Here is a 113028-nt window from a genome sequence, read left to right as displayed (position 1 = left end):
TCCACGTGCGACCGGACGTCCGCGGTGAACCTGTGGAGGAACGCGGTGCCGAGAACGGCGACGCCGAGGGTGCCGCCGAACTGCTGGACGGCGTTGAGCAGGCCCGCTGCGGAACCCGTCTCGTGCGCCCGCACCCGTGACAGGGCCGTGGTGAAGAACGGGACGGTGAACAGGCCGTTTCCCGCTCCGCTGAGCGACAGCGCCGCGAGCAGGGGCCAGGGGTAGCCGTCGGCGGATGCGGTCAGGTAGACGGCGACGGCGCAGATCAGCCCGGCGAACAGGGCGGCGAGCCCGACGAACATGATCTTCGCTCCGTGGCGGGGAACCAGACGGGTGCCGGCGTACCAGGAGGCGACGGCCATGCCGGCCGACCACGGGAGCAGGGTGAGCCCGGCGGTCAGGACGTCACTGCCCAGCCCCAGTTGCACCTGCAGGACGATCACCACCATCAGTCCGTTCATCACCGAGAAGAACAGCGTGGAGGTCGCCAGCGCGGCCGGGAAGGCCCGGTCGCGGAACAGGCTCGGCTCGATCAGCGGGCTGCGGCCCCGCCGGGCGCGCTGACGCTGATGCCGGCTGAGAACCGCGAGGACGACGACGCCCGCGGCGAGGGCGATCCAGACCCAGGCGGGCCGGCCGGCGGCGTCGCCCTGGATGAGGGGATACACGATCAGGCCGGTCCCGAGCACGGCCAGCCCCGTGCCGGGCAGGTCGATGCCGGGAGGGTGCGGCAATCTGCTCTCCCGCAGCGCGGGCAGGAAGGCCAGGACGAGCGCGGCGAGGGGAACGTTGACGAGGAACGCCGCCCGCCACGACGCGCCGAACAGGTCGACCCGGGTGAGAACGGCGCCGAGCACGGGCCCGCAGACGGCGGCCAGGCCCATCACCGGTCCGATGGATCCCATGGCCTTGGCCAGTTCGTCCCCCTCGAACATGCTCCGGATCAGCCCGATGGTCTGCGGAATGATCAGCGCGGCCGCCACTCCCTGGACGGCACGTGTGGCGATGAGCATTCCCGAACCGGTCGCGCAGGCGCAGATCGCCGATGCCAGTGCGAAGAGGGCGACCCCGGCCGCGAACACCCGCTTCCGACCGGCGAGATCACCCAGGCGGCCCCCGGGCACCAGCAGCACGGCGAAGGGCAGGGTGTAGGCGGCGCTGAACCACTGGATGTCGGACTCCGCGCCGCCGAAATCGCGGTGGATCACCGGCGCGACCACCGTCGTGATCGTGGCGTCGAGCAGGTTCATCGCCTCGGCGACCAGCAGCGCGAGCAGGGCCGCCCACCGCCGTCGATGTCCCGTCGCGGTGGCGGTCTCCTCCAGTACGGGCATGCGTCGTCCTTCCGGGTCGCGTCGTGATCACGCAGCAGCCTGAGGCGTACGGGTGGGACGTTCCAGCCGGGAAGCCGAATTCGCGGATTTCTTCCACAGAAGGCGGATCGGCGAGAGAATCCGACGATGCTGGATGAACTGGACCGGGGTCTCGTCCATGCCCTGCACGTCGACGGGCGAGCGCCGTTCAGCCGGATCGCCGAGGTCCTCGGCGTGTCCACCCAGACCGTGACGCGCCGTTACCGGCGGCTGCGCGCTGGGGCCGGGCTGCGCGTCGTCGGCCTGCCCGAGCAGGACCGCACCGGCCAGGCCCAGTGGGTGGTCAGACTCACCACGACCCCCACCGCCTCTCAGGCTCTGGGGCACGCGCTGGCCCGGCGACCCGACACCTCGTGGGTCAAGCTGGCCTCCGGAGGCACCGAGATCTTCGCGATCGTCCACACGGAGGACGACAGCCGCCTGTCACGGTCGCTGCTGCTGCACGACATCCCCCGCACCTCCGGGATCACGGCCGTCTCGGCGCACCTGCTGCTCCACACCTACCTGGGCGGTCCGACCGCCTGGCGTGGACGGCTGCGCACGCTCAGCGACGAGCAGCAGCAGGCACTCATGCGGCCGGCCCCCTCGCCCGGCACTCGCGACCAGATGAGCCTGACGGACGGCGACCGCGCCCTGATCGACGCCCTGCGCCACGACGGCCGAGCAGGCTACGCCGAACTCGCCGCGGCCACCGGCTGGTCCCCCGCCACCGTGGCACGACGCCTGGCCGACCTACGCGCGAGCGGGACGATTTTCTTCGACGTGGAGGTCGACGTGGCCGCTTACGGCGTCACCGCCCAGGCCCTGCTGTGGATGGCCGTCACTCCCGCACATCTGGACGAGGTCGCGACCACCCTGGCCACCCACGACGAGCTCGCCGTCGTCGCGGCCACCACCGGCGCCACCAATTTGCTCGCCCACGCGCTCTGTGCCGGCCCCGCCGACCTGCACCGCTACCTCACCCGGCGGCTCGGCACGCTCGACCAGATCCGCACCCTGGAGACGGCCCCCGTCCTGCACACGCTCAAGGCGGCCGGGCATCTCACTCCCGTGGCCGCCCGGCCGGGGTTCCGCGCGCCACGCGCCTGAACGGCGCTCAGGCCGTGGACCGGCCCTGCGCGGGGCCCGATAGGGCCCGCTCGATCAGGCCGGTCAGCTCCCGGTGCACCAGCTCGGGGCGTTCGAAGCCGATCATGTGCCCGGCGCCGGGGATCCGTACGAACCGGGCGTCGGGCAGCGCCTCGGCGATCCGGCGGCTATGGGCGAGTGGGGTGAGCCGGTCTCGCTCTCCCACCATGACCAGCGTCCGCGTCCGCTGGAGCGCCTTCAGCGCGGCGAACTTGTCGTGCACCCGGAAGTCCCGGAAGAACCCGACCATGACCTCCGTCGGCGTCGCCGCGGCCATCGCGTTGACCAGCCGGACGTGCCGCCGGCTCGCTCCCCTGCCGAAGGCGACGTACCGGGTCACCGGCAGGTTCGTCAAGCCCTTCACGCGGGGCCGCGCGTCGATGACCGCGGCACGGGCCAGCATGCTCTCGAACAGCACGGGCGTGACGCGGGGAGCCAGCCGCCCGAGCGGCCCGGGAAGGCCGAAGGTGCTGGCGTCGAGCCCGCCGGACGAGGTGCTGAGCAGCGCCACGCCGGCCACTCGAGACTCGACCAGGGTGGGGTGCCGGTCCGCGAGCGCCATGACCGTCATGCCGCCCATGGAGTGGCCGACGAGGACGACGGGCAGTCCCTCCGGCACGGCGGCGCGGATGACGGCGGCCAGGTCGTCGCCCAGCCGGTCGATCGTGCACGCCTCCAGCGCCCCGGCCGAGGAGTCGCCGTGCCCGCGCTGGTCGTAGAAGACGAGCGTGCCCAGGCCCGCCAGGGCCTCGCGCTGAAGCTGCCAGCAGTGCCGGTTCATCAGCCAGCCGTGCGCGAAGACGACGGCGCACCGGGGATCGGGATGGTCGTCGATCTCCACGGCCAGGCGGACCCTGTCGTCGGTCGTGACCGTCGTCCGGCGCCCGGACGCGCCGTTCGGAGTCCGTGCGGCCTTCGCCCGCCTGACCTGGATGCGTCGCGCGGTGCCGATCGCCAGGCCGAGGGCGAGCCCGGCGAGGGCGGCGTTCCGCCCCTTGTTCATGTGCTCCTCCGGGGTGAGGGTGAGCACACCATACCGACCAGTAGGTCTCTTTGTTAGACCTGGCCCCCAATAATTCTCAGACGCCCTTGCGATACAAGGTGGCGGTCGCGCTGTAGGCCATCTCGTCCCCGGAACCGTTCGGGAAGTAGGTCAGCAGGAGCTTGCCGTCGCCGGGGCGCATCGTCAGGCGGCCCTGCCGGGTGCACTTGGTTCCCTTGACAATGGTCTCGCGGAGGACGAACTGCCCGTCGGCGTCCCGGCGGACGACGGTCAGCAGGCCGGCGCAGCCCAGGGACGGGTAGCTGACCAAGGTCCGCGCGTTCGGCCTGATCACCACGGTCATGGGCCGGTTCGTGCCGTTGCTCTGCGCCAGCACCCCCTCCCACACCCCGGTGAGCGTACGGGGCAGGCGGGACGGCGTGGAGACCTGCGGCGAGGAGGTCGTCCGGGCGACCGTGGTCGCCCGGCCCGCGGTCGTGCCGCCCCCGGTCTCCTTCGCCGCGGAGCCGGCGCCGTTCGTCAGCCACAGGGCCGCTCCCCCGGCCAGGGCCAGCACGGCGGCGCCGGCCACCGCCGCGTACAGCGTCCTCCTGGAACGACGGCGCGCGGCGACGGCGTGGGACCTCGGCCCGGTCTCCCGGTCCGGGGAGTCCGCCGAGCCGAGCAGCCACATGAGAACCTCGCGCATGGTGGGCCGCTCCGCGGGCTCCTTCGCGAGGCACCGCGCGACCAGCGCGCGCAACGGGTCCGGCACCCCGGCGATGTCGGGCTCGCCGCCGATGACCCGGTAGAGCACGGCGTGCGTGCTGTCCGCGGCGAACGGCGAGCGGCCGGTGGCGGCGAAGGCGACCACCGCCCCCCAGGCGAACACGTCGGCGGCCGGGCCGATCTCCGCGCCCTTGATCTGCTCCGGGGCCATGTACGCGGGGGTGCCGACGACCTGGCTGCTGACCGTGGCCGTCGCGTCGAGCGCGCGGGCGATGCCGAAATCGATCACGCGGGGACCGTCGGCGCCGAGCAGCACGTTGCCAGGCTTGAAGTCCCGGTGCACCAGCCCCGCCTCGTGGATCGCGGTCAACGCCGTGGCCGTCCCGACCGCGAGGCGGTGCAGGGCCGCCCCCGTACGCGGCCCGTTGCGGGCCACCTCCTCCTGCAGCGACGGCCCGTCGACATACTCCGTCACGATGTACGGAGGGTCGGACCACAGGTCGGCGGCGAGGAACTGGGCGGTGCAGAACGAGGCGACCCGCTGGGCGATGGCCACCTCGCGGGCGAACCGGCTCCTGGTCGTCTCGTCGGCGGCGATCTCCGGACGCAGGACCTTGACGGCCACCTGGGTCCCCGCGTCGTCCGTGCCCAGATAGACGATGCCCTGCCCGCCTGCACCGAGCCGCCGGACGATCCGGTAAGGACCGATGAACGCGGGATCGCTGCCGCGAAGGGCGGATGATGCCGTCACTCGAACGCCCCCGTTTGAATGGCGGTTGCGGGCCCACTCGTCCCGATCTACGCCACTAAAGCAGCAGGAGCCCCGGTTGTCACATCACGATCGGGGGAAACGCCGGGCCCCGGCGCAGCCGCAGGGCGTCGAGCTGCCGTTGCATGGTCTCCCGGATGTGGTCGGTCAGGTCGAAGACCAGCATGGGGTCGTCGGCCTCCTCCGGGGCGTACTCGTCGGTCCGGATCGGCTCGCCGAACTCGATCAGCCACTTGGACGGCAGCGGAAGCAGGCCGAGCGGCCCGAGCCAGGGGAACAGCGGCGTGATCGGCAGGTAGGGCAGGCCGAGCAGCCGGGCGAGCGACGGAATGTCGCCGATCTTGGGGTAGATCTCCTCCGCCCCCACGATGGCGCACGGGACGATCGGCACGCCGGCTCTGATCGCCGACGCGACGAACCCGCCCCGGCCGAACCGCTGGAGCCGGTAGCGCTCGGAGAACGGCTTGCCGATGCCCTTGAAGCCCTCGGGGAAGACGCCGACGACCTCGCCCTTGCGCAGCAGCCGGTCGGCGTCCTCAGGGCAGGCGAGCGTGTGCCCGGACTTGCGGGCCAGATGCCCGAGCACGGGGAGCTGGTAGACCAGGTGCGCTCCGAGCAGGCGCAGCGGCCTGCCCAGCTCGTCGTGCACCGCCACCTGCAGCATCAGGGCGTCCACGGGCAGCGTGCCGGAGTGGTTGGCCACGATAAGCGCACCGCTGCCGGCCGGCACGTTGCCGAGCCCGAGGGTCTCGGTCCTGAACCAGTGCCGGTAGAGCGGGCGCAGCGCCTCCAGCAGCACCTTCTCGTTGAGCTCGGGGTCGAAGCCGAACTCGTCGATCTCGTACTCGCCGGTGACCCTGCGCCGCAGGAACGCGAACAGCTCGGCGAGCCGCTGGTCGGCCGTGCTCCCGTCCGTACGCCGGCCCTGGAAGTCGTCCATCAGCGTCCTGTCACGAAGTCGGCCAGCCAGTCGACCACCGCGCGCGGCAGCTCGCCGGGTCCGCCGCGCGACCGGAGGAAGTCGTCGAACGCCGCCGCCGTGCTGTACTTTGGCCGCCAGCCGAGCTCGGCGGCGAGCCTGGTGGTGTCCACCGCCCGGCCGTGGCTCAGGAGCGCGAGCTGCTCGGGCGAGAAGTCCACCAGCCGCGCGCCCCGGGCGAGCCCGCTGACGAGGCGGAAGGCGGGGGACGGCATCGGGATCACCGGCCGGCCCGTGCGCCGCACGCACTGCGAAAGCAGCAGGACGCCGTCGCCCGCGACGTTGAACACGCCCGGGTGGTCGGCCCGCGCCGTACGGCACAGCACCTCGACGGCGTCGTCCTCGTGGACGAACTGCAGCCGGGGGTCGAAGCCGAGCACGGTGGGCAGCACCGGCTGGGAGAAGTACCTCGTCAGCGGTGAGTCGACGCCCGGCCCCATCAGGTTGGCGAACCGCAGCGTCGTCGTCGTCACGTCGGGACGGCGCCGGGCGAAGCCCCGCACGTACGTCTCGACCTCGGTGGCGTCCCGCGCGTACCCGGAGTGCGACACCTCGACGGGCTCGGTGTCCTCCGTGAACACGGCGGGAGCGTGCGGCGAGGAGCCGTAGACGGCCGTGGTCGACCGCACGACCACCCGGCGCACCGTGGCGGAGCGCTGACACGCCGCGAGCAGTTGCATCGTCCCGATGACGTTGTGCTCCTTCATGGCCGACCGGCCACCGCCGGACCCGCTGCCACCGGATCCACTGCCACCGGGGCCGCTGACCAGGCTGAGGTGCACGACGGTGTCGACGTCGGCGTCCCTGATGACCTTGACCAGGTCGGGACTGCGCAACGCGACCCGGGCGAACTCGGTGCGACCGAGCACCGCGCCGTCCTCCCCGGCAGGGGATGGCGGCGGCGCCGTGTCCACGCCGATGACCCGGTCGATCTCCGGGTCGGCCGCGAGCGCGATCGCCACACGAGCGCCGATGTGACCGGAGACACCGGTGACCAGCACAGTACGAGTCATCGACGCCTCGCCGGGGGTGTGCGTGTTCACGGTCGCCCGGTCCCTGAGGACCGGTGCGCGCTCCGTCTCGGCTACTTCTTGTTACGCCGCTGGATGCGGGTCTTCTTCAGCAGCTTGCGGTGCTTCTTCTTGGCCATGCGCTTGCGGCGCTTCTTGATCACAGAGCCCACGGGACCCCCAGGTGAAGGTGTGACTGTCAAACCGGCGCGCGAGCGCACACCGGCTCAACAGACTACCGGCGATCCGTGGTAGATCGCTCCCCCGGGGGACCCCGCGTCGACCGGGAGTCGGCCACGCTGCCGTCAAGCGTGGTCGCCCGCGTGATTCATCCTGCTTCGATGAACGCGTCCCGCAAGTAGTCGTGGACCGCCTGCTCGGGCACTCTGAAGGACCGGCCGACACGGATGGCCGGTAACTCCCCGGAGTGCACGAGCCGGTACACGGTCATCTTGGACACCCGCATGACGGTCGCCACCTCGGCCACCGTCAAGAACTTCACCTCGCTGAGAGGTCTTTCGCCTGCACCCATCGGACGCCTCTTCCGCACGTGTTTCCGGGTTATCCCCACTGGTGCCATTGCTCACGCACGTGTACTGCTGTCAGCGTAAGTCCGGACTCCGAGTAGGCAAACCCCTCATTCCATCAGTCAACGGAGCCGTGTGCCGTCAAAATCGGGAAAGTCGCTGGCAGCAGCCGGGCCGTGCCCCTCGCCTCAATCTTGGAACGGACCAACTTCTCTCACATTAGAGTCGCCCAGGCACACGAAAAAGTTGGCAAACGGTCGACACAGAGGCGCAAAAGCGGGCGCGAAATGCCCGGTTTGGGAGGTCCGGAAGGGGAGTCAGAGGCTGCGGGCGACCCGGGCGAGCAGGTACGCCGTCAACGGAGCGTAGAAGCGCGGCAGCACGTTGTCGTCCAGGGGGACGGTGACGGCGATCTTGCCCTCGGCCTCGCCCACGAACAGCGCGGGGTCGTTGCTGTCGGCGAAGCCCACGGTCTCGACCCCGGCCTCGCCCGCGGCCCCCGCCCAGCCGTGGTCGGCGATCACGAAGTCGGGCCGCTCCTCGGCCAGCATCGCCTCCATCGGCGCCGCCTCGTGGGTGTGCACGAACGTGCCCCGGTCCTCCAGCATCGCCACGCCGTCGAGGTAGCGGATCCGCCTGCGGCGGCCGAGACCGCCGATGTACGTCCACCCCTCGGCCGGGAAGAGGAGGGTCGCCCCGTTCTCCGCGAGGAACCGCGCCAGCGCGAGGTGGATGGTGAGCAGGCCGGTCGGGTGCCCGGTGGCGAGCACGATCCTGGGCGCGCCGCGATGCAGCACCTTGGCGATCCGCTCGCCCATCTCCTCGACGGCGTCGATGGTCCGATCGGGGTCGATGGTGTCGGGGCCCTCGCGATGACCGGGATCGGCCGCCACTCCCGCCTTGTCGGCCATGAGCGCCAGCACCTCGTGGTAGGACCACTCGCCCTCGAAGGTGAGTCCGAAGAGGTAGTGCGGGTCGCGCAGCGCGAGCGACCGGTAGTGGTCGAGGTTGTTCTCGCGGCTGGTCGCCACGTCACCCGCGATGGCGGTCCGGACGAGGTGTTCGCGCAGTTCGGCTCGGGTGGGAGGGGTCACGACAGGTACAGCGCTCCTCGGCTCGGCATGATTCCGTACTTCTCAGGGCATGGGGTCCAGGCCGTAGAAGGGGAACACCGCCTTCCTGGTCGCGATGACGGCCCGGTCGACGGCGTCGGCAGGATCGTACCCTTCCGAAATGTCCCGCCACTGCGGGTGACGTCCGTCCGTCATGGTCAGGGGTGGTATCTCCCCGGTGCGCTCCTCCACGTACGTCCGCCAGCTGTCCGGTGTGGCGGTCGACGGCTCGACGGGGCGTCCCAGCGCCTCGGCGATCAGATGCGTCCACGCCCGCGGCACGACCTGGACCAGCTCGTATCCCCCGCCGCCCACCGCGATCCACCGGCCGCCTGCGGTCTCGTGGGCCAGCCGGTGCAGCGCGGCGTACGCCGTGCGCTGCCCGTCCAGGCTGAGCATGAGATGGGCCAGCGGGTCGAGGGCGTGGCTGTCACAGCCCTGCTGGGTGACCAGGATCTGCGGCGCGAAGGCGCGCAGCAGCGGCGGGACCACCGCGTGGAAGGCGCGCAGCCATCCCGTGTCGCCGCACCCGGCCGGCAGCGCCACGTTGACCGCGGTGCCCTCCGCGCCGGTCTCCTGCGGGAAGCCGGTGCCGGGGAACAGCGTGCGCGGGCTCTCGTGCAGGCTGATCGTGAGCACCCTCGGGTCGTCGTAGAACGCCGCCTGCACGCCGTCGCCGTGGTGCACGTCCACGTCCACGTACGCGATCCTCGTCGCGCCCTGCGACAGCAGCCACGCGATGGCGACGGCCGGGTCGTTGTAGACGCAGAAGCCGCTGGCGGCGCCGGGCATGGCGTGGTGCAGCCCGCCCGCGACGTTGACCGCGTGCTCGGCCCCGCCCGTCCACACCGCCCTGGCGGCGGCCAGTGACGCGCCGGTGACCAGGGCGGACGCCTCGTGCATGCCGACGAAGGCGGGATTGTCCTCGGTGCCGAGCCCGTAGCGCAGGTCGGGGCGGCCGTCCTTGGAGACGTTCTTGACCGCCTCGATGTAGTCCCGGTTGTGCACCAGCGCGATCTCGTCCTCGGTGGCGGGGACGCAGCCGGTCGTCCCGACGCCGTCGAGCACGCCCAGGTCACGGGCGAGCGCCATGGTGAGCTCGACGCGTACGGGCGCGAGCGGATGGCCGGGCCCGAAGTCGTAGGAAACCAGAGCGTCGTCCCAGACGACCCGCACCGCCTGACTCATGCGGTGACGGTACCGCACAGGCCGTCACCGCCGTTCGCTCGGGCGTCACACACGATCAGTCCGTACGTTCAGTCCGTACGCAGGGCGACGACGGGGTCGAGCCTGGCCGCCCGCCGGGCGGGGGCGACGCCGAAGAAGACGCCGACGGCCGCGGAGACCCCGAAGGCGAGCGCGATCGACCACCAGGTGATCGACGCGGGTACCGGCGAGACCGCCTGGATCAGCAGCGCCCCGCCGACCCCGGTCAGGATGCCGATCACGCCGCCGATCGTGGTCAGCAGCACGGCCTCGATCAGGAACTGGCCGAGGATGTCGCGGCCCCGGGCGCCGAGGGCCTTGCGCAGGCCGATCTCCTTGGTGCGCTCCCTGACGCTGACCAGCATGATGTTGGACACCCCGACGCCGCCGACCAGCAGGGAGATCCCCGCGATGGCGGCCAGCACGCCGGTCAGCATGCCGAGGACCGTGCCGATCGTGCCGAGAAGCTGGGTCTGCGTGACGGCCGAGAACGTCTCGCCCGGGTAGCGGGCGTCCAGGGCGGCCACGACCCGCCGCCGCAGCGGTTCGATCTCGTCCGGACCGGAGGCGCCGACGGCGATGCCGTTGATCCTCGGCAGCCCGATCAGCCGCTGGGCGGTGGTGACCGGCAGATGCACCTCCTGGTCCCGCGCCACCCCGAACGTCGATCCGACGGTCTCGTAGACGCCGATCACCCGGAACCGCACCCCCGCGATCGTGACCTGGCGGCCGATCGGATCGACGTCCCCGAACAGCTTGGCCGCGACCTCCGAGCCGAGGATCACCACCCGCCGCCGCGTGTCCACGTCGGTCTCGCTGAGATAGCGCCCCCGGCGCAGCGGCCGGTCGAAGACATGGGGCATGTTCTCGTCGGTCCCGGTGAGCGTGGCGAACACCTCCACGCGGCCCACCCGGACCGGCTCGCCGGAGTTCACCGCGACCGTCACCTTCGACGGGTCGCCGACCACGCGCCGAACGTACGCCACGTCCGACAGGTCGAGGCGGCTCTGCGTGGGGGCCGCGCCCAGCCCCACCTGGCCGGGGACCACGAGGATGATGTTGCTGCCGAGCCCCGCGATCTCCTTCTCGACGGCGTTCTTGGCTCCGGTGCCGATGGCGACGAGGATCACGACCGAGAGCACGCCGATGATCACGCCGAGCATGGTCAGCATGCTGCGCAGCCGGTTGACCCGCAGCGCCTCCACGGCCATCCGCAGCGCCTCGGCCGTCCTCATGACGCGGCCCTCATGACGCGGTCCTCATGTGTCGCGCTCGATCCGGCCGTCCCGTACGTGGATCTGACGGCGGCCCCGGGCGGCGACCTCGGCGTCGTGGGTGACGAGGACGACGGCGACGCCGCCCTCGTTGAGCCGTTCGAGCAGGCCCATCACCTCCTCGCCGTTGCGGGTGTCGAGGTTGCCGGTGGGCTCGTCGGCCAGCAGCACCCGGGGATCGCCCACCAGCGCCCGGGCGATCGCCACCCGCTGCTGCTCGCCGCCGGACATCTGGGACGGCCGGTGGGTGAGCCGGTGGCCCAGCCCGACCGCCTCCAGCGCCGCCCTGGCCCGCTCCCGGCGCTCGGCCCGGGACACACCCCGATAGACCAGCGGCAGCGCCACGTTGTCGAGCGCGGACGTGCGGGCCAGCAGGTGGAAGGACTGGAACACGAAGCCGATCGTGCGGTTGCGCAGGCCGGCCAGTCCGGCGTCGTCGAGCGTCGCCACGTCCACGCCGTTCACCCGCAGGGTGCCGGAGGTCGGCCGGTCGAGGCAGCCGAGCAGGTGCATGAGCGTGGACTTGCCCGAGCCGGACGGGCCCACGATCGCCGCGAACTCCCCCTGCCCGATGCGCAGGCTCACCCCGCGCAGCGCGTCGACCAGCACCCCGCCGTCCAGCCGGTAGGAGCGGGTGAGGCCGACCGCCTCGAACGCCGGCGGTGTCCCGTATGCCGTCCCGGAAGCCGTCGCCGACGTGGCAGGACCGTCGGCACGCTCGTCGCGGCTCACGACAGCGACTGGCCGGGGCGTACGGCGTCGGCGCCCTTGACGACCACCCGCTCGCCGGGGGACACCCCGCTGAGGATCTCCACGAACGCGTCGCCCTGCGCGCCCAGCCGGACGACCCGCCGCTCGGCCTTGCCGTCGCGCACCGCCCACACGATCGTGTCCCGGCCGCTCGTCACGATCGCCGACGCAGGCACGGCGGTGGCGTTCTCCGACCGGCGTACGGCCAGCCGCACCACGGCGCTCATCCCCGGCTTGGGCGCGGGGGCCGCGCCGCCGTCGTCGTAGGCGCCCCGGCCCAGGCGCAGCCATACGGGATAGCTGACCCCGCCGGTCGCGCCCTCCTTGGGGGTGACCCCCACGCCCGTCACGGCGGCGGTGTACGTCGCGCCGGTCACGGCGTCGAACTCCACCTCGGCCGGCGTGCCCCTGCGCACCAGCAGCACGTCGGTCTCGTCCACGTCGGCGGACAACGTGAGCACGGACACGTCGGTCACCGTGACCAGCGGGTCCCCGGCCGCCACCGGGACGCCGGTGGCGATGGTCCCGCCGGAACGGCCCGCGGGAGCGGCCGCCGCGGCTCCCGCCTGGCTCGCCCCCGCCTGGCCGAGCAACCCGGCCGGCAGTTGCGAGACCAGCGCGCCGAGACCGGCCGCGCCCGCGCCGGAGGACGCGCCGCCGAGCGTGACCACGCCGCCGAACGGCGCCCTGACGACCAGGGCGTCCACGGTCTGCTCGGCCGCGCGCACGGCCGCCCTGGTCTGCGACCTCGACGCCGCCCGCAGGGACGCCATGGACGCGCTCAGCCCGCTCATCCCCGCGCTCACCTGGCCGCTCACCTGCGACAGCGCCTGGTCGAGCGAGCGGGTCAGCCCGTCGAGCACCTCACCGAGCGCCCGCCGCTGGGCCCGCTGACGCTTGTCCGCGGCGTCGATGGCGGCCAGCAGCCGGGTCCTGGCCGCGCGGTCGCCGATCGACCTGGCCGCCTTCCTGGCCTGGGCGAACGACCGGTCGACGTGCGCGTCCAGCGAGTTCGGCAGCCGCAGGCGCGGCAGCCGTACGCTCACCGGCGCGCCGCCGAACGACACGGGCCGGGCGGCCTGCCGGTCGGCCTTCCGGGCGGCGGAAAGCTGCTGCCTGGCCTGGGGAGAGCTGATCCTGGCGAGGATCTGGCCCTTCTTCACCGTGTCGCCGTCCTGGACGTACAGGCGGGCGACCGTGCCGGAGGCGGGGGCGGTCAGAGTGGCCGTCGCACGCGCGCCCACCGTCGCCGGGGCCTCGACGACCTCGCTGACGGTGGTTCTGGTGACCACGGCCACCGGGGCCTTCTGCGGTTCCGATGACGTGCACCCGGCGGCGAGCAGGACGGCGAGAAACGGGACGATCCCGCGACGAGACGTCACCCGCCAATGGTAAAGCGGTGGTCATCTTCCGTCCCGGGAACGCCGGTCGGCGCACCGTCCGTGCACCGGGGCAGTGCCGGAAGGGAGCGCCGTAGGTCAGCCGGCGGCGAGACGGCGGCTGCGCTCGCAGGCCGCCTCGATCGCGTCGAGGAACGCGGCCCGCACCTTGTGGCGCTCCAGCTCCGCGATGGCGGAGATCGTGGTGCCTCCCGGCGAGGTCACGGCCTCGCGGAGGATCACCGGATGCTCCCCCGAGTCGCGCAGCATGATCGCGGCGCCGACGATCGACTGGGTGACCATGTCGAGAGCGGCGGCGCGCGGCATGCCCAGCAGGATCCCAGCGTCGACCATGGCCTCGACCAGATAGAAGAAGTACGCCGGGCCGCTGCCGGACAGGGCGGTGGCGGCGTCCTGCTGCGACTCGGGGATGCGCAGCACCTTGCCCACCGGGCTGAGCAGCTCCTCGGTGCGCTTGAGGTGCTCCTCGGAGGCGTGCGCCCCGGCCGAGATGACGCTCATGGCCTCGTCCACCAGGACGGGAGTGTTGGACATGACACGGACGACCGCCACGCCGTCTCCGAGCCTCGCCTCCACGAACGCGGTCGTGATGCCGGCGGCCACCGAGATGACCAGCCGGTCGGCGGCCACATGCGGGGAGATCTCGGTCAGCAGTGCGGCCATGTCCTGCGGCTTGACCGCGAGGATCAGCGTGTCGGCCAGCTTGGCGGCCTCGGCGTTGCTCGCGACCCGCACGCCGTAGCGCTCGCGCAGCGCCTCGGCCCGCTCGGGCCTGCGGGCCGTCGCCACGATCTCGTCCGGCCGCAGACCGGCGCGTACCAGCCCGGAGAGCAGGGCCTCGCCCATCTTTCCGGTCCCGAGAATCGCGATCATTCCTGCACCTCTTCTGGGCTTCGCCGGGATCTCCCCGCAGCTTACCGACCCTGCCGGACGGGAGCAGAACGCGCTGCGCCATGCGTGGCCGGAAGGGTCAGTTCCAGTGGCCCGCGGCGGCGGTCTCGGCGACGTAGTCCTCGAACCGCCCGGGCAGCCGGCCGAGGGCCTGTTCCACCCCGTCCGAGGGAGCCGCGCCCCGCCCGTCGCGGATGTTCACGAGGAGGCCGGTGAGCAGCCGCGCGACGTCGGACGGGACGCCGTTCGCGACCTGGCGCTCCACGAAGACCTCGGGGTCGACGTCGACATGCCGGATCGTGCGCCCGGTGGCCCTGCCGATGAGGTCGGCCGCCTCGCCGAAGGCGATGGCCCGTGGGCCGGTCAGATAGTAGATCCGGCCGCTGTGGCGCTCTTCGGTCAGCGCCGCCGCGGCGACCTCGGCGATGTCCTCGGCGTCCACGAACGGCGTGCGCCCGTCGCCGGTGGGCAGGGCCAGGGTCCCGGCGAGGATCCCCTGCCGCCAGAAGGCCTCGCTGAAGTTCTGCGAGAACCAGTCCGGCCGCAGGATGGTCCAGCCGACGCCCGATTCACGTACGGCCTGCTCGGCGGACTTCAGGGGGTGATCGTCGCCGGCCTCGCCCACGCCGTGGGCGGACAGCAGCACCAGCCGCCGCACGCCCGCGGCCACCGCCTCGGCCACGAGAGCGGGGACGCGCGCCCGGCGGTCGAGGCCCGGCCGCAGGTCGGGCTCGACGACGTAGACGGCGGCGGCCCCGTCGAGCGCGGGGGCCCAGGTCTCCGGTCTGCCCAGATCGAAGGGGACGTCGCCGCCGGTGCGGGACGCCGTACGCGCCTGCAGACCGGCGGCCTTCAGGCGCCGGACGACGCGGCGACCGGTCTTGCCGGTGCCGCCGAGAACGAGGATCTTCTCCATGCCTCAAGGAAACCGGCGGATGCGAAGACGATCCATGGGAGAACGTCGCCCCTTCATTTGTGATCGTCTACCGTGACGGCATGGACGTGCTGAGCGATCTGCTCCACCGCGCTCACGCCAGGAACGCGCTGGTGAGGCAGTTGATCCAGCGTCCGCCCTGGGCGCTGGCCTTCACCGGCGCCCCTCCTCTCACGGTCGTGGCCGCGCTCGGCGGCCACGCGTCGGTCCGGCTGGACGACGCCGGCGTCGCCCCGGTGCGCCTGGCCCCGGGTGACATCGCCCTCATCGGCGGCGCACACGCGCACACGATCGCCAACGATCCGTCCACCCCGCCGCAGGCGGTGATCCACGGGGACAGGAAACACGTCGCCGGCGGAGGCGGGGGGACGGCCGGGGCGCACCGGAGCCTGGGCCCGCGCACCTATGGCGACGGCCTGCCCGGGGCCACGATCATGCTCAGGGGCGCCTGCGAACTGCGCGGCGAGGCCGGCGTCCGGCTGCTGCGCATGCTGCCGCCGCTGGCGGTCGTGCCGGCCGGGCCGCGGACCCGGGCGGCGCTGGATCTGCTCGCCACCGAGGTCGCCCGCGACGAACCGGGCCAGGACGCGGTCCTCCACCGGCTGCTCGACCTCGTGCTCGTGCTGGCGTTACGGGCCTGGTGCGCCGGGCCCGAGGCTCCGCTCCCCTCCTGGCACCGGGCACTGGCCGATCCCGCGGTCGGCGAGGCGCTGCGCCTGCTGCACGACCGTCCCGCTCATCGGTGGACGGTCGCCGAACTGGCCGCCGGGGCCGGCATGTCCCGCGCCGCCTTCGCCGCGCGCTTCAGGAGCATGGTGGGCGAGCCCCCGCTCACCTACCTCACCGGCTGGCGGATGACCCTGGGAGCCGATCTGCTCACCGACACCGATGCCACCGTCGCCGCCGTGGCCCGCGAGGTCGGTTACGAGGACGCGTTCGCCTTCAGCGTGGCGTTCAAGCGCGCCCACGGGGTCAGCCCCTCGGCCTGGCGCCGCCGAACGCGCTGAGCCCATGCTCAAGGCGTACGGCGGCACTCAGCGCTCAGGGGGTTCGGCGGCGCAGCGTGGCGGCGCCGAGCAGAAGGGCCAGCACGGCCGACCCCGCCACCACGACGACGTCGCGCCAGAACTCGCCGCCCGGGTCGGCGTCCGCGACCGCGTGTGTCATCGCCTCGATCGCGTACGACATGGGCAGCACGTCCGAGATCCACTCCAGCACGGTCGCCATCTGCCCGCGCGGCACGAGGATCCCGCCGAGCAGGATCTGGGGGATCATCACGATCGGCATGAACTGCACGGCCTGGAACTCCGTACGGGCGAACGCGCTGCACAGCAGGCCGAGCGCGGTGCCGAGCAGGGCGTTGAGCAGCGCGACGAGCACCAGCGGCCACAGCGGGCCCGGCAGGTCCAGGCCCAGCCAGGTGAGGGAGACGGCCAGCGCCAGCGCCACCTGGGCGCACGCCGCCAGCCCGAACGCGAGGCCATACCCGAGGAGGAGGTCGAGCCGGCCGAGCGGCATCGCCATGAGCCGCTCCAGCGTGCCCGACGTGCGCTCGCGCAGGGTCGCGATCGAGGTGATGAGGAACATCACCAGGAAGGGGAAGACGCACAGCAGGATCGGCGCCCAGCGGCCGAACGACCGCTCGTCGTCCATCACGTAATAGAGCAGGATCATCACCAGCGTCGGCACCAGGACCATCAGCGCGACCGTCCGCCGGTCGTGGCGGAGTTGGGTCATGATCCGCCCGGCGGTGGCAAGAGTGATCGCGAAACTCATGCCACAGCCCTCTCCTCGATCAGGCGCAGGAACGCCTCCTCCAGGTCGGTCGTGCCCGTGTGCGCGCGCAGGACATCGGGGGTGTCGTCGGCGAGGATCTCCCCCTGGCGCAGCACGATCAGTCGCTCGCACCGCGCGGCCTCGTCCATGACATGGCTGGAGACCAGGATCGTGGTGCCGCCCTCGGCCAGGCGGTGGAAGAGCGTCCACAGCTCCTGCCGCAGCACGGGATCGAGCCCGACCGTGGGCTCGTCGAGCACGAGCAGTTCCGGACGGCCGAGCAGGGCCACGGCGAGCCCGGCGCGGCCGAGCTGGCCGCCCGAGAGCGTGGACCCGAGCTGGTGGGCGGCGCCGGTGAGCCCCACCTCCGCCAGCACCCGCTCGGGGTCGTCCTTCGGCACGCCGAGCACGGCGGCGAAGTAGCGCAGGTTCTCCAGCACGGTCAGGTCGCGGTAGACGGCCGGGCTCTGCGTCGAGTAGCCGATCTTGCGGCGCAGGCCCGCGCTCCCGGCCGGCTCGCCGAGCACGCTCACCTCGCCGCCGGACACGATCTGGACGCCCACGATCGCCCGCATGAGTGTCGTCTTGCCGCAGCCGCTCGGCCCGAGCAGGCCGGTGACCTGCCCTCGCGGCACCTCGAAGGTGAGGCCGTGCAGGACCTCCGCCCCGCCCCGTGACACCCGCAGATCCCGTACGGCGATCGCGGGATCCGATAAATTCATCATGCGTTGAAATTAGACCCGCGACACGGGCACGTCAACGCCCGGGTGCCCGTTCGGTGTCGGCGCGCGGCGGGTGTGAGAACCAGGTCGCGCACCTCGGCGGCATCGCCTCGGGCGGTGCTCGACGCCGAGGAGCCAAGGCCCCGATTGCGAGGAGTCCGGCTACCGCCGCGGCGCACCGGCGGATCGGGCCACAGTGCCGCGAGCGGGGTCCGCCGGATCCGGTATCTCGCACCATGCCGGAGGCCAGACGCGCACGGTCGCGGTGGTGCGCGGAAAAGTGACACCGGACAGGTCGCCGCCGCCGATGTCGGCGCCGTCGAAGTTCACAGAGCCTTCGAAGTGCGTGCCCGCCAGGTCCAGACGTTGGAGGCCGCGCGGTTCGCTTCCCCGAACCCGAACCGTGAGCGCCCTGATGCTCCGCCGGACGACCGACACGTCCTCGTGCTCCGCTTCGAATCGCACGGCGGCCGCCCCGGGGTCGGTTTTGTAGGCGATGCCGCGCGACGCCGTGCCGGCGAAGGACGCGTCGTCGAGGAACGCGCAGTGCCGGAAACCGGCCCGGCCGAAGAACGTCCCCTCGAAGGATGTCGGACCGGCGAAGTCCGAATAGCGGAAACGAACACCGCAGCGGAAGATCGCGGAGCCAAAGTTCAGGGCGCCGTCGAAGGCCACGCCCTCGAAGTGCCCCGCGAAGAACTCGCTGTTCTCGAAGCTCGTGAGGCCGCCGTCGAAGCTCGCTCCGGTGAACCTCGCCGTGCCGAAGCGGGCACCGCTGAAGTCGGCGTCCGTGAACGTCGCGCCGCTGAAGTCGGTGTCGAACCTGAATATCGCGAGCGCGAAGCTCGCCCCGCCCCGGAATCCGGCTTCCGCGAAGTCCGCTCCGAAGAACGTCGCGATGCCGAAGTCGGCGAAGCCCCGGAACTCGGCGCCGGTGAAGTCCGCCCTGCCGCGGAAGCGGCAGTCGGTGAAGTCCGTCCTGCCGGAGAAGACCGCCTGCGCGAAGCTCGCCGCCTCGACCTCGCTGCCGCTCAGGTCGAAGTCGACCAGGGATGCTCTCGTGAGGTCGACGGCGACGCCCGGCCAGTGATCACCATCGTCGCCGGACGCGCCGCCGAAGGACTTCAGATGGCGGACGACGATCCGCTGTGCGGTCAGCCGGGCCTCCAGGTCCAGCGAGTGCTCCTGGCCTGCGTCGTGGCCTCCGATGTCGCCCGCGCCCCCGGCCGGCTCGCCTGCCCGGTCCGCCGGGTCACCCGCCGCGCCTCCCGGCAGGGGGGCTCGCAGGTACGCGCAGAGCACATCCATGACGGCCTGGCGGTGCTCGGGGTTGTTCCGGCCCAGCCGCTCCAGGGCGTACATGGCCGCGATGCGCACGCCCGGGTTGCCGGAGCCGAGCTGGTCCACGGCCTTCGAGTAGAGCTCCGTGACCCGCTTCTCCGTCGCGTCGTACTCCTGGTAGACCTGCGTGCGCTCACCCAGCCACTGGCGGCGGACACCGAGGAGGAGCGCCACGCCTCCGGCGGCTCCCGCGCCCACCGTCAGGCCGCTCTTGATCGCGTCCAGCCGGAGGGCGGGATCGGCTCCCGCGATCTCCGTGAGGGCCGTTGTGGCGATCCAGGTCGAGACCGCGACGCCGATGAGGCCGCCGACGATCCACCAGACCGACAGCACCCGCATCGGGGAGGGCGACGTCCGCACGGACCTCGAGTTCGTGGCCAGCAGTACGAGTCCGGCCAGCAGCAGGACCGGCCCGCCGAGGGCGAGCACGCCGCCGAGCGGTACACGCGCGAGAAGGCCGGGAACGTCCATCCAGCGCGCCGCGAGGACGACGGCGGCCAGCCCTGCGAGCAGAGCTGCGGCCCCCGTGGCCTTGCGCATCCGCGTCCCTCCCGAGTCCGTGCCGTGGCATGCGGCCCGTCCGGCGGCTCCCCACATGATCACGTACCCGTCCCGACCGCGCAAAGGGGCCCCGGAGTGGGACCGGGGAGCAGCACCCTGGGCGGTCACGGCGGATGAACCGGGGAGCCTTTACAGCCGTGTAAGGGGCATGAGAAAGCTCTGGCTCGTGGCCCTCCTGTTCCTGGCGGTCGCCTGCGGAGGGACCTCCTCCACCTCGGCCTCACCCGAGCAGCCGGAAGGCTCCCCCTCCGGAGCCGGCGCCGATCACGGCTCCCCGGCCTCGCCGGCCGGCACGGCACCGGCCGGCCCGTCCGGCGCGCCGAGCGGCGCCCCGTCTCCCGTGACCCCGGCCGGGCCCACGCTCAACCCGCGCAAGGTGCCGTGGGAGAGCGCCACCCCCGCCGCCGACGGCCGGTCCCTCGACGTCGTGTGGTGGTCCGGAGTGGAGCCCTGCACCGTGCTCGACCGCGTCGAGGTGACCGAGACCGCGCGCCAGGTCACCGTCACCCTGTACGAGGGACAGGACCGGCGTTCGCCCGACGCCGTCTGCATCGCGATCGCGATCCTGAAGACCACGAAGGTGCACCTGAAGGCTCCGCTCGACGGGCGGAAGGTCGTGGACGGCGCGAAGTAGACCGCCGAGCCGGGGGCATTCACCGGCCCGGACGGGGCAGGCAGGACGGTCCACACAAGTTCGCGATGCGGGATGAAATCCGCGCGCTCCAGGGTTGAGCCTCATAGACTCAAGACGTTTGACAGACCCCTCGGCGGGGCTAGTATTTGAGTCTGACCGACTCAACTTTGACTACAAGGACGTACTCATGGCACGTGCGGTAGGTATCGACCTGGGGACGACCAACTCCGTCGTCTCGATCCTCGAGGGCGGCGAGCCCACGGTCATCGCGAACGCTCAGGGCTCGCGGACCACGCCGTCCGTGGTCGCGTTCGCGAAGAACGGTGAGGTTCTCGTCGGCGAGGTCGCCAAGCGGCAGGCGGTGACCAACGTCGACAGGACCATCCGCTCGGTCAAGCGCCACATGGGCACGAACTGGTCGATCGAGATCGACGGCAAGAAGTTCACGCCCCAGCAGATCAGCGCGTTCGTCCTGCAGAAGCTCAAGCAGGACGCGGAGGCCTACCTGGGCGAGAAGATCACCGATGCGGTGATCACCGTCCCGGCGTACTTCAACGACGCCCAGCGGCAGGCCACCAAGGAGGCCGGCCAGATCGCGGGCCTCAACGTGCTGCGCATCATCAACGAGCCCACCTCCGCGGCCCTGGCCTACGGCCTCGACAAGGAGAAGGACCAGACCATCCTGGTCTTCGACCTCGGCGGCGGCACCTTCGACGTGTCCCTGCTCGACGTCGGCCAGGAGGACGGGCACGGGTTCGTCGAGGTCAAGGCCACCAGCGGTGACAACCACCTCGGCGGCGACGACTGGGACCAGCGGGTCGTCGACGAGCTGGTGACCCGGTTCAAGAACGCGCACGGCGTGGACCTGTCCAAGGACAAGATGGCCCTCCAGCGCCTGCGCGAGGCGGCCGAGAAGGCCAAGATCGAGCTGTCGGCCCAGACCGAGACCACGATCAACCTGCCCTACATCACCGCCTCCTCCGAGGGCCCGCTGCACCTGGAGGAGAAGCTGACCCGGGCGGAGTTCCAGCGGATCACCGCCGACCTGCTCGAGCGCTGCAAGGGCCCGTTCCACCAGGTCATCAAGGACGCGGGGATCAAGATCTCCGACATCGCCCACGTGGTCCTGGTCGGCGGCTCCACCCGTATGCCTGCCGTTTCCGAGCTGGTCAAGGAGCTGACCGGCGGCAAGGAGCCCAACAAGGGCGTGAACCCGGACGAGGTCGTCGCCATCGGCGCCGCGCTCCAGGCCGGTGTCCTCAAGGGCGAGGTCAAGGACGTCCTGCTCCTCGACGTCACCCCGCTCAGCCTGGGCATCGAGACCAAGGGCGGGATCTTCACCAAGATCATCGAGCGCAACACGACGATCCCGACCAAGCGCTCGGAGGTCTTCACGACGGCCGAGGACAACCAGCCGTCGGTGCAGATCCAGGTCTACCAGGGCGAGCGCGAGATCGCGGCGTACAACAAGAAGCTGGCCACCTTCGAGCTGACCGGCATCGCCCCGGCCCCGCGCGGCATCCCGCAGATCGAGGTCACCTTCGACATCGACGCCAACGGCATCGTGAACGTCTCGGCGAAGGACCTCGGCACGGGCAAGGAGCAGTCGATGACCATCACCGGCGGCTCGGCCCTGGGCAAGGAGGACATCGAGCGCATGATGCGCGAGGCGGAGTCCTACGCCGAGGAAGACAAGCGGCGCCGCGAGGAGGCCGAGGTCCGCAACAACGCGGACGCGCTGGCCTACCAGACGGAGAAGTTCCTCCGCGAGAACGACGAGAAGGTCCCGGCCGACGTGAAGACCGAGGTCAACGACTCGCTCGCCGAGCTGAAGAAGACGCTGGAGGGCACCGACATCCCCGCCATCCGCACCGCCGCCGAAAAGCTCGCCACGGTCAGCCAGAAGATGGGCTCGGCCATCTACGCCCAGTCGCAGGCCGGTGCCGATGGCGCCGCGGCCGGCGCGGGCGCGGCGGGTCCGGAGGGCGCGCAGGCGAAGGCCGACGAGGACGTGGTCGAGGCCGAGATCGTCGACGACGAGCGGGAGGGCGGCCGCAAGTGAGCCCGCGTGAGAACGGTTCCGAGGAGGAGCCGGTGATCCGCGACAACCGCAAGATCGACCCGGAGACCGGCAAGGCCCGCGAGTCCGCCGGGGACGCGCCCGAGGCCGTCCCCGCGGACGAGGGCACGCAGACGGCGGCGCCCGCCGAGGGGTCCGCGACGGACCTGCTCGCCGAGCGCACCGCCGACCTGCAGCGGCTCCAGGCGGAGTTCAGCAACTACCGCAAGCGGGTCGAGCGCGACCGGATCGCCGTCAGGGAACAGGCCGTCGCGAGCGTGCTCACCGAACTGCTGCCGGTGCTCGACGACATCGGCCGCGCCCGCGACCACGGCGAGCTCACCGGCGGTTTCGCGAAGGTGAGCGAGTCGCTGGAGGCGGCCGTCGGCAAGCTGGGCCTGACCGCGTACGGCGCGAAGGGCGACCCCTTCGACCCGACCGTGCACGAGGCCCTGCTGCACAGCTACTCGGCGGAGGTGACCGAGCCGACGTGCATCGAGATCCTCCAGCCGGGCTACCGGATCAACGACAGGATCCTGCGCGCCGCTCGCGTGGCCGTCGCCGAGCCGAGCGAGGAGGCGGCGGCGCCGGAGGAGACGGCGGCCGGCTCCGGCGAGGCCGGCGGGCCGGACGAGAACTGAAACCGCGGAGGTCTCTCCCGATCGGCGAAGATCGGGAGAGACCCGCGAGTGCACCCGCGACGACAGCCGCGGGGCATCCGCGGGAACGGCCGCGGGAACACCGATTCACTCCCCTTTCGTGCGAAGGAAGCGATAGATGAGCACCAAGGACTACTTGGAAAAGGACTACTACGCCGTCCTTGGTGTGCCCAAGACCGCGAGCGCCGAGGAGATCAAGAAGGCGTATCGCAAGCTCGCCCGCAAGTACCACCCCGACGCCAACCCGGGGAACAAGGAGACCGAGGAGAAGTTCAAGGAGGTCTCCGAGGCGTACGACGTGCTCTCCGACGTCAAGCGGCGCAAGGAGTACGACGAGGCGCGCACGCTCTTCGGGTCGGGGCTCGGGGGCTACGCGGGCGCGGGCGGGACCCGGGCCGGTGGGGGCTTCAACTTCGACCTCGGCGACCTGTTCGGCGGGTCGGGGTCGGGCGAGCGGATCGGGGACCTGTTCGGGGGGTTGTTCAACCGAGGCGGAGCGGGCACGCGCACGACCACTGCCCGGCCGCGGCGCGGCCAGGACGTCGAGTCGGAGGTGACGCTCGCCTTCGGCGAGGCGGTCGACGGCACCACCGTGTCTCTCCGGCTCACCAGTTCGGCCGCCTGCACCGCCTGCGGCGGCACGGGGGCTAAGGCGGGCACGACGCCACGGGTCTGCCCGACCTGCGAGGGAACCGGGGCGGCGAGCCGCAACCTCGGCAACTTCGCCTTTTCCGAGCCGTGCCGCGACTGCCGCGGCCGGGGTCTGGTGGTCGACGACCCCTGCCCCGTCTGCGAGGGCAGCGGGCGCGGCAAGAGCACCCGTACGATCCAGGCCCGCATCCCGGCCGGAGTCGGCGACGGCCAGCGCATCAGGATCAAGGGCAAGGGCGCGCCCGGTGAGAACGGCGGCCCGGCCGGCGACCTCTACGTGCTGGTCCACGTCAAGCCGCACCCCGTGTTCGGGCGCAGCGGGGAGAACCTGACCGTCACGGTCCCCGTCACCTTCCCCGAGGCCGCGCTCGGCGCCGAGATCAAGGTGCCGACGCTCCGGGGGATGCCGGTGACCCTGCGCATCCCTGAGGGAACGCCCAACGGACGGACGTTCCGGGTGCGCGGCCGGGGGGCCTCCCGCAAGGACGGCACGAAGGGCGACCTGTTGGTCACCGTCCAGGTCACGGTGCCCCAGAACCTCGACGACAAGGCCCGCGCGGCTCTCGAGGAGTTCAGGAACGCCACGGAGGGCCAGGACCTTCGCGAAGAGCTGATCAAGCAGGCCAGAAGCGAGTGAGCCGATGGATGCCAGGTTTTTCGACATCTCCGACGACACCCCCGTCTATGTGATCTCCGTAGCCGCCCAGCTGTCCGGGCTGCACCCGCAGACGCTCCGCCAGTACGACCGGCTCGGGCTCGTCAGCCCCGGCCGTACGGCGGGGCGGGGGCGGCTGTACTCGACCAGGGACATCGTGCTTCTGCGCGAGGTCCAGCGGCTCTCCCAGGAGCACGGCATCAACCTCGCCGGCATCAAGCGCATCCTCGAACTCGAAACCGAGAACATGCGCATGCGCGAGGAGGTCACCCGGCTCAGGGGTGAGCTCACGATGTTGCGGGCACTGGTCCGCTACGAACTGCCACCTGCCTGATCGGCGAAACGAGGCATTCACATATGGACTACAAGTTCACCCAGAAGAGCCAGGAGGCCCTGTCCGCGGCCGTCCGGCGCGCCGCGGCAGACGGCAACCCCGAGGTCGCGCCCGCGCACCTGCTGACGACCCTGCTGGCGCAGAACGGCGGCATCGCCGGATCGCTGCTGCAGGCCGTCGGCGCGGACCCCCGGCAACTGCGCGCGCAGGCCGAGGAACTGCTCGACCGGCTGCCGAAGGCGCAGGGCTCCACCGTGAGCGCGCCGTCCAGCTCTCGCCAACTGCTGACCGTGCTCAACACCGCCGCGCAGCGGGCCAAGCAGCTCGAGGACGAGTACGTCTCGACCGAGCACCTGCTCGTCGGGCTCGCCACCGACGGCGGGCAGGTCGCCGACCTGCTGAAGGCCGCGGGTGCCACTCCCAATGCGCTGCTCGAGGCGTTCGAGAAGGTCCGCGGGCACGCCAGGGTCACGAGCGAGACGCCCGAGGACACCTACCAGGCGCTGGAGAAGTACGGCGTCGACCTCACCGAGCGGGCGCGTTCCGGCAAGCTCGACCCGGTGATCGGCCGCGACAGCGAGATCCGCCGGGTCGTCCAGGTGCTGTCGCGCCGCACCAAGAACAACCCCGTGCTGATCGGCGAGCCCGGCGTCGGCAAGACCGCCGTGGTCGAGGGCCTCGCCCAGCGGATCGTCGCCGGCGACGTGCCCGAGAGCCTGCGCAACAAGCGCCTGGTCGCGCTCGACCTCGGCGCGATGGTCGCGGGTGCGAAATACCGCGGCGAGTTCGAGGAACGCCTGAAGGCCGTGCTCAACGAGATCAAGGAGAGCAACGGCCAGATCGTGACGTTCATCGACGAGCTGCACACGATGGTCGGCGCGGGCGCCGCCGAGGGCGCGATGGACGCGGGCAACATGCTCAAGCCCATGCTGGCCCGCGGCGAGCTGCGCATGATCGGCGCCACCACGCTCGACGAGTATCGCGAGCGCATCGAGAAGGACCCGGCCCTGGAGCGGCGGTTCCAGCAGGTCTACGTCGGCGAGCCGACCGTCGAGGACACGATTGCGATCCTGCGCGGTCTGAAGGGCCGTTACGAGGCGCACCATCAGGTGCAGATCTCCGACAGCGCCCTGGTCGCCGCCGCGACGCTCTCCGACCGCTACATCACCGCGCGCTACCTTCCGGACAAGGCGATCGACCTGGTCGACGAGTCGATGTCGCGGCTGCGCATGGAGATCGACTCGCGGCCGGTGGAGATCGACCAGCTCCAGCGGAGCGTGGACCGGCTGAAGATGGAGGAGCTCGCGCTCGCCAAGGAGACCGACGAGGCCAGCCGGCAGCGCCTGGAGAAGCTCCGCGAGGAGCTGGCCAACCGCCAGGAGGACCTCAACGCCCTGGTCAGCCGGTGGGAGCGGGAGAAGGCCGGCCTCAACAAGGTCGGTGAGCTGAAGAAGCAGCTCGACGAGGCGCGCAGCGCCGCCGAGCGGGCCCAGCGCGACGGCGACTTCGAGGCGGCGTCCCGGCTCATGTACGGCGACGTCCCCCGGCTGGAGAAGGAGCTCGCCGAGGCTGCCAAGGCCGCCGAGACGGCGGAGGTCGAGGAGCCGATGGTGAAGGAGGAGGTCGGGCCCGACGACATCGCCGAGGTCATCTCCTCCTGGACCGGCATCCCGGCGGGCCGGCTGCTCGAGGGCGAGACCGCCAAGCTGCTGCGCATGGAGGACGAGCTGGGCAAGCGCCTGATCGGCCAGCAGCAGGCCGTCCAGGCCGTCTCCGACGCCGTACGGCGGGCCCGGGCCGGCATCTCCGACCCCGACCGGCCGACCGGCTCGTTCCTCTTCCTCGGCCCGACCGGTGTCGGCAAGACCGAGCTGGCCAAGGCGCTCGCCGAGTTCCTGTTCGACGACGAGCGGGCCATGACCCGCATCGACATGAGCGAGTACAGCGAGAAGCACAGCGTGGCCCGCCTGGTCGGCGCGCCGCCCGGATACGTCGGCTACGAGGAGGGCGGCCAGCTCACCGAGGCCGTGCGGCGCAGGCCGTACACGGTGGTGCTGCTCGACGAGATCGAGAAGGCCCATCCGGAGGTCTTCGACATCCTGCTGCAGGTGCTCGACGACGGCCGGCTGACCGACGGGCAGGGCCGCACGGTCGACTTCCGCAACACGATCCTGATCCTCACCTCGAACATCGGCTCGCAGTTCCTCGTGGACCCCACGATGGAGAGCGAGGCCAAGCGCGAGGCGGTGATGAACGCGGTGCGGGCGTCGTTCAAGCCCGAGTTCCTCAACCGGCTCGACGACATCATCGTGTTCGACGCGCTCGGCACCGAGGAGCTGTCGCAGATCGTGGACCTGCAGGTCGCCCGGCTCGCGCGGCGTCTGTCGGACCGGCGGCTGAAGCTGACCGTCACGCCCGCCGCCCGCGACTGGCTCGCGCTCACCGGCTACGACCCGCTGTACGGCGCGCGCCCGCTGCGCCGTCTGATCCAGTCGGCCATCGGCGACAAGCTCGCCAAGGAGCTGCTGTCGGGCGCCATCCGGGACGGCGACGAGGTAATCGTCGACTTTGACGCGGCAGGTGACACGCTGACGATCCGGCCCGCTCGGTAAGGTCTTCCCCACCATTGGGGCAAGCGCGCCCCGCCCTTTCCCCTCGCTGCTACGTTCGGCGTTCGTCGGACTACCGTACGCGATCAGGGGGACGTGGATGTCCAGGACATCACGAAGTATTCGAGGGCGGTGCGTCGCGCTTGCGGCGGTCACTGCCGGAGTGAGCTGGCTGACCGGAGGCCCGGCGATGGCGAAGGACGGCGCGCTGGCCGACGCCTGCCGGGCCCAAAGCCACGACGTCACGGGCCGCGACGTCACCGGCCACGAGGTCGCCGGCCGCGACCTGACGGGTGGACTGACCACCCTCGCTCCGGCGGCGAGCGTGCTGAGCATCGCCGACGCGGCCGGAGCGGCCGCCGGGCAGGGGCACAACTCGCTTCCCACCGGCTCGGCCACGGTCGCCCGCACCGTCCCGGGGCCCGCGGCCCTGCCGGCCGTGCCGGGCCCCCGTACGCTGCCGGGTTCGATGCCCGGCACGGCGACTGGCACTGCACCTGGCACTGCACCTGGCACTGCACCTGGCACGGTGTCCGGTGGCGCGGTGCCCGGCGGCGCGGCGGTTCTGCCCGCGCCGGCGGGCGCGAAGACGCTGCCCGCCGACGCCACGACCCTCTCGGCGCCCGCGAAGGCGGCCTCCGCCCCGGTGCAGAACGCCGTGGCCGGCGCCACGGCCGTCTCCGAACCGCGCCGCGCGCCCGCCGTTCCCGCCGCCGATGCCAAGACCCTGTTCCCGGCCAGGAGCACCGTGCCCCTCCTCGCCGTCGCACCCGCCAAGCCCGGCGCCGCGAACGCCTGCGCGCCGCAGGCGCTGCGGACCGCGCCGGCCGCACACGAGCGGGAGCACCCGGTCGCGCAGGGGCATCCGAAGAAGAGCCACCGGCATCCCAAGCCGGAGGACGAGTCGGCGGGCTCGGCCCAGGGCCCGGTGTCGCAGAAGCCCGGGACACAGCACGCGCAGAAGCCCGGGGCACAGAACGCGGGAGCGCAGAAGCCCGGAGCGCAGAACGCGCAGAGGCCGGAGGCGCGGAACCAGGGCACGCAGGGGGTCATCGCGCCCCAGGGCGTATCCCACAGCACCAGTTCGCAGAGCGGCGCCTCGGGCCAGGAGCAGAGCACGCAGACCTTCCCGGCGAAGGACCGCCGCCACCGCAAGGCGCACCACCCGCACAAGCAGCCCGGGGTCATAGCCCCGGCCCCGGCCGCCAACCAGAGTGCCGCTCAGGCGGCCCCGCAGGCGGGTCAGGCCGGCCGGCCCATGACCGGCACGCGGAACGCCTCCCTGCCGGAGGGTGAGCGCAAGAAGGGGGCCAAGGACAAGCGCCAGCGGCACGACGACGCGCGCGGGCGGGGGACGGCGGCGGCCGTGCAGCCCGACGCTGCGGATGGCCGGCACGTGCCGCGGCTGCAGCCGCGCGAGTACCCCAAGGCGGCCGCGCGTCAGCAGAACGGCGACATCACCACCCCGGCCGCCCTCACCAAGGCGACGGGCACGCGTGCGGTGACCGATTTCGCCACCGCGACCGGCAAGAGACTCCTGCCGTAACCCTCCGTCCGCCGTACGCCGCGGACGCGCGAGGGCGGCGCCTCGCGGCCGGCGGCTTCGTCGAAGACAGCGAAACCGAAGACAGCGAACCAGAACAACGTGACCAAGGGGCCGTGACACACGGCCCCTTTTCACATGCCCTCACACGTCCGCCCCGGAGGCCCTCAGCCGTAGCCGGGGTGGCGTCTCAGCGGGAGACGTCGAGGAGGGCGTCGAGGTCGTCCTCGGGCAGGCCGAGATCGACCCGGATGCGGTAGCGCGTGCGCAGCAGCGAGTCGCGGATGCCCGACACCGTGGCGCCGCAGGCCCGGATGCCCTCGGTGGCCCACTCGTGCGCCGCGTCGAGGTCGCCGTACGCCACGAGTGTCTCGGCGACGGTCAGCGCGGTGGCCGGGTTCCAGTCCCCTGCCCTGACCGCGGCGATCACGGCCCTGGCCTCCTCGGGCCGGTCGAGCTCGAACAGCGTGTCGGCGATGCCCGCACGCGGGTCCACCGGCACCTCCCCGCCATCCTCCAGAGCGCTCTGGTAACGGTCGAGGGCGGTCGCGGGCTGACCGGCCTGGCGCCACTCCTCCGCGGCGAGCACGAGGATCGCCGCCCTGGACATCTCTCCCGACTCGTACCCCTGGGCCAGCGCGTCGAGGCGGCGGGCGAGGGCACCGTGGTCATCGAGCAGCAGGGCCTGTTCGAGCAGTCGGTCCACCTGCTCATTTGTCACATGTGCCACAGAGCCGAGGCTACCGATCCCGGCGTGTTTTCGCAGGACAACACCAGGCATTGCCGAAGCAACAATTAGTACACGTTTGGCTACTATGCGCTTTTCTCTGCAGATAGCCGGGCATATCGCACCACGCCTGTGCCAATCGAAGCTCGGCGAGGAGCGTTACAGCATGTCCAAGCGGGTGATACTGACTCTCGCCTCCACAACGGTGCTCGCCGCGGTGGTCCCGGGTTTCGCCGGCTTCGTCACGGCCCAGTACGAGGCGCTCGACCAGGCCCGCGCCGAACTGGCCCGGCTGCAGGCCAAGCTGCAGATGATGGAGCTGAGAGTCGAGCCGGCGGCGAGTCTCGGATGCCGCGCGGGCACGGCCGGGAAGAGGCAGCCGAGCCTGACGGACGAGGACGACGCCCGGGAGCTGCCGATACCGCCGCGCACCCGCACCAGGTCGTGGCAGAACACGGCCTACGTCCAGGGCTCCGCGCCGGGACTGTGGCCCTCGATCGGCGTCCCCCGCGCCGTACCCGGCCCGCAGGCGCCGGGTGATCCCGGCCGCCCCCGCGAGTGAGGCCCCGGCGCGAACCGTCGTCATTCGCCGCCCGAGACGGCGGAGGCGAGCTGGCGGGACAGGTATCCGCAGACGAGCCGTTTGGCTTCGGCCACGATTCCGGGGTCGCCGTTGGGATCGTGCCGGAAGGCGAGCTTCAGCACCGCGTCCCCGGCCTCGACGGCGACGAGAATGGCACGGTCCAAATCCTCACTGTCGGCGAGACCGAATTCGGCGAGAAGCAACGCGCGGAGCCGCCCGGCGATCACGGTGCTGTTGTCGGACACGGAGTCGAGGAGGTCGAGATCGAAGACCTCGCCGAAGTGCAGCGAGCGGAACCCGGGCACGGTGCGGTGCATCTCGACGTACTCGTCGATGATGGCGTCGACGGCGTCCCACCAGCCGGCGTAGTCCTCGACCATGAAGCGACGCCCGACCCGCGCGACGAACAACTCGACGTTGCGCCGGGTCAGGGCCTGGCTGAGCGCCCGCTTGTCCGGGAAGAACTGGTAGACCGAGCCGATCGCCACCCCGGCCCGCTCGGCCACCCGGGTGGTCGTCAGCGCGTCATAGCCGCCCTCGTCGAGCAACTCGGCGCAGGCGTCGAGCATCCGCTCCACTCTGCGGGCGCTACGACGCTGCGAAGGACGCCGCCGCAGCGGCTCACCGGGATGCGACGAGCGCGGCGACATCCCCTCACCACCCCCACGGCCCCAACTGTCGACGGGTGAACAGTGCTCGACGGCGAAGGCGGGACCGCCTGCTTCCCTCACGTACCGGCTGGACACTCACCCATCTTGCCTGTTTCACGCGCCGTGGTCAGCGCTTATCGACCAGTCGTCTGAATTGCGGCAAGAATCCCGTAGCACCGCCGTCAGGAGTCGGCCGGTGCGGCCGACAGGCCGGTGCAGCCGCGCAGCGCGCGGTACGCGCCGAGCGCCTGCTGCTTGGCGCCGCCCGTCACGGGAATCGGCACGCCGCCGTTGATCCGGGCGGGGGTCCACTGGTCCTTGAGCACCTTCCTGCCGTTGATCGTCAGGGTGAGCACGCCGGTCGTCCCGGTGTCCGGGCCCCAGTTGTAGAAGGCGAAGTTGCCCAGGCCGTACTGCACGTACGCCTGTCCGGAGTAACCGCCGCCCAGCAGGATGTGCGCGTGGCTGCCCACGATCACGTCGGCCCCCGCGGCCACGAGCTTGTCCGCCAGGCTCCGCTGCACCGGCGTCGGGCACTTGACCAGCTCGGTGCCCCAGTGCAGGAACACAATGACGGTGTCGGAGTTCTTGCGGGCCTGCCGCACGGCACGCAGGAGCCGGGGCTCGTTCTTGGCCGAGGCGAGCCCGCCCTTGTCACCGGAGGCGGTCCACGCCTGGATGAACTGCTCGTCGAGCACCTGGGTCGCGCCGATGATCGACACCCGGTTGCCGTTGACCGTCCTGCGGTAGGGCCGGTAGGCCTCGGTCTCGTTCGCGCCGATGCCGATGACGGGGAACTTCGATGACCTGATCGCGGCGAGCGTGTCCCGCAGGCCGCTCTCCATGTAGTCCATGCCGTGGTTGTTGGCCATCGTGACGACGTCCACCCCGGCGGCCTTGAGCGCGGTGAACGCCGTGGCCGGGGCGCGGAAGGTGAACTGCTTGCCCGGGGCGGGCGTACCGGCGGTGGTGATGGCCGTCTCGAGGTTGAGCGCGGTGAGGTTGGATCTGCGCAGCACGGCGGCGATCGGGCCGAGCGCCGTACGCGGGTCGGCGTTGAGCCGGTTGCGCAGGACGCCCTCGAAGTGCACGTCGCCGGCGAAGGAGATCGTGAAGGGCCGCCGCTGCGGCTTGGGAGACGGGGTCGCGGTCTTGACCTCCGGTTGCGACGCGCCGGGGACGGGCTCGCTCTCCGCCGGGCTGCATCCCGCGACGAGAAGGGGAGCCGCGAGGAGGGCGAACAGGGACAGGGCGAGGGGCTGACGTCTCACGGCACCCGAGCATGCCATCTCCCGCCGGCATCCGGGGAGCCCGTGGGAGATCCTGGGGCAAAAAACTTGGAGAGTTCCTTTACTTGAGTCATTCAAGTTTACTGCTAACGTGAGGGCTGTGGACGACGCCGAGCGCCTTCGCGAGGCCGGACTGCGGGTGACCGCGGCCCGCCTGGCGATCCTGCAGACCGTGAGCGGGGGCGACCACCTCGACGTGGAAGCCATCCATCGCGGTGTGTGCGAACGCGTCGGCCAGGTGTCCCTGCAAGCCGTCTACGACTCGCTGAACGCGTTGCAGCGCGGCGCACTGCTCCGCCGCATCGAGCCCGCGGGCAGCCCGACACGGTACGAGACGCGGGTGGGCGACAACCACCACCACCTCGTCTGCCGCCGTTGCGGAAGAGTCACGGACGTCGACTGCGCGGTGGGGCACGCGCCCTGCCTGGAGCCGGCGTCGGACGCCGGCTACCTGGTGGACGAGGCGGACGTCATCTACTGGGGCCTGTGCCCCCCGTGCCGGGCCGAGACCGGCAGCGCCCGGTCCGGCTCCGCCCGTGCCTGAGCCTCGCGTCCCCGCTTTCCGTCGTTTCCCGCACGCATCCCATGAAGTGACCCCGGAGGACAGCCCCATGACCGACAGGCCCATCACCACCACTGACGCCGGGATTCCCGCTCCCAGCGACGAGTTCTCCCTGTCCGTCGGTCCCAACGGCCCGCTGCTGCTGCAGGACCACTACCTGATCCAGAAGATGGCCCACTTCAACCGGGAGCGGGTCCCCGAGCGCGTAGTGCACGCCAAGGGCGGCGGCGCGTACGGCGTGCTGCACATCACCGAGGACGTCAGCCAGTACACCAAGGCGAAGCTGTTCCAGAAGGGCGAGGAGACCGAGCTCCTCCTTCGATTCTCCACCGTGGCCGGCGAACTGGGCAGCGCCGACACCGCGCGCGACCCCCGCGGCTTCGCGATCAAGTTCTACACGGAGGACGGCAACTACGACATCGTCGGCAACAACACGCCGATCTTCTTCATCCGCGACCCTTCGAAGTTCTCCGACTTCATCCACACGCAGAAGCGCCGCGCCGACAACCATCTGCACGACCACAACATGCAGTGGGACTTCTGGACGCTGTCGCCCGAGTCGGCCCACCAGGTGTCGTTCCTCATGACCGACCGCGGCACCCCCCGCACGTGGCGGCACATGCACGGCTTCGGGTCGCACACCTTCCTCTGGTACAACGCCGCGGGCGAGAAGTTCTGGGTCAAGTACCACTTCAAGACCGAGCAGGGCATCGAGAACTTCACCGACGCCGAGGCCAGGGCCATGACCGCCGAGGACCCGGACTTCCACATCCGCGACCTGCACACCGCCATCAGGAACGGCGACCACCCGGCGTGGAAGGTCAACGTCCAGATCATGCCCTTCGAGGACGCGGCGGACTACCGGTTCAACCCGTTCGACCTCACGAAGGTCTGGCCGCACTCCGACTACCCGGAGATCACGATCGGCCGGTTCGTGCTGAACCGCAACCCGGAGAACTACTTCGCCGAAATCGAGCAGGCCGCTTTCGAGCCCGCCAACCTGGTGCCGGGCATCGGCGCCTCGCCGGACAAGATGCTCCAGGGCCGGCTGTTCTCCTACCCCGACACCCACCGCCACCGCATCGGCACCAACTACCTGCAGCTTCCGGTGAACCGGCCCAAGGCGCCCGTCCACAGCTACAACAAGGACGGCGCCATGACGTTCGCCAACCCGAGCGACCCGCTGTACGCGCCGAACTCCTTCGGCGGCCCCGCCGCCGACCCCTCGCTCTACGAGGGCGAGAACTACCAGGTCGCCGGTGAGATCATCCGGAGCGCGTACGTCAGGCACCGCGAGGACGACGACTACGTCCAGCCGCGCGCGCTGTGGGAGAACGTACTCTCCGACGTCGACCGCGACCACATGGTGAGCAACATCATCGGCCACGCCTCGGCTCCCGAGGTGACCGCCGACATGAAGAAGCGCGTGGTCGAGTATTGGACCAACATCCACAAGGACCTCGGCCAGCGCGTCGCGCAGGGGCTCGGCGTCGCCTGACCCCCTTCCCCTCACGTACGGCTCGCGCCCCTTCCGGGCGCGGGCCGTACGCGCGTCCGCGACCGTCGTCAGAGCGCCCCGCCGGGGCCGATTTCCGCGGTCGCGATTTCCTGCCGGACTCGTTAAAGGTCGAACTCGCCGTCCTTCACGCCGCCGATGAACGCGTCCCATTCGGCGGGAGTGAAGACGAGAGCGGGGCCGTCCTGGTTCTTGCTGTCGCGCACACCCACGTGGCCGTCAGGAAGTACGGCCACTTCCACACACTGACAGTTGTTAGAGCTCCGGCTGCTCTTCCACCAGACGGCTCCGGACAGGTCAATCGAGTTCATGGACAACGTTTCTCTCCCCCCGGAAATCATTTCGCGCGGGTTCCCGGGGCGGTCTAGAGCTGGCTAGCGCCAGTGACGGACAGTTTTCTCCAAGAACCGGCGGGAGTCGTCCACGTCGAGGGCCTTCGTCTCCAGGTAGTCGAATGCCACCTCGTACCGGTAGACGATCGTCTCGTCCTCGACCAGACGCCCGCCCAGGAGTGCCTCCAGGTACACGACGTCGTGGAACTCCGGCACCTTGAGGTGGCAGAACGCGCCGGTGTTGATCGGGTGGTCCGCGTCGAGCGGAAGGATCCGCAACTCGACGTTCGGCAGCTCTGACACCTCGATCAACCGCCTGACCTGTTCCCGCATCACCTCGTGGTCGCCGAACCGGCGCAGCAGGACCGACTCCTCCAGGACGGCGGAGATGGCCAGCGGGCTCTCCGCCCTGAGAACGGCCTGCTGGCGCGCCATCCGGACCTCGATCCGGCTGCGGACGCCGCCCGGCGCCTCAAGGGTGCTCCGTTGTCCGCTCTCCATCATGGCTCGGACGTACGCCTCGGTCTGGAACAGACCCGGCACCACCTGGGGTTCCCAGTCGCGTGCTGCCGTGGCTTCGGCCTCCAGGCCAAGGAACGTCGTGTATTCCTTGGGCAGGGAGTCGCGATAATCCTCCCACCAGCCCTTCCGGGTCGCGTCCCGGTGCAGGGCGAGCAGCTCTTGGCGTTGGCGGGAATCTACCATGTAGATCACCAGAAGTGCCTCAACATCGCTCGTGCGAGGCGAGGTGCGCGCCGTCTCGATCCTGCTGATCTTCGCCGCCGACCAGCCGAGCCGGGCGGCGACCTGGTCGCCCGTCAGATCGGCACGCTCGCGTAACCGGCGCAGTTCCTGCCCCAGCCGCCGGCGGCGGACGGTGGGACTGCCGTGCTCGGGCACCCCGGCCGACCTCCTTCATCCGGTGAATCCGGTGGTTGCGGTGGACGCACGGATGGTGGGCGCGCGCCCTGGCGGATCGGGCGCGCGGGTGAGGGGCGCCCTGTCCGAAGATTACCGCGCCCGCTCGTGCAAGTTGCACCGTAATTTGCAGCGTATCCGCACAAGATTCTTGCGGATTTCTTTTCGCCAAGTATTGCAGGGCAATGCGTCCTGAGTCACGATCGATGCGGGAAGGGTCTTCCGGAGTGTGGGGGCGCCGGCGTCGCCGGCGAAATACTCCGCGGCCCGTTTCCCCATCCGGGGCACGCGCCCGGCGAGGGGCGCCGGCCGCCTCGGATGCGCATGACTACGGGAGGCATCCGGGCCAGCGGGATTTCGACATTCGGCCGGCGTCGCCGGCGCTCGCACTGCGCACGCAGCGAACACCGAATGGGCCGTTCCGTGAATGGAACGCGCCCTCCGTACGACGAATTCAGAACGACGAGATCTCCACTGGGCACCCATCCGAAAGGAGTCTCTTGGTGAATCCCCCCGGTGCCGCCTGGTTATCGCTGATCAAAAGCCGGATGACGATGGCCGACCTGGCGCTGTGCGCCGACCAGGACAGGTGGGCGCGCGAACTGAGATGGACCGTGAGCCGCACCGGCTTCGGCGCCCGCCACTACCGCGATCCCCGCTTCGACCTCGTGCGCGAACTGGAGGAGGTCGGCCGCCTCTTCACCGTCTGACGCCCTCTCAACGGGGTCACCCTGACCGCGTACGACGAGGCGGGACGCGTCGTCGTACGGGAGAAGGGCGTGCGCTTCGTGAGCCTGACGGCGCGCGGCGCCGGATCGGGGACGAACTGATCGTGACCGGTTAGGCTTGCGCAGGTGACGACCGCGCTCATCCACGAACGGCTGCAGTCTCAGCTCGCCTTCCACATGGAGATCGACAAGCTGAAGCGCGTCATCCGCCGGAACTCGCTGATCGACGGCTCGCGCCGGGAGAACGACGCCGAGCACTCCTGGCATCTGGCCATGATGGCGATGACGCTGGCCGAGCACGCGCCCCCGGGAACCGACATGTCCAGGGTGGTCGCGATGCTGCTCGTCCACGACATAGTGGAGATCGACGCCGGCGACACCTTCATCTACGACCCCGTCGCGGTCGAGGGGCAGGCCGCGCTCGAACGCGCGGCGGCCGACCGGATCTTCGGGCTGCTTCCGGAGGACCAGGGGGCGCGACTGCGTGCCCTGTGGGACGAGTTCGAGGAGCGGCGCACACCGGAGGCGAGGTTCGCCAGGGCGCTCGACCGGCTCGCGCCGATCATCGCCAACCACCGCAACGAGGGCGGCACGTGGCCGCTCTACAAGGTGACGGCCCGCCAGGTCATGGAGAAGGTGCGGCTCATCGAGGAGGGGTCGCCCACGCTCGGCGAGTACGCCGCGGAGCTGGTCGCCGGCTCGGTCGCCCGGGGTCATCTGGCGCCCTGAACGGGAGCGCGCCGACTCGAAACTCGCATATACCGTCTCATGCCTGTCCATGTTCACAGCTGTGACGCGGGGGTACGTGATCCCGTGTTAGGGGGCGAAACATGGAAGAGACGACCAGGCCGCGTGCGGGCCGTACGGCACGGAGGGTCCCTTCGGCAGAGCTCCTCGACGGGCTCGAGCGGGCCACCGTGCTCGACCGGCCGATCACCGTCATATCCAAGAAGGTGCGCCGCAGACTCGGCCCGGGCAAGCTGCGAGACGTCCTGCACGGCGTGCCCATGGGACACCCGTTGCACCCGGCGCTCGCCGTGACGACCTTCGGCTGCTGGCTGTCGGCGAGCGTGGTGGACATGACCAAGACGGGCTCACGCGCGGCGCGGACGCTGATCCTGGTGGGACTGGGCAGCGCCGTTCCCACGGTGGCGGCCGGCCTCACCGACTGGTCCACCCTGCACCGCGAACAGCAGCGCGTGGGCTTGGTGCACGCCATGACCAACACCGCCGCGGCGCTCTGCTACACGGGCTCTCTTTTCTTACGGGTGACGGGACGCGAACGCGCCGGGCGCATACTGGCGTACGCGGGACTCGCGGCGGCCTCCGCGGGTGCACACCTCGGCAGCCACATGTCCTACCGACAGGCGGCCGGGGCCAACCACGCGGAGTCGGTCGGCCACCTCATGCCGCTCGGCTGGCACGACCTGTGCGCGCTCAAGGACCTGCCCAACGGGCGGCCGGTCCGGCGGCGGCTCGGCTACATCGATCTGTTCGTCCTGCGCCTCGGCGACGACGTGAGCGTGCTCGCGGACAACTGCTCCCACCTCGCCGGCCCGCTCCACCAGGGACGGGTCGCCATGGAGGAGGGCCAGGCCTGCATCGTCTGCCCGTGGCACGGCAGCGCCTTCCGCATCTCCGACGGCCGGGTCATGCACGGACCCGCGACGTCGCGCCAGCCGGCCTTCCAGACCAGGCTGCGACAGGACGGCGTCGTCCAGGTCCGTCCCGCGGAGTGACCCCCACAGTGACTCCACCACGGGGACGCGTTCCGCGCCCGGACCCGGTCAGCCGGTGTCCGGGCCGCGGTCGTCGGCGGGATGTTCCACCAGCGCGAGGACGCGGTTGGACATGAACCGCGCGGTGCGGACGGGAGTGCCCGCCCGCGTGACCTCGCTGACCTCGACCACTCCCCGGCCCGTCGTGATCTCGATCCGGCGGCCCGCCCTGGTCGCGACCACCTCGTAGGTGCGCGGGGTTCCCCCCGCATCGATGACGATCTCCACCCGGTCGCCCTTCACAAGGGCAGACATACCCTTTCAGGACACCAGCTTCACTATCGCCACGATCCCGACGACAACAATGAATCCCCGCAGCAAGGGTGCGGGCAGCCGGCGGCCCACGCGGGCGCCGAGGAAGCCGCCGACGGCCGAGCCGATCGCGACCATCAGCACGGCGGCCCAGTCCACCGGCGCGATGAACGCGAACAGCACCGCCGCCGTGGCGTTGACCAGCAGCGACAGCAGGTTCTTCGCCGCGTTCACCCGTTGGAGGTCCTCGTCGAGGAAGCTGCCGAGCAGGCCGATGAGCACGATGCCCTGGGCGGCGCCGAAGTAGCCGCCGTACATGCCGGCGCCCAGGACGCCCAGCCACAGCCACGGCCCGCCGTGGGGGTGCGGCCTGCGCCGTACGGCCAGCCACTCGTTGATCCTCGGCTGGAACACCACGAGGAGGCAGGCGACCGCGATGAGCACCGGGACGATGACCTTGAACGCCTCCGCGGGGAGAAGCAGGAGCAGCACCCCGCCGGCGAGCGAGCCGATCACGGACGCGACGCCGAGCCGGAGCAGCCGCTCACGCTGACCCTTGAGCTCGGCGCGGTAGCCGAGCACCCCGGTCACGCCGCCGGGGACGAGCCCGACGTTGTTGGACACGTTCGCGACGATCGGCGGGAAGCCGACGGCCAGCATCGTCGGGAACGTGATGAGCGAACCCGATCCCACGACGGCGTTGATGGCCCCGGCCCCGACACCGGCCGCGAAGACCGCGGCCGCCTCCCACGGCGTCACTCGCACCTCTCCCTCGGATGGCTATCCGCCAAGGGTAGGCTCCGGGCTCTGCGTGGAGGTCAGAGGGGACGGGCGTACCAGCGGCCCTCCTGGCCGCGGTCGAGGTGCAGCGGCACGCCGAAGGTCGCGGACAGGTTCTCCGGCGTCATCACCGAGTCGATCGGCCCCTGGTCGACGACCGAGCCGTGCCGCAGCAGCAGCACGTGGGTGAACCCGGCCGGGATCTCCTCGACATGGTGGGTGACCAGCACCATCGTGGGCGACTTCGGGTCGCGGGCCAGCGCGCCGAGGCGGCGTACGAGATCCTCGCGGCCCGCGACGTCGAGCCCGGCCGCGGGCTCGTCGAGCAGCAGCAGCTCGGGGTCCGGCATGAGCGCCCGAGCGATCTGCACCCGCTTGCGCTCGCCCTCCGACAGCGTCCCGAAGCGCCGCCGGATCAGGTGGGCACAGCCGAGCTGGTCGATGAGCTCGACCGCCCGGGTGACGTCGTGGGAGTCGTACTCCTCCGTCCACCGGCCCAGGATCGCGTACGACGCGGTGAGCACGAGGTCGATGACCTTCTCGTCCGGCGGGATGCGCTCCGACAGGGCCGCGCTGGCCAGGCCGATCCGGGGCCGCAGGTCGAACACGTCCGTCTGGCCGAGCCGCTCGCCGAGGATCTCCACCGAGCCCTCGGACGGGAACAGCAGCGACGCGGCCACCTGGAGCAGCGTCGTCTTCCCCGCACCGTTCGGCCCGATCACCACCCAGCGCTCGTCTTCCCGGACGCTCCAGTCGATGCCGCGCAGCAGGGCGGCGCCGTCCCTGCGGACGGCCACGTCCTGAAGCTGAAGCACCTGACCGCCCATGTGGTCCCCCTCCCGTGGTTCGCTGAGATAAAACTATGGCAGTCCGACCACATATCGTGGATCGGGTGCGCATCGATTCACCGATCTCCGCCACGCTCGTCGCCTGGGGCAATGCCTGGCTCGGGGGACACGTGAGCCTGGAGCACGCCCTCGACCGCGTCGAGCGCGAGGCCGGGCCGCAGGTGGTGGCGGCGGATGACGTCGAGACCCCCCTGCTCGCCTACCTCGTCGATCGTCGGATCGAGGGGCTCGACGCGTTCCGGCTGGCCCTGCCGATCCCCGGCGACCCGCTCGGGCTCACCGGCCCGCCCGCCTTCAACGGCGCCGCGATCGACGCGGGCCAGGCCGCCGTGGCCGTGCTGCCCGGCCGGTGCCTCGGTCTCGTGCCGTCCGCCGACCGGCGCGGCTCGTCGTACTCCGGAATCCGCTGGACCGTGGCCGAGGCGTCGGCCGTGCCGCCCGACGTGCCGTCGCTGGCCGAGGCGGAGCAGGCGCTGCGGACCGCCATGATGGCCGCCACCGAGGCGCTGCTCGGCGTGGGCGGCCCGGCTCAGGGCTTCCCGGCGCCGGACACGCTCGACCGCGCGGGCGATGCCCTCGCCCCCGGCTATCCGGGCAGGGCGCACCGGGTCGGCGCCCTCGCCGCCCGGCTGTCGGTGGCGCTCCGCCTCGCCGACGAGCGGGGGCTCACCTCCGGGCAGGTCGCCGCTCGTGGGCAGGCCCTGCGCGACCTCGACCGGGCCGTACGGCGGGCCAGGGTGGCCGCCCACAACGCGATCGTCGAATCCCAGGTCTGACGCGCGCCCGGACCGGGCTCACCGCTTCGCGATCGCCTCGCGGACGGCGGGCACGACCTCCTGGGCCCAGCGGGCCAGGAGGGTGGGGTCGGGGGCGCCGTGGTCGGCGGAGAAGAGCGTGAAGCCCGACGCGCCGTGCTCCAGCACGGCTCCGGTCAGCTCCTCGACCCACTGGCCGACGGAACCGCCGATCCAGCGGCCCTCGGAGTCGCGGGTGGCGGGCAGCGGCCGGTCGGTGATGCGCCCGGGGAAGTTGAAGACCGTGCGGATCTCGCCCGGATCGCGGCCGACGGACGCGGCCGCCTCGTCGATGACCGGCCGCGACGTGCGGTAGCGCTCGCTGAGCCAGTCGGCCGCGTGGCCGGGGATCCAGCCGTCGGCCACCCGGCCGGTGGCCGCCAGGGATTTGCGGCCGACCGATCCGGTCCACACGGGCGGCGCGGGCACGGGGGCCGGCTCTATGTGGTTCACCTGGTAGTGCGTGCCCTGGTAGGTGACCGGAGGACCACCGCCCGACAGCAGCTTGACCAGGACGATCGCCTCCTCGAAGGCGTCCACGGCGTCGCCGGGCGTCAGCCGCGGCACCCCCATGTCGGCGATGCGATCCCACAACCCGCCCGCGCCCATGCCGAGCACGACCCGGCCGCCCGACAGGGCCGACAACGACGTCACCATCCTGGCCAGCATGGGGGCGGGCCGGGTCGGCAGGTTGGTGACGTTGGCGAAACCGGCGATGTGCTCCGTACGCCCGAGGATGAAGCCGAGCGCGGCATAGGCGTCCACACGTCCGCCGAGGTAGGGATGGTCCGACAACGTGAAGATGTCGAGCCCGTCCCGGTCGGCCTGCTGGGCCATGCGCAGCAGCTCGGGTATGTCGTCGATGCCGGAGTGCGCGCCGAAACCGAAGACGACGTCATGTGCGGGCATTGTTCTGCCTTTCTGTGTGCGGACAGGCGTGGCGTTCATGTCAGGCGGCGCCGAACTGCTCGCTGAAGCGGCCGGTGAACAGGTCGGCCCCCTTGTACGCCGACACGGTCTCGGCCGGGACGACGACCGGTCCTTCCGGGGAGGGCAACTGGCCGACACCGCCGCGCGGGCCGAGCGGGAGCAGGATCATGGGGTAGGGCAGCGGCTGGTAGGTGGCCTCCGGCCGCTCGCCGCGCATCTGGGCGAGGATGTTCCGGGCCACCACCTCGGCGTGCTGCATTGCGTACCCGGCCATCTTGGCCTCGGGGACGTCGGTGATGTCGCCGATGGCGTAGACGTGCTCGTATCCCTGGACGTTGAGGGTTTCGGTGACGGGAACCTGCCCCCGCGGGGTACGCGCCGTCAGCCGGCCGTCGGCGAGGTAGTCGCTGTTGACGTGAACGCCGTGCGCACGGAACCAGATGTCGGCGGTGATCTCCTCCCCGCCGGTCGTCGTGACCGTGAAGGTCTCCGCCTGGGCGGGTTCGGTCGGCGGAGTCGTGGTCAAGTTGGCGCCCAGCCGCAGGTGGATGTCCAGCTCGTCGAGCTGGCGGTGCAGTTCCCTGCGCATCTCCTCGGGGAAGGCGGCCAGCAGTCGCTCGGCCGGGTCCAGGACGGTCACGTGCTTGTGCGGCCAGACCTCCTTGATCTCGCCGGCGAGTTCCAGGCCGACCGGCCCCGCGCCGAGGATCAGCACCCGTTCGGCGCCGGCCAGTTCCTTGTGGGTCCGGCGCAGGTCGTCCATGACCTCGTCCATGGAGTCGGACGCTGGTTTGGCCGGGTAGGCGTAGCTGGAGCCGGTGGCCAGCACCAGGTAGTCGGCCTCGATCCGCCGGCCCGAGGCCAGGGTGACGCCGCCGGGGTCCACCGAGACCGCCCGCTCGCGCACCACGCTGCCGCGCCTGAGCCACTGGTCGTAGGGGAAGAACATGGTGCCCGCCCAGTCGGGCCGGGTCAGCGCCCGCAGGGAGCCGGCCGTGTTGACGAACGCGTCCCGGGGGTCGATGAGGACGACGTCGGCCTCGGCGTCCAGCGCCTTGGCGACCGCGGAACCACCGTAACCTCCGCCGACGACCACGACCGTACGACTCATGATTCACGCTCCGATGCAAGAAAGAGCTGCAGTTCGTGCTACGAACCATATTAGTTCGTGGCACGAACTGCAACCCTTCTCGAATTCAGCGCGTGGAGTCCGGTTCCAGGAAGACGGTGGGGACCTTGTTGTCCGTCACGACGCGGCCGAGCAGGGCGGCGAGCGTGTCGCGCTCCGCCGGCGCCAGCCCCGAGGCCAGTTCCTCGACGCGGCGGCAGGTCTCGGTGTAGAACTCGTCGGCCAGCCTGGCGCCCTGCCTGGTGAGCGACACCCGCACCGCGCGGGAGTCCTGGGGGTCGGGGGTGCGCTGGACCAGTCCGTTGCGCTCGCTGCGGTCCACCAGGCCGGTCAGGCTCGACTTCGCCAGGCCGAGTATCCCGCCCAGCTCGCTCATGCCGTAGGGCTGCGCCATCAGAACGCACAGCAACTGACCCTGCTGCTGGGTGAGTCCGTACTCTCGGGCGGAATCCGCGTACACGGCGTTCACCAGGAACGTGGACCGCACCAGCGCGGCCACCGTCCCCATCTGGCCGTCGGCATTCTTGCTCACCGGTCCAGAGTAACCAATTCGCGAGGCGAACTACCCTTTTCTCTCGGGTGACTGGAGCGGGGCTGCGGCCTGGTCCACGTTGCCGGCCACGCGCCGGAGCAGCCGGATCAGTTGCTCCGTCTCCTCGGCGGTGAGACCGGACAGCGCGTCCCGCTCCCCCTGCACCAGCGCCTCGCGCACCAGGTCGAGCCGGCTCCGCGCCAGGTCGGTGACGGAGAAGAGGCTGCCCCGCCGGTCACGGGGATTGCGCTGCCGACACACCAGGCCGTCGCGCTCCATCCGCGACAGCATCTCCGCCATCGTCGGCTGTTCGACCCGCGCCAACCGGGTCAGGTCCTTCTGCGACATCGGGCCGCCTTCGGCCAGCGTCAGAAGCACCGCGGCGTTGGCCATGCTCAACCCGAGGGGACGCAGCCGCAGCTCATGGAGGCGGATCACCTTCCTCGACGAGTGGTTGATCCAGTACGCCGCATAGCGCTCCGGGACCCACCGCTCCCCCTCGCCCTCCATCGGCGCCTCTTTCCGCTCGACCGACCGTCCGCCATGGGCACGTGACGGCGCGTCCGTGTGGGGTGGCCCGTCCACCGCCCGGCAAAAGGCTACCGACACCGTACGCGCCCGTTGCATAGCGTCCTATGCACCTGTTTACATAGGGGCCTATGCATCAGCTCGGCAGACTGGACGGACCATGAAGACAGCCATCGTCAACGCCCGCGTGTTCGACGGCGAGAGGCCGATCGGCCCCGCCGCTGTGCTCGTCGGCGAAGGGCGGATCCTCGCCGTGGGAGGGGACATGCCCTCCGACGCCGAGGTCGTCGACGCCACCGGGGCGACCCTTCTCCCCGGCCTGATCGACGCCCACGTCCACACCAGCGAGGACTCCCTCGCGCTCGCTCTGACGTTCGGTGTGACGACGGAACTCGAGATGCAGGGCGCGCACACCCGGCACGGCCGCGCCCACATCGAGGAGGACGACACGCTCGCCGACGTCCGCTCCGCCGGTTTCGGCCTCACGGCGCCGGGCGGGCATCCCAGCGAACTGGTCCCCGAGGACTTCGACATCCGCCCCTTCATCGGGAGCGGCGCGCCGGATGACCGGTGGCAGGCCGGCCCTCGCCCGGAACCGCACGTGACCACCCCCGAGGAGGCGGTGGCGTGGATTCCTCGTCTCGTGGCTTCCGGCTCGGACTACATCAAGTTCATGGTCGACGACGGGACCGTCGAGGGGCACCCGGGCCTCCCCATGCTCGACCAGGCGACACTGGACGCCGGCGTCGCAGAGGCCCACCGGCACGGGATGCTCGCCATCGCCCACGCACTCACCGTCGACGCCACCCGCATGGCGATCGAGGCGGGCGTGGACGGCCTCGCCCACCTGTTCATGGACCGCCCGCACACCCCCGAGATCATCCGGGTGATCGCCGACTCCGGCGCCTTCGTCGTCGCGTGCGTGTGCCTGAACGCCTCGCTGATGGGGATGACCGGCGAGGCGCTGGCCGACGACCCGCGGGTGAGCAGCCGTCTCGACGGCCGATGGGACAAGACCCTGCGCGGCAGCTTCAACCGCTACCCGCAGGGCAGGCTCGACGACGTGCTGGCGTCCGTCGCGGCCCTGCACGAGGCCGGCGTGGACGTCCTCGTCGGCACCGACACCTCCATTCCCGTGCCGTTCCTCGGCGGGCTGGCCCACGGCGCGAGCGTGCACCACGAACTGGGATACCTCGTCCGCGCCGGTCTCGCCCCGTCCGCGGCGCTCCACGCGGCGACCGCCGCCACCGCCCGGCGGTTCGGGCTGGACGACCGCGGGCGCATCGCCCCGGGGCTGCGCGCCGACCTCCTCCTGGTCGACGGCGACCCCACCACGGCCATCGGCGACACCCTCAACATCCGGGCCGTCTGGCGACGCGGCGCCCGGCTGGCGGCGTGAGCCGGCGGGCGCTCAGGCCAGGCCGTGGCGTACGGCGTAGAGCGCGGCCTGGGTGCGGTCCTGCACGCCGAGCTTCATGAGCACGTTGGAGACGTGGGTCTTCACGGTCTTCTCCGCCACCGCGAGCTCGCGGGCGATCTCGCGGTTCGAACGGCCGGCGGCGAGCAGCCGCAGCACCTCGCGTTCCCGATCGGTCAGGGCGGACCCCGCTCCGTCGTGCTCGCGGTCCGCCGGGCCGGCCAGCATCGCCTCGGCTGCCTCCGGCGCGAGCAGAACCTGCCCGCCGTACACGGCCCGGATCGCCTGGACGAGGGCGCCGGGGTCCACGTCCTTGTAGAGGAAGCCCGCCGCGCCCGCCCGCATGGCCGGGGCCACGTCGCCGCGGTCGCTGACCGAGGTGAGGACGATCACCCGCACGTCCCGGCCTGACAGCTCCGCGAGCGCGCCCAGGCCGTCGAGCACCGGCATCTTCAGGTCGAGCAGCAGCACGTCGGGGGCGAGCGCGCCGGTCATCTCGACCGCCTCGGCGCCGTCGGCCGCCTCCCCCACGACGCTGATGTCCTCCTGGATCTCCAGGAACGTACGCAGGCCCTGCCGTACGACGGGATGGTCGTCGGCGATGAGCACGCGGATCACGCGGGCACCTCCAGTCGTACGGTCGTGCCGCGGCCGGGCGCGGAGGAGACCGTCAGCGTGCCGCCCACGGCCTGGGCCCGGTCGCTCATCGACGGCAGCCCCAAGCCGTGCACTCCCGCCTCATCGAATCCGGCGCCGTCGTCGGTCACCTCGAGCACCAGCGCGGCCTCCCGATGCGCGAGCCGTACGTCGATGCGGGCGGCCCTGGCGTGCCGCACGGCGTTGTGCAGGGCCTCCTGGGCGACCCGCAGCACGGCGACCTCGATCTCGGGCGCCAGATCGAGGTCGAGGTCGCCGGGCGCCTCGCCCTCGGCGGTGAAGGCGACCGTCATGGGGTGCAGGCGGTCGAGGAGGGCCACCTGCTTGCGCAGGCTCTCCACCAGGCCGTGCCGGTCCAGCTCGGCCGGCCGCAGCTCCACGATCACCGCGCGCAGCTCGGTCAGCGCCTCTCCCGCCATCCGCTCGACCCGTTCGATCGCCTCGGCCGCCCGCTCGGGGTCCGTACGGGCGAGCGCGGCGGCGGCCCGCGCGGTCAGCCGCAGCGAGAACAGCTTCTGGCTGACGGCGTCGTGCAGCTCGCGGGCCATCCGGGTGCGTTCTTCGACGACCGTGAGCTCGCGCCCCCGCTCGTACAGCCGGGCGTTAGTGATCGCGATGGCGGCGTGCGCCGCGAACAACGTCAGCAGCTCCTCGTCGGCCTCGTCGAACCCGCCGGGCGTCCGCTTGTTGGACAGGAAGATGATCCCGAGGACCGTGCCGCCGTCCATGATCGGCACACCGAGGAAGTCCTTGAGGATGGGATGGGCCTTCGGCCACCACTCGAACCGGGGGTCCCTGCGGATGTCGGCCAGCCGCACCGGCGTCCCCTCGCGGAGCATCGCGCCCAGCATGCCGTGCTGGCGCGGGGTGGGCCCGATGGCCGCCCACTGCTCGTCGGAGATGCCCTCGGCCACGAACTCGGCGAACGCGCCGTCGTCGTCCGGCACGCCGAGCGCGGCGTATTTCGCGTCGAGCAGCCGCGCCGCGGACCGCACGATGACCTGGAGGACCTCGCGGACCGACAGGTGACGGGTGACGGCCAGCACGGCCGAGCTGACCGCGTGCAGCACCGCGTCGCGGTCCCGCGCGGGCGCGGAAGCAGGGTCGGCAGGCTCGGGCACGGGACACAGACTAGGTGCACCGCCAACTGGCCCGCGTCGGCCGGGGGACCTAGACCCAACTGCCGAGCGACGGCAGGACCTCGGTCCGATGTGTCCCTGACGTGCCGATTCCTAGCGTGAAGCGCATGAAGCAGGCACTCATCACCGGAGCGTCGCGAGGGCTGGGACTCGCTCTCGCCAAGGCGCTCGCCGCCGACGGCTGGTCGCTCCTCCTCACCGCGCGCGGCGAGGAGGACCTCATGTCGGCCGCCTTCGACCTCGGCGCCCGGGCCATCCCCGGAGACGTCGCCGATCCCGCGCACGTGGCCAGGCTCGCCGAGTCCGTGCCCGAACTGGACCTCCTCGTCAACAACGCGAGCGGGCTCGGTCCCGCCCCGCTGCCCCGGCTCGCCGACTATCCGCTGGACGCGCTGCGCGCGCTGTTCGAGACGAACGTGATCGCGCCGCTCGCGCTGGTCCAGGCGACGCTGCCCGCGCTGCGCAAGCGGCGGGGCGCGATCCTCAACATCTCCTCCGACGCGGCCGTCGAGGCGTACGAGGGCTGGGGCGGCTACGGCGCGACCAAGGCCGCCCTCGACCAGGTGTCGAACGTTCTCGCGGCCGAGGAGCCCGACGTGGCCGTCTGGTGGGTGGACCCGGGCGAGATGCGCACCCGCATGCTCGCGGACGCCGTCGGCCCCGAGGAGGCCGGGGCCGCGCCGCCGCCCGAGAGCGTCGCCCCGGCGCTGCTGCGCCTCGTGGGCGCCCACCCCGCCCCCGGCCGCTTCACGAGAGGGGAACTGGAATGAGCACCCCCGATTCGGCGATCCGGCCGTACGGGGCGGCAGGGTCGTTCGAGTTCGCGCTGACGGCGCCGCTCGAGGCGCACGAACCGCCGGAGGCGCGCGGGCTGCGCCGCGACGAGGTCAGGCTGCTGGTGTCCCGCCGCGACACCGGCGAGGTCACCCACCACGTCTTCGCCGACCTGCCGTCGCTGCTGTCCCCCGGCGACCTGCTGGTGGTCAACAACTCCGCCACCCTGCCCGCGGCGGTGCGGCTCGACCGGCTGGCCGTCCACTTCTCCGGCCGCCTCGCGTCCGGCGAGTGGCTGGTCGAACTGCGCCGCCGTACGGCGACGGCGACGGAGCCCTACTCCGGCGCCGCGCCCGGCGAGTGGCTGCCGTTGCCGGGAGGGGCCACGCTGCGCCTGCTGGCGCAGGAGACGCCGCGCCTGTGGCGTGCCCACCTGGACCGCGACGTGCTCTCCTACCTCGCCGCGCACGGCGTGCCCATCCGCTACGGCTACGTGGGGCGCGACTGGCCGCTCGCCGACTACCAGACGGTCTTCGGGGTCGAGCCGGGCAGCGCGGAGATGCCCAGCGCCGGTCGGCCGTTCACACCGGAACTCGTCACCGCCCTGGTCGCCCGGGGGATCGGCGTCGCACCGATCACGCTGCACACCGGGGTCGCGTCTCCGGAGAAGGACGAACCGCCCTACCCCGAGTGGTTCTCGGTCTCCCCGCGGACGGCACGGCTGGTGAACATCACCCGCGAGCACGGGGGCCGGGTGATCGCCGTCGGCACGACCGTCGTACGGGCTCTGGAGACCGCCGCCCTCGACACCTCCGCCCCGGGCACGGTGCGGGCGGCGTCAGGCTGGACCTCACACGTCGTCACGCCGGCGGGAGGCGTGCGAGCGGTGGACGGCCTCGTCACGGGCCTGCACGAGCCCCGCTCCAGCCACCTGATGATGCTGTCGGCGATCACCGGGACCGGCGTGCTGGCCCGCTCGTACGAGGCGGCGATCGAGGAGGGCTATCTCTGGCACGAGTTCGGCGACAGCCATCTCATCCTCTGATACGTGATCGAACCGTGATCTCGATCGTCAAGGCTGACCGCATGCGTACCCTCATCGGCAAGCCGATCGCGCTGCTGGCCGTGCCACTGGCCGCGGGCGCGCTGGTCGCGTCCGGCGCGCCCGCCTCCGCCGCATCGTCGGCCGCGTCCGCCTCGTCCACGGCGGTCGCGGCGTCCGCGGCGACCACGGCGGCCCCGGCGCCCGTCCGCATCGCGATCAGTTACCCCTACAGCGTCCGCGCCGGGCGCGTGATCACGTTCAGAGTCAAGCTCAGCAACAGGCTCAGGACCAGGACCGAGGACATCTTCCTGGCGGTCAAGTTCCCCAAGAACGTCACCAAGACCCGGATCTACGTCCCGCGCGGCACCCACTACCACGAGCAGTGCACGCGGGAGCGGACCCGCGCGCTGTGCGTGCTGCCCGGTCTCAAGAAGGGCGGGAGCTACACGTTCTGGGCGAAGGCCCAGCTGAGCGGGTCCGCCCGCGGCAAGCTCTATGGCTACTTCGGCGGCGCGGTCGTCAACGGGGCGCGAAACACCGACCCGAAGGAACTGCTCAGCGACTTCGGCGACAGCATCAGCTGGGCGAAGTCGAAGAGCACGATCACCCGCTGAGTTCCTTCCGATGCAACCCACGGCGCCCGCCCGGCCTCCCGGGCAGGCGCCGGCGATCGTGGGGCAGCCCCTGTCAGGCCGCCACGGCCTGCTCCTCGGGCTCCACGAGACCCGTTCTGACCTGAGCCTCGGCGATCCGCGCCAGCGCCGCCCGCGCCTCCCCCCGGTGGGCGCGCCCGCCGTACGCGACCGGGCGGTCCAGCCGTACGGCGGGGAAGACCGTCACCTCCGCGACCAGGTCCCTGGTCGCGACGATCCGCAGAATCGACGCCAGCAGCGTGTCGTCCCCGACGTACGACGGCCGGGTGGAAAGGGCGGCCCGCTCCCCGTCGCCCTCCAGGAAACGCAGCGCCACCGGCCGCACGGGCACCCCCGCGTCGAGCGCCGCCTGGAAGACCGCGGGCCGGAAACGCCCCATCTCGCGTCCGCACCACGTCGTGCCCTCGGGGAACGCGGCCACGCTCTCGCCGCGCCGCAACGCGGCGGTCATGTCCGCGACGACCCCGGGCAGGGCGGACAGCCTGTCCCTGTCGATGAACAGCGCCCCGCCCCCGGCGGCGAGCGTGCCGACGATCGGCCACCTCCCCACCTCCGCCTTGGCCAGCGGGCGGCAGGCGAAGGTCGCCGTGATGACCAGGGGGTCGAGCCAGGAGACGTGGTTGCCGACGAGCAGGGCGGGCCCGTCCTCCCCCGGCACGGCTCGCGCCCGCGCCGAGCCCCCGATGCAGGAGAACCCGCGGCGCGTCACGATCCTGACGCCGAGTGCCCGCAGCAGCAGACGCGACCAGCGCCTCGTGACCGCCCCGCGCCGTGCCGTACGGCCCAGCGCGAGCGCGATCGGCAGACCGGCGAGCAGCACGGCGGCCGCGCCCGCCAGGCGGGCGGCCCGGCGGAGGAGGCCGGCCGTACGCGCCTGCGGACGCAGGCAGACATCCGGCGCGCAGGGGGACACCGGCAGCCAGGCGGAGGAGGCCACCGGCAGGTGCGCGACGGCGCTCACCGCGTCCCTCCCAGGAAGTGCCGCAGGTAGCGGGGGTCGGCGTCGGCCACGGAGAGCAGCACGAAGAAGTCCGCCGTGCCGAAGTCCGGATCGTACGCGGGAGCGCCGCAGATCCACGCGCCGAGACGCAGGTAACCGCGCAGCAGCGGCGGCAGCACGAACCGGTCGGGGCGGGGGATCCCGGCGTCGCGCCAGGGCGTGTGCGGCGTGACGCGATACTCCTCGGGTCCCAACTGGACCCGGTCGACGACACCGGCGGCGACCGCGCCGCCGTCGTCCAGGGGCACCGAGCAGCAGCCCGCCAGCCAGGAGTGCCCGCGGCTGGTCATGTAGTGCGCGATCCCGGCCCACATCAGGGCGACGACCGCGCCGCCGCGGTGATCGGGGTGCACACACGTGCGCCCGGCCTCGACCAGGTCGCCGCGCAGGCCCTTCAGCGCGCCGAGGTCGAACTCGGAGTCGGAGTAGAGGCGGTCGGAACGGCGGGGCGGCAGCAGGCGGTAGGTGCCGACCACCGTGTCACCCTCGCGGACGAGGAGGTGGTCGCAGTACGCGTCGAGCGGTTCGACGTCGAGCCCGCTCAGCGGGGAGTCGAGCCGGGCGCCCATCTCCCCCGCGAACACCTCGTACCGCAGGCGCTGGGCGGCACGCAGGTCGGCGGCGCTCTCGGCGAGCCCGACGGTGTACCGGCCGGAGCCAAGGGATTGTCCAGACTGCAGGGAGATCGTCATGCGCGTCGCGTCCTTCCTCGGCGGGGGGTGCCGGCCACGATGAGGCGGACGGCGCAGAGCGTCCCGGCCTGGCCTGATTCGCGGCCCGCCACCATGACGACATGCGGAAATGACAGCGGAACCTCAGGGCGGGGGCATGAAGGCGTCCGCATCGTGAACCTCGTGCGCGCTCATGACAAGCCGCGCAGTAACCTCAAACAACGTGAACCAGCGCACGCTCCTGATCACGCTGACCGGTCCGGATCGCCCGGGCGTCACCTCGCGGCTGTTCTCCGTACTGGCCGGGTTCCCGGTCGTCGTGGCCGACGTGGAGCAGGTCGTCATCCGAGGCCGCCTCACCCTGGGCGTGCTCGTCGCCTACGCCGGGGGGCCGCCCACCGGCACCGGAGGAACGATCGGCGGCCTGTGGACGGCCGTCGAGCAGGTCGCCGCCGACCTCGACATGGACCTGGAGATCGCCACCGGCACGACCTCCAAGGAGAAACGACGGCGCGGACGGCTGCACGTCACCGTCCTGGGCGCGCCGCTGCTGCCCGCCGCCATGGCCGGGATCGCCGGCCGGATCGCGGCGAGCGGCGCCAACATCGACAGGATCGAACGGCTGTCGAGCTACCCGGTGACGTGCATCGAGCTCGCCGTGTCCGGCGCCGACCCCCAGGCGATGCGCGCGGAACTGGCCGCGGAGGCGGCGGCGCAGCAGGTGGACGTGGCCGTGCAGCGCAGCGGCCTGTACCGCCGCGCCAAGCGCCTCATCGTGATGGACGTCGACTCGACGCTGATCCAGAACGAGGTCATCGAGCTGCTGGCCCGGCACGCCGGCTGCCTGGACGAGGTCGCCCGGGTCACCGACGAGGCCATGCGCGGCGAGCTCGACTTCGCCGAGTCGCTGGTCAGGCGGGTCGCGCTGCTCGAAGGGCTGTCGGAGGAGGTCTTCGAGAAGGTCGTCAAGGAGGTCGTCCTCACCCCCGGCGCGCGCACGCTGGTGCGGACCCTCAAGCGGCTCGACTACCGCTTCGCCATCGTCAGCGGCGGCTTCACCCAGATCACCGACTCCCTCGTGGCCGACCTCGGCATCGACTACTCGGCCGCCAACACCCTTGAGGTCGTGGACGGCCGGCTCACCGGCCGGGTCGTGGGCGAGATCGTGGACCGGCCGGGCAAGGCCCGCGCGCTGGAGCGCTTCGCAGCCGAGTCGGGCATCCCGCTGAGCCAGACCGTCGCGATCGGCGACGGCGCGAACGACCTCGACATGTTCGCCGTCGCCGGGCTCGGCATCGCGTTCAACGCCAAGCCCATCGTGCGGCAGGCCGCCGACACCGCGGTCAACGTGCCGTACCTCGACTCGATCCTCTACCTGCTCGGCATCTCCCGTGAGGAGGTCGAGGCGGCCGACGCCGAGGACGGCATGCCGCCCGCCATGGCCTGAGACCTCAGGGCCTGTTCGCGAAGGCGCCGGCCGCCGCCGCGCACAGCCGTACGGCGTCGGCGTCCAGCGAGCGCAGCGCCTGGTCGACGGCGGCGGTGCGCAGCAGCGCCCGCCCCGAGCCCGGCTCGGTCGCGTCCGCCTCCAGTTCGGTGAGCCGGCGCTCGGCCTGGGCGCCGACCCACACGGCGTCGTCCGCGAGCCCCCGGCTCGCCTCCGCCGTCGGCTCGTACGGCTCCCGCCCCCGCACGGCCTGCGCGGCGGCCCGCAGATGGCCGGCCACGGCCTCCAGGACGTCGGGGACCGGCCCGGCGCCGGTCGGCTCGTCGCGCAGCACCGAGATCAGCGTCAGCAGGTCGTCGCGGACCCGCTGGGCGGCCTCCAGGGCCACCTCGACGGCGTCGGGGGCCGTGCCGCCGGGCTCCTTGGCGATGTAGCCGAGCGCCCCCACGACCATCTCGGCGTCCACCGCGGCCTTCCTGATCCGCTCGTCGGCCCGCTCGGCGCCCGCCTTACCCCTGGCCAGCTGCGCGAGCGTCCGGGCGACCGCCGCGTGCGAGTCGAGCATCCGGCCGACCCGTTCGGCCAGCCGTTCGGTCTCCCCCCGCGGCCACAGCAGCCGCGCGCACGCGATGGCGATGACGCCGCCGACGACGGTCAGCACGACCCGCGACTCGGCGATCCGCGCGGTCTGCGGCACCTGGAAGTCGAGCAGCAGCAGCACGCACATCGTCATGAACGTCGCCCAGTAGGCCTGGTGCGTCGGGGCCAGGCCGAACGCCAGCGCGGCCGACACCCCGATCAGCGCGACGAGCAGCCAGTGACCCGGCGTGATGTGCAGGATGGCGGCCGAGACCAGCCCACCTGCCGTGCTGCCGCCCACCCGCGCCCACACTTTGGCCCGCGTCTCCCCGTACGTCGGCTGGATGGTGACCAGCACCGCGATCACCAGCCAGTGCGGGAACGCGGGCTTGAACAGCACGATGACGATCGAGGCGAAGGCGGTGCCGAGCACGACCCGCAGGGCGTGCCGCACGCGCGGGTCGTCGAAGGCGAGCGGCGGGGGGACCGCCAGCGTGGCCAGATCGAGGCCGGGCGCGCACAGGCGGCGGGCCGCCTCGGCGGAGCCGTCGAGCGCCTCCCGGATCCGCCCGGCGCTGTGGGCGATCTGCCGGAGGAGGACGAGCACGACCATCTCGCGCTCGCCGCCCGCGACCCGGTCGCGCAGCCGGTCGACCCGATCGCCGAAGTCCACGACCGGCAGGTGCTCGGGCGGGCACTCGGCCAGATAGGCCCGCAGCGACGCGGACAGCGAGTCCACGAGGTCGCCGAGCTTCGCCTCGTCCGCCGCGCCGGGCGCACGCCTGGCCAGCGTGTCGCACAGCCCGCGCAACGCCACGATCTCGTGGAACACCCGGCGCAACGCGACCGCGACGTCCTCGGCCGCCCGCGACCGCTCCCACCGCAGGCGGCGGGCCCGGGCCGTGCGGACCTCGGCGATGGCGTCGGCGGCCTTCCTGCGGCGCTCGTCCCATTCGTCCTGGCCCACCGCGGGGTCGGCCACGGCCTCGACCAGCCCGGCCAGGGTGTCGGCCGTCTCGCCCAGCATCGTGACGACCGGGCGGGTGCGCCGCCACGGCCAGGGCAGGGTGAGCAGGACGGCCGCCAGCAGACCGCCGAGCAGTTGCAGGCCCGTGTGCGGCAGGGGGTCGAGCGGCAGCGGGTTGGCGGCGGTCAGCAGCAGCGTGAGCGCCGGGGTGACGCCGATCGGGCGCACCAGGCCGCCGAGCCCGGCCAAGGCCGAGGCGATCAGGACCATGAGCCAACTGCTGCCCGACAGCAGGATCCCCAGCGACGTCCCCACGCCGACCGACAGCACGACGCCGAGCAGATACGGCGTGCGCACGCCCGCGGGGTTCGCGATGGCCCGCGCCGCGACCAGCCACGCGCCGAGGCCGACCGTCGCGCCGCCCGCCGGATGACCGGTGAGCAGGCCCGTGAGCAGCGGGATCACCAGGCAGGCGGCTCCGGCCAGGCCGAAGCCGAGCGCGAGGCGTGGATCCTCCAGCCTCGGCGCCCTGGCGAGCACGACGTTCCTGAGCGGCAGGCGCTACTTATTACCCGCCTCGCCGGGCCGCAATCAGGGGTGGCTCAGATGGACCAGCCGTCCGGTGCCGGGGGCGGCGTCCTCCCACGGCACGTCCAGCTCGATCACCGCGTACGCGCCGGGCGGGAAGCCGTCGATCCTGGCGTCCGTCAGGGCGGCGACGAGCTCGTGCACGCCCGGATTGTGGCCGACGAGCACCACCGACGCGATCTCCCCGTCCGTACGGCGCAGCACGCCGAGCAGGTCGTCGGGGTACGCCTCGTAGATGTCGCGTTCGATCTCGACGGGGGCGTCGAGGCCGAGCAGCTCGGCGGTGCTGCGGGTGCGGACCGACGGCGAGCACAGGACAAGTCCGGGGGCGAATCGCCGGATCTCCTCCCCCGCCGCCCGGGCGTCCCGCTCACCACCGGGGGTGAGCGGACGTTCGCTGTCCGGGAGGCCGGGCGCGTGGCCGGCTTTGGCGTGCCTGACCACGACGAGCGTCCGGGCGCTCATGGCATGGCCCAGATGGCGAGGCCCACGATCACGGCGATCATCACCGCCATGGTCAGCAGGATCATCGCCAGCGTCCTGCCCCCGTTCGGCTTGTCCATAAGTGCTCAGTGTATGGAGAAGGTCCCCCGCTCCAGGAGCAGGGGACCTTCAGGACGGGTGCGTTCTCAGTGGGCGACGGGCTCCGTGGTGCGGGACGCCTCGTCGGCCTCGCCGGACGGGGCGATGCCCGTGGCGCGGCGCTTGGAGACGACCACGGCGCCGACGACGACCGCCACCGCGACGACCGTCGCGGTGACGCGGACCGCGACGTTGTCGGCGTACGCGACGACGGCCGGGGCGATCAGCAGCGCGACCAGGTTCATCACCTTGATCAGCGGGTTGATGGCCGGGCCGGCGGTGTCCTTGAACGGGTCGCCGACGGTGTCGCCGATCACGGTGGCGGCGTGCGCCTCCGAGCCCTTGCCGCCGTGGTGGCCGTCCTCGACCAGCTTCTTGGCGTTGTCCCAGGCGCCACCGGAGTTGGCGAGGAACACGGCCATCAGCGTTCCGGCCGCGATGGCGCCGGCCAGGTAGGCGCCGAGCGGCGCGTACCCGAGCGCGAAGCCGACCGCGATCGGGGTCAGCACGGCGAGCAGGCCGGGGGTCGCGAGCTCGCGTAGCGAGTCACGGGTGCAGATGTCCACCACGCGGCCGTAGTCCGGCAGCTCGCTGCCGTCCATGATCCCCGGCTTGGTGCGGAACTGCTCGCGCACCTCGTACACGACCCGGCCGGCGGCGCGGCCGACGGCGCTGATCGCGAGGCCGGAGAACAGGAACACCACGGCCGCGCCGACGACGAGGCCCACCAGGGCGTTGGGTGCGTCCACCGAGAGGCTGAAGTTGGCGAACGAGCCCAGGGCGTTCTTCACGCCCTGCGTCGCCTTGGCCAGCTCGCCCTCGACCGCGGTGCGGAACGAGCCGAACAGCGCGGTCGCCGCGAGCACGGCGGTCGCGATCGCGATGCCCTTGGTGATGGCCTTGGTGGTGTTGCCGACCGCGTCCAGGGAGGTGAGGACGCGGGCGCCCTCGCCCTCGACGTCGCCCGACATCTCGGCGATGCCCTGGGCGTTGTCGGAGACCGGGCCGAAGGTGTCCATCGACACGATCACGCCGACCGTGGTCAGCAGGCCGGTGCCGGCGAGGGCCACGGCGAACAGCGCCACGGTCACGTTGCCGAAGCCGAGCAGGAACGCGCCGTAGACCGCGCCGCCGATCAGCAGCGCCGAGTAGACCGCGGACTCCAGGCCGACCGAGATGCCGGACAGGATGACGGTGGCGGGGCCGGTGAGCGAGCTCTCGCCGATCTCCCGCACCGGGCGCCGGTTGGTCTCGGTGAAGTAACCGGTGAGGATCTGGATGGCGCTGGCCAGGACCAGGCCCACGAGCACCGCGCCGATGGCGATCAGGCGCGGGTCTGCGGTGAGCGCGGCGACGTCCGCGGAGGCGCCGGACAGTTCGGCGAAGCTCGACGGGAGGTACGCGAACGCCGCGACGGCCACCAGCACGGCCGAGATGGCGGCGGAGATGAAGAAGCCGCGGTTGATGGCGGCCATGCCGGAACGGTCCCGCCCGCGCGGCGAGGTGGTGAAGATGCCGATGACGGCGGTGATCACGCCGATCATGGGGACGATCAGCGGGAAGACCAGGCCCTCGGTGCCGAAGGCCGCCTTGCCCAGGATCAGGCTCGCGACCAGGGTGACGGCGTACGACTCGAACAGGTCGGCGGCCATGCCGGCGCAGTCACCGACGTTGTCACCCACGTTGTCGGCGATGGTGGCGGCGTTGCGCGGGTCGTCCTCCGGGATGCCCTGCTCGACCTTGCCGACCAGGTCGGCGCCGACGTCGGCGGCCTTGGTGAAGATGCCACCGCCGACACGCATGAACATCGCGAGCAGCGCGGCGCCGAAGCCGAACCCCTCGAGGACGTTCGGCGCGTCGCCCTTGTAGACCAGCACGACGATCGCGGCGCCCAGCAGGCCCAGGCCGACCGTGAACATGCCGGCGACACCGCCCGTGCGGAACGCGATGCGCATCGCGGTCCTCTCACCCGACTCACGGGCGGCGGACGCGACGCGGACGTTTCCGCGTACGGCGAGCCACATGCCGATGAAACCGGTCAGTGCGGAGAACACCGCGCCGACGACGAAGAAGACGGACCGGCCGATTCGCTCGCCGGTCGAGCCGGCCGGGAGCAACAGAAGCAGGAACGGAATGATGACGACGAATATCGCAAGCGTCCGGAACTGCCGCGCGAGATACGCGGCGGCGCCCTGCTGCACGGCACGCGCGATGTTCTGCATTCGCTCGGTGCCCTGCCCGGCGGCGAGCACCTCGCGCACCAGGCCGCCCGCGACGGCCAGAGCGAGCAGAGCCACGACGGCGACGACTATGACAAGAGTGAGATGGGAACCGTTCAGAGCTACCGCTGCGCCTTCGCCAGCGGCGTGCAAGGCAGACATCCGTCCTCCTCGGCCAGACGGGGTTTCGGTCTCCCTGCCCGGACGACGCTGGACGAACCCACTGGCCGTGCGGCGCTTCCGGGCGGGTTGGCAAGTGCCGCTTCCGGTTGCATCCGCAATACCTTGGCCGGTGCCGGGAGTCTACGCAGCGACGCCACGGATATGAAGGCCCTCGCGCCTCGTAATCGAAGCGGCGTCCAGTAATGGACGAACATTTGCACCGCTATGAAGGTGCTTTGACCAGCGGAGTCAGGGGCGTGGCGGTGATGGTCGCCCTGGTTACGGTACTGCCTTGTCCCTAGTTTTGGGCAGCCCGAAATTGGGGCGGACATAGCAAAAGATCGAGTGCCACGCCGGGGGCGACACTCGATCTGCTCGAAGGTCTTGCCTCGAAGGCTCTCAGAGGCTCTCGAAGGGTCTCGGAGGCGCTCGAAGGTCAGAGGGCGGCGACGCCGTTGGGAGACGCGGGCCAGCTCATGCGGATCCGCATGCCCTTCGGTCCGGGGAGCACCTCGACGTCGTCGGCCAGCCCCGCGATGACCGCGATGCCCAGATTGTCGATCTCGGGCATGAGGCTGCCGTTCGCCTCCAGCACCTGGGGCGTCACGTCCTCGCTCGGGGCGGCGTCGGTGACCGTCACCTCGAAACGCCCCGCGTCATCGCGTAACTCGATGCGTACCGGCTCCCCCGGGCAGTGGAGGCGGTGCGCCTCCACAGCCCGCGAGCACGCCTCTCCGACGGCGAGCCGCACCTCGTCCAGGATCGCCTCCGCCACTCCCGTACGCCGGGCGATGGCCGTGGCGACCAGCCGGGCCGTACGCACGTGGGCGGGCAGAGCGCTGAACGTCAGCTCGACGGTGGCCATGTTGCTGAGTCCCCGGCCGTCACTTGTCCCGGCCGTGGGCTTCCTTGGCCTCCTCGACCGAGGCGTAGATCCCGAAGACCTTCGTCAAGCCGGTGATGCGGAAGATCTTCAGGATGCGCTCCTGCGTGCAGACGAGCTCCAGGGAACCGTCGTGCGCCCGCACCCGCTTGAGGCCGCCGACCAGCACGCCAAGGCCCGTGGAGTCGAGGAAGTCCACCTTCTCCATGTTCACGAGCAGGTGGAAGTTGCCCTTGTTGACCAGGTCGATCAGCAGCTCACGCAGTCTGGGCGCGGTGTAGACGTCGATCTCACCCTCGACATCGACGATGGTGAGATTGTCCTCGGAATGGTGGTCCAACTTCAGATCCACAGATCCTCCAGCGCCTTACTTGCGTAGGTCTCGATACAGGTCATGCATCCTGGTAGTCCAGAGGCACGACCCGATGCGCGGCATTCAACCACGCTACGACTCCGTGTCTATACGAAATCACGACTCCGGGCGACTCTCCCCGCAGATGCCAAACTGGAAACCAGTGACTCCGACTTCTTCGTCCTCTGCCCGAACAGGCGACCTTCTCACCCGCCTGCTCGCGGTTCCCGCACGCCGGGGGCGCGTGACTCATGTGGAGCATGTTCCAGCACGTCAGGCAGGTGAGGCAAGATGGCCTGAATGGGCCCCTGATCTGCTGGTCTCCCGACTGCGTCTGCAGGGAGTCTCCGGCTTGTGGGAACACCAGCTTAAGGCCGCCGAGCTGGTTAAACGTGGCCAAAACGTGATCATTGCCACAGGGACCGCGTCCGGAAAGTCCCTGGCCTACCTGGTCCCGGCCGTCACGGAGATCTTCTCCGGCGGCACCGTGCTGTATCTCACCCCGACCAAGGCGCTCGCCGCCGACCAGCTCAGGGCCCTGCGGAAGCTGCGGCTGACGCAGGTGCGCGCCGCGACGTACGACGGCGACACGCCGCCCGAGGAACGCCGGTGGGTCCGCCAGAACGCCAACTACGTGCTGACCAACCCGGACATGCTGCACAGGTCGATTCTGCCCCGGCACTCGTCCTGGTCGTCCTTCTGGCGGCGGCTGCGCCTCGTGGTCGTGGACGAGTGCCACGGCTACCGGGGGGTGTTCGGCTCCCACGTCGCCCAGATCCTGCGCCGGCTGCGCCGGGTCGCCGCCAGGTACGGCTCCTCCCCGGTGTTCCTGCTGGCGTCGGCCACCGCGAGCGACCCCGCCGCCGCGGGAGTGCGCCTGACCGGCCTTGAGATGGCCGAGGTGACCACGGACGCCTCCCCCCGGGGTTCGACCACCTTCGCCCTGTGGGAGCCGCCTCTGACCGATTTACGCGGGGAGAGCGGGGCCCCGGTCCGCCGTACGGCCACGGCCGAGGCGGCCGACCTCCTGGCGGACCTCGTGATCGAGGACGTGCGCACTCTCGCGTTCGTCCGCTCCCGCCGCGCCGCGGAGACCGTGGCCCTCACCGCCCGCCGCACGCTGGAGGAGGTCGAGGCCCTCCTCGACGCCGGGCCCGCGCCGTACGGGGAGGACGTCGAGGGCGCGGGCGACGGCGGGACTTTCGGTGACGCTGCCGGGGGCGCTGTGGGGGGCGCCTTCGGCGGCGCTTCGGGCGAGGCCTTCGACGAGGTCGGCGGGCCGGGACGGTCCTCCGCGGTGGCCGCCGAGACCGGAGAGGCGGCCGAGACCGGCGTGGGACGCCGGACAGATCGCAGAGAGGGGCGGCTGGCCGACCGGGTGGCGGCATATCGGGCGGGCTATCTGGCCGACGACCGGCGAGTGCTCGAAAAGGCCCTGCGCTCGGGCGAACTGACCGCCCTGGCCACCACCAACGCGCTCGAACTCGGCGTCGACGTCTCGGGGCTCGACGCGGTCCTCATCGCCGGGTGGCCCGGCACCCGCGCCTCCTTATGGCAGCAGGCGGGCCGGGCCGGCCGCGCGGGCCAGGACGCGCTGGCCGTGCTGATCGCCCGCGACGACCCGCTGGACACCTACATCGTCCATCACCCGGAGGCGGTGTTCGGACGGCCGGTGGAGGCCATCGTCCTCGATCCCGACAATCCGTACGTGCTGGCACCCCATCTGTGCGCGGCCGCCGCGGAGATCCCGCTGACCGAGGACGACCTGGAGATCTTCGGCCCGGCGGCGCGGGGCGTGCTCGACGACCTCGTGAGCCAGGGACTGCTGCGCAGGCGCCCCACGGGGTGGTTCTGGACGAGCCGGGAGCACGCGGCCGATCTGGCGGACATCCGCGGCTCGGGCGGCGCCCCGGTGCAGGTCGTGGAGGCGTCCACCGGCCGCCTGCTGGGCACGGTCGACGAGCCGTCGGCGCACTCCATGGTCCACCCCGGAGCCGTCTACCTGCATCAGAGCGAGACGTTCGTGGTCGACGCGCTCGATCTGGACGCGGGGGTCGCCCTGGTCACCGCCGCCGAACCGGACTACGCGACCTTCGCACGGGACGTCACCGACATCCGAGTCATGGAGTCGCTGCGCTCACGGCCCTTCGGGCCCGGCACTCTGCACTTCGGCTCGGTGGAGGTCACCCGTCAGGTCGTCTCGTACCTCAAGCGGCGTACGCAGACCGGGGAGGTCCTCGGCGAGGAGCCGCTCGACCTGCCGCCGCGCACGCTCTGCACCCGCGCGGTCTGGTGGACCCTGCCCACGCCCGCGCTCGCCGGTCTCATCGAGCCCGGACACGCGGTGGATCTCGGCGGGGCGGCGCACGCGGCCGAGCACGCCTCGATCGGCCTGCTGCCCCTGTTCGCGACCTGCGACCGCTGGGACATCGGCGGCGTGTCCACGGAGCTCCACCCCGACACGGGCCTGCTCACGGTCTTCGTCTACGACGGCCACGACGGAGGCGCGGGCTTCGCCGAGCGCGGGTACGCCCGGGCGTCCGACTGGCTGACGGCGACGCGGGAGGCGATCGCCTCATGCGAATGCGAACGCGGCTGCCCGTCCTGCATCCAGTCCCCCAAGTGCGGCAACGGCAACGAGCCGCTCGACAAGGCCGGGGCGATCCGCCTCCTCGACATCCTCCTGGGCACCTGACCCGGCGCGCGGATCGCGTCAGGCATCGGACGGGCACCGCCCCGGCGGGGCATGGCTCCCGGCGGGTGGGCATGGCTCCCGGCGGGTGGGCACGGCTCGCGGCGGGCGAATAGAGGCGGTGCAGGCGGCAGGCACCCAAGGCACGTGTCCCGGCAGGTGCCGGGAACGCACGACCGTCAGAGGTCGCGGTGGCGGCCGGAGTAGAGACTGTCGTCGTCCTCCGTCCAGACGTCCGGCTCGGGCTGGCGGAGAGGCCGTTCCGGCATCTCGCCGTTGAACGCCGCACCCGCGGGCACCGCCGGCACACGGACCACTGGCGCGGGGACCACCGGCATCTGACCGGGCTGCGCCGCCGGAGACAGCGATACGGGATCGGGGGCCGTCCGGCCGCCGTCGTCCAGCCGTGCGGTCAGCGGAGGAAGCGAGGCCAGTTGGTCCAGCGCGGACTGCACGGGCGATTCGCCTGCGGCGGCGGAGGCCATGACAACACCGGACGGCGATGTCGGGAAAGCCGCACGGGCGACGGCAGAGTCCACGGAGGCGCCGTTCGACGGATTTGCGCCGGAAGCACTTCCGTCGGCCGGGTGGGCACCGGAAGCCGGGTCACCGGGAGCGCGGTCCTCGGTGGTGGGGGCAGCGGAGGTCGCCTCGGCCGCGAGTGTCACACCAGGGCTGGTCTCAGCGATTGAACTGATCTCGGCGGTAGGGCTGTCAGCAGTTGAGCTTTCAGCGGCAGCCGACAGCGGCTCCTGCCGGTCCGGCCGGTCGAGAGAGGCGGCCGGCTCCTGATCGGACAGCGCGGTCTCCTGGCCCGTGTGCCTGATCGTGTCCGTGCCCGCGCCCACGCCCGGGATCGTGTCCGTGCCCGCGCCCACACCCGGGATCGTGCCCGTGCCGGTGTCGCTGTCGATGACCGTGCCCACACCCGGGATCGTGCCCGTGCTCTCGCTCGTCGAGGAAACGGCACCCAGGAGGGTCTCGGTGTCGCCTTCCGCCTCCGGGAGATTCTCGCGGGCCTTCGGCCTGGCCAGGATTACGGAGGGACGTCGGACAGGCGCTTTCCCCCGGGCCTTCGCCGTGGCGGCGCCGCCGAACGCGGCCGCGCCACTCGCCACCGTGGCGGCCTGAGGCGAGGCGCCCGTCTTTCCTGCCACCGGCCGTGGCTCCGAGCCACCGGATCGTCCCTCGCCCGCGCTGTCACTCGTCAGGCCCTTGCGCCGCAGCCAGGCGCCCAGGTTCGCGCCCGTGAGCAGCAGGACGACGGCGAGCGCGACGTACACGCCGAAGCTCAGCCCGCCGAGCGGCAGGAACGAGGACTGAGCCGTCATCTTCGGGTCGTCGGTCTTCTCCGGGATGACCACCGGCTCGGTCTGGTCGCTGCCACCGTTCGCCTCCGGCAGCGTGAGCTCGGTGTCCTTCGGCGGCTCGGTGTCCTTGGGCAGCGCGGTGTTCTGAGGCAGTGCCGGTTCCGGGTTCGGTACGGCGGTGGTCTGGTGCGTCTTCGGGGTCTTGGCGGCGGGCGACTTGACCGCCGCCTGGCCCGGCTTCTTGGAAGGCGTCGGAGAGGGGCTCGGGGACGGCTTCGGGGCGGGCACGGTCACGTACACGGCCGCGGAGCGCTGAGATGCGACGGTGCCGCCGGTGCCGTCCGACCGGAACGCGCGGACGGAGACGTCCACCTTCTGTCCACCCAGACCGGATGGAAGCGCGAGCCTGGTCTGACAGGTCGAACCGGAGCAGGCGGAGTCGGCGGAGACGGAGCCGGACTTGCCGGCCTTGACCGAGGTGATCTCGTACGACTGGAGATCCGGCTCCGCACCCTTCGCCCAGCTGACCAGGATTGTCGAGGGGTTCTTGAGCTGTGCCTCGACGCCGGAGGGAGCCTCCGGCGGCCTGCTGAGCACAAAGGTCGAGGTGGCGTAGGTCTTGTGCGTGACCTCACCGAACAAACTGACCGTGAACGTCCCGTTGGGGGCGTCGCCGGGGTCGAAGGATCCGCTGATCGTCTGGTTCGCGCCGCCAGAAGCGATCTTCTGCCGGGATACGGAAGGGCCCTCGATGTAAAGGGCCATGCTGATCTGGTACCAGTCCGTCTTCGCGGACACAGCCACCGCACCGGACGACTTGACGACCGCGCCGTCCGCAGGAGACAGGATCTCGGCGTCGGCCGCGTTCGCGGGTGCGATGCCGATCATCGGCGCGGACACCAGAGCCACCAGAACGATCATCGCCGTTGTGCCCAGCCTACGAACCCTGGTCACGACGCATCCCTTCGTGGAGTACCGTCCGCCCCGACTGCCTCGGCCGAACGCGTACGGCGACTGAGAGTACGCGGCACTTTACGCCAGCCGTCCACTCTTGGACCGAATGTCTAAGAAGTCGTGATTCTATTGCGACACAAGTAGTCTCACATTACGGAAGATCCAAATTGCGTGATATGCCCGTCGGCCCCAAAGCGACCGGTGGCGCACATTGCCCTGCGGATCCCGCCGGACGGGACTCGGGCCTCGATAAGGCGATCGCCCTCATGCGGCGGCACCGGACGGCCGACCGAACAACCGCTCATGCGGCGGCATCGGCCGAACCTCGCTGATCAACCCACTCATGCCATGACACCAACCGGACCGGCCAAGCAACCCGCTCACGCAGGGGCGCCGACCGGACCCGCCGAGGCGGAGGCAGCGGCCGTCGTGGGACCGAGGAGGGGGACCACGAACCGCACCGTTACCGCGACCTCGGCGACGCCGCCCGACAGCGAGCACGACCGCAGCGAGGCGCCGTTGGCGACCGTGATGGCCTCCGCGCGATGACACGCCTCATCCGGGACCGCCAGCGCCACGCGAGCGGCCCCGAGCGCGCCGAGGTCGGCGGCGCTCTGCGCCCGGTGCCGCGCCACGCGGGCGACGCCCACCTGGACGACGACCATCGCCACCGCCGATACGGCGGTCATGAGAGCGATCGTCCAGATGGTCGCCGAGCCGCGTTCCCGCCTGGAACGCGCTCTGTCCTCGCAGGCCTGAAATCTCCTCATTCGCATGCCTTCGCGTCCGCAACGATCCGTCATCCACACGTCCTCGCTGTTCGGAGTGATCCGCCATCACGCTTCTCCGGCTCAGGGGCCGTCCACCGACTGCGTTCCCATGTGTTCAGGGCGACTGCCGGCCGTGTTCATGTGGCTTGTGAGCCGCTCATCATTCGCGTTCGCCCGGTCGCGGAGCGGCCAGGTCTTCCCCGCTGTCCGGAGGCCGGGTCTCCCCCGTATCCGCCCTCGATGGCGAGAGAACGCCGGGTTCGGTGGCGGAGACGGCGGCGGACCGGAGGCGAACCGGCGGGAGCGGCGACCTGAACGGCGGCCGGATCGTCGCGATGACCTCGACCCGGGTGGTGTCCGCTCCCGTGCGAATGGACACCGAGGCACCCTCGGGAGCCAGTCGCAGGACTGCCCTGCTCACCTCCTCGGCTGCCTCGCCCCGCGCGGCGGCGCGTGCGCCGGCCCGGGCGGCGTCGACGCATCGCAGTTGCGCGCCCGCGATCGTCACCGCCCACAGTGAGGCGGTCAGCACCAGCACGAGGGCCGGTAGGGCGACAGCGGTCTCCGCGGTCACCGAGCCTCGCTCCCGCCGGGGCCGGCCGTCCACCACACGACGTCGCGGCACCCAGGCACAGCGGCGCACCACCAGGGCCTCAGGCGGCCAGCTTGAGCGCTTTTTGGATGAGCGCGGCGAGCATCGACCTCACTTCGGCGCTCGTGACCACCTTCCAGAGCAGTGCGGCGAACCCGCAGGCGGCTATCGTGCCGACGGCGTACTCCGCGGTCGACATGCCCGCGTCGGCCCTCGTCCTGGCCTGTACCGCCCACTGGATGCTCAGCTCCCGAGCGCGGCACGAGATCCGGGCGGCGGGACGCCGCAGCGCGGCGGACGACCGCCGCAGGGCGTCGCACGTCGCCCGGGCGGCGTTCCGTGAGCGGCTCACCAGCGCCCTTCGCGCGAAGCGCACCAGCGCCGTCCATCGTGCCGGCCGAGCCCTGTGACGGCCCGCAGAGTCACCGTCTCGCCGCCGGAGGATGGTGCCCGTCTGGTTCCTCTGGCCGGTCGCGGCGTGCTTGCTCATCGGTCCTCCTGACCCGCTCGGGGCGGCCCCTCCGCCCGTGCTGGGGCCAGACTGCGGGATCACGGGCGGAGGGATTCGGGCCGAGCGGGGTTCTGTGGACAAGAGCCCTGCCACCACAGTTGTCCACAACGACAGCACCCTCAGCTGTGGATCGACGACCAGCTATTGGGGAGCTTCTGCACTATTTGCCCCGACTGCTGTCCACAGGTGTGGATGAGACTGTCCACAGGTTGTTCATGGCAGGAGGATCTGACCCGCCAGACCCGCGACCATGGGGATGATCCCCAGGAAGACGAAGGCCGGCAGGAAGCAGAGCCCGAGGGGTGCGACGGCATGGACGCCCACTCTTCGCGCCGCGGCCGACGCCGTCGCCTGAGCCGCACGCCGGGCGTCGTCGGCGAGCCGGGTGAGGACGTCGGCGACCGGCGCACCGCTCTGGGCAGCCCGGATCATCGTCCTGGCGAGGGCGGCGAGCGCCGGGTCATCGCGCAGAGCGGCCCATGCCTCCTCGGGAGGAGCACCCAGACGCATCTGGGCACCGGCCCATGAGAGGCGCTCGCCCACCGGGCCCGCGATCGCGACGGCGGTCGTCTCGACGGCCCCGCTCATCGGTTGTCCGGCTCGGAGGCAGGCGACGATCAGATCGACGGCGAACGGAAGGTCGGCCCCCATACGCTCCCGGCGGCGCCTGACCTCGGCCGGTTCCCGCCTGCTAACGGCGACGAACAGACCGATGGCCGTCACCGTCCCCACGAGCGCCCCCACCGGGCCACCGAGAAGCAGGAACAGCGCGAGTCCCACGGGTGCCGCGACGGCCACCCCCCGACGTGCCGCGCTCGCGCCCACCGGCGCGGCGCCCGGTGACCCCCGGGTCTGCACCTCCGACGACGCCGACGACGCGATGGCGTTCAGCCGCACGGCCGGCGAACGAGCAACCGGCCATGCCAGCATCGCCAGCGTGGTCAGGAGCCCGGCCAGTAAGGCGATCATGTCTCGCCCCCTTTCCAGCGGGACGTCCGTCTTCAGCGGACAACCCTCTCCAGCAGGACATCCGTCTCCAGCGGGACAACCGTCTTCCGGCAGGACCACGGCTTGCCCTCCACGACGACGGCCGTCCTCTTCACCACTCGCGACAGACGCCGGCCTGGCGCCTCCCGCCGCCCGCACCGTTGGCGTCTTCGGTGCGCGCCGTCCCCGAGCGCCCGATCAGGACCGCCCGGCCCCGGCCTCGTGCGACCACCACCGTCAGATAACGGCGCCGTCCGATCGCCGCGCCGTATGATCACGGCACCGTCAGCTCCTCCGCCCGCGTGACGAGCCGGTGGGTCCACCAGACGCCGACGGCGTCGAGGGCGAGCCCGACGACCAGGCAGGCGAACCCCGCCGGGCCGCCGAACAGGAACGCCAGCGGATTCATGCCGAGCCCGGCGGCCATCAGCAGGCCGAGCACGGGCAGGCCCGCCAGCATCCGGGCGGTCGCCCGAGGTCCGGAGAGCTGGGCGGCCACCTCCTCCCGATGGGCCTGTGCCTCCCGCAGAGAGGCGCACACCCGTTCCACCAGCGCGGTCAGGCCGCCGCCCACGGCCACGCTCACCCGCCAGCAGGCGGCCAGCCGGACGAGGCCCTCGCCGCCGCGGGCGGGGGCGGCGTTCACCAGGGCCGCGGCGACGTCGCCGCCATCCCGGGCGGCGGCGACCACCGGGGCGAGCGCGGCCGGATCGGGAGGGCTGACCGAGGAGATGGCCCGCGCGAGGGCATCACCAGGAGTCCTCCCCGCCGACAGTTCGGCCGCCAGGCTCTGGCACAGCTCGATGGACGCCGCCCGCCAGGCCGCCGCCGTCGCCCATGGCCGTGGACGGCGGGTGAGTGCCACCCAGAACCTGCGCATGTCCCTCGGCCGCCGCGTCCGGGTGAGGAACGCCAGCCGTGTCGTCCCGGAATCCGGCCCGGCCCACACCCAGGCGGCGAAGAAGGCGGCGAGCATCGCGGCCAGCCCCGTGAGCAGCCCACCCGGCGGCGTCATGACGGCCACGAGGCCGGGCAGCGTGCTCGTAGCGCGTCGAATGACGGGCCCCGGCGGGCCCGGCCTTCCGGGTCGAAGGTCAGGGCCGGAACCGCCGTCACCAGGCCGGACGGGCCGCGTTCGAGCACGCAGATCTCCGACACCCTGCGACGGCCGCCGCCCGCCTCCCGAACGAGGTGGATGACGAGGTCGAGCGCGGCGGCGATCTGGCTGTGCACCGCCTCCCGCGACAACCCCGCCGCACAGGCCAGAGCCTCCAGCCGTGCGGGCACGTCGGCGGCGTTGTTGGCGTGCAGCGTGCCGCAGCCCCCTTCGTGGCCCGTGTTGAGCGCCGCCAGGAGGTCGACGACTTCCGCTCCGCGCACCTCGCCCACCACCAGGCGGTCGGGCCGCATCCGGAGGGCCTGCCGTACGAGATCGCGCAGCCCGACCCCACCCGCGCCTTCCAGGTTCGGCGGCCGGGCCTCGAGCCGTACGACGTGAGGGTGCAGGGGCTGCAACTCGGCGGAGTCCTCGACCAGCAGCAGGCGCTCCGCCGGACCCGCGAGGGAGAGCATGGCGCTCAACATGGTCGTCTTGCCGAATGCTCCGAAAAGACACGGATAGGAGCTACGTGATGGCCGACGACGGCCGGTTCAACATCGGACTGATCTACGACGTCACCAAGGTATTGGAGCAGCACGGTTACCGGCTCCCCGAGGGCGAAGGCCGGACGAGTGCGCTCGGCGCGTTCGCCGGTGTGCTCCTGCACCTGGTCGACACCTACGAGGGACGTCGCGACGTCCTCGGCGACAAGGTCGCCTGATCACAAATCGGCCCCAAGCCGGTGCAGCGAACACCTGCTCAGGGCCTTGACCCCCACCTGCTCAACCAGGAGAGGACCCATGCACGACGTTACAGGAACCCCGGAGCCGGAGGACATCTCCGCGCTGATCAGCGGGGCCGAGGCATTCCTGGCCAGCCAGCAGCCGGCCCCTGTGCCCGCCGCGTCGGCGGCCGTCGACGGCGAGACCAAGAGGGTCAAGGCCCTGCGCGCCGAGGTGGCCGAGGCCGCCCTGCTGGAGGAACTCCAGCGGGACGACACCCCGCTCCGGCTCGACACGGACCGCGTGCGCGAGCGGCGCAAGAAGGCCCACGAGGCGGCTCGCCTGCACGAGCTGGCCCAGGACCCGGTCATGCGCGCGTGGCAGGCCGCGCGGATGCGCCGCGTGCTGGTCACCGCGTCCATGGTGTCGCTGGCGCTGGCGCTCACCTGGTCGACGGCGGGCGTCCAGACCTTCGCGGCCGAGGGCGCCGCGATGTGGTCCCCCGCCTGGATCTTCGCGTGGTTCGTGGAACCGTTCATGTCGATCAGCCTGCTGGTCGTGGTCGGCGCGAAGGCCTACATGGCGACCCGTGGCCGGCCGATCGAGTCCAAGACGCTGACCCGGATCGAGCTGCTGTTCCTCGCGCTGACGCTCGGCATGAACGCCTGGCGTCACCTGCCGTTCGTCGCCGACGAGTTCAGCCTGTCGGCCCTCGTGCTGCACATCCTCGGCCCCGTGGTCGCCGTCGCCGTGGTGACCGCCCTGCCGATCATCCTGGCCGCCTTCACCGAACTGGACCACGGCACCCCGAAGGCTGCCCCTGCCCCCTCCCCGTCGGTCGGTCGGAAGCCCGTCCCGGCCCCTCGTCGGCCGACCCCTCCGACGGCCTCTGACCAGGGATCGGATACCCCTCCGACTGTCCGGCCGGTGACCCCCTCCCGGGGCCGTTCCCTGGCCCAGCACCGGGCCGACCTGCTGGCCCGCATCAAGGCCGGAGAGGTCGACGCGCGGCCGTCGGCCGAGGCCATCCGGAAGGCCCTCGGCTGCGCGCGGGCGACCGCCGTGCAGCTGCGCGACGAGCTGGCCGGGGGTGCGGCATGAGCGCCCCGGTTCGGCACCGCCCGGTCATCGAGCGCGGGTTCAGCGAGACCAGCAGGACCTACCGGATGCGCTGCACGTGTGGCGTGTCGGCCGAGGATCAGGCCGCGCGCCGCATGGCCGAAATCGACCTGCGGGAACACGTCCAGTCCCTGCCGTACGTCCCCGTTGACCAGCGGTGCAGGGACCCCAAGGGGCACGACCGGCGGTACTGGGAGCCCTGCGCGACCTGCGCGAACCAGCTCGCCCTCTTCGACTAACCCGCCGAGCTGACGAAGTCGGCCCCGCCCAAGCGACTGCAACGCCGGGCGGGGCCTCGGTCCAACACCTGATCACCCAGGAGTAGAACCTGATGGCCATCATCTCGCGCCGCATCGACCAGCCCAACCCGATCAGCGACACCACCTCACCGTTTCCCGCCCGCCCGTCCCAGCCGCACGCCCCGCGAACCGTGATCCGCTGGGACCGGTCCCGTGTAGGCGCACAGGCCCGCGTCACCGTCCGCGTGGCCAGCGCCCCCGTGATGGGCACCGGCCGCCTGGCAAGCGTGGCCTGGCGGTGGGTCCGCGCGGACGACTACGCGGGAGCAACCGACTTCAAGTGGCTGGAGTCGATCCGTAAGCGCCGCCGCCGCACGGCCGGAGTCATGGCCGGCGCTTACGCGCTCGCGACCACCTACGGCGCGTCCATGATCGGCGGCCCCGGTGCGCTCGCCGTGGCCGTGAGCACCGTCCTGGGTGTCGGCACCGCTGTTGAGGTACGCAAGCGCATCAAGGACCGCCCCGCTCCGATGGTCGGCGACACGGGCAGAAGAGCGGCACCGCGGGAGCAGATGGTTGTGCAGGCGGCCGTGGCCGCGAAGCTGGGCAAGGAGGAGGGGATGCGCCTGGCCAAGCCGATCGTCAAGGACGGCCTCGGCTGGTCGACGGTGCTGCAGCTCCCTCCGGGTGACAAAGCGCGCAAGTGCCTCGGCATGGAAGGCAACTTCGCCTCGGCGCTCGGGGTTGGAGAAACGCAGGTCGTGTTTGACCTGGTCGACGGGCACGCTGGGCAGCTCGTCATCTTCGTCGCTGAGTCGGACCCGTTCCTCCAGCTGTACCCGTCTCCCCTCACCCGCCAGCGTGCGCCGCTCGACTTCTGGCAGGGCGTTCCCGCCGGCATCAACGGCCGCGGCAACGAGGAGCGTCTGCGCCTGGTGGAGGCCTCGCTGCTGGTCGCGGGCGAACCGCGCGCCGGTAAGTCCGCAGCCGTGAACGGCATCATCGGCGCCGCTGCTCTCGCGGTCACGCCGAAGATCCACCTGTTCGACGGGAAGGGCGCCGGCGACCACCGGCCGTGGCGGAAGATCGCGCACACTGCCGTGAAGCGGAACGCCCCCGCGCTGCTCGCCCACCTGCAGGAGATGCAGGCGCAGATGGAGCGCGTCTTTGACCTGCTCGACGAGCACGGCGGAGGTACCAAGCTCACGCCTGAGCTGTGCAGGCGGTTCGGTGTCGACGTCGAACTGACCGTCGTTGACGAGACCCGCTACTACGTGACCAGCCCTCAGGGTGACGAGATCGTGGACGCAATGGTCGACATCGCTTCGCGCGGCCCGGCTGCGGGGATTCTGCTGGTCCTGGCGTCGCAGCGCATGACCACGGATGCGATCCCCGGCCCGCTGAAGGGCGTGTGCTCTCTGCGGTGGGCGATGCGCTGCCCCGACACCACTGCATCCAACGCTGTGCTCGGCCAGGGCGCCGCGGGTGCCGGCTACAACGCGTCGGAGATTCCGCGGACACACCGAGGCGTCGGGATTCTCGACGCGGACGGAGACGACCCGGTCAAGCTCCGCTCGTACTTCCTCGACGACCCGGATCTGGTCGCGGTGGCCGAGGTCGCGTACGAGCTGCGCCGCGCCGCGGGAACGCTGCCCGTGCACGGCGACGCGGCCGAGATCACTGACGACCTCGCCTCGGTCATCCTGGCGGCGATCGGGGAGCGCGACCGTATCCACACCGAAGACCTGATCGCTTCGCTCGGCGCTGGGTGGGATGCGGCCAGGATCGCCACGGCGCTCCGCCCGTACGGCGTCACCCCTGGGCCTCTCAAGATCGGCGGCATCAACCGCCAGGGCTACCGCCGAGACGCTCTCGAAGCGGCCCTGCTCGCCGCCTAGAGCCCCTACCAGGCCCCCCTACCTCCCCAGAAGGGCCTACCAGGGGTCTACCCCCTCCTGAGCTGCGAGGTAGGGCCAGTTGGCCCTTCTGAAACACCCCCTAAAACAGCCTCCAGGCCCCCCTGGAGGCTGGAAAGGACTCCCCCCCATGGAGCTGTTCATCGCCCTCCTGGTCGCCGCCCTGGTGATCGCTGCCATCTCCCGCAAGCGCAACCCGCTCAAGGTCTGCCCGACGTGCAAGGGCACGGGCGTGCTCAGGTCCGGCATGTGGGCCGGGCGGTACCGGCCCTGCCCGCGCTGCGACCGCAAGGGCGAGATCAGCACCCGCTGACCGCCTGGCCGATTTCCCACTCACACAATTCTTTGAATTACGCCCATGGCGAAATTCAGGCCCTTGGAGTTGGGATTTAAACGAGCGAGTTGGTAGGCGGTGATCGATTGACGGCGTAATTCCGCTAACGTCATTTTCGAGAGGTCGAAACGGCCTCACAAAACGTGTTTTCGCAGGTAGCACCGAGAGGTATTTGAATGTCGACCCCCACGACGCACAGGCATCGGATCGATTTTCGTCAGCTGAGGTTGGCTCACGGATTTACCCGGCCCGACGTATACCGGGCGCTCAACGTCGACAGGAAGGTGGTGCACCAGTGGGACACGGGATCGCGCCAGCCGTCGACCCCGTTTCTCCCCGGCATTGCCCGCATGTTCGGCGTGTCCATTGAGGAGCTGTACGTGCGGCCCGCCACTGAGGCGCAGGCCACTACCCCCTGAAAAGCCGAAAGGCCGGGCCTGGCCGCCCGACCTCTCGAAACGCACTAGTTGAATACCGCTAGTTAGGATACCCCATTGCCCCCCCGTTCTGAACTTCCCGGGCGTCAGCCCGCCACCTTCGTGGCGGTGAGCGCCTGATGGCCGCCGACGACTGGCTCAGCCTCCCCGGCGTCCTGTGGGCCATCAACGCCGCCCCCGACGTCCCGGCGAGCGCTCTCGCCACCCTCATCGGGCTCGCCAAGCACACGGACGAGAACGGGCTTGGTGCGTACCCGAGCAAGGACCACCTCGCCTGGTACGCACGTAAGTCCCCGAAGCAGGTCAAGCGCGACCTTGAGGTCCTGCTGCAGCGCGACCTGATCCGGCTCGGCGACCAGAACCTCACCAAGCACCTGCGCGGCGACAAGCGGCCGACTGTCTACGACCTCGCGATGGAGCGCAAGCGCCCCGCGTACGAGTCGCCCGCCAGCACGGGGGGTCATGTGCGACCCCCCGTCACCCCCGAGTCTGCGGATAACCCCGATGAGCGGGGGGTCATGTACGACCCCCCGCAGTCCGAGCGGGGGGTCATGTACGTCCGAGCGGGGGGTCATGTACGTCCGAGCGGGGGGTCGTGTACGACCCCCGAAGAATCCTCGAACAACCCCAGGAAGATCTCCTCTTCCTCTGTGAGCGCACCTGACGCGCCGCACGGGCACGAGGAGGAGGATGAGATCGTCAAGGGGGAGACGACCAACAACCCGACGGGCCCCGTGGTCGACCTCCCGACCGAGCGCGCCGCTCGGCACATCGTTGACAGGCAGATCGGCATCGACAGGGACCAGGCTCGCGCCATCGTCGCCCTGATTGACAAGGAAGCGGCCGACCGTAAGCAGCCCGTCAAGACCTGGACCCGCTACGTCCTGCGGATCAGCGATGACGAGCTGCGCGACTACCTCGGCCGCGTCCAGGCCGCCAGCGAGCCCTCCAAGCCCGCCCGCCGGGAGATGCCGGATTGGTGCGGCGAGTGCGACGACCACGACCGCACCCGCGAGAACGACCAGGGCCAGGTCTACTACTGCCCCCGCTGCAACCCCCTGAGCCACCGCTACACCGCCGTGGGAGTCGCCCAGTGACCGCCGAAGCCCCCGAGGCCACCTTCGCCCGTTCCCTGCCCCACAACGTCGAGGCCGAGATGTCCGTGCTCGGCGGCCTGCTCATCAGCCCCGGCCACGTGGACGAGGTGGCGGGCATCCTCCAGCCGGCCGACTTCTACCGCCCGGCGCACCAGCTCATCTACGAGACCATCCTGCGGCTCAACCGCGAGGGTGAGGCTGTCGACCCCGTGACGGTCCTGGACGCGCTGACCCGGGCAGGCGATTCGGCGCGCGTCGGCGGGGGCCCGTACCTCCACACGCTGACGGCTACGGTCCCGACGGCCGCCAACGCCGCGTACTACGCCCGGCTCGTGAAGGGCCAGGCCCAGCTCCGCAGGCTCGTCAGCGTGGGCACGAGGATCGCTGAGTACGGGTACAGCGGGGACCCCGACGAGATCGAGGGCCTGATCGGTCGCGCCCACGAGGACCTGATCACGCAGGAACCCGGCGGGGACGAGGCGACCGCGCTCGACACGTTGGTCTGGGACGCCCTGGATTGGCTGGAGAACGGCGCAGACGATGATCGGGTCCCTCTGCCCTATCGGGACCTGGACGACCTTCTGGGAGGCCTCAAGCCTGGCCAGATGGCCATCGTGGGCGCCAGGCCTGCCACGGGTAAGAGCGTCGTCGCCCTGGACGTCGCGCGGCACGCCGCCATCCGGCACGGCCTGCCCGTCTACATGGCATCGCTGGAGATGTCCCGCCGCGAGCTGTCGCTGCGGCTCCTCGCCGCCGAGTGCCGGATTGACCTCAAGCGGCTGCAGGACCGGAAGCTCACCGAGGCCGAGTGGGCGAAGTTCTCCGACATGGCCCCGAAGCTGGCCAAGCACGCGCACCTCGTGATTGACGACACCCCGAACGTCACCGTCGACCGGATCCGCGCCGAGCTGCGGAAGATGGCCCGCCGCGACACCGGCCCGGCCCGGCTGGTCATCATCGACTACCTGCAGCTCATGCGAACCCCGGCCGGCGGCCGTCGGACACCCGAGAACCGGCAGGTCGAAGTGTCCGAGCTGTCGCGCAACATCAAGCTCCTGGCCCGCGAGTTCAACGTCCCCGTGGTCGTCCTTGCCCAGCTTAACCGCGCCGTGGAGATGCGAGCCGACAAGCGCCCGCAGGTCTCCGACCTTCGCGAGTCGGGCAGCTTGGAGCAGGACGCCGACGTCGTGATCCTGCTGCACCGCGATGACGAGGAACGGGCGGGCGAGCTGAGCCTGATCGTCGGCAAGAACCGGAACGGGCCGACGGGCACGGTCGCCGTGGCGTTCCAGGGGCACTACGCCCGCGCGGCCGACATGGCGAGGAACGAGGAGACGAGGGGCGGCCTGACGTGACCAGCAACATGCCGTCGGCCTTTCCAGCCTTGCCCTTCTCGGCGGTCACGTTCCCCGACGACGGCTATCTCGTCGTTCCGCTGGAGTTGATCGATGGCACCCTGTCGGACGGTGCCGTCGTGTTCTGGCTCCTCCTGGTTCGGCTGGCCGAGGGACACGATGAGGTCGAAGTGGCGCTGGAGCAGCTCCAGCGCCACACCGGCCGGACCGTCGCCGAAATCAACGGGTACGTGCGGGAGCTGCACGGTTGGCTGGGGGAGACCCGAAAGGGTCGCATGCCTGGGACGTACGTCTTCCAGATCCGGCGCCGTCCGTCGGTCCAGCGTTTGAAGGAATGGGCGGCCGACCTGGAGGAGCCCGCGCCGCAGCCGATGCCGGACGCGCACCGGCCGAGCGGACCGCCAGCGGGCCCAAAGCATCACGCGCAGTTCTGGCGCGGCCTGGTGGACGACGCTCCACCCCAGCTGTAGGTCGGAAATAGGTCAGGCCGTCGGCGGCACCTGCACGGGATAAGCCGCGTAGTCGTAGGCACCCGGCTTGTTCACCTAACCAGCATCCGCTCGAAGAAGCCCGCGAGTGTGCCGCCCGACCAGAGCACGCCGAACTTGTCGTCGCGGTCGCTGGCGCGGGCGATGGTCACCAGCAGCCCATCGGGGACCTCGCGGAGCAGGATCTCGTCGTCGTCGTGGGGCTCCCACTCGTGTTGAGGGAGCATCCGGCGTGTGACGGCCCACGCCCGCGCATGGAGGTAGGCCATTACCTCTACCGGTTCGCTGGTCACGCGGTCGGCTGGCCGCTCGTCGTTCGTCACGACTCCGATACTGCCGCGCCACGGCTGGTTCGCCCACGTTCCAAGCTGATCGCCAAGTAATCCAGCGAAAATCGGCCAGGCCGAGGCGCTCTCAACCCCCATCAGACCCATACCGCGAGCCCTTCCCCCGGTCCCGTGGCCGCCAGCTCGCGCAGCAGGTCGGAATTTATCGCCGCCAGCCCCTCGGCCGAGCCCGAATTATTAGGCCGCGGTTCACGTTTGCCCAGGTCAGAAATACCCTCGGCTCCGCGTCGGATTTATTCGGACCCGTAGCCGGCCCCTGGCAGAAATCGGCGGGGGACTGCTCCCCGATTCCCACTGACACGCCCTCTACCTCCTACAGCGACACCATCACGTCCTGTGCCCACCGTGGCCGTGTGGCCAGCTCACGGCCCTGATTTGAGCGCACGGCCCCTTGACCCCCAGACAAGCGCTTCGCCAAACGCTGGCCGTCGACCCCGTGCCGTCGGCCGCCAGCACCCCGCTGTCGACTCCCGGCCCCGTGCTGCTCGGCCTCGTCGGCCAGTTCCCCGCCGTGGACCAACTGCACGGGACCCGCACCCCCTCGTGAATCAGGGCATGGGCCCACGTCAGAGTGACCATGAGTGCGACAGTGGCCTCGTCCGTCCACTGTGATTTAAGTCACACCGTGTGAGACGAATGAGCACTTCACAGTGAGCCAGTTCGTTCCAGAACGATCCAGCATGTGCCAGCACATGCCATGCCTCGTTATCTGCCCGTTATATTCGTGCGTCAGCGGGTCAACTAGTGAACCCGGTAGTGCCACCTGAGGGGGTGGGGGCGATTACGCTGGTTCACAGCGTCACAACCGCGACATGTCTAACTCGGTCGGTATTCCCATGGGATCGACCGGGAACGGGCCTCACGGCGATCTCGGGGCGATTTCGCCCCAACCCGAGGCCTGTAGAAAGGGGAAACCCTATGTCGCGAGCGCGACGCCGCAAGAAACCGAGTTCGCTCGGCCGCAACACGCTGAATTCGCCTGAGGGGCGCCTGCTCGTCGCACGAGCGGTCCTCATCGTGGTGGAGGCGGCGCTGCGGATGCTCGGGCCCAGCTAGGACGGCCGCCTAGCTGAAGGCCCAGAGCGCCGCACTTGGAGGGGCTCCGACTGGTTTCCAGGCCTGTACGTCGGGGCCTCTCCCCTTATCCGGGCCTATGCCGTGGGGCATAACCCGGCCTGTTCAGACTAACTGACAGAACGCTAGATGCGTGTACCTGTCTGCGTCGGCCTATCCCTGATCACCTTGCCCGCCATGGCGCGCGGCACCCCCTCGTCGGCATCTCCTCGGCCGCACCGGCCGGGAAGTCGACGGCATCGTGTACGTGTACGTGACCGCCACACGTACGTAAACCGGTGGCGTACCGAGGCCCGGCCGGACAATCCGATGCGGGCCTCGTAGTGTCGTCGCCCCATGGAGCAATTCCCCGTCGGTCAAGATCTCGCCGTGGCAGGATCCGGGAGGGGGTGAGTAGCGAGGTAGTCCTGCAGTTCTCGGTGGCGGAACTGGTAGGCAATTCCAGCAATGCGAAGGAGGCCGGCCTCGTAGGCCCAGTTGAGGAATCGGCCGAGCCGCCAGGGCAGCCAGATCGCATTCCAGCGCCGGGTACAGGCCAGCAACGCTACGTACCGCGATCCCGCGAGGCCGAACATGAGCGCGAACACGAGCCCGAACACGAGCCCGACCGCGACCCCGGCTGTGAACGCGACCGCAAGCCCTACCGCTTGCCCAAGAAGGAGGCCTCCCACGAGCCCGAACACGAGCCCGGAGGCCAGGTCGGCGCGCACCGGATCAAGTGGTCCTGAGACTCCGACCACTCCCTCAGTGAACCGGAACACCAACCGGTTCACGAACCCGAACACGAGCCCGGACACGAGCATGACCCCGACCGCGAGCCCGGCACGAATTCCCACCGCCAGCGCGAACCCGAGTGCCACCACGAGCACGGACCCGAGCCCGACCGCAAGTTGGCGGCGACTGGCAGGGGTTCGCAGACGGCGTAGGTCGACCCGCTTAGTCCTAGGCCAGATGGCCCTCCACGCCACCCAAACAGACATAAAGTTCGTCGCAGTGTAGGCGCCAGTTACGGCAAGACGAAAAGGAGAGAACCCCCCCCAGGTCAGCATGAGTGCAGCACCAGCAAGTGTGCCGGCCACGATGATGGCGATGCTGACAAGGCGGGGGCGGTTGCCAGCCAGCGGCCACAGCTCGTGCAGGACCAGGTCCGTGCCGGACAGGGTACGGCCGCCTAGAGTGCGGCCGGTAGTGGCGTTGGTGTTGAGGTAGCGGGCCAGTACGGCCAGCCAGCGGTGCACCCGTTCGACGTCTGCTCCGCCCGGGGGCGGAGTCAGGGCGGCAGCGGCCGGGATAAGCACGCCCAGCAGATGATCGCGCACCCGCTCCGGGGTGGTCCCGATGGTGGCCAGCTCTGCGGGGGCGCGAACGAAGCCTCCGGCGGAGTCGCGTTGGTCGTAGACGGTGGCGGCCAGGGTGAGCCGCCAGGGCGTGGACAGGCCTTGGGCCAGCGGCCCGCGCGAGGCGCGCTCGATCGCGGTCAGCACCGGCTCCCACCGGGCAGGATCGGTGGCCCGTGCGGTCAGGAAGTTCCGAGCCTGCCGGCCGTCCACCGGTGCGATCTCCACCCGGGCGGCGTCGTGCGCCCACACCCGCAGCTCTTCCAGTGCCTCGTACTGGGCGGTGCGGCAGGTGAGGATGACCGCGGCCTTGGCCCGACCGTGCTGGTAGGCGTTGACAGCGAGCAGCACATGTGCGGCGCGGGAGCCGTAGCCGGGCCGCTCGCCGGTGTCCATCTCGTCCAGCCCGTCGATGACCGGGGTCACCTGGCGGTTCTCGACGAGGACGCGGGCCGTCGCCTCGGTGAGCTGGTAGACCTGCCGCAGGTGGCGGCGTAGCCACTGCTCGACCGCCTTGACGATTGGCAGTTCGGTGTCGAGGGAGGCGGCGGTGATGCGGACCGGCACCGCATCGCCAGCGTCCCGGGCTTCGATCAGTCCCAGGATCAGCTCGACCGCAAGGACAGTCTTACCGGCACCGGGCGCTCCGGTGACCACCATGCGGCGGGGAGACAGCCGATGGTAGTAGTCCACGACCTTGTTGAGGCGGCTGTGCCGTCCGGCGCCAGCGGCCAGGTGGGCGGGAGAGGGCCGGAAGTCGAAGGCCACGTCGATGGTCCGGTCATGGCCACCCAGCAGCTGGCGACGCGCATCGGTCTCGCGCGCGGCCACCGCACGAGCCAACTGGTCGACGGCCTCGGCGAGGGTGGGCGCGGGCGGACGCTGTGCAAGGGCGGCCAGATACACCCCCACGAGTGCGACCACCAGCGATACCGAGCCGATCGCGGCGCCGACTGGGTCGACGTCACCGACCTTCAGGGCGGGCAGCAGCTTCATTCCCGCCGCCGCGACGCCTACAGCCGATAACAGGGCCAGCGTCCCCCAGACCGCAGCCGTGCGCCCGCCGCGTCCTCTCATGGCTCAGATCATGACCGAAAGAATGACCGCGCACGGGCGCATGAACTGCTCCGGAGCAGACCCGTGACCTTTCCCACGAGCCGCCACCGCTACGTGCCCAGCGGTGCCAGCTGTTAGCCGCGGAATCGGACCACCACGAGTCGGATTTCAACCCAGGTGAAATTCGGCGAGGACCCGTTGAGGACAGCCGGTTAGGCCGTCCCCATCCGGCCTGCTCGCGCGGGGAGCGACCCACGATCCTCGTTCTCCCCCGGGTTGATTGCCGCGTCCGCCCCACGGGCCCGGGGAGCGACCGTGCGTGAACCCGGGCATCAGTCGTCCGAGTCGTCCACCCCACGGGCGCAGACGAGGGTCAGGGGGCCCGGCACAGTGGCCTCGTCCGGCCTGGGGCCTGGACGCCGTCGATGTCAGGGTGTCGGTCCTAGCCCCAGTCGGTCTTCGCCCGCTCCAGCACCTCTTCCAGCGGGTCGGCCTCGGCCAAGACGTCAATGGCGGCCTCGCAGGCGCGAGCAGCCCACGCGGCGCCGACACCGGTCCCCTTGTTGGCGCTGGGGCCACCCAAGGTTACGACCGCTTGCGACAGCAGGCTGAGGGTGGTCTCGCTCGGGTTGCCGAACGAGATGAGGACCATCTCGGCCAGGGTCCGGGGGGCACCCTCTGGCCACATCTTGGCGGTATCGCGGACCCATATACCTATCGACGCGACGGTTGATAGGTCTCCGCAGTCGTCGGCCACGCTGTCCCACAGTGGGCTGCGCAGGTCTGAGGGGAGCAGCAGCATGAGCCGGACAAGCCGTTCCGTGGCGGGTGACATCTCTTGCACGCGCGTTCCTCCAGACGGGTGAGGGGCGTAGGCCTCAAGGAGAACACGGGACGACGGGAAGCCCAGAAGGAACCCGTGAGGAACTTCGGGCGTGATCTGATCGTGACCGTTGCCGTCGGCACTGGTCCGCCGAGACTGTCGAGAAACGATCGTTTGCCGACACTCATGATCGTTCTGCGTTCTCCCAGGATTAAGGTGTCGAAAACTCGTGTCGTGAAACTATGTCGAGAAACGATGCCGTCATGATATTCTCGACACATGTTGATCGGTTACGCGCGAGTCTCCACGGACGACCAGAACCCTGACCACCAGTACGACGCTCTCACCCGGGCCGGTGTCGCCCCCGAGAACGTCCACCTGGACAAGATCAGCGGGTCCAAGACGAGCCGCCCCAAGTTCGACCTCGTGCTGCAGCTCCTCCGCGAGGGGGACACCCTCGTCGTCACTCGCCTTGACCGGCTCGGCCGGTCCATGGTCCACCTGGTCAACCTGGGCGCCGAGCTGCGGGAGCGCGGCATCCACCTGCTCGTCACGGAACAGGGCATCGACACCCGCACCCCCGAGGGCCGCGCGATGTACGGCATGTTCTCCGTGTTCGCCGAGTTCCAGCGCGAGCTGATCGTGGCCAACACCCGTGACGGCCTGGCCGCCGCGCGGGCCCGTGGACGCAACGGGGGTCGTCCGAAGAAGCTCCGCGACCGCCAGGCCCAGCTCGCCCGTGAGATGTACGACGAGGTTGGCGAGGACGGGAAGCGGAAGTGGACGGTGCAGCAGATCGCCGACGAGCTGGGCGTGAAGCGCACCACCGTGTACGGCTACCTCAAGGCTGAGGATGCCGTGGCCGCCACAGCCCCGTGACCAGCCTGTAGTCGCCCGGCCTCATTGACCACCGGAAGCGCCTGCCCTGCTCTGTGGGGTGGGCGCTCTCGTCGTACTCGGCCCCCTGCTGCTCGGCCTCGCCGTCCGCCAGCTCGTCGCCGCGCCGCCTCGGCCGCCTGCCTCGGCCCCCTTGACAAAGGGCGACCCCACCCACCCTTAACCGGCCCCGCCCGGGAGGACCCCGCCTGGTTTCCCATGTACGAAGACGTTCGGCCTGCCCGACAGTGGCCGCTTCCAAGAATGGGGCCGTCGGGATGAGCAACCGCGGCCGACCTACGTCTGCCGGGACGTCCACTGGCGACGCTGAGCCCGTATGGCTGATGTGAAGGCCGGCATCTCCCTGTCAGGGATAACGATCGGAAGACACGCACGGCGAGATTGACCGGTGTCGGATGGGATGGCGGTCATGCGTGGTGTGGGGTGGCTTCGTCGGCGTGCCCGGCCGGATACGCCTGTACCGGTGGCCGAGCAGTCGCGGATCGAACTCTTGGAACAGCGGCTCTCTCGGCTGCGTGAGCCACGGTCAGCGGGCTGGTGGATCGCCCTGGCAGTGCTGCTGACGGTATCGACCGTTGCGCTAACCAGTTGGCTGCTCCTGCGTGGCGTCGCCACGCCTAGCCCCAGACCCGTCCCCTCGGGGAGCGCGAGCCCCGCCCCCACACCGACAGGGCCCACGAGCGTCGAAGTCTCCACGGCTACCAGCGAGGCCATACGTACCGCGCTGACGGCCGGGGCGGCGGTGGGGGCCGCGTTCACCTTGGCTCTAGCGTTCCGGCGCCAGCGCCATCAAGAACTCACGATGGTGTTGACCGCGCTGCAGGCTGAGCGCGACGCAGCCTTCGCCGAACGCGACGCGGAGCGGGACGCCGCACACGCTGAGCGAGTCGCCGAGGACAGCCAGCGTGACGCGCTCGAACGGCGTATCACCGAGCTGTACACCAAGGCCGCTGAGCAGCTCGGCCACGCCAAGGCCGCCGTCCGTTTGGCTGGCATGTACGCGCTGGAGCGCCTAGCTCAAGACAATGAGGGACACCGTCAGACGATCGTGAACGTCATCTGCGCCTACTTGCGAATGCCCTACAGTCCTCCCACACCCTCGGATCCGGAGCAGGAACGGCGGGAAGCACTGCGGGCCGCGCGGCGCCGATACCACGCAGCTCGCAACGGTCATTCTGGCGTCACTCAGCGAGCCGACCAAAGCGGCCAGGCGGGGGACCCTGAAGGAGAGCAGCAAGTCCGTCTCACAGCTCAGCGCATTCTCGCTGAGCACCTACGGGATGACCGGTCTGCCGATGAACGTGAGACGATCCCGCTTAGCCCGCGTTTCTGGGGTGGCATGCGCATCGATCTGACTGGCGCCACACTCATCGACTTCGACTTTTCCCATTGTCGCGCTGCTGCAGGCGTCTTCAACGGGACAACCTTCTATGGGACAGCCCGCTTCAACTGCGTCGCCTTCTCCGGGGAGGCTATTTTCAGCAAGGCCACCTTCTCCGAGGAAGCCTGGTTCGACGAGGCCACCTTCTCTGAGAGAGCCAGCTTCAGCCGGGCCACCTTCTCCGGGGAGGCCTGGTTCGAGGAGGCCACCTTCTCCGGGAGAACCTACTTCATCGATGTCGCCTTCTCCCGGGCAGCCCTCTTCAGCGAGGCCACCTTCACCGATGGAGCCACCTTCAGCAAGGCCACCTTCACCGGGAGAGCCCTCTTCAGCGAGGCCACCTTCACCGGGGGAGCCATCTTCAGCAAGGCCACCTTCACCGGGGAAACCGCCTTCAAGGACACGGTCGGCCCGATCCACCTGAAGGGAGCCCGCGTGACCAATCCGGCTGAACGTCACCAGTGGCCGCCGGGATGGCATGTTGTCAAGCAACCCGACGGGTCCGGTCTGCTTGAAAGCGCGTCAGATCGGCAGCCTCCGGAGGCTGACGACCCGGAAGCGGGCGCTGGCCTCAGCCCCGAGTAGACATGCAACTTCCGCAACAGTCGGCCAGCTCGTCATCGGGCATCTCCATCCCTCCCCATCGTTAAGTCGGCCTTCCCTGGAGGACCCTGCCTGGTCTTCCGCGTGCGTGAGCGGCTATTCGCGGGGACAGTGGCCGATTTCAGGAACGGGGAAAGCGGCGTTACCACTCTGGGGATTGTGGTTGCTACCGTAGCAATATGAACGGCGTTCGAATTGCCCCCGCGCGGTTCAAGTCGATGCTTGAGGAAAAGGGCTTCAACCCGCATGCCCTGGCCCGCGAGATTGGCAGCACCAGCTATCAGATGTGGCGACTCATGAGCGACCGACATACGACCAGCTTTCGATTCCTGGCGCGGCTGGTGCCGGTGTTCGACCTGCCGTCCGTGGTCGACATCATCGCTGACGAAGACCAGGCCGAGGCCTTCACGTGGTGGTACATCGAGGCCACCAGGCCCCGCCGCAAGACGGTCTGACCATTCCCTTTCCCCGAGAGGAATTCCCCAATGAACAACTTCTGGAACCGTGTCGCTCAGCCCGGATACGGCACCCAGCCTGGATACGGCGGCACTCAGCCCGGATACAGCCAGCCTGCGCAGGCACCCTACGACGCCCTCATGGCCACTCGCCGTGAGCTGGAACAGCGCGTGCAGGAGCAGGAGGCCCAGCTCCAGCAGGCCGACCAGTTCGCCGACTTCATGAACGTCGTCGGTCGGAAGATGGTCGAGATCATCAACAACAACGCAATCCAGGGTGGCGCTGACACGGGGGTGGTTGCCGGCGAATTCCAGCGAGCGTTCCCCCAGGCTGGCCCCGTCGACTTTCGACAGACCGTCGATACGCTCGTGCGGGAGGGCCTGATCTACGAGATGAAGGGCGCGGAAGGCTTCATGGGCCAGCGCACCACCCGCCTGTACGTGATGCCGTCCTGAATCAACGAGAAACTGGCAGGGATGGCCTGAACAACCACCTGCACACCTATTCGTGGCTTACTTGTAAAACTACCCGGGCAATTAATCGGGCCCGCCGTCCCTCCTGGTCACAACATGACCCAGGAGGAAAACCCAATGAGCCGCAAGCGGCTCGCAGCCGACAAGCGTGTCACCCGGTACCTCCGTGACAACACCTCGGCCGACCCCCTAACAATTCGCCGGTTCGCCACGAAGGTCGTGGTACTCAAGAACGGGTGCTGGAAGTGGACGGGCGCCACCAACGCGCGGCCCACCAAGGCGCCGCGTGGCCTGTTCTGGATCGGGGCCCGGTTTCAAACCGCGTACCGATGGGCCTGGGAGGCCCTGAACGGCCCCGTCCCCGACGGCCTGGAGCTGGACCACTACCGCTACCCGGATGACGGCTGTATCGGCCCGCTGTGCGCGAACCCGCAGCACGTCGAGCCCGTCACCCACCGCGAGAACGTCCTGCGCGGAAGCGGCCCGACGGCCCAGAACGCCAGAAAGACGGCGTGTGCGGCTGGCCACCCCTTCGACCGCGTCGGCACCAAGGGTGGGCGTTATTGCTCAATCTGCAAGCGTGTCCGTGACCGTGCGCGGCGCCGGCCTGGGCGGCTGACCCCCGACTCACCCCAGGAGAACCCGTGATCAATGGGGACGCCGTCAGCGCCACCACCTACGCCCGGTACGAGCGCACCGCGAGAATCGGCGAGGCCGTGCAGGGTCTCGCTGACTACCTGGCCGACGACGAGGAGGACGACACCCACGCGGCGCGCAGGCGGCCCATGGCGAGCCCTCGGCCGACGCTCGGCACCGTTCCCCCCGCACCCGGGCCTCGGCCCCCCGTGGCCGACGTGCCGCCGCCTGGACAGGCCTACAGCACCGGCTCGACACTCCGCGGCCTCTCCCCGGCGGGAATCTTCCGCCACGCCGCCCTCTCGCCGCAGCAGTTCCCCGCCGCCAACGGCCAGGCCGCGCCGAGCCTTCCGCCCGCCGCGAGGGCCTGGGCGTGAATCGGCCGGCCCTGGAACGGCTCGGCCTGCTCTTCTCACGTCTCGGCGGTGTCCTCGTCCAGCGATCGTTCACGGCCCGTTCGCAGCAAGCCCTGGCCTTCGCCATCCAGGGCGACGAGGACGCCGCCGAGCAGCTCGTCCGCTACCGGCTCACCTTCGGCCAGGCCGAGGACCTGAAGCGGGCTCTCGTGGCCCTCGGCCGCATGCTCGACGCGCGCATGCTCGACCAGCTCATGCGGGAGTCCGAGCGAGTGCCCATGGGGCCCGACGGCCCGGTCACCTGACAGCCCGTGGGGGCGGTCCAGGCAGAACCTACTAACTAGGCTGCCCGGGTCGCCCCTTCGTCGTTTGCGGAATTCCCCCCGCCTGGAGTTGGGGTGTGCCCCGCTGAAACGCGGAACGCCCCAGTTACTGGGCGCCGGCCACCGGGCCCCCCCTTCTACCCGCGCTGACCTGCGGGATTTCGCCCGCTGACGGCCCCCGGCGGTTAAACCCCTACTTACTGCCAAGGGTCCACGCCGAGCACGACCACGCCCTCGACCTCATCGCCCACCCGCTCGACGACGTAGGCCCCAATGCCCGATCAGGGCTTGCGCATCCCAACTTGCCCCTGCGTAGCCTCGTGCCCGTGATCGACCGGACAAATCGGAAGCGGTGAATAACTCCCCCGTGCGTGCGATGAATGACCAGGCGCCCGTGAGCGAGTACCGGCATGCCGCCCTCGTCCGCGAGATCATCGACGGCTTCCCGCCGCTCACGGCCGAGCAGAAGGCCCGCATCGCGGTCCTGCTGCGCGGCTCGGCCCAGCAGCCGGCGAAAGCCAGCAACGCCGCCTGAGCCCCGGCATCACCGCTTCGGTTCGATCTTCACCGAGGTCGGGTCGAAGTAGCTGCCATCAGGGGCCCGCCCCCGGCCCGCCGGGAGGATCGTGACGGTCATCAGCGCGTCGAGTAGGGCGCGCTTTCTGCCGAGATCGAGCCCCTTCCAGGTGGCCGGAGGGTCGTCGGTGTCGACGACCCCAGCGAAGACACTCCCCTGGCTCGCCGCGCTGATTCGGCTCTCGATCTCTTCGAGCTGACTGCGGATCCGGCTGCTACCAGTCGCGTACTGGCGGGCGTCGATGACTCCGTCCGCGTGCAGTATCGCCTGCTCATCGAGCCGTGCTCGTAGGGCAACGGCCTGGTCATGTAGCGGGGCGACATCCTCTCGCTGATCCTGCACCAGGAGGTCTACGGCATCCGGCCGGGACAGCCGTTCAATGACCAGCTCTTCTACGAACTTGTCCAGGGGGATGGCCACGCGGACGACGTGCTGACCCGGCTGCCGGGTCTCCCCACGAGTCGGGCGGCACCGGTAGACGGCGCGACGCCCACCAGAGAGCGAGCAGACCACCGGTCTCCCGCATCCTCCGCAGCGGTAGAGGCCGGACCCAAGCCAGCGGGCCTTATTGCCGGGCGACGTCCGGCGGGCAGGGTCGGTCAGCAGCGCTACGAGGGCCCTCCAGGACTCCTCCGGAACGATGGCGGGCCACGAGGCCCGGCCCACGATCTCGCCCCGGTAGACGGCTAGTCCGGCGTTCCTGGGACGCATGAGCATCTGCCGCAGCTCCATCGTCGTCCACTCCTTGCCCCGGCTGGTGCGGACCCCTGCGGCGTTGACGCTCTTGGTGACGAACCGGAGGCTGGACCCGGCCAACAGGGCCTCCGTGGCCCGCACGATCTCGGCGGCCTCGGCCGGCTCGACGGTGACGCCGTCCTTGTGGAAGCCGAACGGACGGATGCCACCGCCGTACTCGCCGTTCGTGGCCATGCGGAGGCGGGCGTTAGCGACCCGGCGCCCCGTGTCGCGGGAGGCCTTGTTGGCGACGGCGACCATGACCCTCGCCATCGTGATATCTGCGTCGTTGGCCAGCCGCAGAGAGCCGGTGACCGACTCGACCGGAGGACGGGGCTTGCGCATCTCGACGGCGTCGATCAGGTCTTCCAGGTCGCGGGGGTCGCGTACGGCCCGGTCCAGGTCGTAGGCAATCAGGCCGTCGGCCTCACCGGTCGTGAGCCACGTGATGGCGTCACGCAGGCCGGGACGGAACGTCCGCAGCCCGTAGGAGCCGTCCGGGAGCTGGATCTTTCGCCGCTTGTAGGCCGACACGTCGTTCTCAACGATGACGCGCCAGACCTTCCACCCAAGGCGGTCGGCCAGCGCCCGGCAGTGGCGTTCCTGGTCGTCCACGCCGGTCGTGTCTTCGTCGCGGGCGTCGCTGATCCGGCACAGAATGACGGCGCACTGGGGGGTTTGCGGGCTCATGGTTTAATGATGTCATAGGCATACATTCGGCTTGCCGGTGCCGGTGCCTCCGGTGACCAGGAACGCCAGCCGGGCGGCCATGATCGCACGGAGCACGGCGGCTCCGCCCTCCGCGGCGAGTTCCTCCACCGTGAACGCCCGCCGTGACGGCAGCCGCAGGGACAGGCAGGTCCCCTCTGCCGCGATCGGCGGGAGGACCGCGTGCAGGCGCACGCCGCCGGCGAGCCGGGCGTCCACGTAGGGGCAGGCGTCGTCGAGACGACGCCCGGCCGCCGCGGCCAGACGCTGGGCGAGCCTGCGGACCTCGTCGTCGCCCGGAAACGTCACGCTCGTCCTGCGCAGGCCGTCCCCGTCGTCCACCCACACCTCGCGCGGCCCGTTGACCAGGACGTCCGTGACGCCCGGCTCGGCCAGCAGGGCTTCGAGCGGGCCCGCGCCGATGAGGTGGGCGCGCAGCGTGCGAGCGACGGCCAGGACCTCGGCGTCCCCGAGCACGGCCCGCTCCGCGCGCAGGGCCGCCGCCACCTGGGCCTCGCTGGGAGCGGCCCCGGTCTGCGACAGCCGTACGCGGACCGCCTCGACCAGATCCGCGCCGACCCCGGGAACGGTCACCGGTCCTTGGCGGGTCATGGGCCACCCGCCCCGGCGGACGGCCGGGTCCTGCCGGTCTGGGAGAGCCCGCCCAGGAGGGACTCGAGCAGCTCACCGCAGAAGCGGCCCAACGGGGATCGGCGCAGCGGCGGCGGGTCTCCCCTATCCAGCGTCTCCACGAGTCCGCGCACCTCCGGGAGCACGCCCGCGCACGGGACCGCCAGAGAGGCCGCGACGACCTCCGGATCGAGCGTTCCGGCGCGCATCACCAGGCGCAGGTCGCCGGTCGCCGGCCGGAGCAGCGTCACGGTCTGGGCCGCCGCGAGCGCCCCGCGCAGGTCCGCGGGAACGACGACGATCGTCGCGGCGGCCCTGGCGAGCGCCTCCGCCTCGCCTTCGCCGACATGCCGGGGCAGGTCGACCACCACCAGGTCGCAGCCGCGTTGGGCGGCGTCGAGCACGACGCGCATCGCCTCCCGGGGTATGCGCACCGGATCGCCGCGATGCGCCGACAGCACGGTGAGCTCCCCGAAGGTCGGCAGCGCCTCCTGAAGGGCGGCGAAGCTCACCCTGCCCTCCCGCCCGACGACGTCGGGCCAGCGGGCGCCCAGAGCCTCCTCCTGGCCGAGTAGTACGTCGATCCCACCGCCGAGCGGGTCGGCGTCGACGAGGAGCGTGCGCAGCCCGCCGCGGGACGCCGTCAGCGCCAGGGACGCCGCGAGGACGGTGGCACCGGCGCCGCCCTTCCCTCCCACGATGCACAGGACCGTGCCGGCCCTGGTCACGGGCTCGGCGGCGTCGCCGAACTCCTCCACGAGGAGCCGCTCCGCCTCGGGCAGCTCCAGCACGGTGTGCGCCCCCACGGCGACGCACCTGCGCCACATGTCGGGGTCGTCGGCCGTCCGCGTCACGACGACCACGTTCTGCCGGGGCGGCGGACCCGTGGCGGCCAGATCGTCGGCCAGGTCGCTGCCGACCACGACCAGCGGAGCCCGGATCCAGTACGGCCGGGCGTGGGCGGCCGCGTGGGCCACGTCGAGTTCGACGCCCGCGGCGGCGGCGATGCGGAGCAGATCGTCGAGGAGTTCCTGATCGTCGGTTATGGCCAGTGGGCGTGGCATCGGTGTCTCCCTGTCGTCCGGGACGACTCGGCGTTCGGGAGGACCACCATGCGAGAGGCCGCGACCGGACCGGGAGAGCGAACCGCGTTCTGTGGACGAAGCCCGGCCTGTGGACAAGACCCGGGCAGTTCGGGTCGTCCGCTAATGGCCGCAGGGCAAGTAGATCGAAAAGGGCGACCCCCGCCGGGGGGGAGAGCGGGGGTCGCCTAGTGGTCCGGCTCTGGGGGGGTAGAGCCGGTCCCGTATTAGAAGAAAGCTTTAAACAAGGGACCAGGGCATGGCAAGGGTTCCAACGCCTCTGAGGCACGCACGCCGTTCCGTATGGAGAGACACACCGTATGCTGCCTGATCACGAGAGGTACGTCGAGAACCCTCTCCAATCTGAGTAAAATTTTTTCCCAGAGTCAGTGTGGCATGTCGACAGGTGCGGTCGCAACGGGTACGGAGGGCGGCCACGAGGAGTCACCGATCACACCTTGAATGCCGACATGCGGCATCAATGGGGACAGAAGTACAGGAATGACCCAAGTGACTCGGTAAAGCTCTTGGACGTAGGGGTTTCCATCCCGGGGAATCGGACGTAAAAAGGGATTACGGACCTGCGGGTCCGCGTACGGCATCGGGTACCCACGCGCGACCAGCCGCGGGAGGCGTGTCGAGACGGGCTTGACCCGCTCCGACAGATTCAGGTGCACGCTTGGTAACCCGGTGACACGTACCGGCGACGGCGTTCCACACCAGGGACGCCGTCCGCTTTGTCCACACCAGCGCGCACGACAGCGGGACACGGCCCAGCCGACCGCGCCCGCATCACCGCCGCCCCCGGACGCCCGACACGGCCCGACGGACCGTGCCCGCATCACCGCGACCCACGGCGGCCCGGCACGGCCGACCGCACCTGCTCACACCACCGCCGCCCGCAGCGGCCCGTGGAGGGTGGATCAGCGGGACATGGCCTCGCAGATCGCCGTCGTCTCGCGGACGCCGAGGACGACCGCCGAGGCGCAGTGCCTCACCCAGGTGCCGACGCCCTCGCTCGTGCCCTTGAGATACGCCCTGAGGCCCTCGGCGTACGCGTCGCCGAGACTGGCGTGGCCCACCTCCACGACGGCGAGCGACTTCGGGTCGAGGCCGAGGTCGACCAGCGTGAGCCGCTCGGCGGCGCGGGCGACCAGGCCGTCGGCCACGCCGAAGGGACGCAGCACCGCCAGCTCCGCGTGCACGATCGCGGCGAGCACGAGGGCGGGCGCCGTGGTGGAATCCGTGACCAGCCCGGCGAGGGCCGACATGCGGGCCGCGGTCTCCTCCGGCCCGGGCGCCGGGCCGAGCCCGAGCGGATCGGCGGTCGTGGGCACGGTCCTGGGCCTGCCGGGGTCGGCGGTCAGCCCGGCCGCCGCCAGCGCGTGCAGCCGGGCGAGGACCTGCCGCGGCGCCGACCGCCACGTGGGGGCCAGCCGGCCGAGTTCGGCCGAGGCGCGCAGCGCGCCCTGCACGACGGGATCGGTCACCTCGCCCATGCGCAGCGGCTCGAGCGGCACGTCCACGCCCTCGATCGCGGCGGAGGCACGTGCGCCGCGCAGGGCCGACTCGGCCGACACCTCGGGACTGCGCCGGCGCAGCACCCGGTGCCGGTAGAGCCGGTCGACGGCCTCTCGGGCCTCCTGTACGGCCTCGGGCACGCCGGGCAGCCCGGCGATCACGGCCAGGGGATCGCTCACAGCCCCCGACCATACCCGCCGGTAGAAGGTCGTTCGCCGAGGAGGTGCGGCCGTTCAGCGCACAAAGGCGACGCCGGTCTCGGCCAGTTCCTCACCTATCGCTAAGTTGGCAGGTTATAGGCGGTAACCGGACAAAACGCCCCCACCCCGATTACTTGTACTTGACACCGCTCGCCTGGTGAAGTGGGACACGACATACCCCAGCTTGGCCGAGGCGGCCGAACGAGAGACAACTTTTAGACGCTGTGAAGGAGTACGGAGTGGCCACCGAGACCCCCGGTCAGGAAACCCAGGAGACGCTGTCGAACCTGCTGAGCGAGACGCGCCGGTTCGAGCCTCCGGCGGACCTGGCGTCGGCCGCGAACGTCACGGCGGACGCCTACGAGGAGGCCGCACAGGACCGGCTCGCCTTCTGGGAGCGCGCCGCGGAGCGGCTGACGTGGGCGCAGCGCTGGGACACCACGCTGGAGTGGGAGCCGCCCTTCGCCAAGTGGTTCATCGGCGGCAAGCTGAACGTCGCCTACAACTGCGTCGACCGCCACGTGGAGGCCGGCCGGGGCGACAAGGTCGCCTACTACTGGGAGGGCGAGCCCGAGGGCGACAGCCGTACGATCACCTACGCCGACCTGCAGAAGGAGGTCGCGAAGGCGGCCAACGCGCTGCAGGAGCTGGGGGTGCGCAAGGGCGACCGGGTCGCGGTCTACATGCCGATGATCCCCGAGCTGCCGATCACCCTGCTGGCCTGCGCCCGGATCGGGGCGATCCACTCGGTGGTCTTCGGCGGCTTCTCCGCCTCCGCCCTGAAGAGCCGTATCCATGACGCGGACGCCAAGGTCGTCGTCACCGCCGACGGCGGCTTCCGCCGCGGCGCGCCCAGCGCGCTCAAGCCGACGGTCGACGAGGCCGTCGCCGAGTGCCCCGGCGTCGAGCACGTCCTCGTGGTGCGCAGGACCGGCCAGGACGTCGCGGTCACCGAGCGGGACGTCTGGTGGCACGACCTCGTGGACCGCCAGCCCGCCGAGCACGAGCCGGTGCCGCACGACGCCGAGGACCCGCTGTACATCCTCTACACCAGCGGCACGACCGGGAAGCCGAAGGGCATCCTGCACACCACCGGCGGTTACCTCACCCAGGTCGCCTGGACCCACCACGCGGTCTTCGACCTCAAGCCCGAGACCGACATCTACTGGTGCACGGCCGACATCGGCTGGGTGACCGGGCACTCCTACATCGTGTACGGCCCGCTCGCCAACGGCGCGACCAGCGTGATCTACGAGGGCACCCCGGACACCCCGCACCGCGGCCGTTTCTGGGAGATCGTGCAGAAGTACAAGGTCACGATCCTCTACACCGCCCCCACCGCGATCCGTACATTCATGAAGTGGGGCGACGACATCCCCGCGAAGTACGACATGTCGTCCCTGCGGGTGCTCGGGTCGGTCGGCGAGCCGATCAACCCCGAGGCGTACGTCTGGTACCGCGAGCACATCGGCGCGAACCGCTGCCCCGTGGTGGACACGTGGTGGCAGACGGAGACCGGCGGCATCATGATCAGCCCGCTCCCCGGCGTCACGGCCGCCAAGCCCGGCGCCGCCATGCAGCCGCTGCCCGGCATCGCGGCCGACGTGGTCGACGACCAGGGCAACTCGGTGCCGAACGGCGGCGGCGGCTTCCTCGTGGTCCGCGAGCCCTGGCCGTCCATGCTCCGGACCATCTGGGGCGACGACAAGCGCTACGTCGACACCTACTGGTCGCGGTTCGAGGGGATGTACTTCCCCGGCGACGGCGCCAAGCGCGACGAGGACGGCGACCTGTGGCTGCTCGGCCGGGTCGACGACGTCATGCTGGTCTCCGGGCACAACATCTCCACGACCGAGGTCGAGAGCGCACTGGTCAGCCACCCGAAGGTGGCCGAGGCGGCCGTCGTGGGCGCCACCGACCCGCTGACCGGCCAGGCCATCGTGGCCTTCGTGATCCTTCGCGGCAGCGCGGAGGAGAGCGACGACATCGCCGCCGAGCTGCGCGCCCACGTGGCCAAGACGCTCGGCCCGATCGCCAAGCCGCGGCAGATCCTGGTCGTGCCCGAGCTGCCGAAGACCCGCTCCGGCAAGATCATGCGCCGGCTGCTGCGCGACGTGGCGGAGAACCGCTCGCTCGGCGACGTCACCACGCTGACCGACAGCTCGGTCATGAACCTGATCGCGGAGAAGCTGCCCAGCGCCAAGAGCGACGACTGATCGCGAGCCGCCCGATCTCGTGAGGAAGGCGTGGACGACCGGCGTCCACGCCTTTCCTCGTCTCCGCGCCGGTTTCCCCGTCTCCGCGTCCGGCCGCGGGCCAGTGCGACGCCGGGGGCGGCGGGGAGCGCACAGATCGCCTGAGCCGTCATATTCCGGCCGTCTGCGGGCAGGTCTTCGCGTGTGCGGCCTTCGGACTACGGTCATCCACAGGCGAGGGGCTTCACGTGCACGTGCGCGGACGGGCACGAGATGATGTTTGATAGTCGCAGATAGGAGATCGCTCATGCCCGAGGACGAATCGCTCGGTGCGCTGGTCGCCCAGGCGAGCCATCACATCTCCACCCTCGTACGGTCGGAGATCGAGCTGGCGAAGGCCGAGCTCAAGTTCGACGCGAAGCGGGTCGGCACGGCCGCCGGGCTGTTCGGCGCCGCGGCCTTCATCGGGCATCTCTGCCTGATCCTGGCCTCGTTCGCGATCGCGTACGCCCTCGTGGCCGCGGGGCTGGCCACGTGGCTCGCGTTCACGATCGTCACGGTGTTCTACCTCCTGATGGCCGGGTTGCTGGTCCTCGTCGGCTACCGCCGGCTCAAGGGACTGACCGGCATGAAGCGCACCAGGCGGAGCCTGCGCGGCCTGGCGGGGCCGGAGGAGGCGGAGGAGGAGCTGCCGGAGAGGGTCCCGGCCCCCGCGCCGCGGCCCGCGGCTCCGGCGCCGCCGCCGTACACGGGGCCGACCGCCGGGCAGGTGGGCGCCCACCGGGAGTCCGTGAGCGATGCCGGTTGACGAGACGCTGATCGAGGTCGACGGCCCCTGGGCACACCGCGTGGTGCACGCGGGCGGTGTGCGGTTCCACGTGGCCGAGGCCGGAGACGGGCCGCTGGTCCTGCTGCTGCATGGGTTCCCCCAGTTCTGGTGGACCTGGCGGCATCAGCTTCCCGCGCTGGCGGAGGCCGGCTACCGGGCCGTCGCCGTCGACCTGCGCGGTTACGGCACCAGCGACAAGCCCCCGCGCGGCTACGACCTGCCCACGCTGGCCGTGGACGCGGCGGGCCTGGTGCGGGCGCTCGGCGAGACGAGCGCGATCGTGGTGGGCCACGACTGGGGCGGCCTGCTGGGCTGGACGATGGGCGTCCTCGACCCGAAGGTGGTGCGGCGGCTGGTGCCGGTGTCGGCGCCGCATCCGCTGCGCATGCGCTCCGCGCTGTTCACCGACCCTCTCGGGCAGCTCAGGGCCAGCCGCTACGCCCTGGGATTCCAGCTCCCCTTCCTGCCGGAGCGGAAGCTGACCCGCAGGGGCGGCGCCGCGGTGGGCAGGCTCGTCGAGCGGTGGGCCGGGCCGCAGTGGCCGGGCGACGGCGTGACGCGGGTGTACCGGGATGCGATGCGGCTCCCGGCTGTGGCGCACTGCGCGCTGGAGTACTACCGCTGGTTCGCCCGGTCCCAGCTCCGCCCTGACGGCTTCCGCTACGCCCGTCAGATGCGCGCGGAGATCGAGGCGCCGACGCTGCAACTGCACGGCGCGCTCGACCCGTGCATCCTGCCGCGGACCGCGCAGGGCTCCAGCAGGTTCGTGGCCGCGCCGTACCGCTGGCGGCTGATCGAGGGCGCCGGGCACTTCCCGCACGAGGAGCGCCCCGAGCAGTTCAACGCCGAACTCGTCTCCTGGCTCTCCGACCCCGAACCCGACCGCTGAACCGGTCGCTCAACCCGCCGCTGACCTGGTGTCCGGCGCCGGGCATGGTCCCGCCGTCGCCCGTCTCACCCGCCGTGACCGCCCCAGTGTGGCCGCCCCGGCTGCCCGATCGGTACCCGTGATCTTGTAGAAGATAGTAGAAATGTGCCCTGAAGTGGCCCAACTTCCTGGTTGATCTCCGGGTGCTCCGGGAGATCGCCGCCGCTTCGGCCGCTCTGAACCGCCCACGCGCCCTGCGGAGAGACCATGCGTGACCGTGACGAAGCGGGTCGCCCCCGCAATGCACGCCCTCGCGACGAGTACGGCAGGCCGCTCCCCAGAGGCACAGAGGGAGTGCCCCGGGTGCCGGACGACTACGCCCCCGCCGCCGAAGAGGCGCTGGAGGAGGCCAGGAAACTGCTCGCGGCGGGCCGGCCGTTCCACGCCCACGAGGTGCTGGAGGCCCGCTGGAAGACCGGCCCGGCCGAGGAACGCGAGTTGTGGCAGGGGCTCGCGCAGATATGCGTCGGTCTGACGCACATCCAGCGCGGCAACCTCTCCGGCGCCGCCGCCCTGCTGACCCGCGGGTCCGCCCGGCTCGGCGCGTACGGCTCCACCCGGCCCTACGGGCTGGACCTGCGGGCCCTGGCCGTGGAGGCCGACGCGGTCACGACCGCCATCGACGAGGGGAACGCCGACGCCGGCTCCGCCGTCGCCGCCATCTTGGCCCGCCTGACCCCTGACGCTTAGCGAGACGCCGTCAGGCGACCTCCGGTTACGCTCCCAGCAAGAGAGCCCGACCCGCCCTCAGTCGCAGTCCTGAGTGCCCACGCGGACGACGGCGCCGCTGCCGTCGTTGGCGTCGGGCATGACCTCCTCCGCCGTGAGGGCGTAGCCCGTCTCCGGCTGGTCCGTCGCGGCGGCGAAGATCACTCCGAACACCCGGCCGTCCGGGCTCAGCAGCGGCCCGCCCGAGTTGCCCGGCTGGACCTTGCCCCGGATGGCGTAGACCTCGCGCTCCACCCTGCGCTGGTTGTAGATGTCGTACGACTCGGCGCGCTGCTTGATTCTGATGCGCGCGGCGAGCGGCGTGAAGGGGTGTCCCTTCGGGTAACCGGCGATGATCGCGCTGTCGCCCTTGTCGGCGTTCATGTCGAAGCGCAGCGCGTTGATCGGGAGGCCGGGGACGAACAGGACCGCGATGTCGCGCTCGGGGTTGTACAGGACGACCCGGGCTTCGTACTGGTTGCCCTCGTAGTCGGTCACCCGCAGCCCCTCGGTGACCCCGGCGACGACGTGGGCGTTGGTCATGATCCGCTGGCGCGCGTAGACGAACCCGGTGCCCTCGATGCGCTTGCGGCAGCTCGGGGCCGTGCCCTGCACCTTGACGATCGCCCTGCGGGCCCGGACGAGGGCGGGGCTGCTGTTGATCAGGCTCTGGTCAGGCGGGGGCACGTTCTGGCCGCCGATGGAGGTGATGACCTGCGGCCACTCCGATGTGTTCACGAAGTCCCTGAACGGCTTCTGCATGTCCCGCACGCCGTCCGGGATGGCCTCGTCGACCGTCTGCCACACGAGGGATCCGTTGATCTGGTCCTTGATCAGCGGCTGGCCGAAGCTCATCGACACCATCAGGGAGCCGAGCAGCCAGGCGATGGCCAGAACCGACAGACCGCTGGCGACCGAGCCGCCGAAGGCGTCGACGGCCTTGGCCGGCTCCCACGTGACGTGGCTGCGGGCCACCGCGCCGATCGTCGAGGACGCGAACTGCCCGATCGTCGCCGCCAGGAAGACGATGACGATGGCTAACAGGGCCCTCTCGATGTCGCCGCTGACGATCGCTCCGGCCAGGGGCGGCGCGATGAACAGGCCCAGGAGGGCGCCGCCGACGAATCCGATGAAGCTGAAGGCCCCGATGATGAAGCCCTGCCGGTAACCGGATACCGCGAAGGCCACCACCAGGCCGATCAGGATGAGATCCAGAAGATCGCCGCGCACGGTTTCCACGGTATAGGCACGCCACTCGTCGTGTGCGGGCGTCTGCCGGGTCTCGTCGTCATCTGCGGCGTACGGGCACCCCCGCGGGCTCAGCCCCGCGCGGCCAGGTCGACGACCTCGGGGGGCAGATCCTCGACCCGCGACCGATCCCAGGGACGCTCGAAGCCGGCCGCGGTCAGCACGCCGTCCAGCACGCCGGCGGTGAACCCCCACACGAGCAGGCCGCGTACGCGGAACGCCACGGAGGGGCCGACGCCGCGCGGGTGGCGCAGCCGCAGCCGGTTGGCCGGGTCCACCAGCTCCGCGATCGGCACCCGCTCGACGGTCTCGACCTCGTCGGGAGACGCGGCGTGCACGGCGCAGGGCGTGTGCCACCAGGCGAGCACGGGCGTCACCCGGTTGTCGCTGCGCCAGACGTAGAGCTCGGGCATGGTGCCGACGACCTCGACGCCCGAGGGGTCGAGCCCGGTCTCCTCCTGGGCCTCGCGCAGGGCCGCGCCGATCGGGCCGTCGTCGCCGGGATCGACGCCGCCGCCGGGGAACGCGGGCTGACCGGCGTGCACCCGGCCCTTCGAACTGCGCTGGATGAGAAGAATGTCGGGGCCTTCCGGCCCCTCGCCGAACAGCAACAGCACCGCCGCCGAGCGGCCGGCGCCGTTCGCGGGTGGTCGCAACGCGGTGGGAACAGGGCTGTGCGCGGCCTTCGCGGCCAGCTCCGTCAACCAAGGGGGAGCCACGACCACCTCCACATCGTCACACCGCTGTCACACCGGGCACGCGCGGGCCCAGGCGTGCCGTACAACCACGCGAGAGCACGCCAGCTTCCCGATCAACGCGTATTCACGAGAACGGGCCCGGCCGCACCAGCTTGCGCGCCTCGTCCGCGTCCGTCGGGCCCGTGCCGTACGACGGGCAGAGCGCGGCGAGCGGGCACACGCCGCAGGCGGGTTTCCTGGCGTGGCAGATGCGCCGGCCGTGCCAGATCAGCCGGTGCGACAGCATCGTCCACTCGGACTTGGGGATCAGCTCGCCGACCTCGTGCTCGATCTTCACGGGATCGGTCTCCGTCGTCCAGCCGAAGCGCCTCGTCAGCCGCTGGAAGTGCGTGTCGACGGTGATGCCGGGGACGTCGAAGGCGTTGCCGAGCACGACGTTCGCGGTCTTGCGGCCCACGCCGGGGAGCTTGACCAGGTCGGCCAGCTTGCCCGGGACCTCCCCCTTGTGGCGTTCGCAGAGGGCCTGCGCCATCCCGATGATGCTGTTGGCCTTCGCCCGGAAGAACCCGGTGGACTTGATGATCTCCTCGAGTTCGGCGCGGTCGGCCCCGGCGTAGTCGGCCGCGGTCCGGTACTTCGCGAAGAGCACCGGAGTGACCATGTTGACCCTCTTGTCGGTGCACTGCGCCGAGAGGATCGTGGCGACCAGCAGCTCCAGGGGGTTGCCGAAGTCGAGCTCGCAATGGGCCTCGGGGTAGGTCTCGGCCAGGATCCGGTTGATTCGCCGCGCCCGCCGCACGAGTCCCAGGCGGGTCTCGGCCTGGCGCTGACGCCGTCGGGGAGCGGCCGTGTTCGTCGCCATGCCGCAAGCGTAGGGCCTCGCGTCCGCGGCCCGCGCCGAGAGCATGTCTTGCCATACATGCCACATATGCAGCCTGTATTTGCCAATTTGTCCCTATGGGGCGCAATACACTGTGCCCGTAGGGGGACGACCGGCTGCCCGGCCGGTCGAGCGCGCAATGGGCGTAAGGATAGGTTTCCGCCAAGATTGTGTTGTTTCGCCAGGCACGACGCACACGAGTGCGAGCCGGGAGCTACGCCCATGCGACGTAACGGGACACCCCGTAAAGCGCCGTGGAAGGCGTGGGTCACAATGGCTAGCACGGAGCCGGCGACCGAGCGCGCCCGCAGCAAGGAGGCACCGTGAGCACCGAGGAAGTACTGAGCAAGGCGCCGCTGTTCTCCGCGCTCGACCGCGAGAGCGCCGCGGCTCTGCGTACGAGCATCACCGAGGTGGAGCTGCCCAAGGGCCGCACCCTCTTCAGTGAGAACGAGACGGGCGACCGGCTCTACGTGGTGCTCGAAGGCAAGATCAAATTGGCGCGTACGGCCCCCGACGGCCGGGAGAACCTGCTGAGCGTGCTCGGCCCCGGCGAGATGTTCGGCGAGCTGTCGCTGTTCGACCCCCGTCCGCGTACGGCCTCGGCGATCGCGCTGACCGACGTGCGCCTGGCGGGGCTGGGCCACGACGACCTGCGGCCGTGGCTGACCGGCCGGCCCGAGGTCGCCCTCCACCTGCTGCGCGCCCTGGCCCAGCGGCTGCGCCGCACCAACGACGTGCTCGCGGACCTCGTCTTCACCGACGTGCCCGGCCGGGTCGCCAAGCAGCTCCTGGACCTGGCCGACCGCTTCGGGCAGAAGACCGACGACGGCATCCGGGTGCACCACGACCTCACCCAGGAGGAGCTCGCCCAGCTCGTGGGCGCCTCGCGGGAGACGGTCAACAAGGCCCTGGCCGACTTCGCCCAGCGCGGCTGGCTGCGCATCGAGGCCAAGGCTGTGGTGATCATGGACAGGGAGCGGCTCTTCAACCGCTCCCGCTGATCCGCTAGAGCGTCTTGAGGTAGTTGAGCTGGGCCGCCACCGACATCTCGGCGGCCGGCCACAGTGACCGGTCCACCTCGGCGTAGACCATCTCGACGATCTCGCGCGCGTCCCTGGCGCCCCTGCGGATCGCCTCGCGGATCTGGTCCAGCCGCTCGCGCCGGTGGGCGATGTACGCGTCGAGCACCCCGGCCGGATCGGCCAGGACGGGCCCGTGACCGGGCAGCAGCGCCGTGGCCTCCAGCATCTCGGCGCCCTGCCTGAGCCGGTCCAGGCTGCGCAGGTAGTCGCCGAGGTCCCCGTCGGGGGCGATCACGGTCGTCCCCCGGCCGAGGATCGTGTCACCGGTCAGCATCGCCCGGTCGCCGGGCAGCCAGAAGCACAGCGAGTCGAACGAGTGCCCCGGCGTGCCGACGACCCGCACCTCCACGTCGCCCGCCGTCACCACGTCGCCGTCGGCCAGGCCCTCCTCACCCAGGCGATGGCGGGGATCGAGCGCCCGCACCGGCGCGCCGAGCATCCGCCCGAGCGTCCCCGCGCCCTCGCTGTGGTCGGGGTGGCCGTGCGTGAGCAGGACGGCGGTCACCCGGCGGCGGTCCACCCGCTCGGCGACCCGCCGCAGGTGCGCCTCGTCGTCCGGGCCGGGGTCCACGACCAGTACGGCGTCCGCCCCGCCGACGATCCACGTGTTGGTGCCGTCGAGGGTCATCGGCGACGGGTTGGGCGCCAGCACGTTCACCGCGCTGGCCGTACCGGAGCCGTCCGGTCCCTCCACCGGGATGCGCAGACCGCTCACTCGGCCGCCTTTCCTGTCTCGGGAATCATGAGCACCATCCGCCCGTCCACCTCGGCAGGCTCCGGCAGGACGGTCGTGATCGACCGGGGGCAGGCGAGCACGTCGCCTGCCGACTCGAACGCCGCCATCTCGGCCAGCGTTTTGAAGGTGGGCGGCAGCACGTGGGCCGTTCCCGCCCTCGCGGCGGCCAGCGCGTCCCGCGGTCGCATCCAGGCCACGCCGGACGCCTCCCCGCCCACGTCACGCGTACGCTGCCCCGGGGGCAGAGCCGCCACGAAGAAGCGGGTGTCGAAGCGCCGGGGCTCCACGATCGGCGTGATCCAGTGCGCCCACGCCTTGAGCAGGTCGGACCTGAGCACGAGACCGCGCCGGTCGAGGAACTCGGCGAACGACAGCGTGCGCGCGATCAGCGCGAGGCGGTCGGCCTCCCAGTCCGGGCCGGTCGTGTCCGTCACCACCGTGTCCCGGCCGGGCCCGGCCAGGAGCACGCCCGACTCCTCGAACGTCTCCCGTACGGCGGCGCAGACGAGGCCCCGGGCCGTTCTCTCGTCGGCCCGGAAGACCTCGCCCCACTCGGCCGGCGACGGGCCCGCCCAGGCCACGGTGTGGTCGGCGTCCCGCGGGTCGACCGATCCGCCGGGGAACACGTAGGCGCCGGCGGCGAAGGCCATCGTGGCCTTGCGCCTGAGGAGGTACACCTCCAGGGGGTCGTCGCGCAGCAGCACCACCGTGGCCGCGTCCCTGGCGGGGACGGGAGCCAGGCGGCCGGCGAGGATCTCCCGCGCCCGCTCGCCGACCTCGCCGGGCAGCGGAAACCCCATGAGGCCCTCCAGAACAACGATCGGGTCAACCGGCCCCCATGCTCCCCCACGCGTTCGCGGAACCGCAAACCCCGGTTCCGGTCGGCTGGACGGTCAGCGGACCTCCGCGATGACCTCCACCTCGACCGGGGCGTCGAGCGGGAGGACCGCCACGCCGACCGCGCTCCTCGCGTGCTTGCCCGCCTCGCCGAACACCTCGCCGAGCAGTTCGCTGGCGCCGTTGACGACCTGCGGCTGCCCGGTGAAGCCGGGGGCGCTCGCGACGAACCCGACCACCTTGACGATCCTTACGACCTGCGACAGGTCGCCCACCAGCGCCTTGATGGCCGCCAGGGCGTTGACCGCGCAGATGCGCGCCTGCTCCTTGGCCTCCTCGGCCGACACCTCCGCGCCGACCTTGCCGGTGACACCCAGCTCGCCCTTCACGAGCGGAAGCTGGCCGGAGGTGTAGACGTGGTCGCCCGTCCGTACGGCGGGCACGTACGCGGCCAGCGGGGGCACGACCTCGGGCAGCGCGAGCCCGAGCTCGGCGAGCCGCTCCTCCGGGGTCGCCATCACTTCGCCCGCTTCATGTAGGCGACCAGCTGCTCGGGGTTGGGCCCCGGGATGACCGAGACGAGCTCCCACCCGTCTTCGCCCCAGTTGTCCAGAATCTGCTTCGTGGCGTGCGTGAGCAACGGCACGGTGACGTATTCCCACTTGGTCATGGGCAAAGGCTATCGAGGCACGGCGCGCCGGGGATGCTCAGGAACGCGGTTCGGTCCGCGGGGCGTCGGCGGGCACGTCGAACGCCGTTCCCGGCAGGTCGGCCGGGGCGTCGATGGCGGGCAGCTCGCCCAGCGCCTCCTCGACAGGCTCGGGCTCCTCCGCCTTCTGCGTGGCGGCGGGCGCCTCGGCGGGAGCCATCTTGTCGAAGAAACGCAGCAGCTCGACCGGCAGCGGCATGACCAGCGTGCTGTTCTTCTCGGCCGCGACCTCGACCACGGTCTGCAGCATGCGCAGTTGCAGGGCCGCCGGATCGGACGACATCTCCCGGGCGGCGGCGGCCAGCCGCTTGGACGCCTGGAACTCGCCGTCGGCTGTGATGATCCGGGCGCGCCGCTCCCGCTCGGCCTCCGCCTGCCGGGACATCGACCTCTTCATGCCCTCGGGCAGCGCCACGTCCTTGATCTCGACCCGCTCGATCCGGATGCCCCACGGTCCCTCGGTCGGCTCGTCGATGACGGCCTTGAGCTGGGCGTTCAGCGCGTCCCTGTCGGACAGCAACTGGTCCAGCTCCGACTGGCCGATCACCGAGCGCAGCGAGGTCTGGGCCACCTGGGAGACCGCGAAGAGGTAGTTCTGGACGTTCACGACCGCCTTGATCGGGTCGATCACCCGGAAGTAGACCACCGCGTCGACGCGTACCGAAACGTTGTCCCTGGTGATCCCCTCCTGCGCGGGCACCCCCATCGTGACGATCTGCATGTTCACTTTTTGCATGCGGTCGACGATCGGCACGATCAGGTGCAGACCGGGACCCCGCACCTCCTGCTGGATGCGGCCGAGACGGAACACGATCCCGGTCTCGTACTGCTGGACGATCCGCACGCCCCGGGCCACCGCGACGATCAGGGCGAAGCCCAGGACCACGACCAGCGTCAACAGCACCGACTCCACGGCCGGCACCTCCTTCGTCGACCGGATTGGGCAAATGCCCATTGGCGAACCCTTACCCAATCGACGCGTAAGCCGTACCTCGGGTTCCGGCTCGGGACGACCCCCGCGAATCGGCAGGTAACCCTTGGGTAGCCTTCCTCACGTGGGCGAGTGGAGCAGGCACGCCGACGGGAACCACCGCGCGACGACCCGCGCACGCGATCTCGCCGGCCGTCCGGAGGAGGCACGGTGAGTCAGCCGACCAGCAGTCGCGGCGGGAGCAACGGGGAGGCTCGTGACACCGACTGGGACGGCGTGCGCCTGCACGTGGTGAGCGGCAAGGGCGGCACCGGGAAGACGACGGTCGCCGCCGCGCTCGCGCTGGCCCTCGCGGCGGGCGGGCGCAAGGTGCTGCTCGTCGAGGTCGAGGGACGGCAGGGCATCGCCCAGGCGTTCGACCTGCCGCCGCTGCCGTACGAGGAGCGCAAGATCGCCGTGGCACCCGGCGGCGGGGACGTGTACGCGCTGGCCGTCGACCCCGAAGAGGCCATGCTCGAATACCTCGAGATGTTCTACGGCATCAAGCGCGTGGGCAAGGCGCTGACCCGCATGGGCGTGGTCGACTTCGCCACGACCATCGCCCCCGGCCTGCGGGACGTCCTGGTCACCGGCAAGACCAGCGAGGCCGTACGGCGCCGCGACAAGCTGGGCCGGAGGGTGTACGACGCGGTCGTCATGGACGCGCCCCCGACCGGCCGGATCTCCCGCTTCCTCAACGTGACGCAGGAGGTCGCCGGGCTGGCCCGGGTCGGGCCCATCAAGAACCACGCCGACCTGGTGCGGGGCGTCCTCGCCTCCCCGGAGACGGCCGTCCACTTCGTGACGCTCCTGGAGGAGATGCCCGTCCAGGAGACGCTGGACGGGATCGAGGAGCTGCGGACGACCGGCCTGCCGGTGGGCGGCGTGTTCGTCAACATGGTGCGCCCCGCCGGGTTGCCCGAGGGCGTGCTGAAGGCGGCCTGCCAGGGACGCTTCGACTCCGCCGAGCTCGCGCTCGGCCTCAAGGCGGCCGGGCTGACGGACGGCAGGGCCGACGCCTCCGCGGTCGCGGAGGCGCTCGCCCGGGAGGTGTGCGAGCACGCCCAACGGACCGAGCTGGAAAAGCGCGAGCGCGTCGCGCTGGAGGAGGCTGACGTACCCCGCTACGACCTGCCGCTGCTGCCCGACGGCGCGGACCTGGCCGGGCTCTACGAACTGGCCGACGCCCTGCGCGCCCAGTGTGTGGTGTGAAGAGTGCGCGACGTGACCCTTCGACCGAGTGAGAGGCTGAGCTGTGACCAGGACGGCGCCCGCGCTGGACATCGACGCGATCTTGGATGACCCGGACACCCGGATCATCGTGTGCTGCGGCTCGGGCGGTGTCGGCAAGACCACGACGGCCGCGGCCCTCGGGCTCCGCGCCGCCGAGCGGGGCCGCTCGGTGGTCGTCCTGACCGTGGACCCCGCCAGGCGGCTGGCCCAGGCGATGGGCCTGACCGAGCTCGACAACACCCCGAGACGCGTACACGGTGTGGACGGCGCCGGAGAGGCCGGCGGCGAACTGCACGCGATGATGCTCGACATGAAGCGGACCTTCGACGAGATCATCGAGGCCCACGCCGACCCCGAGCGCGCCCAGCAGATCCTGACGAACCCCTTCTACCAGTCGTTGTCGTCGAGCTTCTCCGGCACGCAGGAGTACATGGCGATGGAGAAGCTGGGCCAGTTGCGCCGCTCGAACGAGTGGGACCTGATCGTGGTGGACACCCCGCCGTCGCGGTCGGCGCTCGACTTCCTCGACGCCCCCGAGCGCCTCGGCCGGTTCCTGGACGGCAGGCTCATCCGCATCCTCACGGCCCCTGCCAAGGCCGGCGGGCGCAGCGCGTTCAAGCTGCTCAACGCCGGATTCGGAATGGTCGCGGGCATCCTGACCAAGGTGATCGGGGCCCAGGTGCTCCGGGACATCCAGATGTTCGTCACCGCGCTCGACGCGGTGTTCGGCGGGTTCCGCCAGCGCGCCGAGCAGACGTACCGGCTGCTCCAGGCGCCCGGCACGGCGTTCGTCGTCGTCGCCGCGCCCGAGCGCGACGCGATGCGCGAGGCGTCCTACTTCGTGGAACGGCTGGCCGACGAGCGCATGCCGCTGGCCGGGCTCGTCGTCAACCGCGTGCACCGGCCGCTGGCGCCGTCGCTGTCGGCGGCACGCAGCTCCGCGGCCGCCGAGGACCTGGACGCCAGGGGCGAGCACGAGCTGACCGCGGCCGTGCTGCGGTTGCACGCCGGAAGGATGCAGCTCGCCTCGCGGGAACAGCGCCAGCAGGAGCACTTCACCTCGGCCCATCCGACGGTGCCCATCGCGCAGGTGCCCGCGATGCCCGAGGACGTGCACGATCTGGCGGGACTTCGCCAGATCGGGCAACTCCTCGCGTCCTGAAGGCGTGACATCCGGCGTCCCGCTTCGCCGCGGGACGCCGCGCCGGGCTCAGCCGGCGATCAGCTCGTTGGTCCGCTCGTACTCCTCCTTGGCGGACTCCAGCAGGTCTCGCCAGGACTCCACGTCCGGCCTGCGCCTGAGCAGCGCGCGCCGTTCCCTCTCCGTCATCCCGCCCCACACCCCGAACTCGATGCGGTTGTCCAGCGCATCGGCGAGGCATTCGGTACGGACGGGGCATCCACGGCAGATGAGCTTGGCCCGGTTCTGGGCGGCGCCTTGCACGAAGAGTGCGTCAGGATCCGCACCCCGGCAGGCGGCACGGGAGGTCCAATCCGTGATCCACATGTTCGACCCCACTCCCCTTAGGTGGTCAGTCGTCGTTTCGGCCGACGGGCGCGGGCGTCGGGCCTCCTGATTGCAGTAGCCGCAGAGGAGAAAGTACGCAACGAAACGATCGAACCGACATACCCCGGGGGGACCAAATTCGTGCATGGTCATGTCAGGCCATGTGGCCGGGAATGACTAGTCCCCCCCGCCGGGGGGTAATGCCGACCTGTGAGGTCGATGCCGGGAGAGTCACCAAACGGACGTACCCTTGGATCCGTGCAAGCTCACGGCAAAACTCTGGCATCCCGGACAGGTGCGGCCCTGCGCCTCGTCGGCGCCGCGGGCGTCGCGGGAGTGCTGGCGGCGGCGATTGCACTACCCGCCGTGGGCGGGGCCGGTGTGACGGTCAAGTCGAGCATCGAGACCCTCAGCCTCAAGCCGGCGGACCTCAACGAACCACCGCTGCCGGAGAAGACGGTCCTGCTCGACGCGGACGGCAAGCAGTTCGCGCAGTTCTACTTCGAGAACCGGGAATCGGTCCCGATGGACCGCATCGCGCCGATCATGCGCAAGGCGATCGTGGCGATCGAGGACTTCCGCTTCTACCAGCACGGCCCGCTCGACGTCGAGGGCACGACCCGCGCGCTGGTCAGGAACATCACCACGGGCGGGGTGACGCAGGGCGGCTCGTCCATCACCCAGCAGTACGTGAAGCAGGTCCTGTTCAACAAGGCGGAGACCGACGAGGAGAAGGCCGCCGCCGTGGCGCCGACCGTCGGGCGCAAGCTCAACGAGATCCGCTACGCGATGGGGATCGAGCAGAAGTACAGCAAGGACGAGATCCTCAACCGCTATCTCAACATCGCCTACTTCGGCGCCAGCGCGTACGGCATCGAGGCGGCGTCCAAGCGGTTCTTCGGCAAGCACGCCTCGGAGCTGAACCTGAACGAGGCCGCCACGCTGGCGGGAGCCGTCCAGGACCCGAACGCCACCGACCCCAACCGGGGGAAGGCCTTCCGTGACCGGCTGCTGGCCCGGCGCAACGTCGTGCTCGACCGCATGGCCGAGCTGAAGATCATCACCGACGCCGAGGCCGCCGAGGCCAAGAAGAAGAAGCTGGGGTGGAAGGACAAGGAGATCCCCGGCGGCTGTGAGGAGAGCGACTACCCGTACTTCTGCCTGTACGTGCGCAACGAGATCCTCAACGACACGCAGTTCGGCAAGACGCAGAAGGCCCGGCAGGACTTCCTGGCCCGCGGCGGCCTGACGATCAGGACCACGCTGAGCAAGAAGATGCAGAAGGCCGCCGAGAAGGCCATCAAGAAGTACGTCTTCCCGAGCGACAAGCCGGTCGCCTCCGAGGCGCTCGTCGAGCCCGGCACGGGAGCCATCAAGGCGATGGCCTCCAGCCGGAAGTTCGGCACCAGCAGGAAGAAGAACGAGATGTCGATCAACGTCGTCGCGGATGCTCTCCACGGCGGCGGCACGGGCTTCCAGGCCGGATCGACCTTCAAGATGTTCACGCTGGTGACGGCGCTGAAGGAAGGCTACAAGTTCAACGACGGCTTCAACGTCGGCAGCACCTACACGGCGCCCAGCTACTCCGCGTTCAAGGACTGCAAGGGCAACTCCGTGGGCGACATCAAGACCCCGCTGCACAACGCGGAGGGCCACGGCGGGTTCCTGACCCTGCAGACCGGCACGTGGGGCTCGGTGAACACCTTCTTCCTCACCCTTGAGCAGAAGGTCGGCCTCTGCGACGTCGTGAAGACCGCCAAGGACTTCGGCATCAAGCGCGCCGACGGCGGCAAGCTCCAGGAGTTCGAGCCGTTCACGCTCGGATTCAACGAGATGGACCCGGTCACCGTCGCCGCGGCGTACGCGACGCTGGGCGCCCGCGGCAAGTACTGCGCGCCGATGGCCATCACCGAGATAACCGACCGCTTCAACAAGGTGACCTCGTTCAAGCCCAAGTGCAAGCAGGCCGTCGAGGCCGAGGTCGCCGACGCGGCCACGAGCATCCTGTCGGGCGTGTTCACCAAGGGCACGATGTCCAGTGTCGGCGGCATCGGCAGGGACGCGGCCGGCAAGACCGGTACGGGTGATGTCTCCCGCACCGTCTGGTTCGCCGGTTTCACCCCCGACCTGGCGGGCGCGGTCAGCCTCGGCGACCCGCGCGGCCCGGTCCGCTACCCGCTGAGCAACCGCGTCATCGGCGGCCGGTCGTACGGCTCGGTCTTCGGCGCCAGCATCCCGGGCCCGATCTGGAAGGCGACCTTCCTGTCGGCACTCAAGGGCGTCGAGGCCTCGTCGTTCGTCAAGCCGGACATGTCGAGGTTCGGCGGCTGCGCCCACCAGTGCGCTCCCCCGCCGAAGCCGAAGTCCGACCAGGGCGGCGGCGACGGTCCAGGTGGCGACGGTCGCGGCAACGGCCACGGCGGCGGTCCCGGCAACGGCCGGGGCGGCGGCAACGGCGGTGGCCACGGCGGCGGCGACTCGCCCTTCGACCCGTTCGGGTGATCCTCTTCCCGATGGGCCGCTCCTCTCGCCGGGGAGCGGCCCATCGGCGTTTCCGGCCTCGGCCGGACGCCGCGCACTTTCCGGTCTCGGCCGGACGCCGCGCCGGTCCGGGACCGGCTTCCCGCGGCCGTCAGGCGGACAGACGGGCGCGTACGGCCTGGGCGACCCGGCCGCCCTCGGCGCGGCCCGCGACCTTCGGGTTCAGGATCTTCATGACCTGGCCCATGGCCTTCGGGCCCTGCGCGCCGCTCTCGGCGATCGCCTCGTCGACGAGCGCGTTCAGCTCGTCGTCGCTCAGCTGGGCGGGGAGGTACTCCTCCAGGACCGCCTGCTCGTCCAGCTCCGCCTGGGCCTGCTCGGCCCGCCCGGCGCCCGCGAACGCCTCGGACGCCTCCCGGCGCTTCTTGGCCTCGCGGGTCAGCACCTTGATCACCTCGTCGTCGGAGAGCTCGCGGGCCTCCTTGCCGGCGACCTCCTCGACGTTGACGGCGGCCAGAGCCATCCGGATGGTCCGGACCCGTACCTCGTCACGGGCCTTCATCGAGGCCGCGAGGTCGGCCTTCAGCTTGTCCTTCAACGCACTCATGCGTCCATCTTGCCGTGCCCGGGCTCCGGTCTTCGCCAGGTTATGCGGGAGGCGGGCCGTACGTCGGGCATCATGGCTGTGTGAGGAAAGCAGCCGCGATTCCCCTGTCCATCCTCGGCCTCGGCGTGGCCGGTGTCGGCTACGCCTCGGTGATCGAGCGGAACTGGTTCCGGCTGCGCCGGTTCGACGTGCCCGTCCTGGCTCCGGGCCAGCGGCCGGTGCGGATCCTGCAGATCTCCGACCTGCATCTCACGCCCCGGCGCCACCGGCTGATCACGTGGGTGCGCTCGCTGGCCTCGCTCAACCCCGATCTCGTCGTGAACACCGGCGACACGCTGGCGCACCCCGACGCGGTCGAGTCGTACATGTACGCCGTGGAGCCGCTGCTCGACCGGCCGGGTCTGTTCGTCTACGGCTCCAACGACCTCTACGCCCCCCGGCCGAAGAACCCCGTCCGCTACCTGTGGCGTACGTCCAAGGGGGATTCCCGGCAGCACGTGCCGACCCTCCCCTGGGCCGAGCTGGGCGCCGCGATGCGGGAGGCCGGCTGGCTGGACATGAACAACGCGACGGCCCGCCTCAAGGTGGCCGACCTTGACGTACACGTGGGCGGCATCCACGACTCCCACATCGACCGGGACCGGTACGACGAGATCGCCGGCCAGGCCCCCGTCGACGCCGACCTGCGGCTCGGCGTCATGCACTCGCCCGAGCCGCGCAACATGTCCCGCTTCGCCCAGGACGGGTATCAGTTGCTGCTGGCCGGGCACACCCACGGCGGGCAGCTGTGCATTCCGTTCTACGGCGCCCTGGTGACCAACTGCGGCATCGACCGCGCCCGCGTCAAGGGGCTGAGCAGGCACGAGACCTCCTGGCTGCACGTCTCGGCCGGGCTCGGCACCTCGCCGTACGCGCCCGCGCGCTTCGCCTGCCCGCCCGAGGCGACCCTGCTGACGCTCGTCCCCCGCCGCCCTGTCGTGCCGGATGACACAAGCAGCCGCAAAGTCCGCTAGACTTGCCGAGGCGCAGGACGAAAAGTCCAAGCGACCGGGGTGTAGCGCAGCTTGGCAGCGCGCTTCGTTCGGGACGAAGAGGCCGTGGGTTCAAATCCCGCCACCCCGACCAGGTAGTACCAGCTGAGAGGCCGGTTCCGAAGATCGGAACCGGCCTTCTGCGTTGCCGAGCGACTACGGCCGGTCGCGCTCCCTACCCTCTCCGCGAGTGCGACGACAGTCCCTCTGAGGCGAGAAAGCGCGGCCGCCTTTCCGGCCCGCAGCCCCGATCTCGTGGACTGCCTCCGCCGCGCGGTGGTGAGAATCGTACGTCCGATCCGGGACGGCGGCCCGGGGAGACGGACCGGTGGCAGGACCGACACCGCACCTCGGGCCGACCGCACAACGCCGCGATCCGGATCCCCGGCACCGAGCGCACAGCACGAGATCGGCACCGGGGAGGGATGTACCGCGGATCCGCAGTTACGTCGAGACGACCGCTAGACGGCCGTGCGCGACCACTGCTGGTTGGCCCCGGTGTTGCACGGATACTGCTTGAGGATCACGCCATCCGCGGTCGATGCGGACGGCACGTCCACGCATTTGCCGCTGTGTCGTGCCCGGAGCTGGAAGTAACTACCGTTGGCGACCATCTGGAACTGCTGATTGGTGCCGGTGCCACAGGTGTACTGGATGAGCTCGGCACCGTCGGCGGTTGAAGCGCCCACCACATCAAGACACTTCCCGCTGTGGCGGCTGACGATGCGCCAGTAGCCGCTGCCGGCGTCCTGGAACTGCCACTGCTGCCATGGGTTGCCGCCGTAGGTGTACTGGTCGACGCGCGCACCGTTGTTGGTGTTCGCCTGTTGGACGTCCATGGCCTTGCCGCTGTGGCGCGCATCGATTCTGTAGAAGGTTTCCGGCTGCGGCGAAGGAGTGGAGTCGCGCACGATGTCGCCCCAGCCGTAGCGGATCCGGTCGGCGCCGGATTGGTTGCGGATGGTCAAGGTGAGGTTGGTGCCGCTGCCCCCGAGGGCGTACATCGAGTAGTGGTCGTAGCCGAGGCTTCCGGTCGGCTTGCCGCCGAGGGCAGGCCAGTAGGTGCCGCCCATCTGGTTGTCACGCATGACCTGGGCCATGGCGCGGAGGTAGCGCACGAAGTTGTCGGTGCTGTTCGCGTCGGCGTAGTTGAGGCCGGTGGACATCGGCGCGCCGAATTCCGTCGCGATCGCGCGGGAGGCGCAGTTGCCCAAAAGCGTCTGAATGTGGCTTCGGAAGGCGTCGTAGGTCATCGCGCTGTAGAAGAAGGCGTAGTAGTGGAAGGACAGCAGCGTCGAGTTGAAGCGGCTGTCGTTGCAGATGTCCCGGAGGTCCTGGCTGAAGCCGGTACCGCCGATGAGTACTCGGCCAGGCACCGCCGAGGTATGAGTGCTGAGCCAGTTCGCTGCTACGTTGCGCCACTCCGCCGATGAATAGCCGTGCGGCTCGTTCATCGGCTCGAAGTAGACGTTGCTGTTCGAGCCGTACGTGTTGGTCACGGTGGACCACATCGAGTTCCATGCGGCGAGGTTCGTGATCCTGCCGCCGGAGGCTGCTCCGTCCTCCCAATAGGCCAGGATGACCTTGAACCCACGGTCGGTGGCGGCGTCGATGGCGCCGCGGTAGGAGTTCCACCAGCTCGTGTTGGCCACAGTGTGGGTGTTGATAGGCAACCGGACGGTGTTGACCCCCATGGTGTATTCCATGTAGTCGTAGAGCGCGTTGGCCTTGGCCCGTACTGTCGCATAGCTGTCGGACTGGCTCAGGCCCTGCACGACGAGCGTGCCGGTGCTGAAGTTGTCACCCAGCACGGCCCAGTTCATCCCTCGGAATTGGCTGGTGGCGGCATTGGCCGATGGCGCGGGGACGAGGGCTGCCACTGCGGTGAGCGCGGTCAGCACAAAGACGATCAGCAACTGGCGCAACGACCGAATGCTCCGCGATGGTCCTGATGAGTAACCGTCAGACGCCATGCTCAGTGCCATGAAATGTCCCATCGCTAGATCTGAATTGCTGGGTCGAACTTTCACTTGTGCACATTGTTAGCGCTAACAAACGAACGCCGATCACTCGCGGAGGCCTCACGCTAGAGAGAAGGCGGGAGTGCGTCAACAGAAAGGGAGACGACTTGCTCGAACCGCTGGTCTGTGACGGACACCGCTGTAAATTTCAGGCAGACTTCCTGGGCACGCCAACGCCCCGATGGTGCCAATGCGACTCCGCCGCGCCGCGGCCACACGTTCCGCTCTCCGATCGCGGCCCGGTCGGTGCAGGGTACGAGCAGGATCGCCTGCCGCCCGGGGCGCTGCGGCCTACCAGGCCGAGGGCCCTCCCTGCTGGACACCCGGAGGGACGCTGATCCTGGAGGAGGAGATCGGGCCGATCGGCGTGGAGGCCGACGGCGTGTTCAGCCGCGTCGCCACCGCCATACCGTTCGAGGCTCCCGATTTCGAACCGTGACCCGAGGAGCATGGCCACGGCGGGCCAGTGGCGATGGCTCTGTCACTGCCGCAGGAGGACATGGTCCGCTGCTGGTACGGCAGCCCCTTGACTGAGGAGGTTCCGCTGAAATCGCAGGCCAGACGCCCCATAGACCGAGGTGTCACCCTGATCTTGATCGCTTCGGGACGAAGAGGCCGTGGGTTCAGGTCCCGCCACCTCGACCATGTAGTACCAGCTGAGAGGCCGATTCCGAAGATCGGAATCGGCCTTCTGCGTTGCCGAGTGACTATGCCGGGTGGCGGCTCGCATCGATTTCGCAGCGAACGCCATCCAGGCTGGTACACCTGCCGTCCGTTTGCTTGGCTTGCGGCATGATGCTTCAGCGTCGGCCCCGGCCCTCTGGGCGAACTTTGATGAGGCTGGTCGTGGTGACACTCCTGGTGAGCACCGCACTCAGCGCCGGTGTGTTGTGGATGCTGACGCTGATACGGGATTCGTTTCTGGGGGTGATCCCGATGCTGCCCTTCGATCCGCACTGGTAGACCGCCCGGCTCGGGCGCCGATCAATCAGCTTTCAAGCCGTCAGTTCGGGGTTCGAGCCCCAAGCGCCCTAGCAGAGGCATCTCCGGGCGGGAGCGCTGAGATGGGGGCAGAACGGCGAAGGAGTCGCCAGGTGCGCCAGGCGCCCACGGCGATCACGGGGATCGCTACCGCCCAACAGTAGAGGGCCGCGATGATTCCCTCGTTCACGTGCTGTCCGTTGCCCTCCACCTCGGGGACGAAGCTTGACGCGATCTCCGGAAGGAGCAGCAGCCCCACCCCTGCCAGGGCGAGCATCGAGTTGGCCACGACGGACAGCCTTGCCGGGTACGGTTCCGGGATAAGGCGACCGACGAGCATGGCAAGGCCGACGGCACAAACGACGGCCGGCGCAATAATCTTGCCGGACCAATGGACGAGCATGGTGGACCAATACCAACGCTCGTCCGGCATCGGCGGCATGAAGTAGACCATAGGTGCAGGTGGGCCGTTGAAGTCTTTGATCGTGCCCAGAATCGAACCGCCGACGAGGGCGCCGACGAAGGCGATGGACTTCGGCGTGCGCCGCGCCCACCTTGTTAGCCCTGTGGCGGCACCGAGTCCGGCGAGGAGACCGAGGAAGACACCTTTGCCGGCTCCGTAGGCGATCGGGACCCAGGCGTTCCAGGGGTAGTTGCCGACCGTAGCGGCCGTCCACATACCAACCGCACCCCAGACGAGGATGCCGCCGGCGACCCCTGCCGCCAGTAGGTCCCTCACACACCTGCCCGTTGTCATAAGGGCAATATGCCCTCCGCAGCCGGGCAAGGTCGGGACATCTCGGGTGCGCAATAACCAGTCGCTGATGTTTCCGGCCCCGGCATCAGTACGTGGGCGCCGCGACTACCGCCTTCCGATCTCGTATGGGG

The 113028-nt window shown here is 70.7% G+C and carries 112 protein-coding genes, 1 tRNA gene and 2 pseudogenes (1 of these 115 only partly in view); 51 read left to right on the top strand and 64 right to left on the bottom strand.

What is annotated here, in order from left to right:
- On the bottom strand, positions 1-1334 hold the 5' portion of the coding sequence (locus Msi02_RS24135) for an MFS transporter (protein WP_204050383.1). It extends 130 nt beyond the left edge of the window; 1334 of the gene's 1464 nt are visible here — the first part of the coding sequence; it begins with the start codon at positions 1332-1334; its stop codon lies beyond the left edge, outside the window.
- A gap of 126 nt (positions 1335-1460) precedes the next feature.
- Here Msi02_RS24135 and Msi02_RS24130 point away from each other — a divergent pair, with 126 nt between their 5' ends.
- The gene (locus Msi02_RS24130) at positions 1461-2462 is read left to right on the top strand and encodes an Lrp/AsnC family transcriptional regulator (protein ID WP_204050382.1); all 1002 of its coding nucleotides are present in this window, start codon (positions 1461-1463) and stop codon (positions 2460-2462) included.
- 7 nt (positions 2463-2469) lie between these two features.
- Here Msi02_RS24130 and Msi02_RS24125 read toward each other — a convergent pair whose 3' ends face one another.
- The 13 genes from Msi02_RS24125 to Msi02_RS24065 all read right to left on the bottom strand — a co-directional run bounded on the left by Msi02_RS24125 (position 2470) and on the right by Msi02_RS24065 (position 15046).
- The gene (locus tag Msi02_RS24125; RefSeq protein ID WP_204050381.1) at positions 2470-3504 is read right to left on the bottom strand and encodes an alpha/beta fold hydrolase; all 1035 of its coding nucleotides are present in this window, start codon (positions 3502-3504) and stop codon (positions 2470-2472) included.
- A 76-nt stretch (positions 3505-3580) separates the two neighbouring features.
- The gene (locus tag Msi02_RS24120; RefSeq protein ID WP_204050380.1) at positions 3581-4963 is read right to left on the bottom strand and encodes a serine/threonine-protein kinase; all 1383 of its coding nucleotides are present in this window, start codon (positions 4961-4963) and stop codon (positions 3581-3583) included.
- A 79-nt stretch (positions 4964-5042) separates the two neighbouring features.
- Positions 5043-5921: a lysophospholipid acyltransferase family protein gene (locus tag Msi02_RS24115; protein WP_204050379.1), complete on the bottom strand. Its 879-nt coding sequence runs from the start codon at positions 5919-5921 to the stop codon at positions 5043-5045.
- Positions 5921-6973 (bottom strand): NAD-dependent epimerase/dehydratase family protein, encoded by a 1053-nt coding sequence (locus Msi02_RS24110; protein ID WP_204050378.1) that lies wholly within the window; start codon positions 6971-6973, stop codon positions 5921-5923. Before Msi02_RS24110 ends, Msi02_RS24115 begins: the two co-directional genes overlap by 1 nt.
- Before the next feature lie 71 nt (positions 6974-7044).
- Entirely contained in the window at positions 7045-7143 is a 99-nt protein-coding gene (locus Msi02_RS24105) for a 30S ribosomal protein bS22 (protein WP_018654693.1), read from the bottom strand.
- A 155-nt stretch (positions 7144-7298) separates the two neighbouring features.
- The gene (locus Msi02_RS24100; protein ID WP_030456159.1) at positions 7299-7502 is read right to left on the bottom strand and encodes a helix-turn-helix domain-containing protein; all 204 of its coding nucleotides are present in this window, start codon (positions 7500-7502) and stop codon (positions 7299-7301) included.
- A 312-nt stretch (positions 7503-7814) separates the two neighbouring features.
- A complete protein-coding gene (locus tag Msi02_RS24095) occupies positions 7815-8591 on the bottom strand; it encodes a phosphatase (RefSeq protein WP_204050377.1) in 777 nt (258 codons plus the stop codon).
- 42 nt (positions 8592-8633) lie between these two features.
- Positions 8634-9797 carry an acetoin utilization protein AcuC gene (locus Msi02_RS24090; RefSeq protein WP_204050376.1) on the bottom strand — a complete coding sequence of 388 codons (1164 nt, stop codon included), beginning with the start codon at positions 9795-9797 and terminating at the stop codon, positions 8634-8636.
- Between the two features lie 68 nt (positions 9798-9865).
- Positions 9866-11050, bottom strand: coding sequence for an ABC transporter permease (locus Msi02_RS24085; RefSeq protein ID WP_079315554.1), 1185 nt, complete (start codon positions 11048-11050; stop codon positions 9866-9868).
- A gap of 24 nt (positions 11051-11074) precedes the next feature.
- Positions 11075-11821: an ABC transporter ATP-binding protein gene (locus Msi02_RS24080; RefSeq protein WP_204050442.1), complete on the bottom strand. Its 747-nt coding sequence runs from the start codon at positions 11819-11821 to the stop codon at positions 11075-11077.
- Positions 11818-13221: an efflux RND transporter periplasmic adaptor subunit gene (locus Msi02_RS24075; RefSeq protein WP_204050375.1), complete on the bottom strand. Its 1404-nt coding sequence runs from the start codon at positions 13219-13221 to the stop codon at positions 11818-11820. Before Msi02_RS24075 ends, Msi02_RS24080 begins: the two co-directional genes overlap by 4 nt.
- Positions 13222-13317: 96 nt before the next feature.
- Positions 13318-14112, bottom strand: coding sequence for a pyrroline-5-carboxylate reductase (gene proC, locus Msi02_RS24070; RefSeq protein ID WP_079315557.1), 795 nt, complete (start codon positions 14110-14112; stop codon positions 13318-13320).
- Positions 14113-14209: 97 nt separating this feature from the next.
- The gene (locus tag Msi02_RS24065; protein WP_204050374.1) at positions 14210-15046 is read right to left on the bottom strand and encodes an NAD(P)H-binding protein; all 837 of its coding nucleotides are present in this window, start codon (positions 15044-15046) and stop codon (positions 14210-14212) included.
- Positions 15047-15126: 80 nt separating this feature from the next.
- On the opposite strand from Msi02_RS24065, the gene Msi02_RS24060 reads away from it, so the two are divergent.
- Complete coding sequence (locus Msi02_RS24060; RefSeq protein WP_204050373.1) at positions 15127-16071, top strand: AraC family transcriptional regulator; 945 nt, start codon at positions 15127-15129, stop codon at positions 16069-16071.
- A gap of 34 nt (positions 16072-16105) precedes the next feature.
- Here the strand turns inward: Msi02_RS24060 and Msi02_RS24055 are convergent, their stop codons facing one another.
- From Msi02_RS24055 to Msi02_RS24045, 3 genes are all read right to left on the bottom strand, one after another.
- Positions 16106-16840 carry an ABC transporter permease gene (locus Msi02_RS24055; protein ID WP_204050372.1) on the bottom strand — a complete coding sequence of 245 codons (735 nt, stop codon included), beginning with the start codon at positions 16838-16840 and terminating at the stop codon, positions 16106-16108.
- The gene (locus Msi02_RS24050) at positions 16837-17565 is read right to left on the bottom strand and encodes an ABC transporter ATP-binding protein (RefSeq protein ID WP_239108657.1); all 729 of its coding nucleotides are present in this window, start codon (positions 17563-17565) and stop codon (positions 16837-16839) included. The genes Msi02_RS24055 and Msi02_RS24050 overlap by 4 nt, the downstream gene beginning before the upstream one ends.
- A 159-nt stretch (positions 17566-17724) precedes the next feature.
- Positions 17725-19443 carry a pentapeptide repeat-containing protein gene (locus tag Msi02_RS24045; RefSeq protein ID WP_204050371.1) on the bottom strand — a complete coding sequence of 573 codons (1719 nt, stop codon included), beginning with the start codon at positions 19441-19443 and terminating at the stop codon, positions 17725-17727.
- A gap of 169 nt (positions 19444-19612) precedes the next feature.
- Between Msi02_RS24045 and Msi02_RS24040 the strand changes: the two genes are divergently transcribed.
- The 7 genes from Msi02_RS24040 to Msi02_RS24010 all read left to right on the top strand — a co-directional run bounded on the left by Msi02_RS24040 (position 19613) and on the right by Msi02_RS24010 (position 28611).
- Positions 19613-20098, top strand: a complete 486-nt coding sequence (locus Msi02_RS24040; RefSeq protein WP_204050370.1) for a hypothetical protein — start codon at positions 19613-19615, stop codon at positions 20096-20098.
- Between the two features lie 187 nt (positions 20099-20285).
- On the top strand, positions 20286-22160 hold the full coding sequence (dnaK, locus tag Msi02_RS24035) for a molecular chaperone DnaK (RefSeq protein WP_079315562.1): 1875 nt from the start codon (positions 20286-20288) through the stop codon (positions 22158-22160).
- Entirely contained in the window at positions 22157-22798 is a 642-nt protein-coding gene (gene grpE, locus Msi02_RS24030) for a nucleotide exchange factor GrpE (RefSeq protein ID WP_204050369.1), read from the top strand. The genes dnaK and grpE overlap by 4 nt, the downstream gene beginning before the upstream one ends.
- A gap of 136 nt (positions 22799-22934) precedes the next feature.
- Positions 22935-24104 (top strand): molecular chaperone DnaJ, encoded by a 1170-nt coding sequence (dnaJ, locus tag Msi02_RS24025; protein WP_204050368.1) that lies wholly within the window; start codon positions 22935-22937, stop codon positions 24102-24104.
- Between the two features lie 4 nt (positions 24105-24108).
- Positions 24109-24456 carry a heat shock protein transcriptional repressor HspR gene (locus tag Msi02_RS24020; RefSeq protein WP_079315565.1) on the top strand — a complete coding sequence of 116 codons (348 nt, stop codon included), beginning with the start codon at positions 24109-24111 and terminating at the stop codon, positions 24454-24456.
- A 23-nt stretch (positions 24457-24479) separates the two neighbouring features.
- Entirely contained in the window at positions 24480-27068 is a 2589-nt protein-coding gene (gene clpB, locus Msi02_RS24015) for an ATP-dependent chaperone ClpB (RefSeq protein WP_204050367.1), read from the top strand.
- Between the two features lie 160 nt (positions 27069-27228).
- On the top strand, positions 27229-28611 hold the full coding sequence (locus Msi02_RS24010; RefSeq protein WP_204050366.1) for a hypothetical protein: 1383 nt from the start codon (positions 27229-27231) through the stop codon (positions 28609-28611).
- A 187-nt stretch (positions 28612-28798) separates the two neighbouring features.
- On the opposite strand, the gene Msi02_RS24005 is transcribed toward Msi02_RS24010, so the two are convergent.
- Positions 28799-29338, bottom strand: a complete 540-nt coding sequence (locus Msi02_RS24005) for a tetratricopeptide repeat protein (protein ID WP_204050365.1) — start codon at positions 29336-29338, stop codon at positions 28799-28801.
- A 163-nt stretch (positions 29339-29501) separates the two neighbouring features.
- Here Msi02_RS24005 and Msi02_RS24000 point away from each other — a divergent pair, with 163 nt between their 5' ends.
- Positions 29502-29897: a hypothetical protein gene (locus Msi02_RS24000; protein ID WP_204050364.1), complete on the top strand. Its 396-nt coding sequence runs from the start codon at positions 29502-29504 to the stop codon at positions 29895-29897.
- A 20-nt stretch (positions 29898-29917) separates the two neighbouring features.
- Here the strand turns inward: Msi02_RS24000 and Msi02_RS23995 are convergent, their stop codons facing one another.
- Together Msi02_RS23995 and Msi02_RS23990 are read right to left on the bottom strand one after the other, a co-directional pair.
- On the bottom strand, positions 29918-30487 hold the full coding sequence (locus Msi02_RS23995; RefSeq protein WP_308441831.1) for a TetR/AcrR family transcriptional regulator: 570 nt from the start codon (positions 30485-30487) through the stop codon (positions 29918-29920).
- 263 nt (positions 30488-30750) lie between these two features.
- Positions 30751-31839 (bottom strand): CapA family protein, encoded by a 1089-nt coding sequence (locus Msi02_RS23990; RefSeq protein ID WP_239108656.1) that lies wholly within the window; start codon positions 31837-31839, stop codon positions 30751-30753.
- Positions 31840-31957: 118 nt separating this feature from the next.
- Here Msi02_RS23990 and Msi02_RS23985 point away from each other — a divergent pair, with 118 nt between their 5' ends.
- Both Msi02_RS23985 and Msi02_RS23980 read left to right on the top strand, forming a co-directional pair.
- Positions 31958-32401, top strand: coding sequence for a Fur family transcriptional regulator (locus tag Msi02_RS23985; RefSeq protein ID WP_275414170.1), 444 nt, complete (start codon positions 31958-31960; stop codon positions 32399-32401).
- A 67-nt stretch (positions 32402-32468) separates the two neighbouring features.
- The gene (locus Msi02_RS23980; protein ID WP_204050360.1) at positions 32469-33917 is read left to right on the top strand and encodes a catalase; all 1449 of its coding nucleotides are present in this window, start codon (positions 32469-32471) and stop codon (positions 33915-33917) included.
- Between the two features lie 122 nt (positions 33918-34039).
- On the opposite strand, the gene Msi02_RS23975 is transcribed toward Msi02_RS23980, so the two are convergent.
- Together Msi02_RS23975 and Msi02_RS23970 are read right to left on the bottom strand one after the other, a co-directional pair.
- Entirely contained in the window at positions 34040-34246 is a 207-nt protein-coding gene (locus Msi02_RS23975) for a DUF397 domain-containing protein (RefSeq protein WP_179155283.1), read from the bottom strand.
- Positions 34247-34309: 63 nt separating this feature from the next.
- Positions 34310-35167 (bottom strand): helix-turn-helix domain-containing protein, encoded by an 858-nt coding sequence (locus tag Msi02_RS23970; RefSeq protein WP_079316431.1) that lies wholly within the window; start codon positions 35165-35167, stop codon positions 34310-34312.
- 521 nt (positions 35168-35688) lie between these two features.
- Between Msi02_RS23970 and Msi02_RS23965 the strand changes: the two genes are divergently transcribed.
- The 3 genes from Msi02_RS23965 to Msi02_RS23955 all read left to right on the top strand — a co-directional run bounded on the left by Msi02_RS23965 (position 35689) and on the right by Msi02_RS23955 (position 37652).
- The gene (locus tag Msi02_RS23965; RefSeq protein ID WP_143737473.1) at positions 35689-35895 is read left to right on the top strand and encodes a hypothetical protein; all 207 of its coding nucleotides are present in this window, start codon (positions 35689-35691) and stop codon (positions 35893-35895) included.
- Between the two features lie 195 nt (positions 35896-36090).
- Positions 36091-36642: an HD domain-containing protein gene (locus Msi02_RS23960; RefSeq protein WP_079316447.1), complete on the top strand. Its 552-nt coding sequence runs from the start codon at positions 36091-36093 to the stop codon at positions 36640-36642.
- A gap of 101 nt (positions 36643-36743) precedes the next feature.
- Positions 36744-37652 (top strand): Rieske (2Fe-2S) protein, encoded by a 909-nt coding sequence (locus tag Msi02_RS23955; RefSeq protein WP_204050359.1) that lies wholly within the window; start codon positions 36744-36746, stop codon positions 37650-37652.
- A 48-nt stretch (positions 37653-37700) separates the two neighbouring features.
- Here the strand turns inward: Msi02_RS23955 and Msi02_RS23950 are convergent, their stop codons facing one another.
- Genes Msi02_RS23950 through Msi02_RS23940 form a run of 3 tightly spaced genes read right to left on the bottom strand, consistent with a single transcriptional unit; the run spans position 37701 to position 39550 of the window.
- Positions 37701-37946 carry a DUF8836 family protein gene (locus tag Msi02_RS23950; protein ID WP_211591737.1) on the bottom strand — a complete coding sequence of 82 codons (246 nt, stop codon included), beginning with the start codon at positions 37944-37946 and terminating at the stop codon, positions 37701-37703.
- A gap of 6 nt (positions 37947-37952) precedes the next feature.
- Positions 37953-38702 carry a sulfite exporter TauE/SafE family protein gene (locus Msi02_RS23945; protein ID WP_204050358.1) on the bottom strand — a complete coding sequence of 250 codons (750 nt, stop codon included), beginning with the start codon at positions 38700-38702 and terminating at the stop codon, positions 37953-37955.
- A 59-nt stretch (positions 38703-38761) separates the two neighbouring features.
- A complete protein-coding gene (locus Msi02_RS23940) occupies positions 38762-39550 on the bottom strand; it encodes an ABC transporter ATP-binding protein (RefSeq protein WP_079316427.1) in 789 nt (262 codons plus the stop codon).
- Between the two features lie 71 nt (positions 39551-39621).
- Between Msi02_RS23940 and Msi02_RS23935 the strand changes: the two genes are divergently transcribed.
- Complete coding sequence (locus tag Msi02_RS23935; protein WP_372974713.1) at positions 39622-40347, top strand: Rv1486c family protein; 726 nt, start codon at positions 39622-39624, stop codon at positions 40345-40347.
- An 18-nt stretch (positions 40348-40365) separates the two neighbouring features.
- On the opposite strand, the gene Msi02_RS23930 is transcribed toward Msi02_RS23935, so the two are convergent.
- The 4 genes from Msi02_RS23930 to Msi02_RS23915 all read right to left on the bottom strand — a co-directional run bounded on the left by Msi02_RS23930 (position 40366) and on the right by Msi02_RS23915 (position 43466).
- Complete coding sequence (locus Msi02_RS23930; RefSeq protein ID WP_204050357.1) at positions 40366-41274, bottom strand: LLM class flavin-dependent oxidoreductase; 909 nt, start codon at positions 41272-41274, stop codon at positions 40366-40368.
- A 40-nt stretch (positions 41275-41314) separates the two neighbouring features.
- Complete coding sequence (locus Msi02_RS23925) at positions 41315-42406, bottom strand: NAD(P)/FAD-dependent oxidoreductase (RefSeq protein WP_204050356.1); 1092 nt, start codon at positions 42404-42406, stop codon at positions 41315-41317.
- Between the two features lie 85 nt (positions 42407-42491).
- Positions 42492-42956, bottom strand: coding sequence for a MarR family winged helix-turn-helix transcriptional regulator (locus Msi02_RS23920; protein ID WP_204050355.1), 465 nt, complete (start codon positions 42954-42956; stop codon positions 42492-42494).
- A gap of 30 nt (positions 42957-42986) precedes the next feature.
- Positions 42987-43466: a MarR family winged helix-turn-helix transcriptional regulator gene (locus tag Msi02_RS23915; protein ID WP_204050354.1), complete on the bottom strand. Its 480-nt coding sequence runs from the start codon at positions 43464-43466 to the stop codon at positions 42987-42989.
- A 178-nt stretch (positions 43467-43644) separates the two neighbouring features.
- On the opposite strand from Msi02_RS23915, the gene Msi02_RS23910 reads away from it, so the two are divergent.
- Positions 43645-44883, top strand: a complete 1239-nt coding sequence (locus Msi02_RS23910; RefSeq protein WP_204050353.1) for an amidohydrolase family protein — start codon at positions 43645-43647, stop codon at positions 44881-44883.
- Between the two features lie 12 nt (positions 44884-44895).
- On the opposite strand, the gene Msi02_RS23905 is transcribed toward Msi02_RS23910, so the two are convergent.
- Both Msi02_RS23905 and Msi02_RS23900 read right to left on the bottom strand, forming a co-directional pair.
- Positions 44896-45519, bottom strand: coding sequence for a response regulator (locus Msi02_RS23905; RefSeq protein ID WP_204050352.1), 624 nt, complete (start codon positions 45517-45519; stop codon positions 44896-44898).
- Complete coding sequence (locus Msi02_RS23900) at positions 45516-46679, bottom strand: GAF domain-containing sensor histidine kinase (RefSeq protein ID WP_204050351.1); 1164 nt, start codon at positions 46677-46679, stop codon at positions 45516-45518. Before Msi02_RS23900 ends, Msi02_RS23905 begins: the two co-directional genes overlap by 4 nt.
- Before the next feature lie 125 nt (positions 46680-46804).
- Here Msi02_RS23900 and Msi02_RS23895 point away from each other — a divergent pair, with 125 nt between their 5' ends.
- From Msi02_RS23895 to Msi02_RS23885, 3 genes are read left to right on the top strand one after another with little or no spacing between them, the layout of a single operon-like run.
- Positions 46805-47467 (top strand): SDR family NAD(P)-dependent oxidoreductase, encoded by a 663-nt coding sequence (locus Msi02_RS23895; RefSeq protein ID WP_204050350.1) that lies wholly within the window; start codon positions 46805-46807, stop codon positions 47465-47467.
- Positions 47464-48516: an S-adenosylmethionine:tRNA ribosyltransferase-isomerase gene (locus Msi02_RS23890; RefSeq protein ID WP_204050349.1), complete on the top strand. Its 1053-nt coding sequence runs from the start codon at positions 47464-47466 to the stop codon at positions 48514-48516. The genes Msi02_RS23895 and Msi02_RS23890 overlap by 4 nt, the downstream gene beginning before the upstream one ends.
- Positions 48517-48557: 41 nt before the next feature.
- Entirely contained in the window at positions 48558-49130 is a 573-nt protein-coding gene (locus Msi02_RS23885; protein WP_204050348.1) for a hypothetical protein, read from the top strand.
- Between the two features lie 73 nt (positions 49131-49203).
- Here Msi02_RS23885 and Msi02_RS23880 read toward each other — a convergent pair whose 3' ends face one another.
- Entirely contained in the window at positions 49204-50130 is a 927-nt protein-coding gene (locus Msi02_RS23880; protein ID WP_204050347.1) for a lysophospholipid acyltransferase family protein, read from the bottom strand.
- Positions 50127-50861 (bottom strand): GNAT family N-acetyltransferase, encoded by a 735-nt coding sequence (locus Msi02_RS23875; protein WP_204050346.1) that lies wholly within the window; start codon positions 50859-50861, stop codon positions 50127-50129. The genes Msi02_RS23880 and Msi02_RS23875 overlap by 4 nt, the downstream gene beginning before the upstream one ends.
- A 202-nt stretch (positions 50862-51063) precedes the next feature.
- Between Msi02_RS23875 and serB the strand changes: the two genes are divergently transcribed.
- Positions 51064-52287 (top strand): phosphoserine phosphatase SerB, encoded by a 1224-nt coding sequence (gene serB / locus Msi02_RS23870; protein ID WP_239108654.1) that lies wholly within the window; start codon positions 51064-51066, stop codon positions 52285-52287.
- A 4-nt stretch (positions 52288-52291) separates the two neighbouring features.
- Here serB and Msi02_RS23865 read toward each other — a convergent pair whose 3' ends face one another.
- The 5 genes from Msi02_RS23865 to Msi02_RS23845 form a co-directional block, all read right to left on the bottom strand.
- Positions 52292-54373 (bottom strand): FUSC family protein, encoded by a 2082-nt coding sequence (locus Msi02_RS23865; RefSeq protein WP_204050344.1) that lies wholly within the window; start codon positions 54371-54373, stop codon positions 52292-52294.
- Positions 54374-54424: 51 nt separating this feature from the next.
- Complete coding sequence (locus Msi02_RS23860; protein WP_239108653.1) at positions 54425-54886, bottom strand: SixA phosphatase family protein; 462 nt, start codon at positions 54884-54886, stop codon at positions 54425-54427.
- A gap of 164 nt (positions 54887-55050) precedes the next feature.
- Entirely contained in the window at positions 55051-57384 is a 2334-nt protein-coding gene (locus Msi02_RS23855; protein WP_204050343.1) for a sodium-translocating pyrophosphatase, read from the bottom strand.
- A 436-nt stretch (positions 57385-57820) separates the two neighbouring features.
- Positions 57821-58249 (bottom strand): ATP-binding protein, encoded by a 429-nt coding sequence (locus tag Msi02_RS23850; RefSeq protein ID WP_079316414.1) that lies wholly within the window; start codon positions 58247-58249, stop codon positions 57821-57823.
- A gap of 19 nt (positions 58250-58268) precedes the next feature.
- Positions 58269-58619, bottom strand: coding sequence for an STAS domain-containing protein (locus tag Msi02_RS23845; protein WP_030506779.1), 351 nt, complete (start codon positions 58617-58619; stop codon positions 58269-58271).
- Between the two features lie 145 nt (positions 58620-58764).
- Here Msi02_RS23845 and Msi02_RS43435 point away from each other — a divergent pair, with 145 nt between their 5' ends.
- Complete coding sequence (locus tag Msi02_RS43435; protein WP_275414169.1) at positions 58765-61314, top strand: DEAD/DEAH box helicase; 2550 nt, start codon at positions 58765-58767, stop codon at positions 61312-61314.
- Between the two features lie 176 nt (positions 61315-61490).
- Here Msi02_RS43435 and Msi02_RS23830 read toward each other — a convergent pair whose 3' ends face one another.
- The 7 genes and pseudogenes from Msi02_RS23830 to Msi02_RS23800 form a co-directional block, all read right to left on the bottom strand.
- Positions 61491-63575 (bottom strand): hypothetical protein, encoded by a 2085-nt coding sequence (locus Msi02_RS23830; RefSeq protein ID WP_204050342.1) that lies wholly within the window; start codon positions 63573-63575, stop codon positions 61491-61493.
- 380 nt (positions 63576-63955) lie between these two features.
- On the bottom strand, positions 63956-64345 hold the full coding sequence (locus tag Msi02_RS23825) for an Rv3654c family TadE-like protein (protein ID WP_275414168.1): 390 nt from the start codon (positions 64343-64345) through the stop codon (positions 63956-63958).
- A gap of 160 nt (positions 64346-64505) precedes the next feature.
- The gene (locus tag Msi02_RS23820; protein ID WP_204050340.1) at positions 64506-64919 is read right to left on the bottom strand and encodes a TadE family type IV pilus minor pilin; all 414 of its coding nucleotides are present in this window, start codon (positions 64917-64919) and stop codon (positions 64506-64508) included.
- A 79-nt stretch (positions 64920-64998) separates the two neighbouring features.
- Positions 64999-65289, bottom strand: a complete 291-nt coding sequence (locus Msi02_RS44300; RefSeq protein ID WP_308441830.1) for a DUF4244 domain-containing protein — start codon at positions 65287-65289, stop codon at positions 64999-65001.
- A 372-nt stretch (positions 65290-65661) separates the two neighbouring features.
- Entirely contained in the window at positions 65662-66417 is a 756-nt protein-coding gene (locus Msi02_RS23810) for a type II secretion system F family protein (protein WP_239108651.1), read from the bottom strand.
- 292 nt (positions 66418-66709) lie between these two features.
- Positions 66710-67450 carry a type II secretion system F family protein gene (locus Msi02_RS23805; RefSeq protein WP_204050338.1) on the bottom strand — a complete coding sequence of 247 codons (741 nt, stop codon included), beginning with the start codon at positions 67448-67450 and terminating at the stop codon, positions 66710-66712.
- Positions 67447-68031: pseudogene (locus tag Msi02_RS23800) on the bottom strand (TadA family conjugal transfer-associated ATPase); the annotation flags it as partial. The gene Msi02_RS23805 and the pseudogene Msi02_RS23800, both read right to left, overlap by 4 nt.
- 35 nt (positions 68032-68066) lie before the next feature.
- On the opposite strand from Msi02_RS23800, the gene Msi02_RS23795 reads away from it, so the two are divergent.
- The 9 genes from Msi02_RS23795 (at position 68067) to Msi02_RS23755 (ending at position 75223) form a co-directional block, all read left to right on the top strand.
- A complete protein-coding gene (locus Msi02_RS23795) occupies positions 68067-68255 on the top strand; it encodes a hypothetical protein (RefSeq protein ID WP_204050337.1) in 189 nt (62 codons plus the stop codon).
- Positions 68256-68334: 79 nt separating this feature from the next.
- A complete protein-coding gene (locus Msi02_RS23790; protein ID WP_204050336.1) occupies positions 68335-69357 on the top strand; it encodes a hypothetical protein in 1023 nt (340 codons plus the stop codon).
- On the top strand, positions 69354-69614 hold the full coding sequence (locus Msi02_RS23785; RefSeq protein WP_204050335.1) for a hypothetical protein: 261 nt from the start codon (positions 69354-69356) through the stop codon (positions 69612-69614). The genes Msi02_RS23790 and Msi02_RS23785 overlap by 4 nt, the downstream gene beginning before the upstream one ends.
- Before the next feature lie 92 nt (positions 69615-69706).
- A complete protein-coding gene (locus Msi02_RS23780; protein WP_204050334.1) occupies positions 69707-71512 on the top strand; it encodes an FtsK/SpoIIIE domain-containing protein in 1806 nt (601 codons plus the stop codon).
- A gap of 148 nt (positions 71513-71660) precedes the next feature.
- Complete coding sequence (locus tag Msi02_RS23775; RefSeq protein WP_204050333.1) at positions 71661-71843, top strand: hypothetical protein; 183 nt, start codon at positions 71661-71663, stop codon at positions 71841-71843.
- Between the two features lie 197 nt (positions 71844-72040).
- Complete coding sequence (locus Msi02_RS23770) at positions 72041-72283, top strand: helix-turn-helix transcriptional regulator (protein WP_204050332.1); 243 nt, start codon at positions 72041-72043, stop codon at positions 72281-72283.
- Positions 72284-72420: 137 nt separating this feature from the next.
- Positions 72421-73398 (top strand): hypothetical protein, encoded by a 978-nt coding sequence (locus Msi02_RS23765; protein ID WP_204050331.1) that lies wholly within the window; start codon positions 72421-72423, stop codon positions 73396-73398.
- Entirely contained in the window at positions 73395-74753 is a 1359-nt protein-coding gene (gene dnaB, locus Msi02_RS23760; RefSeq protein ID WP_239108650.1) for a replicative DNA helicase, read from the top strand. The genes Msi02_RS23765 and dnaB overlap by 4 nt, the downstream gene beginning before the upstream one ends.
- Positions 74750-75223: a hypothetical protein gene (locus tag Msi02_RS23755; RefSeq protein WP_204050330.1), complete on the top strand. Its 474-nt coding sequence runs from the start codon at positions 74750-74752 to the stop codon at positions 75221-75223. The genes dnaB and Msi02_RS23755 overlap by 4 nt, the downstream gene beginning before the upstream one ends.
- A 71-nt stretch (positions 75224-75294) precedes the next feature.
- Here Msi02_RS23755 and Msi02_RS23750 read toward each other — a convergent pair whose 3' ends face one another.
- Positions 75295-75564 (bottom strand): hypothetical protein, encoded by a 270-nt coding sequence (locus Msi02_RS23750; RefSeq protein WP_204050329.1) that lies wholly within the window; start codon positions 75562-75564, stop codon positions 75295-75297.
- A 415-nt stretch (positions 75565-75979) separates the two neighbouring features.
- Between Msi02_RS23750 and Msi02_RS23745 the strand changes: the two genes are divergently transcribed.
- Both Msi02_RS23745 and Msi02_RS23740 read left to right on the top strand, forming a co-directional pair.
- Positions 75980-76135: a hypothetical protein gene (locus Msi02_RS23745; RefSeq protein WP_204050328.1), complete on the top strand. Its 156-nt coding sequence runs from the start codon at positions 75980-75982 to the stop codon at positions 76133-76135.
- Between the two features lie 371 nt (positions 76136-76506).
- Positions 76507-76644, top strand: coding sequence for a hypothetical protein (locus Msi02_RS23740; RefSeq protein ID WP_204050327.1), 138 nt, complete (start codon positions 76507-76509; stop codon positions 76642-76644).
- A 374-nt stretch (positions 76645-77018) separates the two neighbouring features.
- Here the strand turns inward: Msi02_RS23740 and Msi02_RS23735 are convergent, their stop codons facing one another.
- Together Msi02_RS23735 and Msi02_RS23730 are read right to left on the bottom strand one after the other, a co-directional pair.
- A complete protein-coding gene (locus tag Msi02_RS23735; RefSeq protein ID WP_204050326.1) occupies positions 77019-78995 on the bottom strand; it encodes an NACHT domain-containing protein in 1977 nt (658 codons plus the stop codon).
- Between the two features lie 502 nt (positions 78996-79497).
- Positions 79498-79899: a hypothetical protein gene (locus Msi02_RS23730; RefSeq protein ID WP_204050325.1), complete on the bottom strand. Its 402-nt coding sequence runs from the start codon at positions 79897-79899 to the stop codon at positions 79498-79500.
- 258 nt (positions 79900-80157) lie between these two features.
- Between Msi02_RS23730 and Msi02_RS23725 the strand changes: the two genes are divergently transcribed.
- The 8 genes from Msi02_RS23725 to Msi02_RS23690 all read left to right on the top strand — a co-directional run bounded on the left by Msi02_RS23725 (position 80158) and on the right by Msi02_RS23690 (position 85538).
- Positions 80158-80757: a recombinase family protein gene (locus Msi02_RS23725; RefSeq protein WP_204050324.1), complete on the top strand. Its 600-nt coding sequence runs from the start codon at positions 80158-80160 to the stop codon at positions 80755-80757.
- A gap of 820 nt (positions 80758-81577) precedes the next feature.
- Entirely contained in the window at positions 81578-82741 is a 1164-nt protein-coding gene (locus Msi02_RS44030; RefSeq protein WP_204050323.1) for a pentapeptide repeat-containing protein, read from the top strand.
- Positions 82742-82938: 197 nt separating this feature from the next.
- Positions 82939-83214, top strand: a complete 276-nt coding sequence (locus Msi02_RS23715) for a hypothetical protein (RefSeq protein WP_204050322.1) — start codon at positions 82939-82941, stop codon at positions 83212-83214.
- A gap of 30 nt (positions 83215-83244) precedes the next feature.
- The gene (locus tag Msi02_RS23710) at positions 83245-83670 is read left to right on the top strand and encodes a hypothetical protein (protein WP_204050321.1); all 426 of its coding nucleotides are present in this window, start codon (positions 83245-83247) and stop codon (positions 83668-83670) included.
- Positions 83671-83805: 135 nt separating this feature from the next.
- Entirely contained in the window at positions 83806-84336 is a 531-nt protein-coding gene (locus Msi02_RS23705) for an HNH endonuclease signature motif containing protein (protein ID WP_204050320.1), read from the top strand.
- Positions 84333-84701 carry a hypothetical protein gene (locus tag Msi02_RS23700; protein WP_204050319.1) on the top strand — a complete coding sequence of 123 codons (369 nt, stop codon included), beginning with the start codon at positions 84333-84335 and terminating at the stop codon, positions 84699-84701. The genes Msi02_RS23705 and Msi02_RS23700 overlap by 4 nt, the downstream gene beginning before the upstream one ends.
- On the top strand, positions 84698-84985 hold the full coding sequence (locus Msi02_RS23695; RefSeq protein WP_204050318.1) for a hypothetical protein: 288 nt from the start codon (positions 84698-84700) through the stop codon (positions 84983-84985). The genes Msi02_RS23700 and Msi02_RS23695 overlap by 4 nt, the downstream gene beginning before the upstream one ends.
- Before the next feature lie 394 nt (positions 84986-85379).
- A complete protein-coding gene (locus Msi02_RS23690) occupies positions 85380-85538 on the top strand; it encodes a hypothetical protein (protein WP_204050317.1) in 159 nt (52 codons plus the stop codon).
- A gap of 9 nt (positions 85539-85547) precedes the next feature.
- On the opposite strand, the gene Msi02_RS23685 is transcribed toward Msi02_RS23690, so the two are convergent.
- The 4 genes and pseudogenes from Msi02_RS23685 to Msi02_RS23670 form a co-directional block, all read right to left on the bottom strand.
- The gene (locus Msi02_RS23685; RefSeq protein ID WP_204050316.1) at positions 85548-87005 is read right to left on the bottom strand and encodes a recombinase family protein; all 1458 of its coding nucleotides are present in this window, start codon (positions 87003-87005) and stop codon (positions 85548-85550) included.
- A 30-nt stretch (positions 87006-87035) separates the two neighbouring features.
- Positions 87036-87635, bottom strand: a pseudogene (locus tag Msi02_RS23680) (ATPase, T2SS/T4P/T4SS family); the annotation flags it as partial.
- Positions 87632-88717 carry a septum site-determining protein Ssd gene (ssd, locus tag Msi02_RS23675; RefSeq protein ID WP_204050314.1) on the bottom strand — a complete coding sequence of 362 codons (1086 nt, stop codon included), beginning with the start codon at positions 88715-88717 and terminating at the stop codon, positions 87632-87634. The gene ssd and the pseudogene Msi02_RS23680, both read right to left, overlap by 4 nt.
- A 941-nt stretch (positions 88718-89658) precedes the next feature.
- Positions 89659-90435 (bottom strand): Fic family protein, encoded by a 777-nt coding sequence (locus Msi02_RS23670; RefSeq protein WP_204050313.1) that lies wholly within the window; start codon positions 90433-90435, stop codon positions 89659-89661.
- A gap of 260 nt (positions 90436-90695) precedes the next feature.
- On the opposite strand from Msi02_RS23670, the gene acs reads away from it, so the two are divergent.
- The 4 genes from acs (at position 90696) to Msi02_RS23650 (ending at position 95098) form a co-directional block, all read left to right on the top strand.
- Positions 90696-92672, top strand: coding sequence for an acetate--CoA ligase (acs, locus tag Msi02_RS23665; protein WP_204050312.1), 1977 nt, complete (start codon positions 90696-90698; stop codon positions 92670-92672).
- A 286-nt stretch (positions 92673-92958) separates the two neighbouring features.
- Positions 92959-93459: a phage holin family protein gene (locus tag Msi02_RS23660; RefSeq protein ID WP_204050311.1), complete on the top strand. Its 501-nt coding sequence runs from the start codon at positions 92959-92961 to the stop codon at positions 93457-93459.
- The gene (locus Msi02_RS23655; RefSeq protein WP_079313703.1) at positions 93449-94369 is read left to right on the top strand and encodes an alpha/beta fold hydrolase; all 921 of its coding nucleotides are present in this window, start codon (positions 93449-93451) and stop codon (positions 94367-94369) included. Before Msi02_RS23660 ends, Msi02_RS23655 begins: the two co-directional genes overlap by 11 nt.
- Positions 94370-94711: 342 nt before the next feature.
- On the top strand, positions 94712-95098 hold the full coding sequence (locus Msi02_RS23650; protein ID WP_239108649.1) for a DUF309 domain-containing protein: 387 nt from the start codon (positions 94712-94714) through the stop codon (positions 95096-95098).
- 57 nt (positions 95099-95155) lie between these two features.
- Here the strand turns inward: Msi02_RS23650 and Msi02_RS23645 are convergent, their stop codons facing one another.
- The 3 genes from Msi02_RS23645 to nth all read right to left on the bottom strand — a co-directional run bounded on the left by Msi02_RS23645 (position 95156) and on the right by nth (position 97924).
- On the bottom strand, positions 95156-96346 hold the full coding sequence (locus Msi02_RS23645; RefSeq protein ID WP_204050310.1) for a MarP family serine protease: 1191 nt from the start codon (positions 96344-96346) through the stop codon (positions 95156-95158).
- An 89-nt stretch (positions 96347-96435) separates the two neighbouring features.
- A complete protein-coding gene (locus Msi02_RS23640) occupies positions 96436-97083 on the bottom strand; it encodes an NUDIX hydrolase (protein ID WP_373308291.1) in 648 nt (215 codons plus the stop codon).
- A 103-nt stretch (positions 97084-97186) separates the two neighbouring features.
- Positions 97187-97924 carry an endonuclease III gene (gene nth / locus Msi02_RS23635; RefSeq protein WP_204050309.1) on the bottom strand — a complete coding sequence of 246 codons (738 nt, stop codon included), beginning with the start codon at positions 97922-97924 and terminating at the stop codon, positions 97187-97189.
- Between the two features lie 341 nt (positions 97925-98265).
- Here nth and Msi02_RS23630 point away from each other — a divergent pair, with 341 nt between their 5' ends.
- Positions 98266-98946, top strand: coding sequence for a Crp/Fnr family transcriptional regulator (locus tag Msi02_RS23630; RefSeq protein ID WP_030506761.1), 681 nt, complete (start codon positions 98266-98268; stop codon positions 98944-98946).
- A 4-nt stretch (positions 98947-98950) separates the two neighbouring features.
- On the opposite strand, the gene Msi02_RS23625 is transcribed toward Msi02_RS23630, so the two are convergent.
- From Msi02_RS23625 to Msi02_RS23605, 5 genes are all read right to left on the bottom strand, one after another.
- Complete coding sequence (locus Msi02_RS23625) at positions 98951-99742, bottom strand: MBL fold metallo-hydrolase (RefSeq protein ID WP_239108648.1); 792 nt, start codon at positions 99740-99742, stop codon at positions 98951-98953.
- Positions 99739-100563, bottom strand: a complete 825-nt coding sequence (locus Msi02_RS23620) for an NUDIX hydrolase (protein ID WP_079313706.1) — start codon at positions 100561-100563, stop codon at positions 99739-99741. Before Msi02_RS23620 ends, Msi02_RS23625 begins: the two co-directional genes overlap by 4 nt.
- A 93-nt stretch (positions 100564-100656) precedes the next feature.
- Positions 100657-101118, bottom strand: a complete 462-nt coding sequence (locus Msi02_RS23615) for a RidA family protein (RefSeq protein WP_079313707.1) — start codon at positions 101116-101118, stop codon at positions 100657-100659.
- Positions 101118-101270, bottom strand: a complete 153-nt coding sequence (gene sp36 / locus Msi02_RS23610; protein WP_143737071.1) for a Sp36 family protein — start codon at positions 101268-101270, stop codon at positions 101118-101120. The genes Msi02_RS23615 and sp36 overlap by 1 nt, the downstream gene beginning before the upstream one ends.
- A gap of 37 nt (positions 101271-101307) precedes the next feature.
- Positions 101308-102222: a slipin family protein gene (locus Msi02_RS23605; protein WP_239108647.1), complete on the bottom strand. Its 915-nt coding sequence runs from the start codon at positions 102220-102222 to the stop codon at positions 101308-101310.
- A 228-nt stretch (positions 102223-102450) separates the two neighbouring features.
- Here Msi02_RS23605 and bagA point away from each other — a divergent pair, with 228 nt between their 5' ends.
- Positions 102451-103491: an ATPase BagA gene (bagA, locus tag Msi02_RS23600; RefSeq protein ID WP_079313709.1), complete on the top strand. Its 1041-nt coding sequence runs from the start codon at positions 102451-102453 to the stop codon at positions 103489-103491.
- A gap of 43 nt (positions 103492-103534) precedes the next feature.
- Positions 103535-104674, top strand: a complete 1140-nt coding sequence (gene bagB, locus Msi02_RS23595) for an ATPase BagB (RefSeq protein ID WP_079313710.1) — start codon at positions 103535-103537, stop codon at positions 104672-104674.
- Positions 104675-104722: 48 nt separating this feature from the next.
- On the opposite strand, the gene Msi02_RS23590 is transcribed toward bagB, so the two are convergent.
- The gene (locus Msi02_RS23590) at positions 104723-105019 is read right to left on the bottom strand and encodes a WhiB family transcriptional regulator (protein ID WP_030506755.1); all 297 of its coding nucleotides are present in this window, start codon (positions 105017-105019) and stop codon (positions 104723-104725) included.
- 258 nt (positions 105020-105277) lie between these two features.
- Here Msi02_RS23590 and Msi02_RS23585 point away from each other — a divergent pair, with 258 nt between their 5' ends.
- Positions 105278-107521 carry a transglycosylase domain-containing protein gene (locus Msi02_RS23585; protein ID WP_239108646.1) on the top strand — a complete coding sequence of 748 codons (2244 nt, stop codon included), beginning with the start codon at positions 105278-105280 and terminating at the stop codon, positions 107519-107521.
- 130 nt (positions 107522-107651) lie between these two features.
- On the opposite strand, the gene Msi02_RS23580 is transcribed toward Msi02_RS23585, so the two are convergent.
- The gene (locus Msi02_RS23580) at positions 107652-108107 is read right to left on the bottom strand and encodes a GatB/YqeY domain-containing protein (RefSeq protein ID WP_193202142.1); all 456 of its coding nucleotides are present in this window, start codon (positions 108105-108107) and stop codon (positions 107652-107654) included.
- Positions 108108-108187: 80 nt separating this feature from the next.
- Here Msi02_RS23580 and Msi02_RS23575 point away from each other — a divergent pair, with 80 nt between their 5' ends.
- Both Msi02_RS23575 and Msi02_RS23570 read left to right on the top strand, forming a co-directional pair.
- Positions 108188-109120: a metallophosphoesterase gene (locus Msi02_RS23575; protein WP_079313712.1), complete on the top strand. Its 933-nt coding sequence runs from the start codon at positions 108188-108190 to the stop codon at positions 109118-109120.
- Positions 109121-109155: 35 nt separating this feature from the next.
- Positions 109156-109232: transfer RNA gene (locus Msi02_RS23570), tRNA-Pro, on the top strand.
- Positions 109233-109599: 367 nt separating this feature from the next.
- Here the strand turns inward: Msi02_RS23570 and Msi02_RS23565 are convergent.
- Together Msi02_RS23565 and Msi02_RS23560 are read right to left on the bottom strand one after the other, a co-directional pair.
- Positions 109600-111063 (bottom strand): RICIN domain-containing protein, encoded by a 1464-nt coding sequence (locus Msi02_RS23565; RefSeq protein ID WP_204050306.1) that lies wholly within the window; start codon positions 111061-111063, stop codon positions 109600-109602.
- A 1099-nt stretch (positions 111064-112162) separates the two neighbouring features.
- Positions 112163-112879, bottom strand: coding sequence for a hypothetical protein (locus Msi02_RS23560; RefSeq protein ID WP_204050305.1), 717 nt, complete (start codon positions 112877-112879; stop codon positions 112163-112165).
- Positions 112880-113028 lie beyond the last annotated feature (149 nt).

The sequence above is a fragment of the Microbispora siamensis genome, assembly GCF_016863095.1.
Classification (GTDB): Bacteria; Actinomycetota; Actinomycetes; order Streptosporangiales; family Streptosporangiaceae; genus Microbispora; species Microbispora siamensis.
The sequence above is the reverse complement of the archived record's forward strand: the minus strand, read 5'-3'. Positions and strand labels throughout refer to the sequence as shown.

Excerpts from the sequence above, each read along its gene's own strand:
- Msi02_RS23705 (WP_204050320.1), top strand. The coding sequence starts at position 83,806 with ATGAGCCGCAAGCGGCTCGCAGCCGACAAGCGTGTCACCCGGTACCTC.
- Msi02_RS23850 (WP_079316414.1), bottom strand. The coding sequence starts at position 58,249 with ATGGCCACCGTCGAGCTGACGTTCAGCGCTCTGCCCGCCCACGTGCGT.
- nth (WP_204050309.1), bottom strand. The coding sequence starts at position 97,924 with ATGGCGACGAACACGGCCGCTCCCCGACGGCGTCAGCGCCAGGCCGAG.
- Msi02_RS23620 (WP_079313706.1), bottom strand. The coding sequence starts at position 100,563 with ATGGGGTTTCCGCTGCCCGGCGAGGTCGGCGAGCGGGCGCGGGAGATC.
- Msi02_RS23855 (WP_204050343.1), bottom strand. The coding sequence starts at position 57,384 with ATGTCTGCCTTGCACGCCGCTGGCGAAGGCGCAGCGGTAGCTCTGAAC.
- Msi02_RS24125 (WP_204050381.1), bottom strand. The coding sequence starts at position 3,504 with ATGAACAAGGGGCGGAACGCCGCCCTCGCCGGGCTCGCCCTCGGCCTG.
- Msi02_RS23590 (WP_030506755.1), bottom strand. The coding sequence starts at position 105,019 with ATGTGGATCACGGATTGGACCTCCCGTGCCGCCTGCCGGGGTGCGGAT.
- Msi02_RS23765 (WP_204050331.1), top strand. The coding sequence starts at position 72,421 with ATGGCCGCCGACGACTGGCTCAGCCTCCCCGGCGTCCTGTGGGCCATC.
- Msi02_RS23660 (WP_204050311.1), top strand. The coding sequence starts at position 92,959 with ATGCCCGAGGACGAATCGCTCGGTGCGCTGGTCGCCCAGGCGAGCCAT.
- Msi02_RS24050 (WP_239108657.1), bottom strand. The coding sequence starts at position 17,565 with ATGATGAATTTATCGGATCCCGCGATCGCCGTACGGGATCTGCGGGTG.
- Msi02_RS23785 (WP_204050335.1), top strand. The coding sequence starts at position 69,354 with ATGAGCGCCCCGGTTCGGCACCGCCCGGTCATCGAGCGCGGGTTCAGC.
- Msi02_RS23860 (WP_239108653.1), bottom strand. The coding sequence starts at position 54,886 with ATGAGCGCCCGGACGCTCGTCGTGGTCAGGCACGCCAAAGCCGGCCAC.
- Msi02_RS24055 (WP_204050372.1), bottom strand. The coding sequence starts at position 16,840 with ATGAGTTTCGCGATCACTCTTGCCACCGCCGGGCGGATCATGACCCAA.
- Msi02_RS24115 (WP_204050379.1), bottom strand. The coding sequence starts at position 5,921 with ATGGACGACTTCCAGGGCCGGCGTACGGACGGGAGCACGGCCGACCAG.
- Msi02_RS23740 (WP_204050327.1), top strand. The coding sequence starts at position 76,507 with ATGTCGCGAGCGCGACGCCGCAAGAAACCGAGTTCGCTCGGCCGCAAC.
- Msi02_RS23735 (WP_204050326.1), bottom strand. The coding sequence starts at position 78,995 with ATGAAGCTGCTGCCCGCCCTGAAGGTCGGTGACGTCGACCCAGTCGGC.
- proC (WP_079315557.1), bottom strand. The coding sequence starts at position 14,112 with ATGATCGCGATTCTCGGGACCGGAAAGATGGGCGAGGCCCTGCTCTCC.
- Msi02_RS23770 (WP_204050332.1), top strand. The coding sequence starts at position 72,041 with ATGTCGACCCCCACGACGCACAGGCATCGGATCGATTTTCGTCAGCTG.
- Msi02_RS44030 (WP_204050323.1), top strand. The coding sequence starts at position 81,578 with ATGGTGTTGACCGCGCTGCAGGCTGAGCGCGACGCAGCCTTCGCCGAA.
- ssd (WP_204050314.1), bottom strand. The coding sequence starts at position 88,717 with ATGCCACGCCCACTGGCCATAACCGACGATCAGGAACTCCTCGACGAT.
- Msi02_RS24000 (WP_204050364.1), top strand. The coding sequence starts at position 29,502 with ATGTCCAAGCGGGTGATACTGACTCTCGCCTCCACAACGGTGCTCGCC.
- Msi02_RS23950 (WP_211591737.1), bottom strand. The coding sequence starts at position 37,946 with ATGTCTGCCCTTGTGAAGGGCGACCGGGTGGAGATCGTCATCGATGCG.
- Msi02_RS23915 (WP_204050354.1), bottom strand. The coding sequence starts at position 43,466 with ATGGAGGGCGAGGGGGAGCGGTGGGTCCCGGAGCGCTATGCGGCGTAC.
- Msi02_RS23775 (WP_204050333.1), top strand. The coding sequence starts at position 71,661 with ATGGAGCTGTTCATCGCCCTCCTGGTCGCCGCCCTGGTGATCGCTGCC.
- Msi02_RS24060 (WP_204050373.1), top strand. The coding sequence starts at position 15,127 with ATGGACGTGCTGAGCGATCTGCTCCACCGCGCTCACGCCAGGAACGCG.
- Msi02_RS23910 (WP_204050353.1), top strand. The coding sequence starts at position 43,645 with ATGAAGACAGCCATCGTCAACGCCCGCGTGTTCGACGGCGAGAGGCCG.
- Msi02_RS24085 (WP_079315554.1), bottom strand. The coding sequence starts at position 11,050 with ATGAGGACGGCCGAGGCGCTGCGGATGGCCGTGGAGGCGCTGCGGGTC.
- Msi02_RS23890 (WP_204050349.1), top strand. The coding sequence starts at position 47,464 with ATGAGCACCCCCGATTCGGCGATCCGGCCGTACGGGGCGGCAGGGTCG.
- Msi02_RS23975 (WP_179155283.1), bottom strand. The coding sequence starts at position 34,246 with ATGAACTCGATTGACCTGTCCGGAGCCGTCTGGTGGAAGAGCAGCCGG.
- Msi02_RS23805 (WP_204050338.1), bottom strand. The coding sequence starts at position 67,450 with ATGACGCCGCCGGGTGGGCTGCTCACGGGGCTGGCCGCGATGCTCGCC.
- Msi02_RS23885 (WP_204050348.1), top strand. The coding sequence starts at position 48,558 with ATGCGTACCCTCATCGGCAAGCCGATCGCGCTGCTGGCCGTGCCACTG.
- Msi02_RS24020 (WP_079315565.1), top strand. The coding sequence starts at position 24,109 with ATGGATGCCAGGTTTTTCGACATCTCCGACGACACCCCCGTCTATGTG.
- Msi02_RS43435 (WP_275414169.1), top strand. The coding sequence starts at position 58,765 with ATGCCAAACTGGAAACCAGTGACTCCGACTTCTTCGTCCTCTGCCCGA.
- sp36 (WP_143737071.1), bottom strand. The coding sequence starts at position 101,270 with ATGACCAAGTGGGAATACGTCACCGTGCCGTTGCTCACGCACGCCACG.
- Msi02_RS24090 (WP_204050376.1), bottom strand. The coding sequence starts at position 9,797 with ATGAGTCAGGCGGTGCGGGTCGTCTGGGACGACGCTCTGGTTTCCTAC.
- Msi02_RS23930 (WP_204050357.1), bottom strand. The coding sequence starts at position 41,274 with ATGCCCGCACATGACGTCGTCTTCGGTTTCGGCGCGCACTCCGGCATC.
- Msi02_RS24065 (WP_204050374.1), bottom strand. The coding sequence starts at position 15,046 with ATGGAGAAGATCCTCGTTCTCGGCGGCACCGGCAAGACCGGTCGCCGC.
- dnaK (WP_079315562.1), top strand. The coding sequence starts at position 20,286 with ATGGCACGTGCGGTAGGTATCGACCTGGGGACGACCAACTCCGTCGTC.
- Msi02_RS24110 (WP_204050378.1), bottom strand. The coding sequence starts at position 6,973 with ATGACTCGTACTGTGCTGGTCACCGGTGTCTCCGGTCACATCGGCGCT.
- Msi02_RS23895 (WP_204050350.1), top strand. The coding sequence starts at position 46,805 with ATGAAGCAGGCACTCATCACCGGAGCGTCGCGAGGGCTGGGACTCGCT.
- Msi02_RS23795 (WP_204050337.1), top strand. The coding sequence starts at position 68,067 with ATGGCCGACGACGGCCGGTTCAACATCGGACTGATCTACGACGTCACC.
- Msi02_RS23940 (WP_079316427.1), bottom strand. The coding sequence starts at position 39,550 with ATGGGCGGTCAGGTGCTTCAGCTTCAGGACGTGGCCGTCCGCAGGGAC.
- Msi02_RS23825 (WP_275414168.1), bottom strand. The coding sequence starts at position 64,345 with ATGAGGAGATTTCAGGCCTGCGAGGACAGAGCGCGTTCCAGGCGGGAA.
- Msi02_RS23685 (WP_204050316.1), bottom strand. The coding sequence starts at position 87,005 with ATGAGCCCGCAAACCCCCCAGTGCGCCGTCATTCTGTGCCGGATCAGC.
- Msi02_RS23715 (WP_204050322.1), top strand. The coding sequence starts at position 82,939 with ATGAACGGCGTTCGAATTGCCCCCGCGCGGTTCAAGTCGATGCTTGAG.
- clpB (WP_204050367.1), top strand. The coding sequence starts at position 24,480 with ATGGACTACAAGTTCACCCAGAAGAGCCAGGAGGCCCTGTCCGCGGCC.
- Msi02_RS23615 (WP_079313707.1), bottom strand. The coding sequence starts at position 101,118 with ATGGCGACCCCGGAGGAGCGGCTCGCCGAGCTCGGGCTCGCGCTGCCC.
- Msi02_RS24100 (WP_030456159.1), bottom strand. The coding sequence starts at position 7,502 with ATGGGTGCAGGCGAAAGACCTCTCAGCGAGGTGAAGTTCTTGACGGTG.
- Msi02_RS23925 (WP_204050356.1), bottom strand. The coding sequence starts at position 42,406 with ATGAGTCGTACGGTCGTGGTCGTCGGCGGAGGTTACGGTGGTTCCGCG.
- Msi02_RS23725 (WP_204050324.1), top strand. The coding sequence starts at position 80,158 with ATGTTGATCGGTTACGCGCGAGTCTCCACGGACGACCAGAACCCTGAC.
- Msi02_RS23790 (WP_204050336.1), top strand. The coding sequence starts at position 68,335 with ATGCACGACGTTACAGGAACCCCGGAGCCGGAGGACATCTCCGCGCTG.
- Msi02_RS23710 (WP_204050321.1), top strand. The coding sequence starts at position 83,245 with ATGAACAACTTCTGGAACCGTGTCGCTCAGCCCGGATACGGCACCCAG.
- Msi02_RS23995 (WP_308441831.1), bottom strand. The coding sequence starts at position 30,487 with ATGCTCGACGCCTGCGCCGAGTTGCTCGACGAGGGCGGCTATGACGCG.
- Msi02_RS23780 (WP_204050334.1), top strand. The coding sequence starts at position 69,707 with ATGGCCATCATCTCGCGCCGCATCGACCAGCCCAACCCGATCAGCGAC.
- Msi02_RS23955 (WP_204050359.1), top strand. The coding sequence starts at position 36,744 with ATGGAAGAGACGACCAGGCCGCGTGCGGGCCGTACGGCACGGAGGGTC.
- Msi02_RS23690 (WP_204050317.1), top strand. The coding sequence starts at position 85,380 with ATGAATGACCAGGCGCCCGTGAGCGAGTACCGGCATGCCGCCCTCGTC.
- Msi02_RS23960 (WP_079316447.1), top strand. The coding sequence starts at position 36,091 with ATGGAGATCGACAAGCTGAAGCGCGTCATCCGCCGGAACTCGCTGATC.
- Msi02_RS23875 (WP_204050346.1), bottom strand. The coding sequence starts at position 50,861 with ATGACGATCTCCCTGCAGTCTGGACAATCCCTTGGCTCCGGCCGGTAC.
- Msi02_RS23580 (WP_193202142.1), bottom strand. The coding sequence starts at position 108,107 with ATGAGTGCGTTGAAGGACAAGCTGAAGGCCGACCTCGCGGCCTCGATG.
- Msi02_RS23655 (WP_079313703.1), top strand. The coding sequence starts at position 93,449 with ATGCCGGTTGACGAGACGCTGATCGAGGTCGACGGCCCCTGGGCACAC.
- Msi02_RS23980 (WP_204050360.1), top strand. The coding sequence starts at position 32,469 with ATGACCGACAGGCCCATCACCACCACTGACGCCGGGATTCCCGCTCCC.
- Msi02_RS23810 (WP_239108651.1), bottom strand. The coding sequence starts at position 66,417 with ATGATCGCCTTACTGGCCGGGCTCCTGACCACGCTGGCGATGCTGGCA.
- Msi02_RS24040 (WP_204050370.1), top strand. The coding sequence starts at position 19,613 with ATGAGAAAGCTCTGGCTCGTGGCCCTCCTGTTCCTGGCGGTCGCCTGC.
- dnaJ (WP_204050368.1), top strand. The coding sequence starts at position 22,935 with ATGAGCACCAAGGACTACTTGGAAAAGGACTACTACGCCGTCCTTGGT.
- Msi02_RS24045 (WP_204050371.1), bottom strand. The coding sequence starts at position 19,443 with ATGCGCAAGGCCACGGGGGCCGCAGCTCTGCTCGCAGGGCTGGCCGCC.
- Msi02_RS24130 (WP_204050382.1), top strand. The coding sequence starts at position 1,461 with ATGCTGGATGAACTGGACCGGGGTCTCGTCCATGCCCTGCACGTCGAC.